77 protein-coding genes, 2 pseudogenes and 1 riboswitch are annotated in these 86809 nt (G+C 71.0%); of the genes and pseudogenes, 22 read left to right on the top strand and 57 right to left on the bottom strand.

Annotated features, from left to right (window positions below; all coding sequences use genetic code 11):
* Positions 1-157: 157 nt before the first annotated feature.
* The 7 genes from truB to rimP form a co-directional block, all read right to left on the bottom strand.
* Positions 158-1057 (bottom strand): tRNA pseudouridine(55) synthase TruB, encoded by a 900-nt coding sequence (gene truB / locus ACFU9P_RS16260; RefSeq protein WP_384080948.1) that lies wholly within the window; start codon positions 1055-1057, stop codon positions 158-160.
* Positions 1054-1551: a 30S ribosome-binding factor RbfA gene (gene rbfA, locus ACFU9P_RS16255; RefSeq protein WP_384080945.1), complete on the bottom strand. Its 498-nt coding sequence runs from the start codon at positions 1549-1551 to the stop codon at positions 1054-1056. Before rbfA ends, truB begins: the two co-directional genes overlap by 4 nt.
* Before the next feature lie 102 nt (positions 1552-1653).
* Positions 1654-1947 (bottom strand): DUF503 domain-containing protein, encoded by a 294-nt coding sequence (locus tag ACFU9P_RS16250; protein WP_376385922.1) that lies wholly within the window; start codon positions 1945-1947, stop codon positions 1654-1656.
* A gap of 144 nt (positions 1948-2091) precedes the next feature.
* The gene (gene infB, locus ACFU9P_RS16245) at positions 2092-5244 is read right to left on the bottom strand and encodes a translation initiation factor IF-2 (RefSeq protein ID WP_384080942.1); all 3153 of its coding nucleotides are present in this window, start codon (positions 5242-5244) and stop codon (positions 2092-2094) included.
* 149 nt (positions 5245-5393) lie between these two features.
* Positions 5394-5672 carry a YlxR family protein gene (locus tag ACFU9P_RS16240; protein WP_376385960.1) on the bottom strand — a complete coding sequence of 93 codons (279 nt, stop codon included), beginning with the start codon at positions 5670-5672 and terminating at the stop codon, positions 5394-5396.
* A gap of 92 nt (positions 5673-5764) precedes the next feature.
* A complete protein-coding gene (nusA, locus tag ACFU9P_RS16235) occupies positions 5765-6814 on the bottom strand; it encodes a transcription termination factor NusA (RefSeq protein ID WP_376385918.1) in 1050 nt (349 codons plus the stop codon).
* Between the two features lie 2 nt (positions 6815-6816).
* Positions 6817-7314, bottom strand: coding sequence for a ribosome maturation factor RimP (rimP, locus tag ACFU9P_RS16230; protein WP_376385916.1), 498 nt, complete (start codon positions 7312-7314; stop codon positions 6817-6819).
* A gap of 160 nt (positions 7315-7474) precedes the next feature.
* On the opposite strand from rimP, the gene ACFU9P_RS16225 reads away from it, so the two are divergent.
* From ACFU9P_RS16225 to ACFU9P_RS16215, 3 genes are all read left to right on the top strand, one after another.
* Positions 7475-8050 (top strand): hypothetical protein, encoded by a 576-nt coding sequence (locus ACFU9P_RS16225; RefSeq protein ID WP_384080937.1) that lies wholly within the window; start codon positions 7475-7477, stop codon positions 8048-8050.
* Positions 8047-8469: a ferritin-like domain-containing protein gene (locus ACFU9P_RS16220; protein ID WP_376385913.1), complete on the top strand. Its 423-nt coding sequence runs from the start codon at positions 8047-8049 to the stop codon at positions 8467-8469. The genes ACFU9P_RS16225 and ACFU9P_RS16220 overlap by 4 nt, the downstream gene beginning before the upstream one ends.
* 81 nt (positions 8470-8550) lie before the next feature.
* On the top strand, positions 8551-9462 hold the full coding sequence (locus tag ACFU9P_RS16215) for an aminoglycoside phosphotransferase family protein (RefSeq protein WP_384080933.1): 912 nt from the start codon (positions 8551-8553) through the stop codon (positions 9460-9462).
* Positions 9463-9625: 163 nt separating this feature from the next.
* Here ACFU9P_RS16215 and ACFU9P_RS16210 read toward each other — a convergent pair whose 3' ends face one another.
* The 7 genes from ACFU9P_RS16210 to ACFU9P_RS16180 form a co-directional block, all read right to left on the bottom strand.
* Complete coding sequence (locus ACFU9P_RS16210) at positions 9626-11317, bottom strand: proline--tRNA ligase (protein ID WP_384080930.1); 1692 nt, start codon at positions 11315-11317, stop codon at positions 9626-9628.
* An 82-nt stretch (positions 11318-11399) separates the two neighbouring features.
* On the bottom strand, positions 11400-11981 hold the full coding sequence (locus ACFU9P_RS16205; RefSeq protein WP_376386869.1) for a GNAT family N-acetyltransferase: 582 nt from the start codon (positions 11979-11981) through the stop codon (positions 11400-11402).
* 15 nt (positions 11982-11996) lie between these two features.
* Complete coding sequence (locus ACFU9P_RS16200) at positions 11997-12842, bottom strand: GNAT family N-acetyltransferase (RefSeq protein WP_376386871.1); 846 nt, start codon at positions 12840-12842, stop codon at positions 11997-11999.
* A 132-nt stretch (positions 12843-12974) separates the two neighbouring features.
* A complete protein-coding gene (gene ispG / locus ACFU9P_RS16195; RefSeq protein ID WP_376386873.1) occupies positions 12975-14129 on the bottom strand; it encodes a flavodoxin-dependent (E)-4-hydroxy-3-methylbut-2-enyl-diphosphate synthase in 1155 nt (384 codons plus the stop codon).
* A gap of 108 nt (positions 14130-14237) precedes the next feature.
* Positions 14238-15539, bottom strand: a complete 1302-nt coding sequence (locus ACFU9P_RS16190) for a M50 family metallopeptidase (protein WP_384080924.1) — start codon at positions 15537-15539, stop codon at positions 14238-14240.
* A complete protein-coding gene (dxr, locus tag ACFU9P_RS16185) occupies positions 15536-16867 on the bottom strand; it encodes a 1-deoxy-D-xylulose-5-phosphate reductoisomerase (protein ID WP_384080921.1) in 1332 nt (443 codons plus the stop codon). The genes ACFU9P_RS16190 and dxr overlap by 4 nt, the downstream gene beginning before the upstream one ends.
* 114 nt (positions 16868-16981) lie before the next feature.
* Positions 16982-17761 (bottom strand): hypothetical protein, encoded by a 780-nt coding sequence (locus ACFU9P_RS16180; RefSeq protein ID WP_376386879.1) that lies wholly within the window; start codon positions 17759-17761, stop codon positions 16982-16984.
* Positions 17762-17896: 135 nt separating this feature from the next.
* On the opposite strand from ACFU9P_RS16180, the gene ACFU9P_RS16175 reads away from it, so the two are divergent.
* Positions 17897-19129 carry a glycoside hydrolase family 64 protein gene (locus tag ACFU9P_RS16175; protein WP_376386881.1) on the top strand — a complete coding sequence of 411 codons (1233 nt, stop codon included), beginning with the start codon at positions 17897-17899 and terminating at the stop codon, positions 19127-19129.
* 76 nt (positions 19130-19205) lie between these two features.
* Here the strand turns inward: ACFU9P_RS16175 and ACFU9P_RS16170 are convergent, their stop codons facing one another.
* The 4 genes from ACFU9P_RS16170 to ACFU9P_RS16155 form a co-directional block, all read right to left on the bottom strand.
* Positions 19206-21179, bottom strand: coding sequence for an acyl-CoA dehydrogenase family protein (locus ACFU9P_RS16170; RefSeq protein WP_384080919.1), 1974 nt, complete (start codon positions 21177-21179; stop codon positions 19206-19208).
* Positions 21180-21370: 191 nt separating this feature from the next.
* Entirely contained in the window at positions 21371-22816 is a 1446-nt protein-coding gene (locus tag ACFU9P_RS16165) for an aldehyde dehydrogenase family protein (RefSeq protein ID WP_384080917.1), read from the bottom strand.
* 374 nt (positions 22817-23190) lie between these two features.
* On the bottom strand, positions 23191-24768 hold the full coding sequence (locus ACFU9P_RS16160) for a PucR family transcriptional regulator (protein ID WP_384080914.1): 1578 nt from the start codon (positions 24766-24768) through the stop codon (positions 23191-23193).
* A 138-nt stretch (positions 24769-24906) separates the two neighbouring features.
* Positions 24907-27051 (bottom strand): ATP-binding protein, encoded by a 2145-nt coding sequence (locus ACFU9P_RS16155; protein WP_384080911.1) that lies wholly within the window; start codon positions 27049-27051, stop codon positions 24907-24909.
* A gap of 341 nt (positions 27052-27392) precedes the next feature.
* Here ACFU9P_RS16155 and gabT point away from each other — a divergent pair, with 341 nt between their 5' ends.
* Both gabT and ACFU9P_RS16145 read left to right on the top strand, forming a co-directional pair.
* Positions 27393-28727 (top strand): 4-aminobutyrate--2-oxoglutarate transaminase, encoded by a 1335-nt coding sequence (gene gabT / locus ACFU9P_RS16150; RefSeq protein WP_384080908.1) that lies wholly within the window; start codon positions 27393-27395, stop codon positions 28725-28727.
* A gap of 188 nt (positions 28728-28915) precedes the next feature.
* Entirely contained in the window at positions 28916-29866 is a 951-nt protein-coding gene (locus ACFU9P_RS16145) for a phosphatase PAP2 family protein (protein WP_384080905.1), read from the top strand.
* On the opposite strand, the gene ACFU9P_RS16140 is transcribed toward ACFU9P_RS16145, so the two are convergent.
* The 9 genes from ACFU9P_RS16140 to ACFU9P_RS16100 all read right to left on the bottom strand — a co-directional run bounded on the left by ACFU9P_RS16140 (position 29820) and on the right by ACFU9P_RS16100 (position 40575).
* Complete coding sequence (locus tag ACFU9P_RS16140) at positions 29820-31652, bottom strand: chitinase (RefSeq protein ID WP_376371231.1); 1833 nt, start codon at positions 31650-31652, stop codon at positions 29820-29822. The genes ACFU9P_RS16145 and ACFU9P_RS16140 overlap by 47 nt on opposite strands.
* A gap of 167 nt (positions 31653-31819) precedes the next feature.
* Positions 31820-32326, bottom strand: coding sequence for a hypothetical protein (locus tag ACFU9P_RS16135; protein ID WP_384080902.1), 507 nt, complete (start codon positions 32324-32326; stop codon positions 31820-31822).
* Positions 32327-32485: 159 nt separating this feature from the next.
* A complete protein-coding gene (locus tag ACFU9P_RS16130) occupies positions 32486-32980 on the bottom strand; it encodes an HPP family protein (protein WP_384080899.1) in 495 nt (164 codons plus the stop codon).
* 251 nt (positions 32981-33231) lie between these two features.
* On the bottom strand, positions 33232-34728 hold the full coding sequence (locus ACFU9P_RS16125) for an NAD(P)/FAD-dependent oxidoreductase (RefSeq protein ID WP_384080896.1): 1497 nt from the start codon (positions 34726-34728) through the stop codon (positions 33232-33234).
* A 57-nt stretch (positions 34729-34785) separates the two neighbouring features.
* Positions 34786-35601 carry an ABC transporter permease gene (locus ACFU9P_RS16120; protein WP_384080893.1) on the bottom strand — a complete coding sequence of 272 codons (816 nt, stop codon included), beginning with the start codon at positions 35599-35601 and terminating at the stop codon, positions 34786-34788.
* Entirely contained in the window at positions 35601-36533 is a 933-nt protein-coding gene (locus ACFU9P_RS16115; protein ID WP_376371244.1) for an ABC transporter permease, read from the bottom strand. The genes ACFU9P_RS16120 and ACFU9P_RS16115 overlap by 1 nt, the downstream gene beginning before the upstream one ends.
* Complete coding sequence (locus tag ACFU9P_RS16110) at positions 36530-37696, bottom strand: ABC transporter ATP-binding protein (RefSeq protein ID WP_384080890.1); 1167 nt, start codon at positions 37694-37696, stop codon at positions 36530-36532. Before ACFU9P_RS16110 ends, ACFU9P_RS16115 begins: the two co-directional genes overlap by 4 nt.
* Positions 37697-37766: 70 nt before the next feature.
* Positions 37767-39014 (bottom strand): PotD/PotF family extracellular solute-binding protein, encoded by a 1248-nt coding sequence (locus ACFU9P_RS16105; RefSeq protein ID WP_376371250.1) that lies wholly within the window; start codon positions 39012-39014, stop codon positions 37767-37769.
* Between the two features lie 43 nt (positions 39015-39057).
* On the bottom strand, positions 39058-40575 hold the full coding sequence (locus ACFU9P_RS16100; RefSeq protein ID WP_384080886.1) for a gamma-aminobutyraldehyde dehydrogenase: 1518 nt from the start codon (positions 40573-40575) through the stop codon (positions 39058-39060).
* 219 nt (positions 40576-40794) lie between these two features.
* Between ACFU9P_RS16100 and ACFU9P_RS16095 the strand changes: the two genes are divergently transcribed.
* Complete coding sequence (locus tag ACFU9P_RS16095) at positions 40795-41382, top strand: NADAR family protein (protein WP_384080883.1); 588 nt, start codon at positions 40795-40797, stop codon at positions 41380-41382.
* Between the two features lie 70 nt (positions 41383-41452).
* On the opposite strand, the gene ACFU9P_RS16090 is transcribed toward ACFU9P_RS16095, so the two are convergent.
* Positions 41453-42172 (bottom strand): DUF4190 domain-containing protein, encoded by a 720-nt coding sequence (locus ACFU9P_RS16090; RefSeq protein WP_384080880.1) that lies wholly within the window; start codon positions 42170-42172, stop codon positions 41453-41455.
* A 164-nt stretch (positions 42173-42336) separates the two neighbouring features.
* Here ACFU9P_RS16090 and ACFU9P_RS16085 point away from each other — a divergent pair, with 164 nt between their 5' ends.
* Positions 42337-43362, top strand: coding sequence for an adenosine deaminase (locus ACFU9P_RS16085; RefSeq protein WP_384080877.1), 1026 nt, complete (start codon positions 42337-42339; stop codon positions 43360-43362).
* Positions 43347-44120 (top strand): glycerophosphodiester phosphodiesterase, encoded by a 774-nt coding sequence (locus ACFU9P_RS16080; RefSeq protein ID WP_376371263.1) that lies wholly within the window; start codon positions 43347-43349, stop codon positions 44118-44120. Before ACFU9P_RS16085 ends, ACFU9P_RS16080 begins: the two co-directional genes overlap by 16 nt.
* A 73-nt stretch (positions 44121-44193) precedes the next feature.
* Here ACFU9P_RS16080 and ACFU9P_RS16075 read toward each other — a convergent pair whose 3' ends face one another.
* Entirely contained in the window at positions 44194-45633 is a 1440-nt protein-coding gene (locus ACFU9P_RS16075; protein ID WP_384080872.1) for a gamma-aminobutyraldehyde dehydrogenase, read from the bottom strand.
* A 184-nt stretch (positions 45634-45817) separates the two neighbouring features.
* Between ACFU9P_RS16075 and ACFU9P_RS16070 the strand changes: the two genes are divergently transcribed.
* The 4 genes from ACFU9P_RS16070 (at position 45818) to ACFU9P_RS16055 (ending at position 49792) form a co-directional block, all read left to right on the top strand.
* The gene (locus ACFU9P_RS16070) at positions 45818-46333 is read left to right on the top strand and encodes an Lrp/AsnC family transcriptional regulator (protein ID WP_046499681.1); all 516 of its coding nucleotides are present in this window, start codon (positions 45818-45820) and stop codon (positions 46331-46333) included.
* Complete coding sequence (locus tag ACFU9P_RS16065; RefSeq protein WP_376371266.1) at positions 46318-47697, top strand: aspartate aminotransferase family protein; 1380 nt, start codon at positions 46318-46320, stop codon at positions 47695-47697. The genes ACFU9P_RS16070 and ACFU9P_RS16065 overlap by 16 nt, the downstream gene beginning before the upstream one ends.
* Before the next feature lie 233 nt (positions 47698-47930).
* The gene (locus ACFU9P_RS16060; protein WP_376371269.1) at positions 47931-48659 is read left to right on the top strand and encodes an ABC transporter ATP-binding protein; all 729 of its coding nucleotides are present in this window, start codon (positions 47931-47933) and stop codon (positions 48657-48659) included.
* Complete coding sequence (locus ACFU9P_RS16055; RefSeq protein WP_376371272.1) at positions 48641-49792, top strand: hypothetical protein; 1152 nt, start codon at positions 48641-48643, stop codon at positions 49790-49792. Before ACFU9P_RS16060 ends, ACFU9P_RS16055 begins: the two co-directional genes overlap by 19 nt.
* 78 nt (positions 49793-49870) lie before the next feature.
* Here ACFU9P_RS16055 and ACFU9P_RS16050 read toward each other — a convergent pair whose 3' ends face one another.
* The 9 genes from ACFU9P_RS16050 to rpsB all read right to left on the bottom strand — a co-directional run bounded on the left by ACFU9P_RS16050 (position 49871) and on the right by rpsB (position 59748).
* On the bottom strand, positions 49871-50914 hold the full coding sequence (locus ACFU9P_RS16050; RefSeq protein WP_384080866.1) for an ABC transporter ATP-binding protein: 1044 nt from the start codon (positions 50912-50914) through the stop codon (positions 49871-49873).
* Positions 50914-52527, bottom strand: coding sequence for an ABC transporter permease (locus tag ACFU9P_RS16045; RefSeq protein WP_384080863.1), 1614 nt, complete (start codon positions 52525-52527; stop codon positions 50914-50916). Before ACFU9P_RS16045 ends, ACFU9P_RS16050 begins: the two co-directional genes overlap by 1 nt.
* Positions 52528-52604: 77 nt before the next feature.
* On the bottom strand, positions 52605-53750 hold the full coding sequence (locus ACFU9P_RS16040; RefSeq protein WP_384080860.1) for a thiamine ABC transporter substrate binding subunit: 1146 nt from the start codon (positions 53748-53750) through the stop codon (positions 52605-52607).
* Between the two features lie 83 nt (positions 53751-53833).
* A riboswitch (TPP riboswitch) is annotated at positions 53834-53959 on the bottom strand.
* A gap of 37 nt (positions 53960-53996) precedes the next feature.
* The gene (rlmN, locus tag ACFU9P_RS16035) at positions 53997-55103 is read right to left on the bottom strand and encodes a 23S rRNA (adenine(2503)-C(2))-methyltransferase RlmN (protein ID WP_376371284.1); all 1107 of its coding nucleotides are present in this window, start codon (positions 55101-55103) and stop codon (positions 53997-53999) included.
* Positions 55104-55226: 123 nt separating this feature from the next.
* Positions 55227-56312 carry a phosphatidate cytidylyltransferase gene (locus ACFU9P_RS16030; protein WP_376371286.1) on the bottom strand — a complete coding sequence of 362 codons (1086 nt, stop codon included), beginning with the start codon at positions 56310-56312 and terminating at the stop codon, positions 55227-55229.
* Positions 56312-56869 carry a ribosome recycling factor gene (frr, locus tag ACFU9P_RS16025; RefSeq protein WP_046499668.1) on the bottom strand — a complete coding sequence of 186 codons (558 nt, stop codon included), beginning with the start codon at positions 56867-56869 and terminating at the stop codon, positions 56312-56314. The genes ACFU9P_RS16030 and frr overlap by 1 nt, the downstream gene beginning before the upstream one ends.
* 127 nt (positions 56870-56996) lie before the next feature.
* Complete coding sequence (gene pyrH, locus ACFU9P_RS16020; protein WP_376371289.1) at positions 56997-57761, bottom strand: UMP kinase; 765 nt, start codon at positions 57759-57761, stop codon at positions 56997-56999.
* Between the two features lie 156 nt (positions 57762-57917).
* The gene (tsf, locus tag ACFU9P_RS16015) at positions 57918-58754 is read right to left on the bottom strand and encodes a translation elongation factor Ts (protein ID WP_046499666.1); all 837 of its coding nucleotides are present in this window, start codon (positions 58752-58754) and stop codon (positions 57918-57920) included.
* A 97-nt stretch (positions 58755-58851) separates the two neighbouring features.
* The gene (rpsB, locus tag ACFU9P_RS16010) at positions 58852-59748 is read right to left on the bottom strand and encodes a 30S ribosomal protein S2 (protein WP_376371294.1); all 897 of its coding nucleotides are present in this window, start codon (positions 59746-59748) and stop codon (positions 58852-58854) included.
* Between the two features lie 373 nt (positions 59749-60121).
* Between rpsB and ACFU9P_RS16005 the strand changes: the two are divergent.
* A pseudogene (locus ACFU9P_RS16005) lies at positions 60122-60631 on the top strand (peptidoglycan DD-metalloendopeptidase family protein); the annotation flags it as partial.
* A gap of 109 nt (positions 60632-60740) precedes the next feature.
* Here the strand turns inward: ACFU9P_RS16005 and ACFU9P_RS16000 are convergent.
* The 17 genes and pseudogenes from ACFU9P_RS16000 to ACFU9P_RS15920 form a co-directional block, all read right to left on the bottom strand.
* Positions 60741-61280 carry a TetR/AcrR family transcriptional regulator gene (locus ACFU9P_RS16000; protein WP_384081038.1) on the bottom strand — a complete coding sequence of 180 codons (540 nt, stop codon included), beginning with the start codon at positions 61278-61280 and terminating at the stop codon, positions 60741-60743.
* 79 nt (positions 61281-61359) lie between these two features.
* Positions 61360-62196: an RNA polymerase sigma factor WhiG gene (whiG, locus tag ACFU9P_RS15995; protein WP_217306396.1), complete on the bottom strand. Its 837-nt coding sequence runs from the start codon at positions 62194-62196 to the stop codon at positions 61360-61362.
* A 241-nt stretch (positions 62197-62437) separates the two neighbouring features.
* Positions 62438-63604, bottom strand: coding sequence for a DNA-processing protein DprA (dprA, locus tag ACFU9P_RS15990; protein ID WP_384080852.1), 1167 nt, complete (start codon positions 63602-63604; stop codon positions 62438-62440).
* A complete protein-coding gene (locus ACFU9P_RS15985) occupies positions 63601-65229 on the bottom strand; it encodes a YifB family Mg chelatase-like AAA ATPase (protein WP_384080848.1) in 1629 nt (542 codons plus the stop codon). Before ACFU9P_RS15985 ends, dprA begins: the two co-directional genes overlap by 4 nt.
* Positions 65229-65651 (bottom strand): YraN family protein, encoded by a 423-nt coding sequence (locus tag ACFU9P_RS15980; protein WP_376371303.1) that lies wholly within the window; start codon positions 65649-65651, stop codon positions 65229-65231. The genes ACFU9P_RS15985 and ACFU9P_RS15980 overlap by 1 nt, the downstream gene beginning before the upstream one ends.
* A gap of 167 nt (positions 65652-65818) precedes the next feature.
* Positions 65819-66127, bottom strand: a complete 309-nt coding sequence (locus tag ACFU9P_RS15975; protein ID WP_014675276.1) for a DUF2469 domain-containing protein — start codon at positions 66125-66127, stop codon at positions 65819-65821.
* Positions 66128-66182: 55 nt separating this feature from the next.
* Positions 66183-66713: an NUDIX hydrolase gene (locus ACFU9P_RS15970; RefSeq protein WP_384080845.1), complete on the bottom strand. Its 531-nt coding sequence runs from the start codon at positions 66711-66713 to the stop codon at positions 66183-66185.
* Positions 66703-67503: a signal peptidase I gene (gene lepB, locus ACFU9P_RS15965; protein WP_384080842.1), complete on the bottom strand. Its 801-nt coding sequence runs from the start codon at positions 67501-67503 to the stop codon at positions 66703-66705. The genes ACFU9P_RS15970 and lepB (ACFU9P_RS15965) overlap by 11 nt, the downstream gene beginning before the upstream one ends.
* Positions 67504-67542: 39 nt before the next feature.
* Positions 67543-68526: a signal peptidase I gene (gene lepB / locus ACFU9P_RS15960; protein WP_384081035.1), complete on the bottom strand. Its 984-nt coding sequence runs from the start codon at positions 68524-68526 to the stop codon at positions 67543-67545.
* Positions 68441-69525 (bottom strand): annotated as a pseudogene (gene lepB, locus ACFU9P_RS15955) (signal peptidase I); the annotation flags it as partial. The gene lepB (ACFU9P_RS15960) and the pseudogene lepB (ACFU9P_RS15955), both read right to left, overlap by 86 nt.
* Positions 69518-70333: a signal peptidase I gene (gene lepB / locus ACFU9P_RS15950; protein ID WP_384080839.1), complete on the bottom strand. Its 816-nt coding sequence runs from the start codon at positions 70331-70333 to the stop codon at positions 69518-69520. The pseudogene lepB (ACFU9P_RS15955) and the gene lepB (ACFU9P_RS15950), both read right to left, overlap by 8 nt.
* Positions 70334-70417: 84 nt before the next feature.
* A complete protein-coding gene (gene rplS, locus ACFU9P_RS15945; protein ID WP_046499649.1) occupies positions 70418-70768 on the bottom strand; it encodes a 50S ribosomal protein L19 in 351 nt (116 codons plus the stop codon).
* Between the two features lie 131 nt (positions 70769-70899).
* A complete protein-coding gene (trmD, locus tag ACFU9P_RS15940; protein ID WP_384080835.1) occupies positions 70900-71721 on the bottom strand; it encodes a tRNA (guanosine(37)-N1)-methyltransferase TrmD in 822 nt (273 codons plus the stop codon).
* Positions 71718-72293 (bottom strand): ribosome maturation factor RimM, encoded by a 576-nt coding sequence (rimM, locus tag ACFU9P_RS15935; protein WP_384080832.1) that lies wholly within the window; start codon positions 72291-72293, stop codon positions 71718-71720. Before rimM ends, trmD begins: the two co-directional genes overlap by 4 nt.
* A gap of 111 nt (positions 72294-72404) precedes the next feature.
* A complete protein-coding gene (locus ACFU9P_RS15930; protein WP_030753580.1) occupies positions 72405-72644 on the bottom strand; it encodes an RNA-binding protein in 240 nt (79 codons plus the stop codon).
* Positions 72645-72646: 2 nt separating this feature from the next.
* Entirely contained in the window at positions 72647-73093 is a 447-nt protein-coding gene (gene rpsP, locus ACFU9P_RS15925) for a 30S ribosomal protein S16 (RefSeq protein ID WP_217306416.1), read from the bottom strand.
* Between the two features lie 198 nt (positions 73094-73291).
* Positions 73292-73885: a hypothetical protein gene (locus ACFU9P_RS15920; RefSeq protein ID WP_376371318.1), complete on the bottom strand. Its 594-nt coding sequence runs from the start codon at positions 73883-73885 to the stop codon at positions 73292-73294.
* 485 nt (positions 73886-74370) lie between these two features.
* Between ACFU9P_RS15920 and yhfZ the strand changes: the two genes are divergently transcribed.
* From yhfZ to ACFU9P_RS15880, 8 genes are all read left to right on the top strand, one after another.
* Complete coding sequence (gene yhfZ / locus ACFU9P_RS15915) at positions 74371-75309, top strand: GntR family transcriptional regulator YhfZ (protein WP_384080827.1); 939 nt, start codon at positions 74371-74373, stop codon at positions 75307-75309.
* Positions 75310-75420: 111 nt separating this feature from the next.
* A complete protein-coding gene (locus ACFU9P_RS15910; RefSeq protein WP_384080824.1) occupies positions 75421-75798 on the top strand; it encodes a transcriptional antiterminator in 378 nt (125 codons plus the stop codon).
* Positions 75799-75934: 136 nt separating this feature from the next.
* Positions 75935-76291, top strand: coding sequence for a DUF2620 domain-containing protein (locus ACFU9P_RS15905; RefSeq protein WP_384080821.1), 357 nt, complete (start codon positions 75935-75937; stop codon positions 76289-76291).
* Between the two features lie 29 nt (positions 76292-76320).
* Entirely contained in the window at positions 76321-77736 is a 1416-nt protein-coding gene (locus tag ACFU9P_RS15900; RefSeq protein ID WP_384080818.1) for a YhfT family protein, read from the top strand.
* Between the two features lie 69 nt (positions 77737-77805).
* Positions 77806-78789 carry a phosphotriesterase gene (locus tag ACFU9P_RS15895; protein WP_384080815.1) on the top strand — a complete coding sequence of 328 codons (984 nt, stop codon included), beginning with the start codon at positions 77806-77808 and terminating at the stop codon, positions 78787-78789.
* A gap of 1 nt (position 78790) precedes the next feature.
* Positions 78791-79975 (top strand): aminotransferase class V-fold PLP-dependent enzyme, encoded by a 1185-nt coding sequence (locus tag ACFU9P_RS15890; RefSeq protein ID WP_384080812.1) that lies wholly within the window; start codon positions 78791-78793, stop codon positions 79973-79975.
* A 2-nt stretch (positions 79976-79977) separates the two neighbouring features.
* On the top strand, positions 79978-81141 hold the full coding sequence (locus tag ACFU9P_RS15885) for an alanine racemase (protein WP_384080809.1): 1164 nt from the start codon (positions 79978-79980) through the stop codon (positions 81139-81141).
* Between the two features lie 12 nt (positions 81142-81153).
* Positions 81154-82446, top strand: coding sequence for a phosphopentomutase (locus ACFU9P_RS15880; protein WP_384080806.1), 1293 nt, complete (start codon positions 81154-81156; stop codon positions 82444-82446).
* 141 nt (positions 82447-82587) lie between these two features.
* Here ACFU9P_RS15880 and ffh read toward each other — a convergent pair whose 3' ends face one another.
* A complete protein-coding gene (gene ffh, locus ACFU9P_RS15875) occupies positions 82588-84144 on the bottom strand; it encodes a signal recognition particle protein (RefSeq protein ID WP_376371343.1) in 1557 nt (518 codons plus the stop codon).
* A gap of 228 nt (positions 84145-84372) precedes the next feature.
* Positions 84373-86809 (bottom strand): [protein-PII] uridylyltransferase (locus ACFU9P_RS15870; protein ID WP_384080802.1); only part of this gene is annotated, 2437 nt, incomplete at its 5' end.

Below are 86809 nucleotides of genomic sequence, written 5' to 3'. Positions count from 1 at the left end.
CAGCCCCCTTGCGAGGGGGGGCCGGGGGGCCGGCCGGGTGTCCCTCCCCGCCCCCACGGTGAGGCATCAGGCGTACGAGCGAGGCCTGGGCCTCAGGCCCACCTCGCCCGCCTCGCGCTGAGGCCGGCCAAAGGCCTCAGGCCTCATGCCTCACGCCTCAGCCGAAGACCGCGAGGCTCTTCGCCTTCCCCTGCTGCTCCTCGACCAGCGCCAGGAAGCGCCCCCCGGGCCCGAACGCCGCGACCGGAGCCGATGCGAACGCCGGCATGTCCAGCCGTACGCCGTTGAGCAGCAGCCCGGCCCGCTTCTCGTCCACGTCCCAGCGCGGGAACGCCGCCGCGGCGGCCTCCGCGACCGGCATGACCGTCAGCTCCTTCTGGAGCTGCTCCAGCGTCCGCGCCGAGTCCAGCGCGTACGGGCCCACCCGGGTCCTGCGCAGAGCGGTGAGATGACCGCCGACCCCGAGCCCGGCGCCGAGATCACGGGCCAGGGCGCGGATGTACGTACCGGAGGAGCAGACGACGGAGACGACCAGGTCGAGGACCGGGGTGCCGTCCTCGGCGACGGCCTCACGGACGTCGTACAGCCGGAACGACGAGACGGTCACCGGCCTGGCCGGGATCTCGAACTCCTCGCCGCCGCGCACCCGTGCGTACGACCGCTTCCCGTCGATCTTGATCGCGCTGACCTTGGACGGCACCTGCATGATCGCGCCGGTCAGTGCCGCGATCCCGCTGTCGATGGCCTCGCGCGCGAGCAGGGAGGCGTCGGCCGACGAGGTGATCTCGCCCTCCGCGTCGTCCGTGACGGTGTTCTGCCCCAGCCGGATCGTGCCCAGGTACTCCTTCTCGGTCAGCGCGAGATGTCCGAGGAGTTTGGTGGCCCGCTCCACACCGAGGACGAGGACACCCGTCGCCATCGGGTCGAGGGTGCCGGCGTGGCCGACGCGCCGGGTCCTGGCGATACCGCGCATCTTGGCGACGACGTCGTGCGAAGTGAAGCCCGACGGCTTGTCCACGATGACCAGGCCGTCGGGCGTGCTGTTCTGCTGAGTCATTCCGCGGCGGCACCGTCCGTGCCACGGCCGCCCGCGCCTTCCGTGCCGTCCGCGTCGCCCGTGCCCTCCTCGTCCGAGTCGGCCTTGCGGTACGGGTCGGCGCCGGCCGCGTAGGTCTTGCCGGTGGACACCTCCCGTACCTCGGCGTCCTTGGCGCGCGCCCGGTCGAGGAGGTCCTCGATGGTACGGGCGTTGTCCGGCAGGGCGTCCGGGACGAACGCCAGCGTCGGGGTGAAGCGGACGCCGGTCTGGCGGCCCACCTCGGAGCGGAGAACGCCCTTGGCGCTCTCCAGGGCCGCCGCGGAGGCCGCGCGCTCCTCGTCGTCGCCGTAGACCGTGTAGAAGACCGTGGCCTCCCGCAGGTCGCCGGTGACGCGGGCGTCCGTGATGGTCACGAACCCCAGTCGCGGGTCCTTGATACGCCGGTCCAGGGTCTCCGCGACCACGACCTGGATGCGATCGGCCAGCTTGCGGGCCCGCGCGTTGTCGGTCACCGGTCCGTCACTCTTCCTTCTGGTTTTCTTGTCTGCCACTGGTTCTGGCGGCCAGTGGTTCTGTTACTGGTCGGTCTTCGTCCGGTGGCGCGTGCCGGGCGGTCAGTCCTCGTCGCCGTACAGTCGCCGCCGTACCGACAGCAGCTCCACCTCGGGACGGCCTGCCACCATCCGCTCGCACCGGTCGAGCACCTCCGTCAGATGGCCCCAGTCGCCGGAGACCACCGCCAGTCCGATCTCGGCCCTGCGATAGAGCTCCTGAGCGCCGGTCTCCGCCGCGCTCACCGTGAACTTCCGCTGGAGATCGGCGACGATCGGCCGGACGACGGAGCGTTTCTCCTTCAACGACCGTACGTCGCCGAGGAGCAGATCGAAGGACAGCGTCCCCACATACATGCACGTCCGGATGTCCCGCCGGTACGGGTTCGGTGCCCTGCCAGCGCTTGGCAGGGGCACAAGAACCGTACACGCAACGGCCGGGGCCGATCGACGGAAATTCGTCCCGTCGACCGGCCCCGACCGGAGCGGTCAGCCAGCGCGTCAGCCGCGCGGCTTCTCACGCATCTCGTAGGTGGCGATGACGTCGTCGATCTTGATGTCGTTGAAGTTCCCGAGGTTGATACCGCCCTCGAACCCTTCGCGGATCTCGGTGACATCGTCCTTGAAGCGGCGCAGACCCTGGATGTTGAGGTCCTCCGCGATGACCTTGCCGTCGCGGATGAGCCGGGCCTTCGTGTTCCGCCTGACCTCGCCGGAGCGGATGAGCACACCCGCGATATTGCCCAGCTTGGACGAGCGGAAGACCTCGCGGATCTCCGCCGTACCCAGCTCGACCTCTTCGTACTCCGGCTTGAGCATGCCCTTGAGGGCGGACTCGATCTCCTCGATCGCCTGGTAGATGACCGAGTAGTACCGGACGTCCACGCCCTCGCGCTCGGCCATCTGCGCGGCGCGCCCCGCGGCGCGCACGTTGAAGCCGATCACGATGGCGTCGGAGCCCATGGCCAGGTCGATGTCCGACTCGGTGACCGCACCCACACCGCGGTGCAGGACCCGGATGTCCACCTCTTCGCCGACGTCGAGCTGGAGCAGCGAGGACTCGAGGGCCTCGACCGAACCGGACGCGTCGCCCTTGATGATGAGGTTGAGTTCCTGCACCAGGCCGGCCTTGAGGGCCTCGTCCAGATTCTCCAGGGAGAACCGGACGCCCCTGCGGGCGAAGGCCGCGTTCCGCTCGCGGGCGGCGCGCTTCTCGGCGATCTGCCGGGCCGTACGGTCCTCGTCGACCACCAGGAAGTTGTCACCGGCACCCGGGACATTGGTGAGACCCAGGACCAGGACGGGCGTCGAGGGCGTCGCCTCGTACACGTTGTTGCCGTTGTCGTCGAGCATGGCCCGCACACGGCCGTACGCGTCACCGGCGACCATCGTGTCACCGACGCGGAGCGTGCCGCGCTGGACGAGCACGGTGGCGACGGCGCCGCGGCCACGGTCGAGGTGGGCCTCGATCGCGATGCCCTGCGCGTCCTGCTCCGGGTTGGCCCGCAGGTCGAGCGAGGCGTCCGCGGTCAGGACCACGGCCTCCAGCAGGCTGTCGATGTTCAGGCCCTGCTTGGCGGAGATGTCGACGAACATGGTGTCGCCGCCGTACTCCTCGGCCACCAGACCGAACTCGGTGAGCTGACCGCGCACCTTGGTCGGGTCGGCGCCCTCGACATCGATCTTGTTGACCGCGACCACGATCGGCACGTCGGCCGCCTTGGCGTGGTTGAGCGCCTCGATCGTCTGCGGCATCACACCGTCGTTGGCCGCGACCACCAGGATCGCGATGTCGGTGGACTTGGCACCACGGGCACGCATGGCGGTGAACGCCTCGTGGCCCGGGGTGTCGATGAAGGTGATCCTGCGCTCTTCACCGTTGACGTCCGTGGCGACCTGGTACGCACCGATGTGCTGGGTGATACCGCCGGCCTCGCCCGCGACGACATTGGTCTTGCGGATCGCGTCCAGCAGCCTGGTCTTACCGTGGTCGACGTGACCCATGACGGTCACGACCGGCGGCCGGGACACGAGGAGTTCCTCGCCGCCCTCGTCCTCGCCGAACTCGATGTCGAAGGACTCGAGCAGCTCGCGGTCCTCCTCCTCCGGGCTGACGATCTCGACGACGTAGTTCATCTCGTCGGCGAGCAGCTGGAGGGTCTCGTCGGAGACGGACTGGGTCGCGGTGACCATCTCGCCGAGGTTCATCATCACGGCGACGAGCGACGCCGGGTTGGCGTTGATCTTCTCCGCGAAGTCGGTGAGGGAGGCACCGCGCGACAGACGGACGGTCTGTCCGTTGCCGCGGGGCAGCATCACACCGCCGACCGACGGGGCCTGCATGGCCTCGTACTCCTGGCGCCTCTGCCGCTTCGACTTGCGGCCACGGCGGGCGGGCCCGCCGGGACGGCCGAACGCGCCCTGTGTGCCACCACGGCCACCGGGACCGCCGGGACGGCCGCCGAAGCCGGGACGGCCACCGCCGCCACCGCCGCCGAAGCCGCCACCACCACCGGGACGGCCCGGGGCGCCACCGCCACCGCCGCCACCGGGACGGCCGGCGAAGCCACCGCCGCCACCGCCACCGCCGGGACGGCCGGCGAAGCCGCCGCCGCCTCCGGGACGACCGCCGCCACCACCGGGACGAGCACCGCCGCCACCACCGGGACCACGGCCACCGCCGGGGCCGCCGCCGGGACGGGGACCCGCCGCGGGACGCTGGGGCATCATGCCCGGGTTGGGACGGTTACCACCGGGACCACCGCCGGGGCCGCTCGCCGCGCGGGGGGCCTGCGGACGCGGCATACCGCCGGGGGTGGGACGTCCGGACTGTCCGCCGGGTCCGCCCTGCGGGCGGGGACCGCCCTGGCCGGAGCCCTGCGGGCGCGGGCCGCCGGGGGCACCGGGGCCGCCGGGACGCGGGGCGCCGCCGGGACGGGGCGCCTGCGGGCGCGCCATACCGGTGGAACCGCCGGAGGTGAAGGGGTTGTTGCCGGGACGCGGTCCGGCCGGACGGGCGCCGGGACGCGGGGCCTGGCCGGGGCGCGGACCGCCGGAGCGGCCGCCCTGACGCTGCTCGCGATCGCCCTGACGCTGGTCACGGTCACCCTGCCGCTGGTCACGGTCGCCGTGGCCGCCCGAGGGGCGGGCGGACGGACGCGGTCCGGGGGTGGCACCGGGCCGGGGACCGGCGGCCGGGGCCGACGGGGGCGCGGTGAATTCCGGGGCCGCCGGGGCGGCGGGCGCCGGCTTGGGCGCGGCCGCGGCGGGCCTGGGGGCCGGCGCCGGACGAGGTCCGGGACTCGGCGCCACGGGAGTGCTTCTGGGCGCCTCGGCGACGGCCGGCTTGGGGGCCGGGACACCGGGCTTGGGGGCGGCGGGGCGCGCCGTGCGCGCCGGCGAACCCGCCGGGGGTGCGGCCGGTGCGGCCGGCCTGGCGGGGGTCGCCTTGCGGGGCGCCCCGGGCTTGGCAGTGGTCTTGCCGGCGTTGCCGCCGGGCCCCTGCAAAGCGTCAGTCAGCTTGCGTACAACCGGCGCCTCGATCGTCGACGACGCCGAACGGACGAATTCACCGAGTTCTTGGAGCTTGGCCATGACGACCTTGCTCTCCACGCCGAACTCCTTGGCGAGTTCGTATACCCGGACCTTAGCCACTTCGCTCCTTTTAGGTCCGGGTTACCGCCGGACCGTCGCTACTTCATGGGCGTACTCATCGCGTACTCATCGAGTGCTCATCGCAATCTCGACCTACTTCCAACTCGCGAGGTACCTGAACCGCACGGGGTTCCGTGCCGTACTTCTTCCTACAGTGCCGCCTGCTCGACATACCGGCGCAGCTCCGCGCAGTCGAGCGGCCCCTGGACCCGGAAGGCCCGCGGGAACGCCCGGCGGCGGACCGCCAGATCGAGACAGTTCAAGGCGGGGTGCACATACGCACCCCGGCCGGGCAGCGTACCGCGTCGGTCGGGGACACACTGTGTCCCGGCCACCACGATGCGCAGCAGATCGTCCTTGGCCGCTCGCTCCCGGCACCCCACGCACGTTCGCTCAGGGCAGGCTCGGGCGCTCGTCCGGCCAGACATGTTCAAGTCTACCTCCCCGCACCGACCTCACCCCTTTGGGGCAAGGGTCGAACGCGCGACTGCTCAAAGATCGTGTCGGCCGTCCGGGGCCGTCAGCCGCGGTCGCGGTCGCCGCCGCGGTCGCCGGCCCTGTTGCCCTGGTCGCCGCCGCGGTCGTCGTCCGTCTGCTCGGTGTCCGGGCGGATGTCGATGCGCCAGCCGGTGAGCCGTGCGGCCAGCCGGGCGTTCTGCCCTTCCTTGCCGATCGCCAGCGAGAGCTGGTAGTCCGGCACGGTCACCCGCGCGGACCGCGCGGCCAGATCGACCACCTCGACCTTGCTGACCCGGGCGGGCGACAGCGCGTTGGCCACCATCTCGGCCGGGTCGTCCGACCAGTCGACGATGTCGATCTTCTCGCCGAGCAGCTCGGCCATCACATTGCGGACCCGGCCGCCCATCGGGCCGATGCAGGCGCCCTTGGCGTTGAGTCCGGACCGGGTCGACCGTACGGCGATCTTGGTACGGTGGCCGGCCTCGCGGGCGATCGCGGCGATCTCGACCGAGCCGTCCGCGATCTCCGGGACCTCCAGCGCGAAGAGCTTCTTGACCAGGTTGGGGTGGGTACGGGAGAGCGTCACCGAAGGGCCGCGCACCCCCTTGGCCACCCGCACCACATAGGTGCGCAGCCGCAGACCGTGCGTGTACTCCTCGCCCGGCACCTGTTCCTGCACCGGAAGGATGGCCTCCAGCTTGTCGTCCAGCTTGACGAGGACGTTCTTGGGGTCCTTGCCCTGCTGGACCAGACCGGCGACGACATCGCCCTCCCGGCGGGCGTACTCGCCGAAGGTGACATCGTTCTCGGCGTCCCGCAGCCGCTGCTGGATGACCTGGCGCGCGGTGGTCGCGGCGATCCGGCCGAAGTCCGAGGGGGTGTCGTCGAACTCCTTGGGCTCCTGGCCCTCTTCGAGCTCGGAGGGGTCCTCCTTGGCCCAGACGGTCACATGCCCGTTGTCCCGGCTCAGCACGACCCGGGCGTGCCGGCGGCTGCCCTCCGTGCGGTGGTAGGCGATGAGGAGGGCGGATTCGATCGCCTCGACCAGCAGATCGAAGGGGATCTCCTTCTCTTGTGCCAAGCCCTTCAGGAGCTTCACATCGATGTCCACGGCTACGCCTCCTCTTCCTTCTTGTCCTTGCGGCTGAACTCGATCTCCACGCGCGCCCGGTCGATCCGCGCGAACTCGATCCGGCGGGCGGTCGGCTTGCGCCCCTTCACGCCCGGCACTTCGAGGCCGAGCCCCTCGTCGTCGACGGTGAGGATGCGGGCGACCAGCTCGCCGTCCTCGTGCAACTGGAATCTGGCCAGCCGGCCGATGGCACGTTCGTAGTGACGGTGTTCGGTCAAGGGGCGCTCCGCGCCCGGAGAGGTCACTTCGAGCTGGTACTCGTCCTCGCCCATCGCGTCCGTCTCGTCGAGCTTCTCGGAGATGGAGCGGCTCAGCTCGGCACACTCGTCGAGGTCAACACCCTCGTCGGAATCCACCACGACCCTCAGCACACGACGCCTGCCTGCCCGGGACACCTCGATCTGCTCCAGATCCAGGTCCTTCGCGCTGACGAGCGGTTCCAGCAGTCCGCGCAGCCTTTCGCTCTGGGTGGTGCTCATCCGGGTGACTCCTCGGCCGCGTGTGCTGTTGTGGGATCGTCGTGTGTCAGATCAAAGGGTATCCGGTCCGAAGGGGTGTTGCCGTCCACCCGCTGATGACCCGCGGGTACGCTCGCCTGCGGTGATCATCGCGAAGCCCGAAGACAGGGGAGAGAGACGCGTGGGGCGCACGGGGACGACACGGAGGCATGCGCTGAGGGCCGCGGGCGCCGCGACGGCCACCGCGGCGGGTCTGCTGACAGGCTGCACCCCGGACTCCGCGGACGGCAGGGTGTCCAGCGGTACGAAGGCCGCGCGGGCGGAGAGCGCGCTGCGGCTGCGGTCCGCGGACACCCGCCGTGAACTGCTCGGGCGGTACGACGCGATGCTGAACGCGTATCCGGACGAGAGCGAGGCGCTGGCGCCGCTGCGGGCGGCGGTCGCACGCCAGGTGGACGCGCTGGCGCCGCCGGCGCGCAGGCCCGCGAGCCCCGCACCCTCCGCGCGCCCCTCACTGTCAGACACCCCCTCGCCCTCCGCCACCGCGAGGCCGCCGGTGCTCCCGGCCGTCGCGGGCGACGCGGAGCAGGCGCTCAAGGACCTGGCCGCGGTGGAGCGCCGTACCGCCGACGCGCACACCGCCACGCTCATGAAGGCGCCCCCGGAGCTGGCCCGGCTGCTGGCCTCGCTCGCCGCGGCGAGCGCCGCACACGCCTATCTGCTGTCGGAGCTGCTGACGGAAGGATCCGGCTCATGAGCAAGCGGGCGCTGGACGCCGCACAGGCGGCGCTCGCCGCGGAGCACGCCGCGGTGTACGGGTACGGGGTCGTCGGGGGCCGTGTCGACGACGGCCGCCGGGCCGAGGCCGACGCGGCGCACACCGCGCACCGGGCCCGGCGCGACGCGCTCGCGCGTACGGTGCGCGATCTGGGCGGGAGACCGGCGGTGGCCGAGCCGGCGTACGCCCTGCCGTTCGCGGTGCCGGACGCCGCCGCGGCCGTACGTCTCGCCGCCGCCCTGGAGGACCGGGTCGCGGGCGTCTACTCCGATCTCGTACGGGCGGCCGAAGGGCCCCTGCGGCGGGAGGCGGCGGGCGCGCTGCGGGAGGCCGCGGTGCGCGCCGTTCGCTGGCGCGGCACGGGCGTAGCCTTTCCTGGGCTCGCCGAGCGCGCGTGAGCCGGTGGGCCCGGCCATCAGCCCGTGAGCCCATGCGACCGGCCATGAGCCAGGAAAGTCCGGAAAGGTAACCACGCACGTATGGGTTTCGAACCGCCGCAGCGCCTGGTGCGCACCCTCGGCGAGCAGTACGGCGAACCGGCCGCGGCCGAGTGGCTGAGCCTGCTCCCCGCCCTCGCCGGTGAGGCGGTCGCCGCGCGCGGGCTGGAGGTCGAGCGGGTGGTCGCGCCGGGCGGCCGGGGCGGTCTTGTGGTGCTGGTACGCCGGGCCGACGGCTCCCCCGCGACGCTCAAGATCGCCCCGTCCTTCGCGGCCCCCTCGCTGGAGCGGGCGGCGCTGGCGCACTGGAAGGGCTGGGGCGCGGTGGAACTGCTCGACCCCGCCTCCACCACCGACACCGCGCTGCTGCTGGAACGCCTCCAGCCGGAGATCTCGCTGCGCTCCCTGCCCGAGGCGAAGGCGCTGCTGGAAGCGGCGGGTACGGTACGGCGGCTCTGGGTCGAACCACCGGAGGGCCATGGCTTCGAGACGGTGGCCGAGCGGACGGCCCGGGAGTCGGCGGCGCTGCGTGAGTCGGTGGACGAGGGGCTGGGGCCGCTGGTCTCGGCGGCGCTGGAGGCGCGCGACGAACTCTGCGCGTCCGCGGCCTCGGCGGCGGACAGCCGTCTGCTGCACGGCGCGTTCGGGCAGGGCAAGGTGCTGGCCGGCGAGCGCGCGCCCTGGCTCGCGGTCGGTCCCGAGCCGCTGGTCGGCGAGCCCGCCTATGACCTGGCCCGGCTGGCCCGCGACCGGGTCGAGGACCTGGTGGCGGCCTCGTCGGGCCCTTCGTCGGCGCGGCGCCGGGTGACCAGGCTGGCGGATTCGCTGGACATGGACGGGGGGCGGCTGCGGGGGTGGACGCTGTTCCGTGCGGTGGAGTCGGGGGTACGGGCGCTGAGGGCGGGCCGCCGCCAGAGCGCGGAACTCCTCCTGGAATTCGCCGGCTGGCTGTAAGCGGGCGACCGCGCTCCGCCCGGACCCGGGTGCCCTCGATGTCCTCAATCGCCGGACGGGCTGATTTTTGCCCTCAAACGCCGGGCGGGCTGGGTTTTCGCGGCAGCGAAATCTAGCCCGTCCGGCGATTGAGGACCGGGGTCCGGGGCGGAGCCCCGGGAAGTCAGCCGGCCAGGCGGGCGATCGCCTCCGCCGTGGTCAGTTCCTCGCGCTCACCCGTGCGCCGGTCCTTCAGCTCCAGTACGCCCTCACCCGCACGCCGCCCCGCCACCAGGATGTGCGGTACGCCGATCAGCTCCGCGTCCGTGAACTTCACGCCCGGGGAGACCCCCGCGCGCTCGTCCACCAGCACCCGCAGCCCCGCCGCGGCGAGCTTCTCGGAGACCTCAAGGGCCAGTTCCGTCTGGAGCGCCTTGCCGGCCGCCACCACGTGGACGTCCGCCGGGGCGATCTCGCGGGTCCAGCACAGGCCGTGCTCATCGGCCGTCTGCTCGGCCAGCGCCGCCACGGCGCGCGAGACGCCGATGCCGTACGAGCCCATCGTCACCCGCACCGGCTTGCCCTGCTGGCCGAGGACATCGAGCTGGAAGGTGTCGGCGTACTTGCGGCCGAGCTGGAAGATATGGCCGATCTCGATCGCGCGGTCCAGCTTGAGGCCCGTACCGCACACGGGGCAGGGGTCGCCCTCCTCGACGACGACCACGTCCAGGTAGTCGTCGACCTCGAAGTCCCGGCCGCACACGACATTGCGCGCGTGAGTGCCGGGCTTGTTGGCGCCGGTGATCCAGGCGGTGCCGGACGCGATCCGGGGGTCGGCGATGTAGCGGATCTTGAGGCCCTGCGGGCCGACATAGCCCCGTACCAGATCGGGCCGCTCCTCGAAGTCCTCGGCCGTGACCAGCTCGACCACCGCGGGGGCGAGGTGCTCGCCGAGCTTGCCGAGGTCCACCTCGCGGTCGCCGGGCACCCCGACCGCGGTGATCTCGCCGTCCACCTTGACCAGCAGGTTCTTCAGCGTCGCCGAGGCCGGTACGTCGAGGAACGCGGCGAGCGTCTCGATGGTCGGGGTGTCGGGGGTGTCCAGCTCCTCGACCGGTCCTGCCGCGTCCGCCGCGGGTACGGACGCGTTGAAGGTGACCGCCTCCGTGTTGGCCGCGTAGTCGCAGGCCGGGCAGTCCACGAAGGTGTCCTCACCGGCCGCGGCGGGCGCCAGGAACTCCTCGGAGGCGGAGCCGCCCATCGCTCCGGAGACCGCCGAGACGATCCGGAAGTCGAGACCGAGCCTGGCGAAGATCTTCTGGTAGGCGGCGCGGTGCAGCGCGTACGACTCGGCCAGCCCCTCGTCGGTGGTGTCGAAGGAGTACGAGTCCTTCATCTGGAACTCGCGCCCGCGCAGCACGCCGGAGCGCGGCCTCGCCTCGTCGCGGTACTTCGTCTGGATCTGGTAGAGCATCACCGGCAGGTCCTTGTAGGACGTGCACTGGTCCTTGACGACCTGGGTGAAGATCTCCTCGTGCGTGGGGCCCAGCAGATAGTCGGCGCCCTTGCGGTCCTTGAGCCGGAACAGCAGGTCGCCGTACTCCTCCCAGCGGCCGCTCGCCTCGTACGGCTCCTTGGGCAGCAGCGCGGGAAGCAGCACCTCCTGGGCGCCGATCGCGTCCATCTCCTCGCGGACGACGCGCGAGATGTTGTCGAGGACCTTCTTGCCCAGCGGCAGCCAGCTCCAGATGCCGGCGGACGTACGGCGGACATACCCCGCGCGGACGAGCAGCTTGTGGCTGAGGGTCTCGGCGTCCGCCGGGTCGTCGCGCAGTGTCTTGACCATCAAACGGGACATGCGCTGGACCTGGGACATGGGGAGCACTCCTGGCGTTCTGCGTTCTGTGTTCTCTCGGCTGATGCCTGGAGGTTAGCCGGGGCGCACCGGCAGGCGGAAATCAGTTCTCGCCGCCGCCCGGTCTGCGCAACGGCAGCGGCGCCCCCATCACGGCGTACGGCTTGGGCGCGCTGGGGAAGTGGACCTGGCGGGCGAGGTCCTCGTACCCCAGTTTGCGGTACAGCCGGCGGGCCGGGTTCTCGATGTCGATGGCCGACAGGATCGATTTGGGCTGGGCGGCGGTGTCCGTGATGGTGGTGATCAGGGCGCGGCCGATGCCGCGGGCCTGGAACTGCGGGTGGACATGCAGTTCGGTGATCACGAAGGAGTCGTCGAGCCAGCTCTCGGAGGCGGTGGCGCGCAGATACGGCTCGACGACCGTGGACCACCAGTGACCGCGGTCGTTCGGCAGGCCGTACACGAATCCGACGAGCCGACCGCCCCCGGTGGTGGCGCCGAAGGCACGGCAGCCGGGGTACATGAGATGCCGGAGCACGATGTGGCGGCGCACCCCGATCTCGTCCTCGCTGAGCCCGAAGGCGAGGGCCTGCACGGCGAGCGCCTCGTCGACGCGTGCGGCGAGATCGACCGGCGCTACCTGGACGTCGGGAATCCGGGGGGTGCCCCCGGGGATGCTCAGCATGGGCGAACCCTACTTTCAGAACAGCACGCTCATGAAGGCGCCCACTTCCCGGAACCCGACCCGGCGGTAGGCGGCGCGGGCCGGGGTGTTGTAGTCGTTCACGTACAGGCTGACGACGGGGGCGACATCGGCCAGCGCGTACCGTACGACCGCCGCCATGCCGGACTCGGAGAGGCCGCGGCCGCGGTATTCGGGGTCGACCCAGACCCCCTGGATCTGGCAGGCCTGGGGGGTGGCCGCGCCAATCTCCGCCTTGAAGATGACCCGGCCGTCGTCGATACGGGCGAACGACCGCCCGGCGCCGACGAGTTCGGCCACCCGCGCCTGGTAGAGCAGTCCGCCGTCGCCCGCGAGCGGGGAGACCCCGACCTCCTCGGTGAACATGGCCACGCAGGCCGGCATGATCACTTCCAGTTCGTCCTTGCGGATCCGGCGGACGAAGGGGTCGGGCGCGACCACGGCGGGGATCTGTTCTGTGACCATCAGCGGCTGGTGGGCGCGGACCTCGCGGGCGGGGCCCCAGTGGGGCTCCAGCAGCCGCCACAGCAGGGCGGTGGACTCGGCGGGGCCGACGATCGAGGAGCAGCGGCGGCCGGTCCTGCGGGCGCGGTCGGCGAAGGCGCGCACGGCTTCGGGGGTGGCGCAGATCGGTACGAGATTGGCGCCGGAGTAGCAGAGCGAGCGGAGCTGCCCCGCCGTGTACCAGCCCCACATCTCGCCGCCGAGGCGCCAGGGGTCGAGCCCCGCGACCTGCACACGGGAGGTCACAAAGGCGTTGGCGACGGGCTCGCTCTCCAGAATGGCGAGCGCGGCGCCGAGTTCGCCGGGTTCGAGGACCCGAGTGGTGGTGTGCGTCAACACGAGGGTGCCTCACCATACGGTCTGCTGATCTCCGCACTGTACCTGGCGGGTGCATGGCGTGCTGCCCACAGCGGAAGGTCCCGCGGCCGGCCCCCTGAGGGCGGTGGCCGCGGGACCCTGCTGGGAGAGGTGTCAGCTCACGGAGACCTGGGGCTCGCCCGAGGCGATGCCGTCCTTCTCCATCTGTTCGGCGAGCTTCATGGCCTCGTCGATCAGGGTCTCCACGATCTTCGACTCGGGAACGGTCTTGATGACCTCCCCCTTCACAAAGATCTGCCCCTTGCCATTGCCCGACGCCACACCGAGATCCGCCTCACGCGCCTCACCCGGACCGTTCACCACACAGCCCATCACGGCCACGCGCAGCGGGACCTCCATGCCCTCCAGGCCCGCCGTCACCTCGTCCGCCAGCTTGTACACATCCACCTGCGCACGCCCACAGGAAGGACACGAGACGATCTCCAGGCGGCGCTGCTTGAGGTTCAGGGCCTCCAGGATCTGCAGGCCGACCTTGACCTCCTCGGCCGGCGGCGCCGACAGCGAGACCCGGATCGTGTCCCCGATCCCCTCGCTCAGCAACGCACCGAACGCCACAGCCGACTTGATGGTCCCCTGGAAGGCGGGGCCGGCTTCGGTGACGCCGAGGTGGAGGGGGTAGTCGCACTGCGCGGCCAGCTGACGGTACGCGTTGACCATCACCACCGGATCGTTGTGCTTCACCGAGATCTTGATGTCCCTAAACCCGTGCTCCTCGAACAGCGACGCCTCCCACAGCGCCGACTCCACCAGCGCCTCCGGCGTCGCCTTCCCGTACTTCCGCAGCAGCCGCGCATCCAGCGAACCGGCATTCACCCCGATCCGGATCGGGGTCCCCGCCTCCCCCGCCGCCTTCGCGATCTCCCGCACCTTGTCGTCGAACTGCTTGATGTTCCCCGGATTCACCCGCACCGCCGCACACCCCGCGTCAATCGCCGCGAACACATACTTCGGCTGGAAATGAATATCCGCGATCACCGGAATCTGCGACTTCCGCGCAATCACCGCCAACGCGTCGGCGTCATCCTGCGTCGGACAGGCGACCCGTACGATCTGGCACCCCGACGCCGTCAGCTCAGCGATCTGCTGCAACGTCGCACCCACATCGGAGGTACGCGTCGTCGTCATCGACTGCACCGACACCGGCGCATCCCCACCGACCGCCACCGACCCGACCTGGATCTGACGGCTGACCCGCCGCTCGGCGAGCTTGGTCGGAACGGACGGCATTCCGAGAGAAATCGCGGTCATCTGCTGTGCAACCCCAAGGTATGAATCAAGGTCCCGGGACGGGCGGGCTCCGGCCCCGAGATTACGCCACTACGCACCGCCCGAGCACATCGGGCAGCTCAGCCCGGCTCAGGAGATCTTGACCGGATTGAACACATCGGCGACCAGTACGAGCAGCGTGAAGCAGATGAAGATCCCCGCCACCACATAGGCGAACGGCATCAGCTTCGCGACATCGAACGGGCCCGGGTCGGGGCGCTTGAAGAGCCGCGCCAGCCTGCGCCGCAGCGACTCCCAGAGCGCGCCCGCGATATGCCCGCCGTCCAGGGGCAGCAGCGGCAGCATATTGAACAGGAACAGCGAGAGGTTGAAGCCCGCGAGCAGGAACAGCATCATCGCGATCTGGTTGGTCGCGGGGATGTCGAGCGTCATCACCTCGCCGCCGATCCGGGCCGCGCCGACCACGCCGACCGGTGAGTCCTCCTTGCGCGGGCCGTCGCCGAAGGCCGCGCTCCAGAGGTCGGGGATCTTGGAGGGCAGGGCGACGATCGACTCGACACCGTCCCCGATCATGGTGCCCATCCGGTCCACGGACTGGGGGAAGGACAGCGGAACGATCTCGGTGGCGGCGGCGAAGCCGAGATAGCCGGCGGGGACGTACTTGCCGGGGACGACCTCTCCGTTGGAGTCCTTCTCGGCCACCAGGTTCTTGGCGAGGGTGGCGTGCAGCTCCTGCCGGGCGCCGTCGCGCTCGACGGTGATGGTGGCGGGGCCGATGGTCTCGCGGATCAGATTGGAGAGGGTGGTCCAGTCGTCGACGGCCCGTCCGTTGAAGGCGACGATCCTGTCGCCCGCCTTGAGACCGGCCGCCTGGGCGGGCGAGACCGGGTCGCCCTTCTGGCAGGTGTCGCGCTTCTCGCTCTGCGAGATCACGCACTTCTGGACGCCCGCGACCTGGGTGGTCTGGGTCTGGAAGCCGAAGCCCATCGCCACCCCGATGAAGATCACGGCGGCGAGGACCAGGTTCATGAACGGGCCCGCGAACATCACGATCACGCGCTTCCACGGCTTGCGCGTGTAGAACAGCCGCTTCTCGTCGCCCGGTTGCAGCTCCTCGAAGGCCGCCGAGCGGGCGTCCTCTATCATCCCGCGCCACGGCGAGGTCGACCGCGCCTCGATCCGGCCGTCGGGTCCCGGCGGGAACATGCCGATCATGCGGATGTAGCCGCCGAGGGGGATCGCCTTGATCCCGTACTCGGTGTCGCCCTTCTTGCGCGACCAGATCGTCGGCCCGAAGCCGACCATGTACTGGGGTACGCGGATGCCGAAGTACTTGGCGGTCGAGAGATGGCCCAGTTCGTGCCAGGCGATGGAGAAGAGCAGACCGGCGACAAAGACAAGAATGCCGAGGACCGTCAACAGAATCGTCATGCGCGAGCCTCCGCCGGCTGTTCTTCGCCGATTGTGTCTGCCAGTTGGTCTGCCAATGCCGCCGCCTTCTCACGGGCCCGGGCGCGTGCCCAGGCCTCCGCTTCGAGGACGTCCGCCACGGTGAGCGAGGTTCCCGTACGGCCCGTACCGTGACCGTCTTCTGTGCCGTACGTACGGTCGGAGCCGGTGCCGTGTTCTTCGACGACCTCGGTGACCGTGTCCATGATGCCGTTGAACGGGAGCCGGCCGGCCAGGAACGCGTCGACGCACTCCTCGTTCGCGGCATTGAACACCGCCGGGGCCGTGCCGCCCAGGGCCCCCACCTTCCTGGCGAGTCCCACCGAGGGGAAGGCCTCCCCGTCGAGCGGGAAGAACTCCCAGGCCGAGGCCTTCGTCCAGTCGAACGCGGGGGCGGCGTCCGGCACCCGCGACGGCCAGCCGAGACCGACGGCGATCGGCCCGCGCATATCGGGCGGGGTCGCCTGGGCCAGGGTCGAGCCGTCGCTGAATTCCACCATCGAGTGGACATACGACTGAGGGTGGACGACGACCTCAATGCGTTCGAAGGGAATGTCGTAAAGAAGATGTGCCTCGATCACTTCGAGCCCCTTGTTGACCAAGGTTGCCGAATTGACCGTGATCACCGGGCCCATCGACCAGGTGGGGTGCGCCAGGGCGTCCCGGGGGGTCACACCGGCCAGTTCGGCTCGCGTACGGCCGCGGAAGGGCCCGCCGGAGGCGGTCACGACCAGTTTGCGCACATCGGCGCGGGTGCCGGCGGCCAGCGCCTGGAAGAGCGCGGCGTGCTCGGAGTCGACCGGGATGATCTGGCCGGGCTTCGCCACGGCCTTGACGAGGGGGCCGCCGACGATCAGCGACTCCTTGTTGGCGAGAGCGAGGGTCCGGCCCGCGGCGAGGGCGGCGAGGGTGGGGGCGAGGCCGATGGAGCCGGTGATGCCGTTGAGGACGGTGTGGCAGTCGGAGGCCGCCAGCTCGGTGGCGGCGTCGGGGCCCGCGAGGATCTCCGGCAGCGGCTCGCCCGTACCGTACCGCTCCCTGAGCGCCTCCCGCAGCGCGGGCACGGCGTCCTCGCGCGCGACCGCGACGGTACGGACCCGGAGCCGCCGCGCCTGCTCGGCGAGGAGTTCCACCCGGCCTCCGGCGGCGGAGAGCGCGGTGACGCGGAAACGGTCGGGATTGCGCAGAACCAGGTCGATGGCCTGGGTGCCGACCGATCCTGTGGAGCCGAGGACGACGATGTCCCGGCGGCCTTCGGTCGGGTCGAAGGCGATGTGCGGATCGGCGAGAGGGGCTGGGCTGTCGCTCATGCCCCCATTCTTGCCTCATCCGTGCGCCGGTTGGACAGCGCGCCCCTGCGGCTGTTGAAATGCGCCGTCTTTTTGCCGGTCTTTTTGCCGTGCTTCAGGCGTGTCCGGCGGCGTTCAGTCCTGTCCCGCCGCCCGGAACTTCTGCCACTGGGCCTGGACGATCTCGTCGGGCACTCCGCCGACGTCCTCGGTGCCGGGGATCTCGGCGCGGAAGGAGAGGGTGGTGGAGCCCGACCGTACAACGGTGAGGTATTCGTACAGCTTCAGCGTTCCCTTTACGTCGAGGATGGTGAAGCGGTACGCGATGGCCTCGTCGCCGAGGCCGGGCGCCTCGGCCGGCTCCACCTTCAGGTATTTCGCCCGCGCCAGCGCCCGGTCCTCGGTGAATCCGCCGGCGCACTCCTTTCCCGCCGTACGAAGGGCCTTCAGAACGCCGGTCGCTCCCTGGGCGGCGTACGAACGGAGCTGTACGGAGACCGTGAGCCCGAGCATCTCGTCGGGGACATCGGCTTTACGGTGCACCTCGGCGGCCGGATCGAAGGCGGTGGCGCCGGGCGCGAGGCTGACGAGCGGCTGGCAGACGGCGGGGTCGGCGGTGTAGTCCTCGCCGAGAGGGGCGCCGAGGGCGTAGTCGGAGACGGTGTAGCGGCCGATCTTCTCGCCGTCGGTGAGGGAGGCGGCAGTGAGCTGCTCCTCGGTGAGGGGCGCGGGACCGGCGGCGGAGGGCTTGCCGGTGGCACCGCCGTTCTCGGCGCCGGCGTTCTTGCCGTCGGCGCCGTCGCCCTGCTGGTCGCCGCTGCTGCACGCGGACGCTCCGAGGAGTACGAGGCCGGCGGCCACCGCCGTCGCACCGTGCCGTACCCGCCGCACCCGGCTCCTTGTGGCCCCGAACATGCCTGCCCCCATCGTGAGTTGATCTCGCGGGTTGATCGTCCCGACGCCCGATTGTATTGACACGCCTCGGCCGTGGCCCGATTCTGAGAGCGCTCTCAAAGCCCCCAACGCCCCCCACAACTCAGGAGGCAGAGCGTGCTTGGCACAAGAAAGCTGCTCGCGTCACTGGCCGCCGCGGTGGTCTTCGCGACCGGGTTCTCGGCCGCGGGTCCGGCGTCACTCGCCGGGGCCGCGGTACCCACCGAAGCCGCGGTGCCCGCCGAGGCCGCCGTGCCGGAGACGATCCCCCTCACCATCACGAACAACTCCGGCCGCGCGGACCCGGTCTACCTGTACAACCTCGGGACGCTCCTCACGACGGGCCAGCAGGGCTGGGCCGACGCGAACGGTACGTTCCACGCCTGGCCAGGCGGCGGCAATCCGCCCACTCCGGCGCCCGACGCGTCGATCGCCGGGCCGGCCAACGGGCAGTCGATCACGATCCGGATGCCGAAGTTCTCCGGCCGGGTCTACTTCTCGTACGGCCAGAAGCTCGACTTCAGGCTGACCACCGGCGGTCTGGTGCAGCCCGCGGTCCAGAACCCGAACGACCCGAACCGGAACATCCTGTTCAACTGGACCGAGTACACACTCAACGACGCCGGACTGTGGATCAACAGCACACAGGTCGATATGTTCTCGGCGCCGTACGCGGTCGGTGTGCGGCTCCCCGACGGTTCCACCAGGACCACCGGCCATCTCAAGCCGGGCGGCTACAACGGTGTCCTCAACGCCCTCAGGAACCAGCCGGGCGGCTGGGCCGGTCTGATCCAGACCCGCCCCGACGGCACCGTTCTGCGCGCCCTCGCGCCCGGCCACGGCATCGGCTCGGGCTCGCTTCCGGCCGGGGTGCTGGACGACTACATCAACCGGGTGTGGAGCAGGTACACCACCTCGACCCTGACGGTCACACCGTTCGGGGACCAGCCGAACACCAAGTACTTCGGCCGGGTCTCGGGCAATGTCATGAACTTCACCAACTCGGCGGGCGCGGTCGTCACCTCGTTCCAGAAGCCCGACGCCGACAGCGTCTTCGGCTGCTACAAGCACCTGGACGCCCCCAACGACCTCGTCCGAGGCCCCATCTCCCGCACCCTCTGCGCGGGCTTCAACCGCACCACCCTCCTCACCAACCCCAACCAGCCGGACAACAACCCGGCCGGCTTCTACCAGGACCCCGTGACCAACCACTACGCCCGCACGATTCACGCCCAGATGTCCGACGGCAAGGCATACGCCTTCGCCTTTGACGACGTTGGCAACCACGAGTCCCTGGTGAACGACCCCAACCCCCAGCAGGCGTACATCACCCTGGACCCCTTCAACTAGGGCCTTTCGATCAGGCCTTCTCCACGGCTCCGGGCCGCGTCCCTCTGGAAGGGGCGCGGCCCGGACGTTCGGCGGGTCAGGGGATGGGGCGGTGGACGTTGGGGTGGGGGGAGGGGCCCGGGGCGGTGTCGGCGATCCAGGGGCCGTCGCCGCTGGGGTCGATGATGCCGTCCTCCAGCCAGGTGTAGCGGCCCGCGAGGACGCCGCTGACGACCTTGCGGTCGAGGTCGTCCGTGTTGGACCAGAGGCGGGTGAAGAGTTCCTCGACGCGGATACGGGCCTGGCGGCAGAAGGCGTCGGCGAGTTGGTAGGCCTCGCGGCCGTGGTCGCCGTTCGTGCGCAGCAGTTCGGCCCGTACGCACGCCGCGCTCATCGCGAACAGCTCCGCGCCGATGTCCACGATCCGGCCGAGGAAGCCCTGTTTCGTCTCCATCCGGCCCTGCCAGCGCGACATGGCGTAGAAGGTGGAGCGGGCGAGCTTGCGCGCGGTGCGCTCGGCGTAGCGCAGATGCGGCGACAGGTCCGGCAGGCCCGCGTGGTGGAACTCGCCGTACGATCCCGGCAGTTGACCGGGGCCCGCGACCAGCTTCGGCAGCCAGCGGGCGTAGAACTTCCCCGCCTGCGCGCCCGCCTTCGCCTTGTCGGCGAGGGACTTGTCCGGGTCGATGATGTCGCCGGCCACCGAGAGATGGGCGTCGACGGCCTCACGGGCGATCAGCAGATGCATGATCTCGGTGGAGCCCTCGAAGATCCGGTTGATCCGCAGATCGCGGAGCATCTGCTCGGCGGGTACGGCGCGTTCGCCGCGGGCCGCCAGGGACTCCGCGGTCTCGAAGCCGCGGCCGCCGCGGATCTGGACCAGTTCGTCGGCCATCAGACAGCCCATCTCCGAGCCGTACAGCTTGGCGAGCGCCGCCTCGATCCGGATGTCGTTGCGGTCCTCGTCGGCCATCTGGGACGCCAGGTCGACCATCGCCTCCAGCGCGAAGGTGGTCGCGGCGATGAAGGAGATCTTCCCGCCCACCGCCTCGTGCCTGCCGACCGGCTTGCCCCACTGCTCACGGGCCCCCGACCACTCCCTGGCGATCTTCAGACACCACTTGCCGGCGCCCACGCACATCGCGGGCAGCGAGAGCCGGCCGGTGTTGAGGGTGGTCAGGGCGATCTTGAGACCGGCGCCCTCGGGGCCGATCCGGTTCGCGGCGGGGACCCGGACGCGGTGGAAGCGCGTCACCCCGTTCTCCAGGCCGCGCAGGCCCATGAAGGCGTTGCGGTGCTCGACCGTGATGCCCGGCGAGTCCGCCTCGACGACGAACGCCGTGATGCCGCCCTTGTGCCCCTCGGACTTCGGGACGCGCGCCATCACCACCAGCAGATCGGCCACGACCCCGTTGGTCGTCCAGAGCTTCACGCCGTCGAGGACGTACGCGTCGCCGTCGGGCACTGCCGTCGTGGCGAGCCTGGCCGGGTCGGAGCCGACATCCGGCTCGGTGAGCAGGAAGGCCGAGATGTCCGTACGGGCCAGCCTCGGCAGGAACGTCTCCTTCTGCTCCGGCGTGCCGAAAATCTTCAGCGGCTGCGGTACGCCGATCGACTGATGGGCGGAGAGCAGCGCGCCGATCGCGGGGCTCGCGGAGCCGACCAGGGCCAGCGCCCTGTTGTAGTACACCTGGGTGAGGCCGAGACCGCCGTACGCGGTGTCGATCTTCATCCCGAGCGCGCCCAGTTCCCTGAGCCCGTTGATCACCTCGTCCGGGATCCGGGCCTCGCGCTCGATCAGCGCGCCGTCGATCTGCGTCTCGCAGAACGCGCGGAGCCTCGTCAGGAACTCCTCGCCGCGCCTGACGTCCTCCGGGGCGGGCAGGGGGTGCGGATGGATGAGGTCGAGCCGGAAGCGGCCGAGGAACATCTCCTTGGCGAAGCTCGGCTTGCGCCAGCCCTGCTCACGGGCGGCCTCGGCGACCTGGCGCGCCTCCCGCTCGGAGACCTTGGGGCGGCCCGGCGGTTCCTGGGGGGCGGATGCTGCTGAGGGTGCGGATGGGGCGGACATGAGGAACTCACCTCGCCGCGGAGTCGGGTCCAGTGACGGTTTTACCGGCTGGTTCTACTCGTCCGTATCTACCCGATTAACGCGGTGCCCACCAGTCGTGGAGCAAAGGGATCAAAGGTGCGGGTGCGAAGCGGCCGGAGCCCGCCGCGCATGGCGGGCTCCGGCCGTCCGGTGCTTCTTCCGGAGAGTCCCTACAGGTCCAGGCCCGTGAACACCATGACGCGCTCGTACGTGTAGTCGTCCATCGCGAAGCGCACGCCCTCGCGGCCGACGCCGGACTGCTTGACGCCGCCGTACGGCATCTGGTCGGCGCGGTACGAGGGCACGTCGCCGATGATCACGCCGCCCACCTCCAGGGCGCGGTGGGCGCGGAACGCGGCCTGCACGTCGTGGGTGAACACCCCTGCCTGGAGGCCGTACTTCGAGTCGTTGACCGCCGCGAACGCCTCGCTCTCGCCCTCGACCCGGCGGAGCGTCAGCACGGGCCCGAAAACCTCCTCGCGGGAGACCTTGGTGTCCGCGGGGACCTCGGAGAGGACGGTGGGCGCGTAGGCCGCGCCGTCCCGCTTGCCGCCCGCGAGCACCTGGGCACCGGACCGTACCGCCTCGTCCACCCACGACTCGACGCGCCTGGCGGCGTCCTCGCTGACGAGCGGGCCCACATCGGTGGACTCGTCGGCGGGGTCCCCGGTGATCTGCGCCTCGACCGCCGCGACGATCCTGGGCACGAGCCGCTCGTACACCGACGCGTCGGCGATCACCCGCTGGACGGAGATACAGGACTGGCCGGCCTGGTAGTTGGCGAAGGTCGCGATCCTGGTCGCCGCCCAGTCGAGGTCCTTCTCGCTCGCGTAGTCGGCGAGGACGACGGCGGCGCCGTTGCCGCCGAGTTCGAGGGTGATGTGCTTGCGCGGGACGGAGTCCATGATCGCGAAGCCGACCTTGTCGGAGCCGGTGAACGAGATCACGGGCAGCCGTTCGTCCTCCACGAGGGCGGGCATCCGGTCGTTCGGCACGGGCAGTACGGACCAGGCGCCGGCCGGCAGGTCGGTCTCCGCGAGCAGCTCGCCGAGGAGGAGACCGGAGAGGGGGGTCGCGGGGGCGGGCTTGAGGATGATCGGGGCGCCGACAGCGATGGCGGGCGCGATCTTGTGGGCGCACAGGTTGAGCGGGAAGTTGAACGGCGCGATGCCGAGGACGGCGCCGCGGGGGAAGCGGCGGGTCAGGGCGAGGCGGCCGGCGCCGCCGGGGTCCGTGTCGAGGCGCTGGGCGTCGCCGCCGTTGAAACGGCGGGCCTCTTCGGCGGCGAAGCGGAACACGGAGACGGCACGGCCGACCTCGCCGCGGGCCCATTTGAGGGGCTTGCCGTTCTCGGCGGAGATCAGCCGGGCGATCTCGTCGGCGCGCTCGACGATCCGGCGGGAGACGTGGTCGAGGGCGGCGGCGCGGAGGTGGGCGGGGGTGGCGGCGAACTCGTCCCGTACGGCGTACGCGGCGGCGACGGCCTCCTCGACCTGGGCCTCGCCCGGCACTGCGACGGTGCCGACGAGCCGGCCGTCCCAGGGGGAGGTGACGTCGATGGTGTCCTCGCCGGTGGCCTGGCGGCCGGCGAGCCAGAAGGCATGGGTGGAAGTCATCGCGAGTCCGGGCCCTTCCGAGTTAGGTGGTCCGCGTGGGGGCGGTGGTGGGGGTGTCCGTGTCCACGGTAGGCGCGTGGGGGCAGGGGGTGGGTTGTCCGGGGTGGAGTGCCGGGGCGTCGGCGTGCGCCGCAATGTCAGGTGGCCGGGGTTTCCCCACCCCGCCCCTACCCGAAAACCGGGGCGCTGCCCCGGACCCCGGCTGGGGGGTGGCGGGCTGCCGGGTTCGCGCTCCGGCTTCGCGGCGGGGGGTCGGCGGGACCGGGCCTGGCCCGGCAGCGGCAGTGCCGTACCGGCGCTTGCGCCAGGCCGGAACGCTCCGGGGGCGCGAGCGGAGACGCCCTCCTACCAGGAGCGTGCGAGCGCGGGCCCTCCTACTTCCGCTGTTCCTCCGCCCTCGGCTGCGTCGTTGTCTTCAGGGCCAGCCACAGCTCCATCCGTACGTCCGGGTCGTCCAGGGAGCGGCCCAGGATTTCCTCTACTCGGCGCATGCGGTAGCGGAGGGTGTGGCGGTGGACGCCGAGGTCGGCGGCTGCGGCGTCCCATTGGCCGTGGCGGGAGAGCCACGCCCGGAGGGAGGCGACGAGGTCGCCGCGGCCCTTGGTGTCGTGGTCGTGGAGGGCGCGGAGCATGCCGTCGGCGAAGGCGCGGACCGCGTCGTCGGCAAGGAGGGGGAGGATCGAACCCGTGGCCAGTTCCTCGTGTTCGACGAGGGCGCGGCCGCGGCGGCGGGCCACCGAGAGCGCCTGTTCGGCTTGTTTGTACGCACCCGACGCGGCGATCGGACCCGTCGGCGCGGACAGGCCGATCACCACGCCCGCGGCCTCCGCCTTCCGCGCCGCGTACTCCTCCGCCGCCGCGACCACCGCTCCGCCGTCCACCGCGAGCACCGTCAGCCGCCCCTCGCCGTCGGGGACGGCCAGCACCGCCTCCCTCTCGCGGGCGGCCGCCGCCTCCAGCGTCTCGGCGACCGTGGGCAGCGGATCGTCGTCCGCGTTCTCCGCCGACTCCGCTATCAGCAGCCGGAACGGGGCGTCGAGCAGCCGCCCGTACAGTTCGCCCGCCACCGCCCGCGCATGGTCGGACTCGCCGGAAAGCAGCATCCGCAGGACCGCAGAACCGAGCCGCTGCTCCGCCGCCCGCAGGCCGCGCGAGCGCTCCGTCGTCAGCGTCAGCAGGGCGACCGCAGAGTGGACCGCGTACCGCTCCGCCGTGCCGAGCGCCGCTTCCGTACCGACGGCGAGTGCCCCCCGTACGCGCCGGCCCGTGCCCAGGGACTGGAGTTCCACCCGGTCGTCGGCGCCCGCGCCCGGGGCACCGCCGAGGACCGCGCTGGCGGGCGCGGGCCGCTCCCGGAGCCGTTCCACATCGGCCGACAGCCGGGCCGCCCGGCGCGCGGCCCACTCGGGCGCGGCGGCGACGACCGCGCCGGACGCGTCGTACAGCGCCACCCAGCCGTCCACATACCCGGCGAGCCGGGCCAGCAGCGCCTCGGGGCCCTCGGTGAGCGCGGCGCGGGTGAGTTCGCGCTGGGCCTCGAATCCGGCGGTGACCGCGCGGTACTGGTCGGCCGCGATCGCCGCCGACACGGCCTTGCTGATGGCGAGGAACGGCGTACGGCGCGGCACGCCCAGCAGCGGCAGCCCCGCCTCGCGGGCGGCGGTGACGAGCGCCTCGGGGATGTCCTCGTAGTTCACGCCGAGGGCGAAGCCGAGCCCGGCGACCCCGGCGTCCACGAGCCGCCGTACGTACCGCCGCATCGCTTCGGGATCCTCGGCGTCGAGGCCCGTGGCGGTGATGAGGAGGAGTTCGCCGCCCTCCATGTACGGGACGGGGTCGGCCAGCTCACTGGCGTGGACCCAGAGCACGGGCGTCCGGAGCCGGTCCTCCCCCGCGCGCACGGTGAGGTTGAGCGCCGAATGCTGGACGAGCGAGGCGAGGGTGGGCGGCATGGTGGAACCGTAGGGCCTTCGGCAGCGGACGGGCAGGGCGCCGGAACCAGGACCGGCCACCCCTGACGACTACGCCGTCCCGTATGAACGGCATCACCCGATTCTGCCAGATTGTACGATCGGCCGACCGGCCCCTTGCTAGGAAGGCCACCCCCGCAGGTCCACCAGCAGCGGCGGCGCGTGCTCGCCCCCCACCGTCCGCAGCGACAGCACCGCGTGCCCCGCCGGGACCGAGTGCGCCAGCTCGGAGGCCGACCAGCGCTCGCGCTCGACCTTCCGTACGGTCACCGCGTCCGTCGTCACGGCCTTGCCGGTGACCAGCTTGCGGAACGCGTGTATGGCGCGGGTCAGCGGCTGGTCGGCGAAGACCGTCCGCTGGGTGACATCCCGGGTCTCCACCCACTCCGTGCCCCACGCCTCGGCGAATCGCTTGCCGTCCCAGGTGGTGATCCCGGAGAACGCCATCCGGCAGCCGACGGCCCCGAGCAGCGCGGTGTGCAGCGCCTCGGGCACATCGTCGAGCGTACGGAGGGTGAGCACCGCGCCCGCGTTCGCCGAGCGCAGCCGCTGCACCCCGCGCAGGGTCTCGGCGGTGAGGGTGCGGGTCGCGTCGTCCAGGGCGAGGCAGGCGAAGAGCGAGCGGTCGTTGCGCGTCGCCGCGTTCGCCGTGAACTGGGCGAGTATCAGCCTGGCCAGCATCCGCGAGGCCTCGGCGTGCCCGCGCTCCGGCAGGTCGATACGGACCCGCAGCGGGTGCTCCAGAGTGCGCAGCGAGAACGGCCTGGTCCTGCCGGTGGTGTCGAAGAAGCCCGCGAAGGCGGGCCGGTCGAGCAGCGCGACCCGGTCGGCGAGCGCCCGCCCCGGGTCGCCGGGCGCGCCCGACTGCCGCTCACGCGCGTCGAGTTCACGCCGCATGGCGTGGTGCCCCCCGGCGTCGAGCGCCTCCCGCAGGGCGGCCAGCGCGGCGGGCGAGCCGTCGAGCAGCTCCCGCAGCTCCGGCACGGCGGGCAGTCGGCCGTGCGCGACGCGGAAGGGGCCGAGGAGCTGGGCGAGCGCGGTGGTGGCCCGCCGGCTGTCGGTGTCCGCCAGATCGCCGACGAGGCCCTCGGCGAGTACGGCGGCGGCCTCGTCGGGGTCGTTGGTCCCGCCGTACAGATCGAGGTCGTACACCGACTCCGGATCGCCGAGCCGGACCACGACATCGAAGGCGCTGTCCGGGCCGAACTGGGTGCCCGCGGCGCAGACGACGATGACGGCCGCCTGGCCCGCGAGCGCCTGGAGCGCGAGCGACTCGACGACGGGCCGCACGAGGGTGTGCGTCTTGCCCGCCCCGGGCGGGCCGACGGCCAGCAGCGAGGTCCCGAGCAGCACCGGATCCAGCGCGAGACCGGTGCCCCGCCGGGGGTACGGATTGCGCTCCCCGTCATGCACCGTACCGATCCTGACCTGCCGTACGAGCAGATCGTGCCGGGCGGCGCGCACGGGCAGATCGCGGTGGCCCGAGGGGTGGACACAGGCCCCGGCGCCCTTGCCGCGCACGGCCTCGGTGAAGGCGGTCAGCCGCGAGGGATCGGCCCGTACGGAGTGCCAGGCGCGGCGGATCCGGGCGTAGTCGACATCGTTCATACGCCCGTCCCGCACCTCGGCCGCGAGCTTGGCGGCCACCTCCCCGAGCCCGGCGGCCCGCAGCTCGGGCCACTCGGCGAGATCGTCCTCGGGCTCGGGGTGCGGCGGGGCGGTCTCCCGGGGGGTGTCGCCGGGGCCGCGGCGCAGCAGGCGCCGGGCCAGCTCGGGCCAGCGGCCGAGGCGTCCGAAGACGACGACGAGCAGACCGATCACCAGGGCGTAGTAAATCTCCTGGGCTGTGGCGCCCTCCGTCGTGCCGTTCCACCAGGAATCGGGGGTGAGGAGAAACAACGGCCACAGCCAGAACCCGCCCAGATACCCGTTCCACAGCAGCGACCACAGCAGCAGCCCCGCCAGCAGCGAGATCAGCGCCCCGCTGACCAGCTGCCGCAGCGGAGTGCGCTCCGGCTCCTCCGGGGGCCGCGCCCGGTGGCCGTACGCCCAGGTTCCCGGGGCGTCCGCGACCCGCGGGACCAGCAGCCACTCACGCAGCGTCGGACCGGCGTGGGGCGCATGGCCCGGGGCCGGCGGGAGCACCGCCTCGAACGGCGCCGAGGAGGGCGGAGGCGGCATGGGCGGCTGCCCCGGCGGCCCTGCCGGGCGCGGCACGGGGTTGGCCCAGGTGCCCCGTGAGTCCTGCGTGCCGTCGGTGTCCATCCGTACCCCTGCCCCCTGTGCAATCACCGGTCCGCCCTGCTGTACCTGCTGTACCCGCTCAATGTATTGCCACCGACGGACATTCAGCGGCTGGCCCACCGTCCGCCGCCCGCAAGGAGGTTGATGCCCGCCCGTCGCCCCCGCCCGTACCGGCGTTCCCCCCTCCCGCCGCCCGCCCTGTACGGCACGCGGTCCGTCGCGCTGTCCGTCACGGACAACGACACACCCCCACTACTACCGAACGGCGCATGCCCGCACCCCTTCGTCGCCCCTAGCCTGCGAAGAAAGCCCCCGTAACACCGGTACACCCCGGAACCCCTGAACACCCCCAGGAGCCCCTCATGACCGCCATCCCGCAGGAGCGCCGTCTCGTCACCGCCATTCCCGGGCCGAAGTCCCAGGAGCTGCAGGCCCGCCGTACCGCCGCGGTCGCCGGCGGTGTGGGGTCCGTGCTGCCCGTCTTCGCCGCCCGCGCCGGCGGGGGAATCGTCGAGGACGTGGACGGCAACCGGCTGATCGACTTCGGTTCCGGCATCGCCGTGACCTCCGTCGGCGCCGGCCCCGAGGCCGTCGTACGCCGCGCCTCCGCCCAGCTCGCGGACTTCACCCACACCTGTTTCATGGTCACGCCGTACGAGGGGTACGTCGAGGTCTGCGAGCAGCTCGCCGAACTCACCCCCGGCGACCACGCCAAGAAGTCCGCGCTGTTCAACTCGGGCGCCGAGGCCGTCGAGAACGCGGTCAAGATCGCCCGTTCGTACACCAAGCGCCAGGCGGTCGTCGTCTTCGACCACGGCTATCACGGCCGTACGAATCTGACCATGGCGCTGACCTCGAAGAACATGCCGTACAAGAACGGCTTCGGCCCCTTCGCCCCGGAGATCTACCGGGTGCCCGTCGCCTACGGCTACCGCTGGCCCACCGGCCCTGAAAACTGCGGCCCCGAGGCGTCCGCCCAGGTCATCGACCAGATCAACAAGCAGATCGGGGCCGACAACGTCGCGGCGATCGTCATCGAGCCGCTGCTCGGCGAGGGCGGGTTCATCGAGCCCGCGAAGGGCTTCCTGCCTGCGCTGGCGCGGTTCGCCCGGGAGAACGGGATCGTGTTCGTGGCGGACGAGATCCAGTCCGGCTTCTGCCGTACCGGCCAGTGGTTCGCCTGCGAGGACGAGGGTGTCGTACCGGATCTGATCACCACCGCCAAGGGCATCGCGGGCGGTCTGCCGCTCGCCGCCGTGACCGGCCGCGCCGAGATCATGGACGCCGCGCACCCGGGCGGCCTGGGCGGTACGTACGGCGGGAACCCGGTGGCCTGCGCCGCCGCGCTCGGCGCCATCGAGACGATGAAGGAGCTGGACCTCCCCGCGAAGGCGCGGCACATCGAGACCGTGATGAAGCCCCGGCTGGCCGCGCTGAGCGAGAAGTACGACGTCATCGGCGATATCCGCGGCCGGGGCGCGATGATCGCGATCGAGCTGGTGAAGGACCGCGCCACCAAGGAACCCAACCCGGAGGCGACCGCCGCGCTCGCCAAGGCCTGCCACGCGGCGGGGCTGCTGGTCCTGACCTGTGGCACTTACGGGAACGTGCTGCGCTTCCTGCCGCCCCTGGTGATCGGCGAGGACCTGCTGACCGAGGGCCTGGACATCATCGAGCAGGCGTTCTCCGCCCTCTGAGCAGCCCTGATGACGAGCCCGGCGAATCCCGGTGACGTACCGCGTGACCAGCCATGAGGAGCCCCCGGGAGCCACTTGGGGTCATCTTCGGGTCAACGGTGAGGGCCTGTGAAGAAGGTGTGCGAGGGCGATGGCGGGAGCCGTTTCCGGCTGTCGGTCCCGGCCTGCCTGTCGTACGGTTTCCGCAGATGAGAGAAACACCCCGCTCGCAGGGGACTGCGGGCGACACCGGAGCGGAGCATCCCCAGCCCCGCTTTGGTCGTGCCTTCGCGCACACCACTGGAGATTCAGGCTCTGGAACTCCTTGCCGATCGGACGGCCACCCGCCCCAAACCCCCCGGGGCGTGTGGCTCACCGATGCGGACGGCCGCCCCGGAACTACCCCCCCTGTTCCCGGGCGGCCGGCTCATTTCCCGGAGCGTTCCCGGACCCCTCGCAGGTCCCGTCCCCTCCTCCGCAGGTCGCGTCCCCTCTTTCGCGGCTCCCGTCTGCTCTTCGCGCTCTGCGCGCTTCTGTTCTCACTGATCACCTGGCAGGCCGCAGCGGGCGGACCGCTGCGCGCCGCCGACGAGCGCCTGGGGCTGGCGCTCGCCCGCCAAGGGCCCAGACCTCTGACGGAATTCCTCGCCGACCTCGGCGGGATGCCGGTGGCGCTGCCCGTACTGGCCGTGGTGATCGGGTACGCGTTGTGGCGCGGGCAGCGCGCCGGGGCCCTGGCGGTCGCGCTCGCGATGGCCGCGGTGCCGGTCCTGGTCGTACCGCTCAAGATCTGGATCGGCCGGCCGGGTCCGCTCACCGAGGCGACCGGCTACTACCCGTCCGGGCATACGGCGACGGCGATGGTGGCGTACGGCGGCTCGGCGCTGCTCCTCGCGCCGTACCTCCGGCTCTCCGCGGGCACCCGCCGGAACCGGGCGGTGCCCGTCGCCGTCCTGCTCACTCTGGCAACGGGCACCGGCCTGGTGCTGCGCGGCTACCACTGGCCGCTGGACGTCCTCGGCAGCCTGGCGCTGTGCGGAATGCTGCTCCTGGTTCTGCGACGGGTGCTCCGCGCACTCGGCACGCCCGGAGCACCCGCGAAGCGGCCCCGGCTCAGCCGAAGTACGCGTCGAAGTTCCGCGAGAACTCCCACTGGTTGAAGCGGTCCCAGTTGATCGACCAGGTCATCAGTCCGCGCAGCGCGGGCCAGGTGCCATGGGTCTGGTAGGAACCGCAGTCCGTCTTCTTCGTCAGGCAGTTCAGCGCCTTGTTGACCTCGGCGGGCGAGGTGTGGCCGTTGCCGGCCTGGGTCGAGGCGGGCAGGCCGATGGCCACCTGGTCGGGCCGCAGCGCCGGGAAGACCTTCGTGGTGTCGCCGGCCACCGGGAACCCGGTGAGCAGCATGTCGGTCATGGCGATGTGGAAGTCGGCGCCGCCCATCGAGTGGTACTGGTTGTCCAGCCCCATGATCGGGCCCGAGTTGTAGTCCTGGACATGGAGCAGGGTGAGGTCGTCCCGGAGGGCGTGGATCACGGGGAGGTACGCCCCGGCGCGCGGGTCCTGGCCGCCCCAGGGGCCCGATCCGTAGAACTGGTAGCCGAGCTGTACAAAGAAGGTCTCGGGGGCCATCGTCAGCACGAAGTCCGGGCCGTACTTGGCCTTGAGGGTCTTGATCGCGGAGATCAGATTGACGATGACCGGGGTGGTGGGGTTGCGGAAGTCGGTGTCCCCGGTGTTGAGGGAGAGCGAGTGGCCCTCGAAGTCGATGTCCAGGCCGTTGAGTCCGTACTCGTCGATGATCCTGGACACCGAGGAGACGAAGGCGTCGCGGGCCGCGGTGGTGGCGAGCTGGACCTGCCCGTTGGCGCCGCCGATGGAGATCAGGACCTTCTTGCCCGCGGCCTGCTTGGCCTTGATGGCGGCCTTGAACTCGGCCGCCGATTCGACGTTCGGGCACTCGGCGACCGGGCAGAGGCTGAACCGGATGTCGCCGGAGGTGACCGAAGTGGGCTCGCCGAAGGCCAGGTTGATGACGTCCCACGAGTCGGGCACGTCGGCCATGCGCGTATAGCCGGAGCCGTTGGCGAAGCTGGAGTGCAGATAGCCGACCAGGGCGTGGGCGGGCAGTCCGCCGCCGTTTCCGCCGCCGCCCGAGGCGGAGGTGGTGGCGCTGACGGCGGGTGAGAGGGCCGACGTACCGGCGGCGTTGGTCGCGGCGACCTGGAAGCTGTACGCCGTGGAGGGGCTGAGCCCGGTCACGGTCGCCGAAGTGCCGCTGACATCAAGGGCCTTGGTGCCGCCGCGGTAGACGCTGTAGCCGGTCGCGCCCGTGACGGGGGACCAGGAGAGGGCCACGGAGGAGGAGGTGACCGTTCCCGCCCGCAGGCCGGTGGGGACGGCCGGGGGCTGGGCGGGGGTGCCGCCGGGGCCCACGAGGGTGAGATCGTCGGCGTAGTAGGCCGGGGTGCCGTACCAGCCGTGGGTGTAGACGGTCACCGACGTGGTGCTGGCGCCGGTACGGAAGCTGGTGGTGAGCTGCTGCCAGCCGGGGGCGGACTGCGTCCAGGTGGAGACATCGGTGGTGCCGGTCCCGGACGCGCCGAGGTAGACATAGCTGCCCTGGACCCAGGCGCTCAGCGTGTACGCGGAGTTCGGCTGGACCGTGACGGTCTGCGAGCACTTGGCGTTGTCGCTGCCCGCGGGGGTGCCCTTGAGCGCGCCGCTCCCGCCGTGCACGGGGGTGCTGACGACGGCGCCGCTGCCCGCCGTACAGCTCCAGCCGCTGAGGCCGGACTCGAAGTTTCCGTTACGGGCGATGTCCGCGTCGGCGGCCCGCGCCGTCTGCGCGGCGGCGACGAGACCGCCCGCGGCGAGGACGGCGGCCGCGAGGGTGGCCACCAGTCTGGGATACAGGGCATACAGGGCCGGACGTCTGGTGCGTTCCACAACTGCCTCCGGGCATGGGGGGAATGGACGTGGCGGAGCGCGCACAGCATGGTCCAGACCAATTGTTCGGTCAAGACCTCTGACAGCACAGCCCGGCGACCCAGGTCGGCGCTCGGGTCGGCACGGCTCCGTACCCCCGGCACGGCGCCCCTGGCCGCGTGCTTCGGTCACTCCCCGCCGTCCTCCCGGTCGGCGCTCCCTCCTGTCCCTGCTGCGTCTCCTGTCCCTCCCGCCATCCCGGCCGCCGCCTCGTGCATCGCCAGTTCCAGCAGCGACGGGTCGGTGAGGGTGCCCGCGCCGTCCGGCGGGATCAGCCAGCGCATGCCACCGCTCGCCCGCCCCGGGTACGGGACGACGATCCAGGTCCCGTGGCCGGCTCCCCGTACCCCCGTACCGAGCCAGCGTGCGGCCGTCCCCGGCGGTACGAAGAAGCCCATCCGGGAGTCGCCGAAGTCGGCCAGGACCGGTCCGGGCCGGTCGACGAGCCTGGTCAGTACGTCGAGGGTCGGATAGCCGAGATCGGCGGGAAGGATCAGTACGTCCCAGCGGCGGCCGGCCGGGAGGAGCGCGATCCCGAGCGGATTGCGTTCCCATTCCCATCGGCAGGCCTCGGGATCCGGTGCCACCGATGCCAGCCACTCCACCGCGCTGCCCTGTGCGCCCGAGCCAGTCATGTGCCCGGCCTCCCATCCGTATTGTTGGACAGTGTGTCCATAGGAGGCGAGACACCGGTGGCGCCGGTCGATGACGCGGGTTCGGGCGACCACTTGCCAGTGATCTGACTCACACGGAGGAAGCCCAGGGATTCCAACGGGCTTGCCGGGGGCCTTCGTTCACCACCAGGACGTGGGATAGACCTCTCGCTGCAGACGGGAAGAGAGCATCTGCACCAGTACGAGCAGCAGGGCACCGACGGCCAGCAGGGGTACGAAGCGGTCGGCGGGCGGGTCGGTGAGCATGATCATGACGGCGGTCGCCATGGCGGGCGGATGGGCCGCCTTGACCAGGAGCGCGAGTCCGCACGCTGCCCCGCAGGCCACGGCGGCGGCCCAAGGGCCGTGCCAGCCGAGGGTGAGAATTACGAAGCTGACAAGGCAGGACAGCATGTGGCCGCCGATGACATGGCGAGGCTGCGCGACCGGCGACTCGGGAGTCGCGGTGATGATCGCCGTTGTGGCCGCGAGCGGCGGTATGAGCACGGTCTGGTTCGTGAGTGTCCCGACGGCCACCAGGACCGCCAGCCCGAACGATGTGGTGACGGCCGCGGACGCGACCCTCGCCGGGCGGGCCGGGACTTTTCCGCCTCCGCTCTCCCGGATCAGCCTCATGAACGCGACGCTCGCGCCCGAGAGGACGGCATCCTGCGGTGAAGCGCCTTCAAGGCGCGCGAAATCAGCACGGGAACTCCAGAATCGTCCCCGCTTCCTGGCCACGGCGGCTCGTCGTCCGTGAAGACGGGGATCACTCCCGAGATCCTGACGTCGCCGGCCGGGGCCTGTCCAAGTCGGGCTTTCGATCGCTTGATCGACGCCGTCGATCGATGCGCGCCTGCGGTATCACAGCCGGTAAGAGGCTGTCCCTAACTGTCGAAGCCCAGTCCGAGCCGGTCCATCGTGCGCAGCCATGCGTTGCGCCGGCCGCCCCGGGCGTCCGCGCGGGCCAGGGACCACTTGGTGAGGCCGATCCCGGCCCAGGCCGCGGGCTCGGGCGGGAACGGCAGCGGCTTGCTCCGTACCATCTCCAGCTCCGTACGCTCGGTCCGCTCGCCCGCCAGCAGGTCGAGCATCACGTCCGCGCCGAAGCGGGTCGCCCCGACCCCGAGGCCGGTGTACCCGGCGGCGTACGCGACCTGCCCGTCGTACGCCGTGCCGAAGAAGGCCGAGAAGCGCGAGCAGGTGTCGATCGCGCCGCCCCACGCGTGGCTGAAGCGCACCCCCGCCAACTGCGGGAAGCAGGTGAAGAAGTGGGTGGCGAGCTTGCGGTAGGTCTCGGGGCGGTGGTCGAGGCCGGCGCTGAGCCGCCCGCCGTACGGATAGACCGCGTCGTAACCGCCCCACAGGATCCGGTGGTCGGTGGTGATCCGGAAGTAGTGGAACTGGTTGGCGCTGTCGCCGAGCCCCTGCCGGTTCCGCCAGCCGACCGCGGTGAGCTGGTCCTCCGTCAGCGGCTCGGTCATCAGGGCGTAGTCGTAGACGGGGACGGTGTACGGGCGCACGCGCCTGACCAGCGAAGGGAAGACATTGGTGCCGAGTGCCACGCGCCGCGCGAAGACCCTGCCGTGCGGCGTACGGACGGCCATCCCGGCCCCGGACCGCGAGCCACCGGACCGTACGCCGGAGGACCTCGCCGCACCGGACCGTACGCCGGAAGCGCTCCCATCACGCGGCCTCACCCGGGCCAGCTCCAGCCCCCGGGTGTGCTCGTAGATCCGTACCCCCAGCTCCTGGCAGGCCCGTTTGAGCCCCCACGCGAGCTTCGCCGGGTGCAGCATGGCCACCCCGCGCCGGTCCCACAGCCCGCCCAGGAAGGTCGGCGAGTCGACCTCGGCGCGTACCGCGTCCCGGTCCAGCAGCTCAAGTCCGGTGAAGCCGAGCGCGGTCGCCTCCTCGTACCGCTCGCGCAACTCCGCGACCTGGTACGGCTCGGTGGCCACGTCGATCTCACCGGTCCGCTCGAAGGCGCAGTCGATGCCGTAGCGGGCGGCCGCCGCCTCGATGGCGTCGAGATTCCGCTCGCCCAGCTCCTCCAGCCTGTGCAGTTCGTCCGGCCAGCGGGCCAGCCCGTTGCTGAACCCGTGGGTGAGCGAGGCGGAGCAGAAGCCGCCGTTGCGGCCCGAGGCGGCCCAGCCCGCCTCGCGGCCCTCGATCAGGACGACATCGCGCTCCGGATCGCGCTCCTTGGCGAGGAGTGCAGTCCACAGGCCGCTGTAGCCGCCGCCCACGACCAGGAGGTCGCAGTGTTCGTCGCCGGTGAGGGCGGGCAGCGCGGCGGGCCTGCCGGGGTCGTCCAGCCAGTACGGGACCGGCCGGGCGCCGGAGAGCGCGTTCAGGGCGGTACGCATGGCACCTGGGGCCATGTCTGCCAACTCCTTCAGAAACGATCGAAAAACGATCCCAAAGCAATTCGGAAGCGACTACGGGGTGGCGGTCTTCTTCCGCCGGCCGCTGACGAGCTGTCCGCCCACCACCATCAGGACGGCGACGACGAACATGGCCGTACCGATCACATTGATCTGTACGGGCGTGCCGCGCTGCGCCGAGCCCCAGACGAACATGGGGAAGGTGACAGTCGAGCCAGCGTTGAAGTTGGTGATGATGAAGTCGTCGAAGGAGAGCGCGAAGGCGAGCAGCGCGCCCGCCGCGATCCCGGGGGCGGCGATCGGCAGGGTGACACGTACGAAGGTCTGCACGGGCCCCGCGTAGAGATCCCGCGCCGCCTCCTCCAGCCGTGGGTCCATCGACATGACCCGCGCCTTGACGGCCGTCACCACAAAGCTCAGACAGAACATGATGTGTGCGATCAGGACGGTCCAGAAGCCGAGCTGCGCGCCCAGGTTGAGGAAGAGGGTCAGCAGCGAGGCGGCCATCACGACCTCGGGCATCGCCATCGGCAGGAAGATCAGCGAGTTGACCGCGCCGCGCGCCCGGAACCGGTAGCGCACCAGCGCGAACGCGATCATCGTGCCGAGGACGGTGGCGCCGAGGGTCGCCCAGGCGGCGATCTGGAGAGACAGGGTCAGCGAGCCGCACAGATCGGCGACACCGCAGGGATCCTTCCAGGCGTCCAGCGAGAAGCGCTGCCAGGAGTAGTTGAAGCGCCCGTCGGGCTTGTTGAAGGAGAAGACCATCACCACGACATTGGGGACGATCAGGTAGCCGAGCGTCAGCAGGCCGCCGATGACCACCAGATTGCGCCGGACCCAGCGCCCCGTATCCGTCAGAACACCCATCAGACCAGGTCCTCCGTCCCTGCGCGGCGGATATAGACGGTGACCACCAGCAGGACGACCGCCATGAGGATGAAGGAGAGCGCGGCGGCCGTCGGATAGTCGAGGACCCGCAGGAACTGTGTCTGGATCACACTGCCGACCATCTTGGTGTCGGTGGAGCCGAGCAGTTCGGCGTTGACGTAGTCGCCGCTCGCCGGGATGAAGGTGAGCAGGGTGCCGGAGACGACCCCCGGCATGGAGAGCGGGAAGGTCACCTTGCGGAAGGTGGTGAAGGGCCTGGCGTAGAGGTCGCCCGCGGCCTCGTGGAGCCGCCCGTCGACACGTTCCAGCGAGGTGTAGAGCGGCAGGATCATGAAGGGCAGGAAGTTGTACGTCAGACCGCAGACCACCGCCATGGGGGTGGCCAGCACGCGGTCGCCCTCGGTCCAGCCGAGCCAGCTCGTCACATCGAGCACATGCAGCGAGTCCAGGACTCCGACGACCGTTCCGCCGTCCGCGAGGATCGTCTTCCAGGCGAGCGTACGGATCAGGAAGCTGGTGAAGAACGGCGCGATGACCAGCACCAGCAGCAGATTGCGCCAGCGGCCCGCCTTGAAGGCGATGAGATACGCGAGCGGGTAGCCGAGCAGCAGACAGAGGACCGTGGCGGTGCCCGCGTACAGCAGCGAGCGCAGGAACTGCGGGTAGTACTCCTGGAGCGCGTCCCAGTAGGTCCGGAAGTGCCACGTGACCTCGAAGCCCTGCTCCAGGGAGCCGGTCTGTACGGAGGTCGAGGCCTGGTAGACCATCGGCAGCGCGAAGAAGACCAGCAGCCAGAGGATGCCGGGCAGCAGCAGCCAGTACGGTACGAGCCGCTTGCGCGTGGAGGTCTTGCGCAGGGGAGGTCCAGGCTCGGCGGCAGGAGGGGCGGGAGGGGCTTCCGTGGTCGTCACGAGACCTCCTCGGCCACGGTCCCGGTGCCCGCGTCGATGTCCATGGCGGCGTCAAGTCCGAAGCTGTGGGCGGGATTCCAGTGCAGGACCACTTCGGCGCCCGGGCCGAGGCGCCCGTCCCGCTCGATGTTCTGCGCGTAGACCTCGAATTCCGGGCAGACCGGGCTGTCGATCACATACTGCGTGGAGACCCCTATGAAGCTGGAGTCCGCGATGCGCCCGGTGATCCGGTTGCGGCCGTCGGGGATCGTCCCGGCGTCGTCGGCGTGTACGAGCGAGATCTTCTCCGGCCGTACGCCGACGAGCAGCCGACCGCCGCCGGTGGTCGGCGCGGAGCACCGGTCCGATGGCAGCCGCAGCTTGGCACCGCCCGCCGTGACCACCACATCGCCGCCGCTGATCTCGGCGACCTCGGCCTCGATCAGATTGGAGGTACCGAGGAAGTTGGCGACGAAGGTGGTGTCCGGGTTCTCGTACAGATCGGCGGGGCTGCCGAGCTGCTCGACTCGGCCCGCGTTCATCACCGCGACCGTGTCGGCCATGGTCATGGCCTCCTCCTGGTCATGGGTGACATGGATGAAGGTGATGCCGACCTCGGTCTGGATGCGCTTCAGCTCAAGCTGCATCTGGCGGCGCAGCTTGAGGTCGAGGGCGCCCAGCGGCTCGTCCAGCAGCAGCACTTGGGGGTGGTTGATCAGCGCGCGGGCGACGGCGACCCGCTGCTGCTGTCCGCCGGAGAGCTGGTGCGGCTTGCGCTTGGCGTAGTCGCCGAGCTGTACGAGATCGAGCATGTCGCCGACCTGTTTGCGTACGGACTTGATGCCGCGGCGGCGCAGCCCGAAGGCGACGTTCTCGTAGATGTCGAGGTGCGGGAAGAGCGCGTAGCTCTGGAAGACGGTGTTCACGGGCCGCTTGTACGGGGGCAGTCCTGTGACGTCCTTGTCACCGAGGAAGACCGTGCCGGTGGTCGGTTCCTCCAGGCCGGCGATCATCCGCAGGGTGGTGGTCTTGCCGCAGCCCGACGCGCCGAGGAGGGCGAAGAACGAGCCCTGGGGGACGGTGAGATCGAGGGGCTTGACGGCGTGGAAGGACCCGTAGGTCTTGCTGATCCCGGTGAGGCGGACGTCGCCGCCGCCCCGGCTGGTGGATGCGGTCTCTGTCATGGGTAACGGTCCCGGGGATAAGTGGTGGACGGGCGGGCGGCGGGTGGTCACACGCCGGTGGGCGGGCGGGTCACGCGCCGATGAGCTTGGCGAACTTCTCCTCGTACGCCGTCTCTTCCTTGCTGCTCAGCGAGCGGAAGGCGTGCGAGGAGGCGGCCATCGCCGCGTCCGGGAGGATCAGCGTGTTGTCGGCCATCGACTTGTCGATCTTGGCGAGTTCGGCGCGTACCCCGTCGACCGGGCAGACGTAGTTGATGTACGCGGCGAGCTGGGCGGCGACCGGCGGCTGGTAGTAGTGGTCGATGAGCCGCTCGGCGTTGGTCTTGTGCCGGGCCTTGGCCGGGACCAGCAGATTGTCGCTGGAGATGATGTAACCGGTCGTGGGGATCGCGAACTTGACGTCGGGGTTGTCGTTCTGGAGCTGGACGACATCGCCGGCCCAGGCGACACACGCCGCGATATCTCCCTTGTCGAGGTCCGCTGTGTAGTCGTTGCCGGTGAAGCGGCGGATCTGCTTCTTGTCGACGGCCTTCTGGAGCCGGGCGATGGCGGCGTCGAAGTCGTCGTCGGTGAAGGACCCGGGGTCCTTGCCGAGGTCGAGCAGGGTCATCCCGACGGTGTCGCGCATCTCGGACAGAAAGGCGACCCGCCCCTTGAGCTGCGGATCGTCCAGAAGCTGGGAGACCGAGTCGACCTTGCGCCCGCCGGTCGCCTTCGTGTTGTACGCGATGACGGTGGGGATGCCGGTCCACGGATAGCTGTGGGCACGGCCGGGGTCCCAGTCGGGCGAGCGGAACTGCTGGGAGAGATTGGCGAAGGCGTGCGGCAGGTTCGACGGGTCGAGCTGCTGCGCCCAGCCGAGCCGGATGATACGGGCGGCCAGCCAGTCGGTGACGCATATGAGGTCGCGCCCGGTGTCCTGCCCGGCCGCGAGCTGCGGCTGGATCTTGCCGAAGAACTCGACGTTGTCGTTGATGTCCGCGGTGTACTTGACGGTGATCCCGGTGCGCCGGGTGAACTCCTCCAGCGTGGGGTAGTGCTTCTCGTCCTCGCTGACGTCCATGTACTCGGTCCAGTTGGAGAAGACGACCCGCTTCTCCTGTGCCGAGTGGTCCGTGGACGCCGGGCCGTCGCCCTCCCGTTTCGCGGGCGGGATCCCGCAGCCGCTCAGACCGGCGAGCCCGCCGATCCCGAGCGCCCCGGCGCCGGTGGCGCGCAGCATGGAACGGCGGGTGAGGGCGCCCCTGCCGCTGGTCATACTGCGCCGCGCGGCGGCCAGTTGGGCCGCGGACAGACGGTCGGGCTCGTACTGCTCCATGCGCTGTGCCCTTTCGGGTGGATGAGGCGGACCGGCCGCCGGTCTAACAGCGGTCACCGAAGATCGTGCGGTGCCAGTCCTTCCTGGCGACCGCCGTGTTGTCGTACATCACATGCTTGACCTGCGTGTACTCCTCGAAGGAGTACAGGGACATGTCCTTGCCGAAGCCACTGGCCCGGTACCCGCCGTGGGGCATCTCGCTGATGATCGGAATGTGGTCGTTGATCCAGACGCAGCCGGCCCGGATCTCCCGGGTCGCGCGCCCGGTGCGGTAGACGTCGCGGCTCCAGGCGGAGGCGGCGAGGCCGTACGGGGTGTCGTTGGCGAGGCCGATGCCCTCGTCGTCGGAGTCGAAGGGGCGGACGGCCAGGACCGGTCCGAAGATCTCGGACTGGACGATCTCGCTGTCCTGGGCGGCGTCCGCGACGAGCGTGGGACGGTAGTACGCGCCCGCCTTCAGGTCTCCCCCGGGCGCCCCGCCGCCGGTCACCACCCGGGCATGGGCGCGGGCCCGGTCGACGAATCCGGCGACCCGGTCGCGGTGGGTGTGCGAGATCAGCGGGCCGAGATCGGTGGCCGGATCGAGCGGATCACCGAGCCGTACGGTCTCCATCAGCTCGGCGACCTTGGTCACGAACGCCTCGTACAGCGGGCGCTGGACATAGGCGCGGGTGGCGGCCGTGCAGTCCTGGCCGCCGTTGATGAGCGCGGCGGCGACCGCGCCATGGACGGCCGCCTCCAGGTCCGCGTCGTCGAAGACCAGGAAGGGGGCCTTGCCGCCGAGTTCGAGGTGCAGCCGTTTGACGGTGGCGGTGGCGATCTCGGCGACCCGGCGTCCGACGGCGGTGGAGCCGGTGAAGGAGGTCATCGCCACATCGGGATGGCCGACGAGGTGCTCTCCCGCGTCGGGTCCCGCGCCGCTGACGACATTGATCACCCCGTCGGGGATTCCGGCCTCCTGGGCGGCTTGGGCGAACATCAGCGAGGTGAGCGGGGTGATCTCGGCGGGCTTCAGCACGATGGTGTTGCCCGCGGCGACGGCAGGCAGGATCTTCCAGGCGGCCATCTGGAGCGGATAGTTCCAGGGCGCGATCGAGCCGACGACCCCGATCGGCTCGCGGCGCACATAGGAGGTGTGGTCGCCGCTGTACTCACCGGCGGAGACCCCGTCGAGATGGCGGGCGGCGCCGGCGAAGAAGGCCGTGTTGTCGACGGTGCCCGGTACGTCGAACTCGGTGGCCAGCCTGATCGGCTTGCCGCACTGGAGCGATTCGGCGTACGCGAAGTCCTCGGCCTGATCGGAGAGGACGGCGGCGAAGCGGTGGAGGGCGTCGGAGCGCGCGGCGGGAGTGGCACCCGCCCAACCGGGGAAGGCCGTGCGCGCTGCGGTGACGGCGGCGTCGACATCGGCGGTGCCTGCGAGTTCGTACGAGTGGATCTCCTCGCCGGTCGCCGGGTTCACGACGGCATGGGCGCGGCCGGATGTGCCGGGCCGCAGCCGTCCGGCGATGAACTGCGCGCCGTCCGCGAAGCGGTCCCGCACCTGGAAGCGATGGGTCATGACGCTCTCCATTGGCCCAGTTGTTGTCCGGGGGTCGTTGGGGGTTGTCGTTGTTGTCGTTCCGGCTTCAATTGAGTGCCGATCCTGACAGAGACGCGCCACCTCAACAAGGGATTCCGTTGTTGCCTTTTGGTTACGCGACGGAATCGGTCGCCCCAGGAGCGCCTAGGCATACTGCGGCCGTACGGACTGTCAGTGGCGGCTGCGAGACTCGCGCTCATGGAACAACACCGGGGGAGCCCGGTCCGTACGGCGGCCGGGCTGGCCGAGCGCACGGAGCGCGGCGAGAGGATCAAGTATCTGCACTTCTGGGGGCATGCCCCCAGACAGGACGGCACGCTGGGCGCGAGCTGTCTGAGCCAGTGGTGGCCCTCGCCCTTCACCGTCGAGGGCGTCGAGTACGCGACGGCGGAGCACTGGATGATGGCGGCCAAGGCCCGGCTCTTCGGGGACGAGGAGGGCGAGCGCGCGGCCGTCGGCTCGTCGAGCCCGGCCCTCGCCAAGAAGGCGGGGCGGCTGGTGCGCGGTTTCGACGAGGCGGTGTGGGAGCGCGAGCGCTACGGCATCGTGGTGGCGGGCAGCGTCCACAAGTTCGGCCAGGACCCCGGGCTGCGCGCGTTCCTGCTGGCCACGGGCGAGCGGATACTCGTCGAGGCAAGCCCGATGGACCGGATCTGGGGCATCGGACTGGCCTCCGACGACGAGCGGGCGCACGACCCCGCGCGCTGGCGCGGGCTCAATCTGCTGGGGTTCGCGCTGATGGAGGCGCGTGAGCGGCTCCGGTACGAGGAGCCTCCGCGGATCTGATACGAGGTGCGCCCTCGGGCCCGGGCGGGCGCCCCCCAGAGGAGGCCGGGACCGCCGGGGCTGCCAGGACTCAGCGGCGGTCCTCAGCCACCAGCGAAGTGGCGAACGGATCGGTGTCCGTGGTGGGGTCCAGACTTTCGCCGTTCGCGACCACCCAGATCATCAAGCCCAGGAACGCGGCGCTGATCACGGCGCCGATCGCGCCCAGGACGATGCCCGCGAGCGCCATCCCGCCGTTCGTCGCCTGGCCGCGCTGGACCTTGCGGCGGCCGATGACCCCGAGGACGAGTGCGAGGACACCGACGATGACGCCGATGCCCCAGAGACAGAAGACGACCACGGAGATGATGCCGAGCACCATCGCGGCGATACCCATGCCGTTGGACGGTCCGGGCTGCCAGCCCGCAGAGCCGTAGTCCGGGTAACCGGGGGCCGGATATCCGGGGGCCGGGTCGGCGGCGGGGTAGCCGTAGCCCGGCGTCGCTCCGTAGGGGGACGCGGACTGCTGGGCGCCCGGCGCGGGCTGGGGCGGGGTGCCCGGGTAGCCGTAGGGCCCCGGGGCGGGCTGGGCCGGTCCGCCGGGCGCGACCGGCGGAGGCGGTACGGCGCCGGGCTCGGGCCCGGAGCCGGGTATCCCGGCGACCGTCGGCTGGTCGTGCACCGATCCGGCCGTCGGCGGCTGCGGTTCCGGCCACGCCACGGGGTCGTTCTGCGGCGCCTTGTGCTCCGGCGGAGCCCAGGGATCACTCGGCTCGTAGCCGCCCGACGGCTGCTCGCTCTTGTCTGACATGGGCCTCCCCCATCGTAATTCCGTCATGCTACGGCCTCCGCTGGACGCGGAACCGGCCCGGCCTACGATGATCCCTGACCCGAGCGGCCGGGGGCAGGGGGCGGAACGACCCGGCCCGGCGGACGCCGTACCACGCACACCAGCCCCACCATCCGGAGGACCCGATGACCGATCTGCGCCCCTTCATCGCGGGGCTGCCCAAGGCCGAGCTGCATGTCCATCATGTCGGCTCCGCCTCGCCGCGCATCGTGGCCGAACTGGCCGCGCGGCACCCCGACTCCAAGGTCCCTGCCGATCCCGAGGCGCTCGCCGAGTACTTCACCTTCACCGACTTCGCACACTTCATCGACGTCTATCTCTCCGTCGTCGATCTGCTGCGCACGCCCGAGGACGTCCGGCTGCTGACCTTCGAGGTCGCCCGTGACATGGCCCGGCAGAACATCCGCTACGCCGAGCTGACGATCACGCCGTACAGCTCGACCAGCCGCAACATCCCCGAGCAGGCCTTCATGGAGGCCATCGAGGACGCCAGGAAGGCCGCCGAGGCCGAGCTGGGCGTCATACTCCGCTGGTGCTTCGACATCCCCGGCGAGGCCGGACTGCAGGCGGCCGAGGAGACCACCCGCCTCGCGGTCGACCTGCGCCCCGAGGGCCTGATCGCCTTCGGGCTCGGCGGCCCCGAGATCGGTGTGCCCCGGCCGCAGTTCAAGCCGTATTTCGACCGCGCCATCGCCGCCGGGCTGCACTCCGTGCCGCACGCCGGTGAGACGACGGGTCCCGAGACCGTCTGGGACGCGCTGCGCGAGCTGGGCGCCGAGCGCATCGGCCATGGCACCAGCGCCGTCCAGGACCCGGAGCTGCTCGCGCATCTCGCCCAGCACCGCATCCCGCTGGAGGTGTGCCCGACCTCCAACATCGCCACCCGCGCGGTCGCCGATCTCGACAAGCACCCGATCAAGGGGATGGTCGCGGCCGGCGTGCTGGTGACGGTCAACAGCGACGATCCGCCGATGTTCGGCACCGACCTCAACCAGGAGTACGCGGTCGCGGCCCGGCTGCTCGGCCTGGACGAGCGGGGGCTCGCCGATCTCGCGAAGAACGGTGTCGAGGCCTCCTTCCTGGACCCGGGGAGCAAGGTGCGGCTCGCCACGGAGATCGACACGTACACCGCCAAATGGCTCGCCCGGTAGCGGCGGCGATGACGTCCGGCGACCGCGCGGGACCCGCGCGTACGGTGACCGCCGTGGGCCACCGCGGCGATCCCTACCGGTTCCGTGAGAACACCCTCGCGTCGGTGCGCTCCGCGCTGGAGCGGGGGGCCGACGCGGTCGAGGTCGATGTCCGGCTCACCCGGGACGGTGTGCCCGTACTGCTGCACGACTCCTCGCTGAGGCGGCTCTGGGAGCACGACCGGCGCCTCGCCGAGCTGACCCACAAGGAGTTGCGCGGGCTGACCGGCGGCGCGGTCCCGGCGCTGCGGGAAGCGCTCGCGGCGACGGACGGCGCCCGCCTCCTGATAGATCTGCCGGGCGCCACGGAGAGATCGGTACGGACGGTCGTCGCCGAAGTGCGCGAGAGCGGGGCCAGGGACCGGGTGTACTACTGCGCGGGCCCGCGCACGATGCTCGCCGTCCGCGCCGCCGACCCGGGCGCCGAGATCGCGCTGACCTGGACGACGCTCGCCCCGCCCCGCCCCACACTGCTCGCGGCGGTGCGGCCGCGCTGGCTCAACTACCACTTCGGACTGATCAGCCGGGCACTCGCCGAGCGCAACCACCGCGACGGACTGCTCGTCTCGGCCTGGACCGCCGACACCCGGCGCACCATGCGCCGGCTGATCGCCCGGGGCGTCGACGCGATCACCACCAACCGCGTCGATGTCCTCGCCGCTTTGCTGGCCGCCCCGGGCCACCGGAGTCCCGTACGGACCGCGCAGGAGGAGCGCTGACGGCCAACGGCGCGCGGGGCGGGCGGAGCAACAAGAGTTCCACCGCCCGCCCCGCGAAGCCGACGCGTCGGGCTCAGGCGTCGAGCGACGTCATCACATGCTTGATGCGTGTGTAGTCCTCGAAGCCGTACCCCGACAGGTCCTTGCCGTAGCCGGACTTCTTGAACCCGCCGTGCGGCATCTCCGCGACCAGCGGAATGTGGGCGTTGATCCACACACACCCGAAGTCCAGCGCCTTCGACATCCGCATCGCCCGCGCGTGGTCCTTCGTCCACACCGACGAGGCGAGTGCGTACTCGACGCCGTTCGCGTACTCCAGCGCCTGCGCCTCGTCCGTGAAGGACTGGACGGTGATGACCGGGCCGAAGACCTCGTTCTGGATGATCTCGTCGTCCTGCTTGAGACCGGAGACGACGGTCGGCGCGTAGAAGTAGCCCTTGTCGCCGACCTGGTGGCCGCCCGCCTGGACCTTGGCGTGCGCGGGCAGCCGCTCGATGAAGCCGGCGACCTGCTTGAGCTGGTTGGCGTTGTTGAGGGGTCCGTACAGTACGTCCTCGTCGTCCGCGGCACCGGTCTTGGTCTCGGACGCGGCCTTCGCGAGCGCCGCCACGAACTCGTCGTGGATCGACTCGTGGACGAGAACACGGGTGGCGGCCGTACAGTCCTGGCCCGCGTTGAAGTAGCCCGCCACCGCGATGTCCTCGACGGACTTGGCGATGTCGGTGTCCTCGAACACCACCACCGGCGCCTTGCCGCCCAGCTCCAGATGGACCCGCTTGACGTCCTTGGCTGCGGACCCGGCGACCTGCGCTCCGGCCCGTACGGAACCGGTGATGGAGACCATCGCAGGAATCGGGTGCTCGACCATCGTCCGGCCGCTGTCGCGGTCGCCGCACAGCACGTTGAAGACGCCCTTGGGCACGATCGCCCCGATGATCTCCGCCAGCAGCACGGTCGAGGCGGGGGTGGTGTCCGACGGCTTCAGTACGACGGTGTTGCCCGCGGCGAGGGCCGGCGCGAACTTCCACACGGCCATCATCATCGGGTAGTTCCACGGCGCGACCTGTGCGCAGACACCGACCGGCTCACGGCGGACCATCGAGGTGAAGCCCTCCATGTACTCGCCGGCCGAACGGCCTTCGAGCAGCCGGGCGGCGCCCGCGAAGAAGCGGATCTGGTCCACCATCGGCGGGATCTCTTCCGTACGGGTCAGCTCCAGCGGCTTGCCGGTGTTCTCCGACTCGGCCGCGATCAGCTCCTCCGCCCGCTCCTCGACCGCGTCCGCGATCTTGAGCAGCACCCGCTGGCGCTCGGCCGGGGTGGTGTCGCGCCAGCCGGGGAAGGCGGCCGCCGCGGCCTCCATGGCGGCGTCGACATCGGCCTGCCCCGAGAGCGGGGACGTGGCGTACGCCTCGCCCGTGGCCGGGTTGACCACCTCGATGGTCCGTCCGTCGGCGGCGTCCCGGAACTCCCCGTTGATGTAGTTACGCAGCCGGCGCAGCTCGGTGGTCACTGCCACCCCTCCTTCTGGTCGGATGTCCGATGGGTGAGACAGTCCCACCCTAATCCTTCGGCCGACGCTTTCGACAGGCCGACGCCCCGGGAACTTCGGATTCGGTGATATTGCGGCCCTTCAACAACGAATATCATCGATAGAGGGTTGCGGGACGGACGAGTCGCAGTGCACAGTGAGGCGCGTGGCCAGTCGTAGCGCAGACTCCAGAACAGACCCGGGCCCCGGTTCCCGGGGCGGAAACGGCTCGTCGTCCTCGATCGACGCCGTCTCCCTCGCCATCATCGAACAGCTCCAGGAGGACGGGCGGCGCCCGTACGCCGCGATCGGCAAGGCCGTCGGCCTCTCCGAGGCGGCCGTGCGCCAGCGCGTCCAGAAGCTGCTCGACCAGGGCGTGATGCAGATCGTCGCCGTCACCGACCCGCTCACCGTGGGATTCCGGCGGCAGGCCATGGTCGGCATCAATGTCGAGGGCGACACGGAGTCCGTCGCGGACGCCCTGGCGGCCATGGACGAGTGCGAGTACGTGGTGATGACCGCGGGCTCGTTCGACCTGATGGTGGAGATCGTCTGCGAGGACGACGACCATCTGCTGGATGTCATCAACAAGAGGATCCGCGCGCTCCCCGGCGTGCGCTCCACCGAGAGTTTCGTCTATCTGAAGCTGAAGAAACAGACCTATATGTGGGGAACCCGATAGCCGTGAGCAAGGACCTCTCCAAGACCGCGTACGACCACCTGTGGATGCACTTCACCCGCATGTCGTCCTACGAGAACGCGCCCGTGCCCACCATCGTGCGTGGCGAGGGCACCTACATCTACGACGACAAGGGCAAGCGCTACCTCGACGGCCTGTCCGGGCTGTTCGTGGTGAACGCCGGTCACGGCCGCCACGAGCTGGCCGAGACCGCCTACAAGCAGGGCCAGGAGCTGGCGTACTTCCCGGTGTGGTCCTACGCCCACCCCAAGGCCGTCGAACTGGCCGAGCGGCTCGCCCACTACGCGCCCGGCGATCTCAACAAGGTCTTCTTCACCACCGGCGGCGGCGAGGCGGTCGAGACCGCCTGGAAGCTCGCGAAGCAGTACTTCAAGCTGACCGGCAAGCCCACGAAGTACAAGGTCATCTCACGCGCCGTCGCCTATCACGGCACCCCCCAGGGAGCCCTGTCCATCACCGGACTCCCCGCGCTGAAGGCGCCGTTCGAGCCGCTGGTCCCGGGCGCGCACAAGGTCCCGAACACCAATATCTACCGGGCGCCGATCCATGGCGACGACCCCGAGGCCTTCGGCCGCTGGGCCGCCGACCAGATCGAGCAGCAGATCCTCTTCGAGGGCCCCGAGACGGTCGCGGCGGTCTTCCTGGAGCCGGTGCAGAACGCGGGCGGCTGCTTCCCGCCGCCGCCCGGCTATTTCCGGCGGGTCCGCGAGATCTGCGACCAGTACGACGTCCTGCTCGTCTCCGACGAGGTGATCTGCGCGTTCGGCCGCCTCGGCACGATGTTCGCGTGCGACAAGTTCGGTTACGTACCGGACATGATCACCTGCGCCAAGGGCATGACCTCGGGCTACTCCCCGATCGGCGCCTGCATCGTCTCCGACCGGCTCGCCGAACCCTTCTACCAGGGCGACAACACCTTCCTGCACGGCTACACCTTCGGCGGCCACCCGGTCTCCGCGGCGGTCGGCCTCGCCAACCTCGACATCTTCGAGCGCGAGGGCCTCAACCAGCATGTCCTCGACAACGAGTCCACGTTCTTCGACACCCTCAAGAAGCTGCACGACCTGCCGATCGTCGGCGATGTCCGCGGCAACGGCTTCTTCTACGGCATCGAGCTGGTGAAGGACAAGGCGACCAAGGAGACCTTCACGGACGAGGAGACCGAGCGCGTGCTGTACGGGTTCCTCTCCAAGGAGCTGTACGAGAACGGGCTCTACTGCCGCGCCGACGACCGCGGCGACCCGGTCGTCCAGCTCGCGCCGCCGCTGGTCTCCGACCGGTCGGTCTTCGACGAGATCGAGGGAATCCTGCGGTCGGTGCTGACGGAGGCATGGACCAAGCTCTGACCCCCGGCCTGGCACCCGGCCCTGCGCGGCCGGGCGCCCGGGGCCGGTGCTGAATCGTCACACCACCCGCATGACGGCCCGGGTGCGGCCTTTCGAGTGAGAAGGGCGGCACCCGGGCCGTGTGCTGTCCGATCCCCCGGTTCCGAATACCTAGCGTGCCCTGTGACCGATCGTCGCCGCCTTCGTTCACCCGGACGGCGGAGGTAAGTCCGATCAGAACCGAGGTGTACGCCATGGTGGCCCCGCCGGACAACGACGTGCTCTGGGCGCGTTCCCTGACCTACTCCCACAACGGATCGCCCGCGCTCGACGGCGTTTCGCTCGGCGTGCGCGAGGGCGAGATCCTTGCCGTGTGCGGCCCGCGCGGCAGCGGCAAAACGACTCTTCTGCGCTGTCTGTCGGGTCAGTTGGTCCCGCAGGAGGGCGAGGTCTGGTTCAACGACTCACCGGTCCACACCATGAGCGCGGTGCTGCGCGAGCGGCTGCGCAGGGACCGGTTCAGCTGGATCGACCCCGAGCCCGCCCTCGTACCCGAGCTGACCGCCTGGGAGAACGCGGCGCTGCCGCTGCTGCTGCGCGGCGCCTCGCACCGGGCCGCCAAGGTCAGCGCGCTGGAGTGGCTGGACCGGCTCGACATCGGGCAGTGCGCGCGCAAGCGTCCGTACGCCCTGCTCCAGGCCCAGCGGCAGCGGATCGCGGTGGCACGCGCCCTGGTCACCACGCCCTCGGTGCTCTTCGCCGACGAGCCGACCGCGCCGCTGCACCGTACCGACCGGGCGCAGGTGATCCGTACGCTGACCACCGCGGCCCGCTCGCACAGCATCACCGTCGTCCTCGCCACCCTGGACGAGGAGGTCGCGGCGCTCGCCGACCGTTCGGTCTCCCTGCTGGACGGCCGCCGGATCAGCTCGCTGGGACCGACCGAAGCGGAAGGCCAGGCCGCGTGCTCGCTCTCCGTCTAGGCCGTGGCGCCCAACCCCTGGTCCTGGTGCGCAGGCTGCTGGTCGTGGCGGCGTCCGCCGGGGTCGGTTTTCTGCTGCTGTGCACGCTCGGCTGGGCCATGGGCCATCCGGCCGGCTCCGCGGCCCGCCTGCTCTGGTGTCTGATCCCGCTGGCGGCGACGGTCCAGTTCGCGGTGGCGGTGGCCCGTACGGAACCGGGCACCCGGCCGCGGACCGGACTGTCGGCGGTGGGCCTCGGCCCGGCCCGGCTGACCACCCTGGCGGCCACCTCGACCGCGGTCTCCTGCGCGTTCGGCAGCGCTCTGGCGCTGCTCCTCTTCCTGCATCTCCGCAGCGATCCGGCCCGTTCGCCCCTCGGCGGCCAGGGCGCCGAGCTGCTGGCCAGGGGCCAGTCGCTGCCGCTGGCCGCGATGCTGACGTTGCTGGCGCTGGTGCCGACCTTCGCGACGGCCGCGACCGGGATGGCGATGCGGCATCACACCCGCAAGGCCGGCCGCCCCGCCGAGAACGTGCCGCCCTCGGTCCACACCCCGGCCGGGCTGCCCTGGGGGGTGGCCCTCACGGCGGCGGGGCTGGCGGTCGAGACGTACGCGAGCAGGAGCGGGGGCGGGTCCGCGCCGCCGCTGCCCGGTCAGTTCGACGGCACCTCGGCCGGTGTGCTGGCGGGCTGGTCGCTGACCGCCGTCGGTCTGGCCCTGGCCGGTCCGGGTATCACGTATCTCTGCGGGCGGCTGGTCCAGACCCTGCGGCCCGGCGCGATCCGGCTGCTGGCGGGGCGCACCCTGATGACCGAGGCCCGCAACATCGGCCGCCCGCTCGGCGTTCTGTGCGCCGTGATCTCGGGCGTGTTCGCCGCGACCTCGCTGTCCGGGCCCGGTGCGGTACGCCCCTTCGGGCCCCTGACCGGCCTCGGCGCGGCCCTGGTCATCGGCTGTACGGCGGCGACGCTGCTGACGTCCGCGGTGGAGTCCCGGCAGGCCCGCGCGGCCACCACCACGACGCTGCACCATCTGGGCGCCCCGGCCACGCTTCTGCGTACGGCGGCGGCGGTGCGGGCGACCGCGATCCTGACGATCTTCGCCCCGCTGACCTGGATGGTGGCGGCCCTGGCGGCGATTCCCCTGACGGCATAGCCCACTTGAGCAGAAGGCCCCCGGACCCCGCTGAGGTCCGGGGGCCTTCGCTTGCCGTCATGGCTTTGAGCCGCGGCTTTACGCTGTGCCGCCCTCCAGGACCACCACGTCCTCGGCGGCGAAGGCCACCCCGACCGCCGCGCCCACCCGTGGCGCGTCCCGGAGCCCGCACTCCGCTTCCAGTACCGGTCCGCCCGAGGGCCCGTCGGGCCGCAGCAGCACCGCGACCCTGCTGCCCCGGAACGTACGGGCCTCGACCGTGCAGCGCAGCGCGCCCCCCGGGTCGACCAGCCGTACCCCGGCAGGCCGTACCAGCACCGACCGCTCCCCCTGGGCCGATCCGTCCGGCACCGGGATCCGTCCCCAGACCGTATCGGCGGCCCCGCCGCTCACCGTCGCGTCCACGACATTGTCGAAACCGAGGAAGCGCGCCACGAACGCCGAGGCGGGCCGCTGCCAGACCTCCACCGGGGTGCCCGTCTGGGCGACCCGTCCGTCCCGCATCACCACGACCCGGTCGGCGAGCGCGAACGCCTCGCCCTGGTCATGGGTGACGGCGAGCACGGTCGTACCCAACCGTCCGAAGAGACCGCGCAGTTCGACCACCAGCCGCTCGCGCAGGCTCCGGTCGAGCTGCCCGAGCGGCTCGTCCAGCATCAGCAGCCGGGGCCGGGGAGCCAGCGCCCGCGCCAGCGCGACGCGCTGCTGCTCGCCGCCGGACAGCGCGGCGACGGCCCGCCGCCCCGCGCCCGGCAGCCCGACGAGATCGAGCAGTTCCTCGACCCGGCCCGTCTGTTCGCCGCGCGGGACCCCTCGCATGCGCAGTCCGAAGGCAACATTGCCGGCCACATCGCGCTGCGGGAAGAGCTGATGGTCCTGGAACATCAGCCCGACCCCGCGCCGGTGCACCGGCACCCCCGTCTGGTCGGCGCCGTCCAGCAGCACCCGCCCGCCGTCCGGCGCGGTCAGCCCGGCCACCACCCGCAGCAGTGTCGACTTGCCGCTCCCGCTCGGCCCCAGCACACAGACCGTCTCGTGCTCGGCGATCTCCAGGTCCACGCCGTCGAGCGCGGTACGGGCACCGAACCGTACGGTGATGTCCGACAGGGTCAGCAGGGCCATCAGAACTCCCCGGAGCGGTCGGTACGGATACGTTCCAGCGCCAGCAGCGACACCGCGCACACCAGCATCAGTACGGTGGACAGGGCCATGGCCTGCCCGTAGTTGAGTTCGCCGGGGCGCCCCAGCAGCCGGGCCACGGCCACCGGCAGTGTCGGCCGGTCGGGGCGCGCGATGAAGACCGTCGCGCCGAACTCGCCCAGCGACACGGCGAACGCGAAACCGGCCGCGACCAGCAACGCCCGCCGTACGAGCGGCAGATCGACCTCGCGCCACACCCGCAGCGGGGACGCGCCGAGGACCGCCGCCGCCTCGCGCAGCCGTCCGTCCACCGCCCGCAGCACCGGCAGCATGGTCCGGACGACAAAGGGCACGCCCACCAGCGCCTGCGCGAGCGGCACCAGGATCCATGAAGTCCGCAGGTCCAGCGGCGGCTTGTCGAGTGTGATCAGAAAACCGAAGCCGACGGTGACGGCCGAGACCCCGAGCGGCAGCATCAGCAGCGCGTCGAAGCCCCGCACGAGCCGGCCCGCGCGCCGGGTCAGCGCGGCGGCCGCGAGACCGCCCACCACCAGCGCGACGCCGGTCGCGGCGAGCGCGTACCGCAGCGAGTTCCAGACGGCTTCCAGCGGTGGTACGAGGAACGTTCCGCCGCTCGCGTCGAGCGAGCCGAGTGCACGGTAGAAGCCGAGGCCGTACCCGCCCGGCGTGTCGAGTGAGCGCTCGACGAGCACACCGAGCGGCAGCAGGATCAGCATCAGAACGGTGGCGAGGACCCCGCCGAGCAGCGCCCACTGCCCGGTCCCGCGCGGCCTGCGCGCCGTCTGCGCCGGGTCGACGAGTTTCAGCGCGCCCTCCCGTCTCCGTACGGTCCGGGCGTGCACCGCCAGCACCGCCGCGACCGCCGCGAACTGGACGAGGGTGAGCACGGCGGCGGTGGGCAGGTCGAGGAGCTGCGCGGTCTGCCGGTAGATCTCCACCTCCAGCGTGGAGTAGGCCGGGCCGCCCAGGATCTGTACGACCCCGAAGGAGGTGAAGGTGAAGAGGAAGACCATCAGGGCGGCGGCCGCCACGGCGGGGGCGAGGGCCGGCAGCGTCACCCGCCACCAGGCCGCGAGCCGTCCCGCGCCCAGCACCCGCGCGGCCTCCTCCTGGCGCGGGTCGAGCTGTGACCACAGGCCGCCCACGGTCCGTACGACCACCGCGTAGTTGAAGAAGACATGCGCGAGGAGGATCGCCCAGACGGTCGTGTCGAGCCGTATGCCCCACAGGTCGTCGAGCAGTCCGCCGCGCCCGAGCAGCGCCAGGAAGGCCGTGCCGACCACGACGGCCGGCAGGACGAAGGGGACGGTGACCACCGCGCGCAGCAGATGCCTGCCCGGGAAGTCGAAGCGTGCGAAGACATACGCGCCGGGCAGGGCGATCAGCAGGGTGAGCGCGGTGGAGGCGAGCGCCTGCCAGGTGGTGAACCAGAGAACACCGAGGATGTCGGGACGGCTCAGTACCTCGCCGACGCGGCCGAACTGCCAGGTGCCGTCGGCCTTGAGGCCGCGGCCGACGATCGCGGTCACGGGATAGGCGAAGAAGACCGCGAAGAACGCGACGGGTACGGCCATGAGGACGAGCCGGACGGAACTCGCGCGGCCCTTCGGGGTGGGGCGAGCCGGCCGGGCCCGGCTCGCCGCCCTGTCGGCTACTTCACCACGAGTGAGGTCCACGACTGGATCCACTGCTCACGGTTGGCGGCGATCTTGTCGGGTGCCACGGTCTCGGGCTCGCTGACCGTCGCGCCGAACTTCGTGAACAGCTCGGGCAGCTTCACGCTCTTGACGACCGGGTTGACGAACATGTTCAGCGGCATGTCCGCCTGGAAGGTGTCGCTGATCAGGAAGTCCACCAGGGCCTTGCCGCCCGCCTCGTTCTTCGCGCCCGTGAGCAGCCCGGCGAACTCCGTCTGCCGGAAGCAGGTGCCGGTGGCGACTCCGGTGGGCGCCTGCTGCGGCTGCGGCTCGGCGTACAGGACCTCTACGGGCGGGCTGGAGGCGTACGAGACGACGAGCGGGCGGTCGGCCTTGGCCTTTCTGCCGCCGGCCGAGCCCGAGAAGTTCTCGTTGTAGGCCTGTTCCCAACTGTCGACGACCTGCACGCCGTTGGCCTTGAGCTTCTTCCAGTAGTCCTGCCAGCCGTTGTCGCCGTACCGCGCGGCCGTGCCGAGGAGGAAGCCGAGGCCGGGCGAGGAGGTCGCGGCGTTCTCCGTCACGAGCAGGTCCTTGTACTGCGGCTTGACCAGATCGTCGAACGACTGCGGCGGCGCGAGCTTCTTGTCCGTGAAGTACTTCTTGTCGTAGTTGACGCAGATATCGCCGGTGTCGATGGGCGTGACCCGGTTCTGGCCGCGGTCGAGCTGGGTGGCCGTGTCGACGCGGTCGAGACCCTTGGCCTTGTACGGCGTGAACAGGCCGTTGTCGAGGGCGCGGGAGAGCAGGGTGTTGTCGACGCCGAAGAAGACATCGCCCTGGGGCGAACCCTTGGTGAGGATCTCCTTGTTGAGGGCCTCGCCCGCGTCCCCGCTCTTCAGGACCTTGACCGTGTAGCCGGTCCGCCGGGTGAACTCCTTGAGCACGGCGGGCGAGGCGTTGAACGAGTCGTGGCTGACGAGGGTGACGGTCTTCGACTCCGTACCGCCGCTGCCGCCGGACGGCGCGGAGCCGTCGGACCCGCCGCAGGCGGCGAGGACCGAGACCCCGAGCGCGGTGGCGAGCGCGGCGACGGCCGTCCTTCTGCGGGCGGCCGTCCTTCTGTCAGTGACGGTGCCGGCTGTACTGGTGGTGCTGCTCACTGGTTTTCCTCCTGGGAAGTCCAGGAGAAGACGCGGCCCTGCCCGGAGTCAGGACCGGCCGGACTCCGGGCAGGGCGCAACAGCTTGAGTGGTGACCGAACTTCCTACCCAGAATGACCTGGGCGAGGTTCAGAGGGTCTGCGGCCGCTGCCCGCTCTCGCGGACATGTGCCACACTCTCAGCGCTGTGGCGCTCCCCTGTCGGAACATATGCAATGCGTTCAGGCCAACATTACCCCGTGGCCTCCTAGCGCTCCGAGGCGGCCAACTGCCCGCACGCCCCGTCGATCTCCTGGCCCCTGGTGTCCCGTACCGTCACCGGCACGCCATGGGCCGCGATCGCCTCGACGAACGCCTTCTCGTCCTCGGGGCGTGACGCCGTCCACTTCGATCCCGGGGTCGGATTGAGCGGGATCAGATTGACGTGCACCCGCTTGCCCTTGAGCAGCCGGCCCAGCCGGTCGCCGCGCCACGCCTGGTCGTTGATGTCGCGGATGAGGGCGTACTCGATGGAGACCCGGCGGCCGGACTTCTCCGCGTACTCCCAGGCCGCGTCCAGCACTTCCCGTACCTTCCAGCGGGTGTTGACCGGGACGAGGGTGTCGCGCAGCTCGTCGTCAGGCGCGTGCAGGGAGACCGCGAGGCGGCACTTGAACCCCTCGTCGGCGAAACGCAGCATCGCGGGCACCAGACCGACCGTCGAGACCGTGATCCCGCGCTGGGACAGACCCAGACCGTCTGGCTCGGGGTCGGTCAGCCGGCGTATCGCGCCGACCACCCGGTTGTAGTTGGCGAGCGGCTCGCCCATGCCCATGAAGACGATGTTCGACAGCCGGGAGGGGCCGCCGGGCACCTCGCCGTCGCGCAGCGCGCGCATCCCGTCGACGATCTGGTGCACGATCTCCGCGGTGGACAGATTGCGGTCGAGCCCGGCCTGTCCGGTGGCGCAGAAGGGACAGTTCATCCCGCAGCCGGCCTGCGACGAGATGCACATCGTGACCCGGTCCGGATAGCGCATCAGCACCGACTCGACCAGGGTGCCGTCGTGCAGCCGCCACAGCGTCTTACGGGTGGTGTCGTCGTCGCACGAGATGTGCCGCACCACCGACATCAGCTCGGGCACCAGCTCCGCGGCGAGCTTCTGGCGCGCGGCGGCCGGGATGTCGGTCCACTGCTGCGGATCGTGTGCGTACCGCGCGAAGTAGTGCTGCGAAAGCTGGTTGGCACGGAACGCCTTCTCGCCGATCGCGGCGACGGCCTCGCGGCGCTCGGCGGGGGTGAGGTCGGCGAGGTGTCGCGGCGGCTTCTTGGCTCCGCGGGGCGCGACAAATGTCAGTTCTCCAGGTACAGGCATGGTGGAACCAGTGTCGCAGACATGCGGCAGGGGCCCGCTGTCCTGTGGACAACGGGCCCCCGTACGGTATCGCCGCAGGTCAGGCCCTTGACCGGGCCTGGCTCGGCAGGAACCTGCGAGACATCAGGAGCCTACGAAGATCACCAGCAGCAGCCAGACCACCGGCGCCGTGGGCAGCAGGGAGTCGAGGCGGTCCATGATGCCGCCGTGCCCGGGCAGCAGCGTGCCCATGTCCTTGATACCGAGATCCCGCTTGATCATGGACTCGCCGAGATCGCCGAGCGTCGCGCTGGCCGCGACGGCCAGTCCGAGCAGCAGCCCCTGCCACCAGATTCCGTCGTGGATCAGGAACTGCATGCAGAGCGCGCCGGCCACCATGGCGAAGACGACGGCTCCCGCCAGCCCCTCCCTGGTCTTGCCGGGGCTGATGCGCGGCGCGAGCTTGTGCGTACCGAAGCGCCAGCCGACCGCGTACGCGCCCGTGTCGCTGACGACTGTCAGCAGCATGAACATCAGCACCCGCCACGGCCCGTCGTCCGCCCTGAGCATCATCGCCACGAAGGTGGCCAGGAACGGTACGTAGAAGGCGGCGAAAACCCCTGCGGTGACATCCTTCAGATAGCCCTCGGGCGGCGCGGTCATCCGCCAGACCAGCACCGCGAGCGCCGTCAGGGCCATCGCGACCCAGGCTCCCTCGGCGCCGCGCACATATCCGGCGACGATCATCGCGGCGCCGCCGACGGCCAGCGGGACCAGCGGGGCCTTGATGCCCTTCTTCTCGTCCAGCCGCGAGGTCAGCTCCCACAGCCCGATGACCACCGCGACCGCGACGACTCCGACGAACACGGCCTTGACGATGAAGAGCGACGCCGCGACGACCACGCCGAGACCGAGACCCACGCCTATGGCCGCGCGCAGATCACGGCCTGCCCGCTTCTTCTGAGGTGGTGGCGGAGGCGCTCCCATGGGCTCCTGTGGAGTCTCGTCACGGAACAGGGGGCCGCCCGGCCGAGCGGCCCTCCGGTCGTCATCCTGGTCCCCGCCGCCGGCGGGTCCGTCGGGCACGATGGGCATGGGCCGAGTCTGCTGTGTGTCCAGCGCGTCGTACGCGGGACCCGCCGGGGCGGCCCCGTGGTCGGCCGGTCCCCAGTAATCGGTGTAACCGGAGTAACCGGCCGCTGACGGGGCCCCCCGGGAAGAGTCGTTCATCAGACCTCGAGCAGCTCGGCTTCCTTGTGCTTGAGCAGCTCGTCGACCTGCGCGACATACTTCGCGGTCGTGTCGTCGAGCTCCTTCTCCGCGCGGCGTCCCTCGTCCTCGCCGACCTCGCCGTCCTTGACCAGCTTGTCGATGGTCTCCTTGGCCTTGCGGCGTACCGCCCGGATCGAGATCTTCGAGTCCTCGGCCTTGGTCTTGGCGACCTTGATGAACTCCTTACGGCGGTCCTGGGTCAGCTCGGGGAACACCACCCGGATGATATTGCCGTCATTGCTCGGGTTGACGCCGAGGTCGGAGTCGCGGATCGCCTGCTCGATATTGCGCAGGGCGCTCTTGTCGAACGGGGTCACCACGGCCATCCGCGCCTCGGGCACGGCGAACGAGGCGAGCTGGTTGATCGGGGTCAGAGCACCGTAGTAGTCCGCCACGATCTTGTTGAACATCGCTGGATGCGCCCGTCCTGTGCGGATCGCGGCGAAGTCGTCTTTGGCGACCAGGACGGCCTTCTCCATCTTCTCCTCGGCCTCGAGGAGGGTCTCTTCGATCACCACTTGCTCCTGCGTGTCTTGAGTGGGCCCGGCGTGCTCAGCGGGCCGTCGGAACCTGCGTCGCGTCTACTCCTGCACGGTGTCCGACCGGCAGGGCTCTGTCCATCCCGTACGGGGCGGCCCCGGATCAGGTCCGGGTGCCCTGGTCGCTCACGAGCGTGCCGATCTTCTCACCCCTGACCGCACGCGCGATATTGCCTTCCTTCAGCAATTCGAAGACAAGAATCGGCAGCTTGTTGTCCTGGCACAGCGTGATCGCCGTCATGTCGGCGACACGCAGATCGCCCGCGATCACCTCGCTGTACTCCAGCGCGTCGAACTTGACCGCGTCGGGGTTGGTCTTGGGGTCCGAGTCGTACACCCCGTCCACCCCGTTCTTACCCATCAGCAGCGCCTGGGCGTCGATCTCCAGGGCGCGCTGGGCGGCGGTGGTGTCGGTGGAGAAGTACGGCATGCCCATACCGGCGCCGAAGATGACCACGCGGCCCTTCTCCATGTGCCGTACGGCGCGCAGCGGGATGTACGGCTCCGCAACCTGGCCCATGGTGATGGCGGTCTGGACGCGGGAGCCGATGCCTTCCTTCTCCAGGAAATCCTGGAGGGCCAGGCAGTTCATGACCGTACCGAGCATGCCCATGTAGTCGGAGCGTGCCCGGTCCATGCCGCGCTGCTGGAGTTCGGCGCCCCGGAAGAAGTTGCCGCCGCCGATGACGACCGCGATCTGGGCGCCGTCCCGCACGACGGCGGCGATCTCGCGGGCGATGGCGTGTACGACGTCGGGGTCGACGCCGAGCGCTCCCCGGCCGGCGAACGCCTCGCCGGACAGCTTCAGCATGAAGCGGCCGTGCTTCTTGCCGTCGTCGCTCTTGTCGGCTTTGTCGGCCTGTTCCATGGAGATCTCCTCGTGCACATACGAAGAAGGCCATTGCCAGGGTCCTCGCGGTTCCCAGTGCGGCAATGGCCTCCTCGTCAGATCTGCGGTCGCCCGGCGCGTACGCGGACGACTGCGTCAGACCCTATCGGGGTCTTCGGTTGATCGCGTACAGACTCAGATGCCGACCTTGATGCGCGCGAAGCGCTTCAGGCTGACACCGGCCTCGTCCAGGACCTTCTGGACGGACTTCTTGTTGTCCTTCGCGAACGCCTGCTCCAGGACCACGACCTCCTTGAAGAAGCCGTTGACGCGGCCCTCGACGATCTTGGGGAGGGCGGCCTCGGGCTTGCCCTCCTCGCGCGAGGTCGCCTCGGCGACACGGCGCTCGTTCTCGACCGTCTCGGCCGGGACCTCGTCGCGGTTCAGGTACTTCGGGGCGAAGGCGGCGATGTGCTGCGCGACGTCCTTGGCGACCTGGGCGTCTTCCTTGTCCAGCTCGACCAGCACGCCGACCTGCGGCGGGAGGTCGGGCATGGTGCGGTGCATGTAGGCGGCGACATAACCGCCGGTGAACTGCGCGAAGCGGTCCAGGACGATCTTCTCGCCCAGGTTGGCGTTCGCCTCGTCCACATACGCCTGAACGGTCTTGCCGGCCTCGATCTCGGAGGCGAGGAGCGCCTCCAGGTCGGCCGGGGAGGTCGCGGCGACATGCGCGGCGAGGGCGTTGGCCACGTTCTGGAACTTGTCGCCCTTGGCGACGAAGTCCGTCTCGCACTTCAGCTCAAGCAGAACGCCGGAGGTCTTGTCCTCGGAGATGAGGGAGACGACCGCGCCGTTCTCGGCAGAACGGCCCTCGCGCTTGGCGACGCCCTTCTGGCCCTTGACTCGGAGGAACTCGACGGCGCTGTCGACGTTGCCGTCGGCCTCGTCCAGTGCCTTCTTGCAGTCCATCATGCCGGCGCCGGTGAGCTCACGGAGCTTCTTGACGTCGGCGGCGGTGTAATTCGCCATGATCTGTAATTCTCTCTCGAAGGTCTGAAAGATCTACGGGTGAACGGCGGGGGCCGTGGTGCGGCCCCCGCCGTCGACTGCCGGAACCGGTAAGGGGTCAGGCCTGCTCGGTGTCCGCGGCCGCGGCGTCCGCGTCGGCGGCCTTCTCCGTCTCGGCGGAGGTCTGGACGTCGGCCTCGGGCTTGGCAGCCGTGGCGGCCGCGTCATCGGCCTTCTTCTCGCCTTCGAGCAGGTCGCGCTCCCACTCGGCGAGGGGCTCGCCCGCGGCCTTCTCGCCCGGCTTGGAGTCACCGGTGGCGACACCGGAACGGGCGATGAGGCCCTCGGCGACGGCGTCGGCGATCACACGGGTGAGCAGGGTGACGGAACGGATCGCGTCGTCGTTGCCCGGGATCTTGTAGTCGACCTCGTCGGGGTCGCAGTTGGTGTCGAGGATCGCGACGACCGGGATGTGGAGCTTGCGCGCCTCACCGACGGCGATGTGCTCCTTCTTGGTGTCGACGATCCAGACGGCGCTGGGCACCTTCTGCATCTCGCGGATACCGCCGAGGGTCTTCTCCAGCTTGGCCTTCTCGCGGGAGAGGACCAGCAGCTCCTTCTTGGTGAGGCCGGAGGCGGCCACATCCTCGAAGTCGATCTGCTCAAGCTCCTTCAGGCGCTGGAGGCGCTTGTAGACGGTGGAGAAGTTGGTGAGCATGCCGCCCAGCCAGCGCTGGTTGACATAGGGCATGCCGACGCGCGTCGCCTGCTCGGCGATGGCCTCCTGGGCCTGCTTCTTCGTACCGACGAACATGATGGAGCCGCCGTGCGCGACGGTCTCCTTGACGAACTCGTAGGCGCGGTCGATGTACGACAGCGACTGGAGCAGGTCGATGATGTAGATGCCGTTGCGCTCGGTGAAAATGAAGCGCTTCATCTTCGGGTTCCAGCGGCGGGTCTGGTGACCGAAGTGGACGCCGCTCTCCAGCAGCTCCCGCATCGTGACGACGGCCATGGCCGTACTCCTTGAGATACTCGGTTGTCGCGTCCGCCGGACGGCGGCCGCACCTGACGCCCCGGTGCGCTGTGCCACGGAGGACCGAGAAGCGCTGACATCGGCGCGAAGGGGGCCGATGGCGGGGCGTGCGAAGTCGACCCGGTGACCCGGATCGCCACAAGAAGTGTACGGGACCGTCGCACCCCCGGGTGACGGCGATATCCACAACCGGTCGGTGGTCCACAGATCCGGGGCATGATCAGCACGGTTGTGCCGGGTGCGGCACGGTGGGGACATGATCACTGTCCGTGTCGATGTGCGTCCTGTCCTCGCTCTCTCGTTCCTCGTTTCGTTCTTCTTGTCCCTCTTCTCGTCCCTCGTTTTCCCTGACTCCGCTGCCGCCGCTGCCGCCGCCTCCGCTGCCGATGGGGGCGGTGGAGGTGGCGGCCGGGTGTGGCCGGTGGGATCGAGGCCGGCGGTCCTGCGCGGCTGGGAGCCGCCGGAGTCGGCGTACGGCCGGGGGCACCGCGGGGTCGATCTGGCCGCCGCGCCGGGCTCGGTGGTACGGGCCGCTGCCGGGGGCCGGGTGTCGTTCGCGGGCCGGGTCGCGGGCCGCCGGGTGCTGGCGATCGCTCTGTCCGGTACGGGTGCGCCGCCTCTGCGGATCACCTACGAGCCGGTGGAGCCGCTGGTCTCCAAAGGGGATGCGGTGGCCCCGGGGCAGGTGGTGGCCCGGCTGGACAGCGGTCCGTCGCACTGTGCCGCGGGCTGTCTGCACTGGGGGCTGCTGAGGGGCACGGTCTATCTGGACCCGCTGTCCCTGCTGCCGCCGGAGCTGCTGCGCCGGGGCCCGTCCCGGTTGCTCCCGGTCGTCGGTGTCCCCGAACCGCCGTCGGCCGCCTTGCCTCGGTCGATGGCTGCCGTCGCGTCGACGGCGAGCAGTGCGGTGCACGCGATCGTCCTGCTGGCGTCGGCGGTCCGGGCGCACCGCGCGGGGCGGTGCCGGGGGCTCAGCCCCGTACGCCGCGCAGGGCCATGGAGACGGCGGCCTCGGCGATCTCCTCCGGGATCTCGGCCGCGCCCAGTTCGATACGGCGGACCGCCGCGTCCACAACGCCCTGGAGCAGCATCGCGGCGAGCCGGGGCTGCTGATGGCCCAGTTCGGCGAGGGCCTCCACGATCATGGCGATCAGACCGCCGTGCGCGGCGCGGATCTTCTCGCGGGCCCCCGCGTCGAGTTCGCTCGCGGAGATGGCGACCACGGCGCGGTGGCGCCGGTCGCCGACCAGCGCGAGCTGCTGCCGTACATACGCCTCGACCTTGGCCTCGGGGGTGTCCGCGCCGGCCATGGCCGCCTCGACCTCGGCCGCCCAGAGGGGGAAGTCCACGGCGCACAGCTCTTCGACAACGGCGGCGCGGGAGCGGAAGTATTCGTAGACGGAGGACCTGGCGAGGCCTGTGCGCTCGGCGAGAGCGGGGAAGGTCAGCGCTTCCGTGCCGCCTTCGGACAGGAGGAAGCGTGCGGCGTCCAGGAGGGCGCCACGCTGCATGGTCCGGTGCTCGGCCACGGAGGCCGCTCGAATCCTGGGCACGCCTCCACTTTACGGATGGGGCGGCCGTGGTAAAGCGTCAGCGTCCCACGTCGGCCAGCTTGGCCCGCAGTTGGAGCACCGACTTCGTATGGATCTGGCTGACCCTGCTCTCGGTCACACCGAGGACATGGCCGATCTCGGCGAGGGTGAGGCCCTCGTAGTAGTAGAGCGTGACCACGGTCTTCTCGCGGTCGGGGAGCGTATTGATCGCACGGGCCAGCAGCCGTCTCAGCTCGCGGTCCTCGGCGACCTCCACCGGATCGTCGGCGGCGGTGTCCTCCAGGGTGTCCATCAGGCTGAGCCGGTCGCCGCCCTCGCCGCCGACATGGAGCAGTTCCTCCAGCGCCACCACATTGGCCAGGGACAACTGGCTGAATACGGCGTGGAGTTCCTCCAGCGCGATCCCCATCTCCGCGGCCACCTCGCCCTCCGAGGGCGTGCGTCTGAGCTGCGCCTCCAACGTGGCGTAGGCACGCTCGACGGCTCTGGCCTTCTGCCGTACGGAGCGCGGGATCCAGTCCAGGGCCCTGAGTTCGTCGATCATCGCGCCACGGATCCGGGTGATCGCGTAGGTCTCGAACTTGATGGAGCGCTCGATGTCGAACTTCTCGATCGCGTCGATCAGCCCGAAGACCCCGGAGGAGACGAAGTCGGCCTGCTCGACATTGGACGGCAGTCCCACACTGACCCGGCCCGCGACATACTTCACCAGCGGTGAGTAGTGCAAGATCAACTGCTCACGCAGCCGCTCGTCGCCCGTGGTCTTGTACGACCGCCACAGCTCTTCGAGCGACGAGGGCGCGGGGGGCCGTACGGCGCTCCGGGCAGCCGGGGGCGCTGCCGCGCGGTCAGACCCGGAGGTGTGCTGGGGCATGCGTTGCCTTGAGCCGTTCTGCTGTGAAGTGCGGGGGACGTCTGCTGGGGCCGGAATGCAGGTGAGCGTAGCGTGACTGAGCCGTCGCGCCACCCGAGGAGCGGGCGGCCGCGCCCGTCCCGGTGGACGCCTTCGAGCACATCTTCGATCCCGGGCCGACACCGCTCGCGCCGGCCCGTCGGGCGGCACCGACGGAGTTGAAGGGATCATCGCTCTCACCTTTTCACCCGAATGCCCCAGGTCAAGAACCGCCTCGCCGCGTGGTGGCCGCCGGAGTCGCCGGGCCGGCCAACTGCCATCCGTCGCCACGCCGTTCGACAAAACCCAGCGAGTGGAGTTCGTACAGCCTGGCGAGAGCCTCGTCCGGAGTCGTTCCCGCGCCCCGCGCGATGTCCGGCCCGGCGGCGCTGCCCCGGGCAGGCAGTGCTTCCAGGACCCGGGCGCTGAGCGGGTCGAGCAGGTCCCTGGGCAGTACAGGGCCGCGGCGGCGCGGGGCCAGCTCGCCGATGTCGCCGACCAGCTCCGCCACTTCGGCGGCGTCCGTGACCAGCACTCCCTCACCGCGCAGCAGTTCGTGCACGCCGGCCGACAGCCCGCTGGTGACGGGGCCCGGCACGCCCATCGTGAAGCGGCCGAGCCGCTGGGCGTCGCGGGCGGTGACCAGGGAGCCGCTGCGGTATTCCGCCTCCACCACGACGGTGCCCCGGGTGAGCGCGGCGATCACCCGGTTGCGCAGCACGAATCTGCTGCGGGTGGGGTGGTCGCCCGGCGCCAGTTCGGCGACGACCAGGCCCTGTTCGACGATGCGCCCGATCAGCTCGGCGTGACCGCGCGGATAGACCACATCGACCCCGCAGGCCAGCACGGCCACGGTCGCCCCTCCGGACGCCAGCGCGCCCCGGTGGGCCGCACCGTCCACCCCGAACGCGGCGCCGGAGGTCACCACCCAGCCGCGCTCGGCGAGACCCGCGCCGATACTGGCCGCCATATGTGCCCCATACGAGGTACACGCCCGGGCGCCGACCACAGCTACGGAACGCAGCGACCAGATCCGCAGGTCCGGGCCGCCCCGTACCCAGAGCCCGATGGGCCTGGCATCGCCGAGGTCGTCGAGCTGGCTGGGCCACTCGGTGTCACCTGGGCAGACGAACCGGCCGCCGAGCCGGGCGACCGCCGCGAGATCGCGCTCGGGTACGGCCGCCAGGGCCCGGGCGCGGTATCCGTCGAGCCGCGGCTCACCGACACCGGTGAGCCGGCCCCGTCCGGCGTCGGGCGCGGTGAGCAGCGACAGCAGTCCGGTGGCACCGAACTCCCGCAGCCACCGCCCGCCGTGCTCGTCCCCGGGCTCCAGCACCCGGGTGAGCGCGGCCCGCGCCAGCCGCTCCGCCGGGCCGGCACCGGCCGTCATGTGACTCCTCCGGCCACCGGCACGGCGCCCCGGGCGATGCCGGTGCGCAGCTCCAGCGCGAGCGCGACATCCCGCGCCTCGGGCCGGTCGCGCCCGGCGAGATCCGCGACCGTCCAGGCCACCCGCAGCACCCGGTCCAGGCCTCGCGCCGTGAGCAGTCCGCGCTCCAGATCGCGTTCGGCCGCGGCGAGCGCGCCGGAAGCGACCGGCCAGCGGGTGCGCAGCTCATGGCCGGGCACCTCGCTGTTGACGGCCCAGGGTGTGCCCTCCAGGCGGGCCGCCGACCGCGCCCTGGCGTCCCGTACCCGCTCGGCGACCGCCGCCGTGGGCTCGCCCCTGCCGCCCTGCCCGATCAGGTCCTCGCGGTGGACGGGGCGGACGTCGACCCGCAGATCGACCCGGTCGAGCAGTGGCCCGGACAGCCGCGACTGATAGCGGCGGATCGCCGAGGGCGGGCATTCGCACCCGGCGCCGTGCAGGGTGTGCCGGCCGCAGGGGCAGGGGTTGGCGGCGAGGATCATCAGGAAACGGGCGGGGAGCCGCACCACCCCCGCGCTGCGCGCCACCACCACATGCCCCGACTCCAGCGGCTGGCGCAGGGCGTCCAGCGCCCGGCCCGAGAACTCCGGGGCCTCGTCCAGAAAGAGCACGCCACGGTGTGCCAGGGACACCGCGCCCGGTCTCGGCAGTCCGTTGCCGCCGCCGACCAGGGACTGCATGGTGGCCGAGTGGTGCGGTGCGCAGTAGGGCGGCGTACGGACGAGCGGCTCGCCGGGCGGCAGGATGCCCGCCACCGAGTGCACCGCCGTGACCTCCAGCGACTCCTGCCGGGTCAGGGGCGGCAGCACCCCGGGCAGCCGCTCGGCCAGCATGGTCTTGCCCGCGCCCGGCGGGCCCTGAAGAAGCAGATGGTGGCCGCCCGCCGCGGCCACTTCCAGGGCCGTACGGGCCGGTCCCTGCCCGGCGACATCCGCGAGGTCGGGCCGGTGTCCCTCGCCCTCGCCGTTACCGGCCGCCAGCCCGGTGCCGACCCCCGCGCCCGGCACCATCAGCCCCGCCAGCATCGCGTCCGGGCGCCCCGCCACGGTGTCCCGGGGCTCGTCGGGCACCGCCTCGTCGGTCAGTACGGCGATGAGCTGCCGCAGGCTCCGTACCCCGAGGACCGACACCCCCGGCACCAGGGACGCCTCGCCCGCGGTCTGCTCGGGAACCACCACCTGCCGGTAGCCCGCCTCGGCCGCCGCGAGCACGGCGGGCAGCACCCCGCGCACCGGCCTGACCCGCCCGTCCAGACCCAGCTCCCCGATCAGCACCAGATCGGCGATGGCCCGGGGATCGATGCGCTCGGCCGCGCCGAGCACCGCCGCGGCGACGGCCAGATCGAATCCGCTGCCGCTCTTCGGTACGGAAGCCGGGCTCAGTCCGACCGTGAGCTTCTTCTGCGGCCACTCGGCGCCCGAGTTCACCACCGCTGCCCTGACCCGGTCGCGGCTCTCCACCAGGCTCTTGTCCGGCAGCCCCACCAGGGTGAACGCGGCCACTCCCGGCTCAAGATCCGCCTGGACCTCGACCACCACGCCCTCGACACCCACCAGTGCCACCGAGCACGCTCGCGCGAACCCCATCAGGCCACCCCCCGCGCGTGCTCGATCTCGGCCGGGCCGCGCCGGGGCAGCACCACTCCGATCAGATCGATCCGCACTCCGCCGGGCGGCGGACCGCCGCACCGCTCCAGCCAGCAGGCAGCGAGCCGTCTGAGCCGGTCCGCCTTCTCCTCGGTGACCGCGGCCATCGGATGTTCGAACGATCCGGACCTGCGGGTCTTGACCTCACAGACGACCAGCACCGCGCCGCCCCGGGCATCGCTGTCCCGGGCCACGATGTCGATCTCGCCCGTCCTGCCGCACCGCCAGTTGCGGGCCAGCACGGTCATCCCCGCCTCGGCCAGTCTGCGCGCGGCCAGCTCCTCGCCGTACCGCCCCAGAGCCCTCGTCGCGTTCGTCGCTTTCGCCGCGTTCGTAGCGCTGGTCGCATTCGTCGCGTTCATTTCGGCACCACCTCCGGCACCGACTGTGACGCGACCGCCCGCAATGAGTGGATCTTGGTGGACAAGTCACCGATTGTGGATAACCCGGCCACCCTGGCGGGTGACCGCCCACCGCCCCGCCCGAGGCAACGCCGGACGCCCCGGCGCGACCGCCCGGCTCAAGCCCTTCAGCCGCCGGGCAGTTCGAGGTCGCTCTTGTTCAGCTCCTCGATATTCACGTCCTTGAACGTGAGCACCCGGACCTGCTTGACAAACCTGGCCGGCCTGTACATGTCCCAGACCCATGCGTCCGCCATCGTGACCTCGAAGAAGACCTCACCCTGCACCGAGTGCACCTGCATCTCGTAGTCATTGGTGAGATAGAAACGACGCTCGGTCTCGATCACATATTTGAACAGACCGACGACATCGCGGTACTCCCGGTAGAGCTTCAGCTCCATCTCGGTCTCGTACTTTTCGAGGTCCTCGGCGCTCATGGCATGTTCCCCTTCAGCCGTACGTCCCCCCATTGTGCTCCGACGCCCCGCACCCCTAGACAATTTCGGGGGCGAGGACCACCGGCGTATCCGGAGGACCCTCTTCGAGCAGCGTACGCAGCAGTTCGGCGAGCCTGGTCGGGTACACCGTCTCACGCGCCGCCAGCAGTTCGGCGGAGGTCCACCACCTCAGCCCCGCGACGCTGCGCAGCTCCAGCTCCGTCAGCCCGTCCGCCGAGGTCTCGGTCTGCGCCGTACGTGCCAGGAAGTACCACTCGTCCTGGTCCCAGCGTCTCCCGTCGAAGGGAAAGGAGCAGATCCGGCGCCAGAGCACGGGCCCCAGCTCCACCTGTGTGATACCCGTCTCCTCGGCCAGCTCGCGCAGCGCGGCCTCCTCGCGGGTCTCGTCCCCCTCCAGACCGCCGCCGGGCGTGAACCACCAGTCGTCGCCGGGATCGTCCGGCTCGAATCCGTGCAGCAGCAGAATCCGGTCCTGGGGGTCGAGCAGCACCACCCGGGCCACCTTGCGCAGCCCTCCCTCAGCCGGTTCACCAGCCGGTTCGGGCAGCTCTCCCTCAGCGGGCACCGGCGGACGCCCCTTCCCGGGCCCCGCGGGCCCTCCGGGGCGCCGACAGCCACCGCGCGACCGGTCCGTACGCCGCGCCGCCCAGGATCAGCAGCGCCCCGCCCAGAATCGCCGCCGCCACCAGCCTCACCGGCCCTGCCCCGGACACCCCGCCCGGCATCCCTTGGAACGCCTCCGGCCGGCCGACCAGACTGCCCAGCGGCCACACCACGGCATCGACACGCGCGTCCACCGACGAGCGCGGTACGGAGCCCTGTGCCTGGTCCTGGAGATGCATGCGGGAGTCCATCGAGCCGCTGCGCTCATCTCCGAGCAGAAAGAGCTGCCCCTCGGGCACTTTCGCGTCGAATTCGGTCGTGGACGCCTGCCCGCCGGGCATTCCCTGAACGTACGGTTCGCGCACGGGCTTGCCGTTCACGGTGAGCCTGCCGTCCGCGTCGCAGCAGGCGACCGTGTCGCCGCCGACACCGACGACGCGCTTCAGCATCGGAAGGTCGCCCCAGTCGGCGTCGGTGAAGACCACCACATCCCCGCGCCGTACATCGCCGCCGGATATCCGCTGGCCCAGCACCCGGTCACCCGCCTTCACGGTCGGGCTCATCGAATTGGTGGGCACGGTGTACGGCCGGTACTCCACGGCTCCCCAGACGAACCCGCCGAGGAAGAGCACACAGCCGACGGCCACGGCCAGCCCCGACAGCACATTGCCGAGGCGACCGTGGCCGCCGCTCACCGTTTGCGAATCCGTACGCCCTGTCGCCGCGCGCCCGGTCCCGACTGTCCCGCTCATCCCAGCGCTCCCCCCATGTGGACGGTCCGGGACCGCACCCTACCCGGCGGTACCCCCGCCGGTCAGCCTCCGCCTGCGCCACAGCACGACCGGCAGCGCTCCGGCCACCCCGAGGGCGCCGGGAACGGCCATGGAAGCCGCGGCGCTCAGCCCGGACTGGTCGAAGGTGTCGGGCACCGGAAGGAAGGACCAGCGGTTGACCGGCCAGGCGACGACAAAGGCGCGCCCGACGACCTCGTCCGTGGAGACCGTGCCCCGGCCGGGCAGCTCCTGGTGGTAGCGCGAGTCCAGTGAGTTCTGCCGGTGGTCGCCCATGACCCAGATCCGGCCCTCCTCGACCTTGATCGGCCCGAACGGCTTGTCGTCACAGGGAGTGTTGCCGGGGTAGATGTACCCCTCCTCGTTGAGCGGATGTCCATTGACCTGGACCTTTCCGCCCTCCTTGCACTCCACCGTGTCACCGCCGACCGCGATGACGCGCTTGATCAGGTCCTTCTCCTCGGAGGACGGCATCAGACCGATAAAGCTCAGAAAGTTCTGCACGATGTTCGGACTGGGGGTGGGAGTGCCCTCCAGCCAGCCGCCGGGGTCATGGAAGACCACGACCTCGCCGCGCTCCGGCTCGGAGCCGAACCACGGGGTGAGCTTGTCCACCAGAACCCGGTCGCCCCGCTGGAGGGTGTCCTGCATCGAGTCCGAGGGGATCGAGAACGCCTGCACCAGGAAGGTCTTGATCAGCAGCGCAAGCAGCAGCGCGATACCGATCAGCAGGGGCAGTTCCTTCCAGAAGGAACGCTGCGGGCGCGCCGCCGTGGATCCGCCGTCCTCGGGCCCGGCTCCGTCGCCGTCCTGCCCGTCGCCCGGGGGACTCCCGGTCCCGTGCGCACTCCCGGTCCCGTGCGCGTCGTGCGCCGCGGGTGCCGTACGTTCCGTCGTGTCCTCCGTCACTTCTTCGGGCGACTCGGCGAGCTGCTCGCGTCCCTCTTCGGGACCATCGTGTCCGGATCGTGCGCCGACCGCCACGTCCCCCACATCCACTCCTCACTCCGTGCGAGTGCTCCGCGCGATTACGCGGCGCGATCGCCTGCCACCGATACGGGACAGGCCCACCACTCCCATAACGAGCGGGAGTTCCGCAGGGCTCGGGAGCCGGATCAATCCGTTGAGATCCTGGGAAGACACACTATTCGACACTCCCCGCGCCGTCGTCGGCGCGGCACGCGCGTCCGGCACCGAAGCGTACGTCTCCCGCTCCCCCAGGCCACGCCAGTGGTCGAACGGCCAGGCGATGACGACGGCCCGGCCCACCACCCCGTCCTCGGAGACCGTTCCGCGGAACTCCTCCTTGAGATGGAAGCGCGAGTCGGCCGAGTTCGACCGGTGGTCGCCCATCACAAAGATCCGCCCCTCCGGCACCTGGACCTGGAACGGGATCTGCGAGGGCGCGTTCTGCGGGTGCAGATACGGCTCGGTCAATGGCACACCGTTGACGGAAACTTTGCCGTCCTTGTCGCAGCAGGTGACGGTGTCGCCGCCGACCGCGACGACTCGCTTGATCAGATCCTGCTCATCGGCCGAGGGCAGCAGTCCGATGAAGGTCAGCGCCTGTTTGACCTGTTTGACGACGACCGGTGAGTTGTCCGGCGGGGGCTGCTCGTCGTCGAGCCAGCCGCCCGGGTCCTTGAACACCACCACATCGCCGCGCTCGGGCCTGGAGCCGAACCACGGGGTCAGTTTGTCCACCAGGACGCGGTCGCTGATCCTGATCGTCTGCTCCATGGACCCCGAGGGGATCACAAAGGCCTGTACCAGGAAGGTCTTGAGGACGAGCGCGATCAGCAGCGCCACGGTGATCAGAATCGGTATCTCGGCCATCGCGGACCTGCGGCGGCGCCGCTTGACCCGGCGGGCGAGCTTGCGCCGCTCCGCACGGCCCGGAAGTGCCCGGCCGCTGGTGGGCCGGGTGCCGGTGGGCAGCCTGGTGTCCGATCCATGGGCCGCGGGCCGGCCGCGCTTACCCATGGGCGCCGTCCGGGGCGGGTACGTCCTTGGAGTCCGCAGCTCCGCCGGAGTCCCCAGCGGGTACGTCCCGGAGGCCCGGGGCCGGTACGTCCCGGAAGGCGCCGGAGTGCTCCAGCGAGGACCAGCGGCCCAGTGGCCAGCCGATCCAGTCCGCCCGTCCGACGACCTTGCCGACGGGCACCATGCCCCCGCCCGGGTCGCCGAGATGGTCCCTGGAGTCGCGCGAGTTGGCCCGGTGGTCGCCCATGACCCACAGGGTGCCCGGTGGTACGACGATGTCGAAGGGGACCCGGGAGGGCGTGTCCCCGGGGTACAGATAGCGCCGCTCGTCCACGGCCCGGCCGTTCACCTCGACCCTGCCCCCCTTGTCGCAGCAGACCACCCGGTCGCCCCCGACGCCGACCACGCGCTTCACGAAGTCGGTCTCGGCGGGCTCGGCGAGCCCCAGAGCCGCGGCGGCCCCGTGCAGCAGCCCGATGACGGGGTTCTCCTCCGGCGGCTCCTGGACAAAGGATCCGGTGCCGTCGAAGACGACCACATCACCGCGCTCCGGCTCGGTATCGAAACGGTACGCCAACTTGTTGACCAGCACCCGGTCCCCCACCTGGAGCGTGGGCTCCATCGAGCCACTGGGGATCAGGAAGGGCTGCACCACGAAGGCGCTGAACAGCAGGACGGCGACCGCGCAGCCGAGCCCGAGCAGCCCGGCCCTGCCCCAGGAAGCACGCACGGAGCGCGACCGCTCTCCCGTCCCCAGTGGGGCTCCGGAAGAGCGGTCGCGCTCCGTGTGCGGTGCTTCGGTGTCCATCGGGGCCAGAGCTTATCCGGCGCCCCTGTGGACCCGGGTGGAACCGGGCGCGACGTGACGAACGCCCCGCCCGCCCCGCGCGGCTCAGTTGTCGCGCTTCTCCTTGATCTTGGCGGCCTTGCCGCGCAGCTCGCGCAGGTAGTAGAGCTTGGCGCGGCGGACGTCACCGCGGCTCACCAGCTCGATCTTCTCGAAGATCGGGCTGTGCACCGGGAAGGTGCGCTCGACACCGACGGAGAAGGAGACCTTGCGGACCGTGAAGGTCTCGCGGACGCCGGAGCCCTGGCGGCGGATGACCACGCCCTTGAACTGCTGGATACGGGAGCGGTTGCCCTCGATGACCCGTACGTGCACGTTGACCGTGTCACCGGGGCGGAAGGCGGGGAGGTCGCTGCGGAGCGACGCGGCGTCGACGGTGTCGAGCAGGCTGGACATGACTGTTCTGCTTCCTCGCCGATGCCACAGGTCATCGGCGGATGTCTCGGGGAGAGTTCGGGGTGCCGTTCGCGTCGGGCGGGCGTCGTTCCCCCTGTGGCAGGGGCGCACACCGGACGTACGGCAGCGGCCTATTCTTCCATGGCCTCGGGCCTGCGCCAAAATCGGCCATCGGGCTCGGGTGCCCAGCCCAGGATCGAGAGGATCTCGCGGTCCTTCTTGTCGAAGGCCTTCGGGTCGCAGCGCTCGATCAGATCGGGCCGGTTGAGTGCCGTACGCCGGAACGCCTCGTCCCTGCGCCAGCGCGCGATACGGCCGTGGTGGCCGCTGAGCAGGACGTCCGGGATGGAGCGACCGCGCCATTCGGGCGGCTTGGTGTAGACCGGGCCCTCCAGCAGATCGGCCATCGCGCCGGGGGCGAAGGAGTCGTCGCGGTGCGACTCCGCGTTGCCGAGGACTCCGGGCAGCAGCCGGGCCACCGCCTCGGTCATGACCAGTACGGCTGCCTCCCCGCCGGCCAGGACGTAGTCGCCGATGGACAGCTCGAAGACCGGCAGGCGGGTGGCGTACTCGTCCATGACCCGGCGGTCGATGCCCTCGTACCGCGCGGGTGCGAAGAGCAGCCAGGGCCGCTCGGACAGCTCGACGGCCACTTCCTGGGTGAAGGGGCGGCCGCTGGGGGTGGGGACGACCAGGACCGGGCCGTGCGCCCCCGCCTCGTAACCGCTCGCCAGGATCGCGTCGAGGGCGTCGCCCCAGGGGCCGGTCTTCATGACCATGCCGGGCCCGCCGCCGTAGGGGGTGTCGTCGACGGTGCTGTGCCGGTCGTACGTCCACTCCCGGAGGTCGTGCACATGGACATCGAGCCGCCCGCGCGCGCGGGCCTTGCCGACCAGCGAGACGTTCAGCGGCTCCAGGTACTCGGGGAAGATCGTGACGACATCGAGTCTCATGAGCTGCCATCCCCATCGGGCACGTCGCGACTGGACGCATCGCGTCCGCCGGCGACTTCCGCGCGGTCGTCGATCAGGCCGGGCGGCGGCTCGATGACGGCCCGCTGCTCCTCCAGATCGATCTCCGTGACGATCTCCTCGACGAAGGGGATCATCACCTCGCTGCCGTCGGGCCGCTCCACGATGAACAGGTCCTGCGAGGGCAGATGCGTGATCTCGGTGATCCTTCCGATCTCCGTGCCATCGGCCAGCACCACGTCCAGGTCCATGAGCTGGTGGTCGTAGAACTCGTCCGGGTCCTCGGGGAGTTCCTCGGGATCGACCTCGGCGATCAGCAGCACATTGCGCAGCGCCTCGGCGCCCGTACGGTCCCGTACGCCCTCGAAGCGCAGCAGGAGTCTGCCGCTGTGCACCCGGCCCGACTCGATCGTGAGCGGTCCGGCCTCCGCCGGGTCCGTGGCGAGTACGGCGCCGGGTCCGAGCCGTACTTCGGGCTCGTCCGTACGTACCTCTACGGTGACCTCGCCCTTGATCCCATGGGCGCGGCCCACCCGCCCGACCACCAACTGCACTGCACGCACCTTCTTTTCCGAAATCCGAAAACAGCAAAGGTTCTCCGAAAACAGCAAAGGCCGGAGAAGGCGGTGTGGCCCTCCCCGGCCCGTGCCGGTGTTCCAGCTCTGTCAGCGAACCTGGTCCACATCGACGAGGTCGACACGGATCCCACGGCCGCCGATGGCGCCCACGACGGTCCGCAGAGCGCGTGCGGTGCGGCCGTTGCGGCCGATCACCTTGCCGAGGTCGTCGGGGTGGACCCGGACCTCCAGCACACGGCCACGGCGCAGGTTGCGCGAGGCGACCCGCACGTCGTCCGGGTTGTCGACGATGCCCTTCACGAGGTGCTCGAGAGCCTCCTCGAGCATGCTCAGGCCTCGGTCGACTCGGCGGCGGCCGAGGACTCGGTCCCGGCTTCGTCGGCCTTCTTGTCGGACTTCTTGGCCTTCTGGGTGATCGCCTCACCCTTGGGCTCGTCGCCGGCATCCTTCGCGGCAGCCTCGAAGAGGGCGCGCTTGTCGGCCTTCGGCTCCGGCTGGAGCAGCGGCGCGGGGGCCGGCAGGCCCTTGTGCGCCTGCCAGTCGCCGGTGAGCTTGAGGATCGCGAGGACCGGCTCGGTCGGCTGGGCGCCGACGGACAGCCAGTACCGCGCACGGTCCGAGTCGACCTCGATGCGCGAGGGGTTCTGCACCGGGTGGTACAGACCGATCTCCTCGATGGCCCGGCCGTCGCGGCGGGTACGGGAGTCGGCGACGATGATGCGGTAGTGAGGCGAACGGATCTTGCCCAGACGCTTCAGCTTGATCTTGACTGCCACTGGAGTGGTGTCTCCTGGTCTTGACGTGGTTGGGCACAACGGGATGCCGCGTGGGGTTGCGGTACCCGATCCGCCCGATGGACGCGTCAGCCGGAGGAGAGAGGGGTCCTGTGCGACTGTCGAGTACAGCTCGCCATTCTGCCACACGCGCGCACCACGGCAGGACGTCGCGGGTGTCCTGCTCCGGTGCCCGGGTGTTCAGCTAGCGGCGCCGACGACTTCCGGGATACGGAACGGCTTCCCGCAGCCGCCGCAGACGATCGGCGCCTGGGCGAGGACCGAGGGGACGACCCGTACGTTCCTGCCGCAGTCGCAGACCGCTTTGACGCGGACCCCGCCACCGGACGAGCCGTGCCGGGCGGCCGGACCGCGGAAGCTGCGCTTGGTGTCGGCGGCCGTCGCGACCGTGTGCGCCTTGAGGGCGCGCTGGAGCCGCTCGATGGTGGGGCGATATCGGCGCTTGGCCTCGGGGCTGAGCGCGACCAGGGAGAAACCGCTGCTGGGATGCGGCTCCTCGGGGTGGTCGAGGCCCATCTCCTCGGCGATCGCAAGGAATCGGCGGTTGTGATAACGGCCCGCTCGCGAGGTGTCGCGGACACCTCTGGCTGCGGCGATGCCATGGACCGCTTCATGAAGCAGTCGTTCGAAGGAGAGCTCGGCGCCGCAGGCGGACGAGGACTCTCCGATCAGGGACTCTGGCGCGGCGAGATCCGGCAGCTCGGGGTGGGACCGCTGAATATCGGCCCACGCCTGTGCCAGCTCTGCGGCGAGAACAGGTGGTGTCGTGCTCACGTCGTGAACAACGAGCCGGAGCCCTCCCGGGTTCCATTACGGGGCATCCCAAATAATTTGCACGTACCCGTCAGTTGCCATTGATGCGTCCTGACGAGGGCGGGTGCGTCGAACTGCGGAGAAGCCTCACAGCTCGCCCCAAGGTGGTACGTAGCGCCGCGTACGCAGGGACGCGTAGACGATCTACGTCTGGCCGGTCTTCTCGCTGTCCTCGCCGTCACCGCCGTTCGCCGGGCGGGGTACGCGGGCGGGCGGGTGCGCCGGGCCGGGGCGGCGCCCTGCGGTGACGGGGCGCGGGCCACGACGGCGACAGTACCGGGAGCGCTTTCTGTTTCCGAAACCGCCCCGCCCGGACGCCCGGGCCACCGATCGTTTTCGGCCCCCGGGCTCCGCTTCCGGGGATCAGGCCGGGCATCACGCCGGGGATCCAGGGATCACGCCGGGGACCCTTGTCAGTATCCAGAATCCTGTTTACTGTCTCTTCCGTGACCGGCCTGGATGAGCGTTTTCTGACCCGTAATGGCCTGGCGGCGCGGCAGCTCGCCGTGCTGCTGCTGAACCACGAACCGGACACCCGGCTGCCCCGGGTCCGTGACTTCGCGGCGGAGCTGGGGGTCGGGAACGGGACGGTGCAGGCCGCGCTCCGGCTTCTGGAGAGCGCCGACGCCATCGAGACGACCGCCCGGGGCCATCTCGGCACCTTCCTCGTCCGCTCCGACCGCTCGACCCTGTGGCGGCTCTCCGGGCTCGGCACGCTGCTGGCCGCGATGCCGTTGCCGTACTCCCGCCGGTACGAGGGGCTGGCCACGGGGCTGCGCGCCGCGTTCGAGGAGGCGGGGGCGCCCTTCGCGATCACGTTCATGCGGGGCGCGGGTGCCCGTACCACCGCTCTGCTCGACGGCAAGGTCGATCTGGTGGTGCTCTCGCGCTTCGCCGCCGACCGGCTGATCGAGGAGCATCCGGTCGAGCTGGTGGCGGATCTGGGGCCCGCCACCTACGTCGGGGCGCACGGGCTGCTGCTGCGGCACGGCTCCGCGCTCGACACCCCTGGGCTGCGGGTCGCCGTCGACCATGCCTCGGAGGACCAGCGCATGCTCGCCGAGCGGGCGTTCGCCGGGCGCGACGACATCACCTGGGTGGAGGCCTCGTACATGCAGCTCCGCGAACTGTTCGAGCACGATCTGGCCGACGCGACCGTCTGGAATCTGGACGAGGCGCAGGGCCGGCTCGGTCCGGGGGTGGCTGTGCTGCCGCTCGGTGACGAGGTCACCCGTGATCTGGCGCTGCGCAACTCCCGCGCCGCGATCATCGGCAGAACCGAGGGCGCCAAGGCACTGGAGGCCGTACGGGACTCCCTCGACCTGTCCGTCGTCACCACGCTCCAGACCGAGGTACTGAACGGTGTGCGCGCCCCCTCGTACTGAGCCCCGGAAGCACCTGAGCCACGGCCGAGTGGCACAGGCGAAAAATACAGAATCCTGGTTACTGTCCGATCGCCGGAGAGCGGCCGAGGAGCCGAGGAGAAGGGAGGCAACATGGACGACCGGCTCGCCCTGCGCATCAGGCTGTTCCACGAGAGCGGCCAGGTCAGACCCGAGGTCGCCGCGTTCGTCACGGACGAGCTGGACGCCCTGGCCGCCGAGGGCCATACCGTCACCGAGGACACCGCGGCCCTGCTGACCAGCCATCTGATGATGGCGCTCAACCGTCTGCTGGACGGGGCGCCGCTCGAACAGTTCCCGACCGACGAGCAGGTCGCGGCCGAACTCGCCGGGCATCCCGAGGCCGTCGCACGGGCGCGCGCCGTCTCCGTACGGGCCCGGCGCGCGCTGGGTGCCACGCTCCCCGACTCCGAGATCAACTTCCTCGGCCTGCATCTCGCCGTACTCCTCGACCGCCGCCCGACCCCCTGACGACCGCCGCCTGACGACGGCCACCACCTGACGCGACGCGCCTGAAGCACCGCCCCTCAAGCACTGCGGACAAAGCCCCGTAAGCCCCCAGGACGCACAAGGAACCCCAAGGAAGCTCAGGAAGAAGGACTCCCCCATGCCAAAGATCCTCACCGGCGGCGTCGGCAAGACCGAGGTCGCGGACACCGTCGGTTCGCTCCGGCTCGACGGCCTGGAGATCACGGTCTCCAACGACATGGACGCCGCGACGAAGCTCCGCTCCGGCGGTGCCGACTACTACCTCGGCACGTGCCACACGGGCGCCGGCGCCTCCCTCGGCATCCTCGTCGGCCTGCTGGGACAGCCCCTCTGCCACACCTTCGGCCGGTCCGTGCCCACCGAGGACGAGGTCGCCGCGCTGCTGGCGGACGGCAAGAAGGTCTTCGGCTTCGCCATCGACCAGATCGACGTGATCGCCCCGGTCATGGCCCGCGCGATCGCCGCGCGCGGCTGACGACGCAGGAGACGGAGGGGACATCACCCGTGAGCACCGCTCTCGCAGCGAGCACCGGTCTGGACTTCTCGCTGACCCAGAAACTGTTCGTCATCGTCCTGTGCGCGCTGACGGCCTTCGTCTCGCACATGGCCCTGGCCGTGTTCAACGACGGCGTACGCCCGTTCATGCTCGACTTCATCCAGGGCCGGTCCCAGCGCTCCGCCACCACGGCGGTGTCCTTCGGGCTCTCGGCGGGCTTCATCTTCGGCCTCGGCGCCCCGATGGCCCTGTCCAGCGGGGTCCTCAACCCCTGGCTGCTCTTCCTGCCCACCGACATACTCGGCATCCTGGCGCCCCGGAAGTGGCTCTCGCCGCTGCTCGGCGGGGCCTGGGGCGCGCTGGTCGTCTTCGGTCTGAGCGGCGCCAACGACGTGGCACACGATCTGCCGGTCGACTTCCTGACCGCGATGCAGCAGATGTCGACGCCGATCCTCTTCCTCTTCACGCTCTTCCCGGTGCTCGCGATCACCCGGCAGTTCGGACGGCTGCGGGGCGGTCTGGCGGCCGTGCTGGAGCTGGCGCTCGTGATCATGACCATGAAGCTCTGGCCCACGGTCTTCGCCGGTTCGCTCGCCATGGCCGCGGGTGTGCTGCTGCTCATCGGCTTCGCCGTACGGAAAGACCTGGTCCAGCGCAAAGCCGACCAGGCCGCCGCGCGGGCAGCCGAGGATCAAGCGGCCCGGGTACACACGGCCGGCGAGCAGAAGGCCCGGGAACAGACCTCCGGTACGGGACAGCCTCCCGGAAACGAGGCCGCCGCCGATCCCATGGCCTCGCTCTTCAGCTCCAGCGCCCTGCGGCTGCGCCGCCATCTGCCGCTGTTCATGGCCCTTGGCGCAGGGGTGTGCGTCCTGGCGCAGATGCACATATTCGGCGGCGGCGAGGCCACCAGCTTTCTGATCGCCAAGGGGCAGTACAGCGAGGCGGCCCAGGTCGACTTCTACCGGGTGTTCGGTTTTGTGCCGCTGATCGCGACGACCGCGCTCGCCTCCGGCGCGTACGGCATCGCCGGTTTCACGCTCGTCTACCCGATCGGTTATCTGCTGCCGAACCCGCTCCTCGCAGCCGTGATCGGGGCGGTGGTCTTCGCCCTCGAAGTGCTGACGCTGTCCTCCATCGGACGGGTTCTCGGCAAGCTGCCGAGTGTGCGCGACTCCTCGGAGTATCTGCGCGCGGCGATCACGGAGACGCTGGGGCTCGCGATCCTCTTCGGCTCCCTGCTCGCGGCCAATGTGATGGGCGGCGGTCTCGCGATCCTCATCGTCGGCGGGCTCTATCTCCTCAACGAGGCGATGGGCAGGCCGGTGGTACGGATGGCGGCGGCGCCCGCGGCGGTCCTGGCCGGGGGCGTCCTCCTCAACCTCCTCCACTGGCTGGATCTGTTCACCCCCCTCAAGGGCTGACCCCTCTCACAGGCCGGCATCACGCCTCAAGGGCCGACACCACGGGCCGGCAAGGAAGGCACCCGCACCATGCAGCACCACCCCGGGGCACACCCTCCGGACCACCGCACCGGCCCGTATCTGCGCACCGTCGCCGGGCCGCTGCCCGTCACCGCCGTATGCGGCCCGGCGCTCGCCCATGAGCATCTCGTCCTCGATCTCGACCGCGCGGGCGACGGCGCCGCCGTACTCGACCCCACTCACCACGGGCCCGCCGTCACCGCCGAACTGGCCGCCCTGCGCGCCGAGTTCGGGCTCGGTCTGGTCGTCGAGCTGACCTGCCGGGGCATGGGCCGCGATCCGTACGCGCTGTCCCGTATCGCCCAGGAGTCCGGCGTCGCGGTCGTCGCGGCCACCGGCTGGTACTACGAGCTGTTCCACCCCGACGAGATCGACGGCGCCGGTGTCGAGCAGCTCACGGACACCCTGATCGACGAGATCGACAACGGCTTCGGCGACTCCGGCATCCGGCCGGGCGTCCTCGGCGAGATCGGCAGCCACGGCGACCGCCCGGGCGGAGCCGAGACCCGTACGCTCCTCGCCGCCGCCCACGCAGCCCACGCCACCGGTCTCTCCGTCGCCACCCATGCCCAGCTCGGCCGTGGCGCGCTCGCCCAGTTGGAGCTGCTGACTTCTACGGGCCTGCCTCCGCACCGGATCTCCCTCGGCCATCAGGACCTCCTCGACGCGCCCGCCGTCCACCGCAAACTGGCCGCGAGCGGCGCGTACGTCGCCTTCGACACCGTCGGCAAGGAGAGCTACCAGAGCGACGACACCCGGCTGCGGCTGCTGCTGTCCCTGCTGGAGGCCGGTTACGCGGACCGGATCCTGCTCAGCGGCGACATCTCGCGCCATGCCTATCTGGAGTCGGAGGGCGGCCAGGGGTACGGGCATCTCTTCCGCTCCTTCCTGCCCAAGGCGCGGGCCGCGGGCGTGGACGACGCCCTGACCGATCTGATGACACGCCGCAATCCGGTGCGCTTCCTGACCGGCACGGACCCGGAGGAGATCTGAGATGACCGTCCGGCTTCCCCCTGCCTTCCCGTCGGACCGTCCCCCGGCCCTTCCTCCGACCTTTCCGCTGCCGACAGTCCCGCTGGAGGACGCGGTACGGACGCAGTTCCGGCTGCTGGAGTGTGTCGCCGCGCACTTCGAGGGCCCGCAGCTCTTCGAGGCCGACGCCGGAGTCGTACCGGACCTCGGCCGGCCCCGTACCACCGCGCGGGTCGAGGCCGTGCTCGCCGACCACTTCGGTGCCGAGGACGCCGCGCTGGTCCAGGGCGCGGGCACGGGCGCGATCCGGGCCGCGCTCCAGGCGGCGCTCTCCCCCGGCGACCCGCTGCTGATCCACCGCGCGCCCGTCTACAGGTCGACCGCCACCACCCTGCGCGGACTGGCCGCGCGCACCACGGAGGCCGACTTCAACGACCGTACGGCGCTGCGCGAGGCGCTGGAATCCGGCGCGTTCGGCTGGGCGTACGTCCAGCACAGCCGACAGCGGCTCGGCGACTCCTACGATCCGGGCGAGGTGCTCGCGGCCTGCCGCGCCGCCGGGGTCCGTACCGTCGTCGACGACAACTACGCGGTGATGCGCGTGCCCGCCTCCGGGGTGGAGCTGGGCGCGGACGCCTCCTGCTTCTCCCTCTTCAAGCTGCACGGCCCCGAGGGAGTCGGCGCGGTCGTCGGCGCCCGCGATCTGATCGCGCGCGTCCGGGCCGACAACTACTCGGGCGGCGGGCAGGTCCAGGGCCATCAGGCGCTCGACGCGCTGCGCGCCCTCACCCATGTCCCGGTCATGTGGGCGCTCCAGTCGCGGGTGGGCGACGAGATCGCGCGGCGGCTGGCCGCCGGTGAGGTGCCGGGGGTCGCGGAGGTACGGATCGCCAACACCCAGGACCGCTGTCTGCTGGTACGGCTCGACCGGCCCGTGGCGCGTGAACTGCCCGCCGTCGCCGCCCGGCACGGCGCCGCGCCCTACCCGGTGGGCGCCAACTCCCGCTACGAGATCGCCCCGCTCGTCTACCGGATGTCGGCGTCGACGCTGGAGGACGCGCCCGGGCTCGCGGACTGGACGGTACGGATCAACCCGATGCGGGCGGGCGCCGACCTGGTGATCGGGATCCTGCGCCGTTCGCTGCACGAGCTGTCACAGCGCAGTCCTCAACACGGCAAAGCCATGCCGGACGAGCCGGAGAGCTGACCGTGTTCCTCGACACCCTCCTCGCCCGCAACCCCGGACTCGTCGACACCGCCACCGCGCTGCACCAATCCGGCGCCATCCCGCCCGACACCTATGTCATGGACGCCGACGCCATCGAGGCCAACGCCGCGCTGCTGGCCGCCGAGGCCGAACGGCTCGGCCTCTCCCTCTGGTTCGTCGTCAAACAGCTCGGCCGCAACCCGGCCCTGATCCGGGCGATCGCCCGCCACATCCCGTACTCCGCCGCGATCGACGCCACCGAGGCACGGATCCTGCGGGCCTCCGGCGCACGGCCGGGCAATCTGGGCCATCTCGCACAGATCCCGCGCCGCGCCCTGCCCGAGCTGCTGGCCTGGCGCCCCGAAGCCGTGACCGTCTTCGATCTCGCCAACGCGCGGGCCGTCTCGGACACCGCCCGTGAACTCGGCTTCGTCCAGGACGTGTTCGTACGGCTCGAAGGCGCGGCCGGTACGGTCTACCCCGGCCAGGAGGGCGGCGTACCGCTCGACGCGCTGGACGGTTTCGCGCGCGCCGCCGAGCGGCTGCCCGGCATCAGGATCGCGGGCGTCACCGCCTTTCCCTGTGTGCTCTGCGATCCGGAGACCGGCCGCCCCGCCCCGACCGCCACCTTCGAACTCGCCCTCAAGGCACGGGAGTCGCTCGCCGCGCGCGGCCATGAGGGGCTGAAGCTCAGCGCGCCCAGCGCCACCGCCGTGGCGACCCTGCCCCTGCTGGCCTCGCTGGGCGCCACCCATGGCGAGCCGGGCCACTCGCTGACCGGTACGACCCCGCTGCACGCGGCCGGTCCGGACCAGCCGGAGCGGACCGCGTATGTGTACGTCACCGAGGTCGCCCACACCCTCGCCGACGGCCGGCCCGCCCTCCACGGAGGCGGTTTCTACCCGCGCGCCGGTGTCCGGGACGCCCTGTTGCCACGTACCGGACTGCGGCTGCGCGTACAGGACGCGCCCGCCGAGAACATCGACTACTACCGGCTGCTGGCACCGCCCCCCGCCCCCGGCGCGGTCCTGACCGGGGACACCGCCCTGCTCGCCTTCCGTACCCAGATCTTCGTCACCCGCTCGACCGTCGCCGTCGTCTCCGGGCTCTCCGCCGGGAAGCCCCGGCTCACGGGTCTGTACGACAGCCGGGGCCGGGCGCTGTAAGGAGCCTCCGCCATGAGCAAGACCGTGGTCCTCGTCATCGACGGATTCGGGATCGGCGCCATGCCGGACGCGGGGGTCCTGCGGCCGGGCGATCGCGCGGCCGACACCTGCGGGCATGTCCTCGACCACTGCCGGTCAGCACTCGACCGTCCGCTGCGGCTGCCCGCGCTCGGGGCGCTGGGGCTCGGTCTTGTCCATCCGCACCCGGATCTGGCCCGGCGTACGGCGCTCCCGGTGGCGGCGGGCCGGGCCGCCCTCGGCTATCCGGGCGCCGACACCTTCGCCGGGCACCAGACCATGATGGGCGCGGACTTCAGCCGGGTGACGGTGGCGCGGCTCGGTGAGCATCTCCCCGAGGTCGCCTCCGCGCTCACGGCGGCGGGCCACCGGGTGGCACGGCCGGACGGCAGGACGCTGCTGGTCGTCGACGGCTCCGTACTGGTCCATGACAACCTGGAGGCCGATCCCGGCATCAACTGGAACGCCTCGGGCAGCCTGGACGACCTGCCCTTCGCCCGTATCCTCGCCGTCGCCCGTACGGTACGGACGGTCGCGCCGGTCGCCCGGGTGATCGCCGTCGGCGGCCACGCGGACGGGCCGCTGGACGCATTCGTACGGGACGGCGACGGCGGTACCGTCGGCCTCGACACCCCGGCCAGCGGCTTCTACCGCAACGGCGGGCTGGAGGTACGGCACCTGGGCGCGCCCCTCGACCACACCCGGCAGCTCCCGGACCTGGCGGCCCGCGCGGGCATTCCGGTCACCCTCGTCGGCAAGGCGGCGGACATCCTGGTCTGCGAGGCGGCGGTACGGCGGCCGGCCGTCACGACGGCGGAGGTGCTGGCGCACACGCTGGAGGCGGTACGCGCCCCGGGCGACGGGCTCGTCGTCGCCAATGTGCAGGAGACGGATCTGGCGGGCCATCAGCAGGACGCCGAGCGGTACGGCCGGATCCTGGAGCTGACAGACGCGGGGCTGGCCGCGCTGACCGGGCTGCTGGACGGCGCGGGCGACCGGCTGATCGTCACGGGCGACCATGGCAATGACCCGACGATCGGGCACGCCCACCACACCCGCGAGTACGTCCCGGTGCTCACACACCGGCCGGGCGCGGCGGGGGTGGACCTGCTGCCGGACGCACCGAGCCTGGCGGATGTCGGGGCGACGGCGGCCTGGGCACTGGGCCTGGACGCGTCCGCCCTGGCGAACGGAACCGTACGGACCGCTCCGGGCGACCTCGTACCGTACGGCCCGGCACCACACTCCGCAGACTGCCCGCACCCCACAGGCCGCACGAGCCGCTGAGCCTCGCGGGACCCACAGGCCGCACGGGCCGCTGAGCCTGGCGGGACCCGAAAGCCCGCGACGCCGCGAACCCCACCACCCGCTGAGCCGACCGGCCCGCAGGACCCTAGCGCCCGCAAGCCCGGCCGACCGCGGATCCGGTCAGCCCATGAACTTCTTGAACTCGTCCGGCAGTTCGAAGTCCTTGCCCTGGTCCCCGGCCGGCAGCCCGAACGCCCCGCCCGACTGCGCCGCCTCCTCGCGCCGCGCCGCTGCCGCCTGCTCCTCGGCCTTCCGCTTCATCGGGTTCCCGGACCGCTGCTTGCCCTTGGCCGGCTTCTGCTTCTTCTTCGCACGGCCGGGACCGCCACCCATCCCCGGCACTCCGGGCATCCCCGGCATCCCGCCGCCCTGCGCCATCCGCGACATCATCTTGCGGGCCTCGAAAAACCGCTCCACCAGGTTCTTGACCGCGCTGACCTCGACCCCGGAACCCCGTGCGATACGGGCCCGGCGCGAGCCGTTGATGATGACCGGGTCGTTGCGCTCGCCGGGGGTCATGGACTTGATGATCGCGGCGGTACGGTCCACGTCCCGCTCGTCGATGTTGTTGATCTGGTCCTTGATCTGCCCCATGCCGGGCAGCATCCCGAGCAGCTTGCTGATGCTGCCCATCTTCCTGACCTGTTCCATCTGCGCCAGGAAGTCGTCGAGCGTGAAGTCCTTGCCGCCCTTGCTGCTCGCCAGCTTGGAGGCCATCTTCTCGGCCTCGGCCTGGCTGAAGGTCTTCTCCGCCTGCTCGATCAGGGTGAGCAGGTCACCCATGTCGAGGATGCGGGACGCCATACGGTCCGGGTGGAAGGCGTCAAAGTCCTCCAGCTTCTCGCCGTTGGACGCGAACATGATCTGCTTGCCGGTGACATGCGCGATCGAGAGGGCCGCGCCGCCGCGGGCGTCGCCGTCCAGCTTGGAGAGGACGACACCGTCGAAGCCGACACCGTCGCGGAAGGCCTCTGCGGTGTTGACCGCGTCCTGGCCGATCATCGCGTCGACGACGAAAAGCACCTCATCGGGGCTGACGGCGTCGCGGATGTCCACGGCCTGCTTCATCAGCTCCTGGTCGATACCGAGGCGGCCCGCGGTGTCGACGATCACCACATCGTGCAGCTTGGTCTTCGCGTACTCGATCGAGTCCCTGGCGACCGTGACCGGGTCACCGACGCCATTGCCCGGCTCCGGCGCGTACACGGCGACACCCGCGCGGTCGGCGACGACGGAGAGCTGGTTGACGGCGTTGGGGCGCTGGAGGTCGGCGGCGACGAGCAGCGGCGTATGGCCCTGGCCCTTGAGCCAGAGGCCCAGCTTTCCGGCGAGGGTGGTCTTGCCCGCGCCCTGGAGGCCGGCGAGCATGATCACGGTCGGCGGCTGCTTGGCGAAGCGCAGGACCCGGGTCTCACCGCCGAGGATGCCGATCAGTTCCTCATTGACGATCTTGAGGATCTGCTGGCTGGGATTGAGTGCCCGGGAGACCTCCTGGCCGCGGGCCCGCTCCTTGAGGTTCGCGGTGAACGCGCGGACGACGGGCAGCGCGACATCCGCTTCGAGGAGGGCGATACGGATCTCGCGCGCGGTGGCGTCGATGTCCGCCTCGGACAGTCGCCCCTTGCCGCGGAGGTTCTTGAACGTCGCTGAGAGGCGGTCGGAGAGAGTGTCGAACACGGTGGTCGCGGATCCTCAGGTCGGGAGCGGGTGAGGGGGCCGTCCCCGCGCGGTGAACGAACAGCGCGATGAAGGACAGACCGTCCCCCAGGGTATCCGGCCGGGTGCGGTGGGGTCTGCCCCGCGGGAGGCACGGCCGTACGGGTGGCTCCGCTCCACCGTACGGCCGGTGCCCCCGCGCGTGTGCCCGCCCGTGCCCGCCCGTGTCAGGGCGTGGTCGGCCGGGCGTCAGCGCAGGGCGGTCTCCAGCGCCTGTGCCAGGGCCGTCGCGTCCGGCTCGGGGAGCGGGGAGCCGTCGGCGCGGGTGACATAGACGGTGTCCACCGCGTTCGCGCCGAGCGTCGAGACATGCGCGCTGCGCACCCGTACCGCTGCTTCCTCCAGGGCGCGGCCGATCCTGTGCAGCAGCCCCGGCGCGTCCTGGGCGCGGACCTCGATGACCGTGGCGAGCTGCGAGGCGGTCGGCGCGACCGTCACCCGGGGCGGCGGCGCCTGCACACCCCGGCGCCTCGGGTAGGCGGCCTCGCGCTCGGCGAGCCTGGCGGGGATGTCGAGCGAGCCGTCCAGGGCCCGTACGAGATCGGCGCGGAGCCGGGTGGCCTGCGGGAGCGAGCCGTACTCGGCGGCGACCCGCCAGCTCAGCAGCAGCACATCGGTGGTGCCGCCCAGCTCCGTGGGCAGTTCGACGGCGCGCAGATCGGCCGCCCGTACGGTGAGCCGGTGCAGCGCGAGCACCCCGGCGGCCGCGGGCAGAACGCCGGGCCGGTCGGGCGTGGCGATGAGCAGTTCGACGCCGACCGGTTCCGGCGCGGCATCCTCCAGCGGGGCCTCGGGCTGGGCATGCAGCGCGAGGACCGGGCCGCCCGTACGCAGCGCCTCCACGGCGAGCCGCTCCTGTTCGGCGCTGGGCGCGGCGGGTTCGGGCTCGGCGGGGGCGTCGCCCGCGAGGACGGCGGCGACCCGCGCGGCGAGATCGCTGACCAGCGAGGCACGCCAGGACGACCAGGCGGCGGGCCCGGTCGCGAGGGCGTCGGCCTCGGTGAGGGCGTGCAGCAGTTCCAGGGTGGTGACCGAGCCGATGCGGGCGGCGACCGAGGCGACGGTCGCGGGGTCGTCCAGATCGCGCCGGGTCGCGGTGTCGATGAGCAGCAGATGGTGGCGCACGACCGTGGCGATGACGCCCATGTCCTCGTGGTCGAAGCCGATCCGGGCGGCCACGTCGCGGGCGATGACCTCGCCGGCCACGGAGTGGTCGCCGGGCCAGCCCTTGCCGATGTCGTGCAGCAGGGCGCAGACGAGCAGCAGGTCGGGGCGGCTCACCCGGCGGGTGAGCGAGGAGGCCTGAACGGCGGTCTCGACGAGATGGCGGTCGACGGTCCAGGTGTGCACGGCGTTGCGCTGGGGGCGGCAGCGGACCCGCTCCCAGTCGGGCAGGAGCTGGGTGATCAGGCCTTCGGCTTCAAGGGCCTCCCACACCGGGACGGTGGACTCGCCGGCGCCGAGCAGGGTGACGAGTTCCTCGCGGGCCTCGGCGGGCCAGGGCACCGGCAGCGGTTTCGTGGCGGCGGCGAGATGCCGTACGGCGTGCAGCGAGACCGGCAGTCCCGCCTGGGCGGCGGCGGCAGCGGCGCGCAGGGGCAGTACGGGGTCGCGCTCCGGGCGTGCCGTACGGGCGAGAACGGCCTCGCCGTCCATCTCGACGACGCCGTCGGCGAGCGGGGTGCGCTCCGGGGCGGGCCTGCTGCCGAGCATGGCGCGCAGCCGTGGGCGTACGGACCGGGAGCGCAGCACCCGGTTGACCTCGCGCCAGGTGACGTCCGAGGCGTACGAGACGGTGCGCGCGGCTTCGTACACCTGGCGCAGCAGGACATCGGCGTCGAGCAGGCCGAGTTCCTTGGCTACCGGGTCCTGTTCCTGGAGGGCGAGCCGGTCGGTGGCGCGGCCGGTGGTGAGGTGGAGGGCGTCCCGTACGTCGAGGAGCGCGCGGCGCGCGTCGGCGAGCCCTTCGCGGGGCGCGTCCGCGAGCCAGGACGCGGCGACGGCGCGCAGGGCGGTGGCGTCACGCAGTCCGCCCCTGGCCTCCTTGAGGTCGGGCTCCAGCAGATACTGCAGTTCGCCCTGGCGCTCGGCGCGCTCCCGGCACAGCTCGTCCAGGGCGGGCAGGCGCTTGGGGGCGGTGTTGCGCCAGTCGGCGAGGACCGCGGTCCGTACCCCGGTGATCAGGCCGAGATCGCCGGCGACATGGCGGGCGTCGAGAAGCCCGAGCTGCACCTTGAGGTCCTCGGCCGCGGTCTTCCGTACCTCGGCGGGGGTGCGTACGGAGTGGTCGAGGGCGAGCCCGAGATCCCAGACCGGGTACCAGATCCGGTCGGCGAGGGCGGCGATGGCGCCGGGGCCCGCCTTGCCGTCGTGCAGGAGGAGCAGATCGAGGTCGCTGCGCGGGGACAGCTCGCCGCGTCCGTATCCGCCGACCGCGACGAGGGCGGCGCCGCGCACCCCGGCCTCCTGGGCGGCGGTGCTGAACAGCGCGTTCAGCCAGTCGTCGGTGAGCCGGGCCAGGGCGGCCCGGCGCGGGGGACCCAGGCCGGGGCTTCCCCCTGGAAAAGACGAGACCCGACACCCGCCCCCCCCCCGTTCCCCTCTCCCCCTCCCTACCCTCTCCCTT

Source organism: Streptomyces sp. NPDC057617, assembly GCF_042800555.1.
In the GTDB taxonomy this organism is placed as follows: domain Bacteria; phylum Actinomycetota; class Actinomycetes; order Streptomycetales; family Streptomycetaceae; genus Streptomyces.
Note: the sequence above shows the minus strand (reverse complement) of the source record. Positions and strands in the feature narration are given on the sequence as shown.

Bases quoted from the DNA above. Each gene is read 5' to 3' on its own strand.
- truB (WP_384080948.1), bottom strand. From the start codon at position 1,057: ATGACTCAGCAGAACAGCACGCCCGACGGCCTGGTCATCGTGGACAAG.
- ACFU9P_RS16250 (WP_376385922.1), bottom strand. From the start codon at position 1,947: ATGTATGTGGGGACGCTGTCCTTCGATCTGCTCCTCGGCGACGTACGG.
- ACFU9P_RS16240 (WP_376385960.1), bottom strand. From the start codon at position 5,672: ATGTCTGGCCGGACGAGCGCCCGAGCCTGCCCTGAGCGAACGTGCGTG.
- rimP (WP_376385916.1), bottom strand. From the start codon at position 7,314: ATGAGCACCACCCAGAGCGAAAGGCTGCGCGGACTGCTGGAACCGCTC.
- ACFU9P_RS16220 (WP_376385913.1), top strand. From the start codon at position 8,047: ATGAGCAAGCGGGCGCTGGACGCCGCACAGGCGGCGCTCGCCGCGGAG.
- ACFU9P_RS16215 (WP_384080933.1), top strand. From the start codon at position 8,551: ATGGGTTTCGAACCGCCGCAGCGCCTGGTGCGCACCCTCGGCGAGCAG.
- ACFU9P_RS16210 (WP_384080930.1), bottom strand. From the start codon at position 11,317: ATGTCCCAGGTCCAGCGCATGTCCCGTTTGATGGTCAAGACACTGCGC.
- ACFU9P_RS16205 (WP_376386869.1), bottom strand. From the start codon at position 11,981: ATGCTGAGCATCCCCGGGGGCACCCCCCGGATTCCCGACGTCCAGGTA.
- ispG (WP_376386873.1), bottom strand. From the start codon at position 14,129: ATGACCGCGATTTCTCTCGGAATGCCGTCCGTTCCGACCAAGCTCGCC.
- ACFU9P_RS16190 (WP_384080924.1), bottom strand. From the start codon at position 15,539: ATGACGATTCTGTTGACGGTCCTCGGCATTCTTGTCTTTGTCGCCGGT.
- dxr (WP_384080921.1), bottom strand. From the start codon at position 16,867: ATGAGCGACAGCCCAGCCCCTCTCGCCGATCCGCACATCGCCTTCGAC.
- ACFU9P_RS16180 (WP_376386879.1), bottom strand. From the start codon at position 17,761: ATGTTCGGGGCCACAAGGAGCCGGGTGCGGCGGGTACGGCACGGTGCG.
- ACFU9P_RS16170 (WP_384080919.1), bottom strand. From the start codon at position 21,179: ATGTCCGCCCCATCCGCACCCTCAGCAGCATCCGCCCCCCAGGAACCG.
- ACFU9P_RS16165 (WP_384080917.1), bottom strand. From the start codon at position 22,816: ATGACTTCCACCCATGCCTTCTGGCTCGCCGGCCGCCAGGCCACCGGC.
- ACFU9P_RS16160 (WP_384080914.1), bottom strand. From the start codon at position 24,768: ATGCCGCCCACCCTCGCCTCGCTCGTCCAGCATTCGGCGCTCAACCTC.
- ACFU9P_RS16155 (WP_384080911.1), bottom strand. From the start codon at position 27,051: ATGGACACCGACGGCACGCAGGACTCACGGGGCACCTGGGCCAACCCC.
- gabT (WP_384080908.1), top strand. From the start codon at position 27,393: ATGACCGCCATCCCGCAGGAGCGCCGTCTCGTCACCGCCATTCCCGGG.
- ACFU9P_RS16145 (WP_384080905.1), top strand. From the start codon at position 28,916: ATGAGAGAAACACCCCGCTCGCAGGGGACTGCGGGCGACACCGGAGCG.
- ACFU9P_RS16135 (WP_384080902.1), bottom strand. From the start codon at position 32,326: ATGACTGGCTCGGGCGCACAGGGCAGCGCGGTGGAGTGGCTGGCATCG.
- ACFU9P_RS16130 (WP_384080899.1), bottom strand. From the start codon at position 32,980: ATGAGGCTGATCCGGGAGAGCGGAGGCGGAAAAGTCCCGGCCCGCCCG.
- ACFU9P_RS16125 (WP_384080896.1), bottom strand. From the start codon at position 34,728: ATGGCCCCAGGTGCCATGCGTACCGCCCTGAACGCGCTCTCCGGCGCC.
- ACFU9P_RS16120 (WP_384080893.1), bottom strand. From the start codon at position 35,601: ATGGGTGTTCTGACGGATACGGGGCGCTGGGTCCGGCGCAATCTGGTG.
- ACFU9P_RS16110 (WP_384080890.1), bottom strand. From the start codon at position 37,696: ATGACAGAGACCGCATCCACCAGCCGGGGCGGCGGCGACGTCCGCCTC.
- ACFU9P_RS16105 (WP_376371250.1), bottom strand. From the start codon at position 39,014: ATGGAGCAGTACGAGCCCGACCGTCTGTCCGCGGCCCAACTGGCCGCC.
- ACFU9P_RS16100 (WP_384080886.1), bottom strand. From the start codon at position 40,575: ATGACCCATCGCTTCCAGGTGCGGGACCGCTTCGCGGACGGCGCGCAG.
- ACFU9P_RS16095 (WP_384080883.1), top strand. From the start codon at position 40,795: ATGGAACAACACCGGGGGAGCCCGGTCCGTACGGCGGCCGGGCTGGCC.
- ACFU9P_RS16090 (WP_384080880.1), bottom strand. From the start codon at position 42,172: ATGTCAGACAAGAGCGAGCAGCCGTCGGGCGGCTACGAGCCGAGTGAT.
- ACFU9P_RS16085 (WP_384080877.1), top strand. From the start codon at position 42,337: ATGACCGATCTGCGCCCCTTCATCGCGGGGCTGCCCAAGGCCGAGCTG.
- ACFU9P_RS16080 (WP_376371263.1), top strand. From the start codon at position 43,347: ATGGCTCGCCCGGTAGCGGCGGCGATGACGTCCGGCGACCGCGCGGGA.
- ACFU9P_RS16060 (WP_376371269.1), top strand. From the start codon at position 47,931: ATGGTGGCCCCGCCGGACAACGACGTGCTCTGGGCGCGTTCCCTGACC.
- ACFU9P_RS16050 (WP_384080866.1), bottom strand. From the start codon at position 50,914: ATGGCCCTGCTGACCCTGTCGGACATCACCGTACGGTTCGGTGCCCGT.
- ACFU9P_RS16045 (WP_384080863.1), bottom strand. From the start codon at position 52,527: ATGGCCGTACCCGTCGCGTTCTTCGCGGTCTTCTTCGCCTATCCCGTG.
- rlmN (WP_376371284.1), bottom strand. From the start codon at position 55,103: ATGCCTGTACCTGGAGAACTGACATTTGTCGCGCCCCGCGGAGCCAAG.
- ACFU9P_RS16030 (WP_376371286.1), bottom strand. From the start codon at position 56,312: ATGAACGACTCTTCCCGGGGGGCCCCGTCAGCGGCCGGTTACTCCGGT.
- pyrH (WP_376371289.1), bottom strand. From the start codon at position 57,761: ATGGAACAGGCCGACAAAGCCGACAAGAGCGACGACGGCAAGAAGCAC.
- tsf (WP_046499666.1), bottom strand. From the start codon at position 58,754: ATGGCGAATTACACCGCCGCCGACGTCAAGAAGCTCCGTGAGCTCACC.
- rpsB (WP_376371294.1), bottom strand. From the start codon at position 59,748: ATGGCCGTCGTCACGATGCGGGAGCTGCTGGAGAGCGGCGTCCACTTC.
- ACFU9P_RS16000 (WP_384081038.1), bottom strand. From the start codon at position 61,280: ATGCAGCGTGGCGCCCTCCTGGACGCCGCACGCTTCCTCCTGTCCGAA.
- whiG (WP_217306396.1), bottom strand. From the start codon at position 62,196: ATGCCCCAGCACACCTCCGGGTCTGACCGCGCGGCAGCGCCCCCGGCT.
- dprA (WP_384080852.1), bottom strand. From the start codon at position 63,604: ATGACGGCCGGTGCCGGCCCGGCGGAGCGGCTGGCGCGGGCCGCGCTC.
- ACFU9P_RS15985 (WP_384080848.1), bottom strand. From the start codon at position 65,229: ATGGGGTTCGCGCGAGCGTGCTCGGTGGCACTGGTGGGTGTCGAGGGC.
- ACFU9P_RS15980 (WP_376371303.1), bottom strand. From the start codon at position 65,651: ATGAACGCGACGAATGCGACCAGCGCTACGAACGCGGCGAAAGCGACG.
- ACFU9P_RS15975 (WP_014675276.1), bottom strand. From the start codon at position 66,127: ATGAGCGCCGAGGACCTCGAAAAGTACGAGACCGAGATGGAGCTGAAG.
- lepB (WP_384080842.1), bottom strand. From the start codon at position 67,503: ATGAGCGGGACAGTCGGGACCGGGCGCGCGGCGACAGGGCGTACGGAT.
- lepB (WP_384080839.1), bottom strand. From the start codon at position 70,333: ATGGACACCGAAGCACCGCACACGGAGCGCGACCGCTCTTCCGGAGCC.
- rplS (WP_046499649.1), bottom strand. From the start codon at position 70,768: ATGTCCAGCCTGCTCGACACCGTCGACGCCGCGTCGCTCCGCAGCGAC.
- trmD (WP_384080835.1), bottom strand. From the start codon at position 71,721: ATGAGACTCGATGTCGTCACGATCTTCCCCGAGTACCTGGAGCCGCTG.
- ACFU9P_RS15930 (WP_030753580.1), bottom strand. From the start codon at position 72,644: ATGCTCGAGGAGGCTCTCGAGCACCTCGTGAAGGGCATCGTCGACAAC.
- ACFU9P_RS15910 (WP_384080824.1), top strand. From the start codon at position 75,421: ATGGACGACCGGCTCGCCCTGCGCATCAGGCTGTTCCACGAGAGCGGC.
- ACFU9P_RS15905 (WP_384080821.1), top strand. From the start codon at position 75,935: ATGCCAAAGATCCTCACCGGCGGCGTCGGCAAGACCGAGGTCGCGGAC.
- ACFU9P_RS15895 (WP_384080815.1), top strand. From the start codon at position 77,806: ATGCAGCACCACCCCGGGGCACACCCTCCGGACCACCGCACCGGCCCG.
- ACFU9P_RS15890 (WP_384080812.1), top strand. From the start codon at position 78,791: ATGACCGTCCGGCTTCCCCCTGCCTTCCCGTCGGACCGTCCCCCGGCC.
- ACFU9P_RS15880 (WP_384080806.1), top strand. From the start codon at position 81,154: ATGAGCAAGACCGTGGTCCTCGTCATCGACGGATTCGGGATCGGCGCC.